Source organism: Flavobacterium aureirubrum (assembly GCF_038739835.1).
GTDB lineage: Bacteria > Bacteroidota > Bacteroidia > Flavobacteriales > Flavobacteriaceae > Flavobacterium > Flavobacterium aureirubrum.
In genome coordinates this window covers 1-94937 of record NZ_JBCGDO010000016.1, presented here as the reverse complement: position 1 = coordinate 94937, position 94937 = coordinate 1, and the positions used below count along the sequence as shown (strand labels likewise).

The following is a 94937-nucleotide window of genomic DNA, read 5'->3' as shown; positions in this document are numbered from 1 at the left end:
GAAGCTTTTCGATACAATTTTACACCATTACATAACGTAAAGCCACTCGAAGTGACGTAATCAGCATATCTATCATGTCCGCTATCGTCAGTTCGAGTGATTTTCTATTTTAAAAACGCTAGTTTTTAAAATAGAAAATAGACCCGAGGCGCAGCCGAACGGAGCGTAAGCTAGAACCGTTGTTCTAGGAAGCATCTCGATACAATTTTACACCATCGTAATCTAAATTGACAAGCACCATTTTGTCATCCTTTTTTTATCTAAATGAATTATCAAGTCAGCTATTTGTGCCAAAGTTGTAAATAAATACTAAACTTATTTATATTTGAAACTACTTAAACAAGCCGAAATCAAAGCAAATAAATGACTTTGAATAAATAGTTAAAATGAGCAACAAAAAGATCACAACAAAAATTGGAGAAGCCATCAGACAAGGCAAATACCTCAGCATCTACTATAAGAATAAGCAAGGCGAGGTGAAACCCTTTTGGATTTCGATTTTAAATATCACTCCCAATGATAAAATTGTGGTAGACATGTTCAATGCCATGAAAGATGACCCGATATTGAATACAACGATTTCAATTTCAGGAATTCAATCAGCCGAAATACTAAAATTTTCTCATTACGATGTCTCGGAACAATTAATAAAAAAAATAAATGAAGACGAGCGATTACAGGTGTATGAATTTGACAGATTCAACAACAATATTTTAAATTACTATTTAGAATGCTATAAAGCCAATAATGACCCTTTTCTGCACAAAACACATCTTATTCCCGAAATAGATTTAACAGAATTGGTCAACAAAAACCCTTATGAACTCTCAAATGCACAACAAAAACAACTTATTAAGGAAATCTATAACAACGATTATAACAAATTCCATGATTATAAACTTGCCTTATGTGAGTTTTCAATTGATATAGAAGGACGAGGAAAGTTTATAGTAGCCTACAGAGAGCTAACCTTTGATCCAGTAAAAAAGACACTCTTCATCAGCAAAGGCACCCATTTTAATCCCAATTTTTACATCAAAGACGTCAAATATTCCTTATCGTATTACACCGATATTAGCAGTGCCGATTTTGAAGAACAGTATATCAGTAACAAGGCAGAGACAATTGAACTAATCAGAGGTAACTTCCTATTAGGTGAATTACCCAATACACGTCCCGAAATAGCAGTTTTAGGATACTCACGAATAGACATCGCGCCAATCTATGATCGAATAAACGACGAACACACCAACAAAGAATTGCAAATTCCGTTAAAAGCGTTATTCAAAAACTCCTCGCTTCTAGACCGTAAAAACCGAAAAGAGCCTAATATCGTACTCTTAGACAAAAACGTAAATATAGACCAGTTACGAACCATCTACAATTCATTAAAATACCCAGTAACCTATGTTCAAGGACCGCCTGGAACAGGAAAAACACAAACTATTGTCAATATAATAATCAACTGTTTAACCAATAACAAAACCCTACTAGTAACTTCTAATAATAACGTACCCATCGATGGTATTAAGGACAAACTAATTTTAGGTAAATATTATGGCAAAGAAATCACCATACCTTTTATCCGTATAGGAAACAAACAATGCACGCTCGAAGCATTACAAACCATTAAAAAATTATACCGATACGAAACTGCCGATGTGCCAAAAGAAAAATTACTCCACAACCTAAAAGAGAATTCCAAGGAGAAAAACAAACGCTTACTCGATAAATTGCAGCACTATGAGGAGCGAACAGACTTAGAACAAAACTTAGAATTCATCAACGGATTACTTTCAAAAGGAAGCTACTGGCTTTTGCAACAAGAGAAAGAAAAACTACTGAATAAAATAAACTCCATTCCGCTAACCACTGATGAAGATGTCAAAGGTATATTTTACAGCATTCAGGGAAATCATAGTTTGCTGCAATTCTTTTACTTCGAGTCCCTAAAATATAGTAAGCGATTAAAAACTAAAGACTACATCGAGCTAATCGAAATTCTCTACATTACTGACGAAAACGAGCAAATAAGAGAGTTCAACACTTGGCTTAGCGACGATAAAAATCTAGAGAAATTCACCAAAGTTTTCCCTATTATTTTAACAACCAATATATCAAGCAGAAGGCTAGGGCAGAAGTTCAAATTTGATTTAGTAACCATGGACGAAGCAGCACAATGCGACATTCCTACTAGCTTATTGCCAATTTCAAAAGCTAAAAACATGGTGTTAATTGGCGATACTAACCAGCTAAAACCCATCATTATTTTTGACGAAAGTAAGAACGAAAAACTACTCAAACAGTTCCATGTTGAAGATGAATATAACTATTACTATTACAACAACTCCATACTATCTGTTTTTAAGAAAATTGATACCATTTCACGCGAAATTTTATTAAGCTTTCACTACCGTTGTGGCAAAAAAATTATTGACTATTCTAACAAGCGTTTCTACGACCAGCGATTAAATCTTACCGCTGTCAAAACAAGTGGTACCGTAAAACTATTGGCTGTGACCAATGTCAATCAAAAAGATAAAAATGCACAAATAGAAGAATCCATAGCGATAGTAAACTACATCAAAGAAAACAAATTAACCGACGTTTTTATATTAACCCCTTTTAGAAATCAAGAAAATACCATCAATCATTATTTGCAAGAAGCCAAAAGTAACAATGAAATCGATAATGGGGTAAGCTGCGGAACAATCCATAAAGTGCAAGGGCAAGAAAACAAAACCATCATTATATCCACAGCCATTTCAAGAAAAACCACCCAAAAAACATACGATTGGATTAAAAACAACAGCGAACTCATCAACGTGGGCATTACTAGAGCCAAAGAAAATCTAATTGTGGTAACCGACTTAAATGCTATTGATAAATTATCCCGCAAAGACGACGATTTATATGCCTTGATAAGCTATGCCATAACTAACGGAACCACTGAAATAGCCCAAAGCACCGTCAATAAATTCACTATTGGTTTCTCCAATAACTCAAAGTTTGAAGACGAGTTCTATAAAACCATGCAACACTACTGCACCCTAAAAGACACTAGGTTCAAAAGAAATGTAAAAATTATAGATTTATTTCCCGAAGAAAGTAACAATACGCTGGTCAATAAAAAAGAGTTTGACGGTGTCCTTTTCCAAAACAATAACCCCAAAGTAGTGTTTGAATTAAACGGACAAGAGCATTACAACAACAAACGAACCCTTCAATCGGATAAAGCCAAAATGGATTTTCTCGCCAGCAAAGAAATTCAACTACTCTTCATCCCTAATCAATATGTAAAGCACTACGAATTCATTAGAGAATTAATCAACAAGTTTAATGGCGATGTGTATCAGCAGACACTTTTTGATAATTATTAATAATGGAGATACTATACAAAACTATTTCTCCTCATTATTCTTGAAAATAAAACTAACATCTTCAGTAACTAATTCAGTAACATTAATTGTAGGTAATAAAAATCTATTAAATGTAGTGCCTTCTGTTTTAGTGTGTAAAATGCCCCTTGCTGTCCCAATAGTTATTACAGTTAAATGTGTCATGAAGTCTTTTGGAAATGTAGCGGTAGATCCATCGATACAGCTTTCCCAAGATTCGTCTGTAATCATAAAATGGCAACTAATTTGTAAAATGATAAATGGCTTTTTTGCTATTTTAAAAGTGAATGTAGAAAAAACTCCAATTTGATGAGATTCTTTGTTAGCTCTAAATTCTAGATCAGTTATAACTTCACTTTTCTTATTCTCAACAAAATTTTCTTCAAGAGTAGCAAATTGCTCTGTTCTTAAACCTACAATTTTAAAACCTATTTGTTTATCCATGATTAATTGGCTGTTGAAAAGTAATTATATGTTTCGGTTTCTTGTTTAAAACTTATTTTTTTTACTACAGGGCTGTTTTGTTTAACCGAAATTGTAATGTTTTCAGGAATATCATAATCTTGAATTACTTCAACTTTATGAGTTTTCATGATTTCATCAAACGCTCTTTCGATACACGTAACTAAAAGAGGAATCTCTAAAACAACTTGTAATTTAACCAAAGTTTCAAGCGTTAAATTTTCTTTACCACTTATAATTTTACTTACTTGTTGTGGAGTAACCTCTAGCTTTTCTGCTAATCTCTTTTGTGTCCACTTCAAAGTTTCTAAACGCATTAATACTTTATAAGCGATGCTTTGCGACTCGCGCAACATGGCTCTGTTTTTTTTGCGTTCCTTTAAATTTTGAAGTGTATTAGATTGCTCTTCTGAAACTAAATTCAAAAACTTCTCTTTATTACTCATAAGTCTTGGGTTATAAATTCATAAAATGAATCATTATCAAATACACCATGTGATTTTAAAAAATCCCTACAGCGATTGATTTTATTTAATTCTTCTAGAGTGTGTGGTCTTTCTTTCATTAAGTGTGTAAACTTTATTGCTCCTCCAGTTATTACAAAGCAATTGTCGTCAATTTTCAATGCATACAGCCTAAGGTAATTTTTTCTTCCTTTTTGCATGGACAACTCAACAACCTTATACTCTTGGTTGTGTAAAGGGCTAAAAAAATCTTCAAACTGTCTGTCATCATCGGTTGCAATTTCAATTAAGATATCTTCAAGTTCACTTGTGTTATTTAATATATCATTAAACACTTGATAAGATGTTTTGTCTTTTGGAACATCTGTAGAGTTTGTTTTGATAAAAGCGTGTAAATGGCTTGGGTCATTCCATAAATCTAGTAGTCGGTCTAGTTCATGATTTTCCTCACCATTATATTGAAAGGCATATAGTTTTCCATTGGCAAATATATCAATTATTTTCATTTAATCAACCTATAGGTTTATTTTTTAACTTTTAGTAAACAATAATATATATTGCAATTATAATCAAATGGTTTCAATTCTACTAAATTGTTTTTTCAATAATTGATATTTGTATAATCAATATTTAATTCCTCTTCATCCCTAACTAATACCTAAAACACTACGAGTTCATTCGTGAATTGATCAATAAATTCAATGGTGATGTGTACCAAAAGACACTTTTTGATGGGTATTAGGAAACAATGCCTTATAAAGTTAGACTTTTGTTCTAATTCTAGAGATGAAAAAAAAATCGGCTTAGAAAGTTCTAAACCGATTGTTATATGTGTTAACTATTTTTTTTTAAATAGGAAGTGATTTTAATTCACTAAGAGTTTTCTTTGCTAGTTCTATTTTATCAGTAAATAGTTCTTTACCTTTAAGAGAAGCAGCAACAGTAGCAATCTTTTCTTTTGTCTTAGCAGACATAGAAATAACCTTAGAAGCTTTTAAAGTTGTTTTTGTAGTTTCCATAATTGTCTGTGTATTAGTATTTAATTAAATAACAAGTACTTAATGTTTTGCAAAGTTATATTATTTTTTCTTATAAACCAAAATATCATCGTATTCGTGTTTTGGTATGTATTGTACAAACGTATTTGCTTTACTTTTATTACGTCCAAAGAAGATATAATCTACACTTAATTCTTCAAAGTTTTTATCCACATAATATCTATATGTTTTAATTCGTCTTTGATAGTTTTTACAATGTTTTACACATTTCTTTTTGCAAGTAGGTAAACAATCATTTATAAACTCATCGTGACTATCACTACCACTTACAATAATTACAGCATCTTCATTTATAGCAAAAAACATAGGTACTGTACTTAATACTGTATTGAATACTATGTATATATCTCCATTATTACTATTTACATCATCAACTATTGTGCCTAATGCTTCATCATAATCGCCAAAGCCTAAATTATATACTGTTCTTCCTCCCATATTTGCTACAGGTGTATATTCAATTGCTTTGATTATTGTTTTTTCTCCTACACTTTCAAATAAGTATTGGGTTTTTATTTCTTCAGCAGTTTGCTCGGTGTTGTATATTGGTAAGTTGTTCAATGCGTGTACTTTTAAATTCTTAGTTTGTAAACCTAATTAATTTTCTTAATAAAAAAAAGTATTCTCATTCAGGTCGTAATTTAAAATGAAAAAAAAACAATTAATCTTCCCAATCAAAGTATTCGTAATCAATTTCTAATTTTAAACAAATTTTATCACTGTAAACTACACCTACATTTCCATTTGGAAGTTTAGCTTTAACTAATTTACCAAAATTTACAGCGCCTTTATTTGTATAATCTTTAGTTTCATTTATCCAATTTGTCCAGTTAATTTCCATTTTACCATTATTAACTTCAAATAAAACTCTTTTGTGAAACATTTCTATTTCTTCAATCATACCGCTATCAAAATCTCTTTCAATATGATGATTATGATAAATTAATTTAATTGAGGATTGATTATCCTTTAGATTAATTAATTCAAAAAATTTTGTAAGTGTTTCTTCTCTTCTAAATTCGCCTTGTATTGCACCCAAAATGCTAAAAATGTCAAAATTGTTGCAGGTATGGCAATAATTGGATTTAACAATCCTCCAACTGTATCTCCGACTATACCGTAATTTGGAGTTTCACCTCCTTCAAATATAAATGGAAGCATTAAAATTCCAAAACCTAAAACAGCTATAATTATAAAATAAGCACTTAATTTACTGCTGTATTTTAAAAGAATATTTTCTTTTTCTTCGTTGATATTCATACTACCCAATCATTTCATTAACAATCTTCCCAATGTAACTATTTTTATCCTCTTGCTGAAAAACTACATTGTTTCTATGAAATTCCTCAATTGATTTATCTTCTTTCCAAGGTAATTCCCAGAAGCTTGTATTTGAAACTATAAATGAGTTTAATACAATATTGTCTTTATTTACTTGAGGCTGTATTTTCTCCTTGATTAATTTATGGAATTGAATTTTTGGATCTGATAATCCTTTTGAATTTCTTATTCCTTTTGGGTCAATAAACGTAATGTATTGTTTATCATCTTTTAATATCCACAAGATAAAATCAGGATAGAAGTTATTAGCATCTACAAAAAAGCCAATTCCTTTTTTACTTTGATTTCTCAATAGAAATACTTTTTTATCTCCGTAGAATTTGGTGTTTGCTTTATAATGTAAAATCAAATCATCCATAAATTCTTTTTCTGAACCATCTAATGGGATAGGAGAGACTTGCATAGAGTCTTTATATGCTTGTCTATCTAAATATAATAATGGTTTATATAAATGTTTTGCATTATCAAAAGCATGAAAATTAGTACCCAATTGTTTGTGGTCTTTGAGAGTATTAGTTTTCACTTCTTCAATCAATTGGTTTATTCTTTCTTCAATTGTGTGTAATTGTCCTTCTACATTGAATTTAACTTCATACTCGTAAATAAAATTATCATCATTTGCATTTAGTATTCTAGTTTCAATATGTTCTGAATTGAATTTGTTTTTATGATAATTATAGTATTTCTCCGTGTATTTTTTAAGTAATGAAATCACCAAGTTCTCCCAAGTGGCTACTTGCGAAAAACTATTCATTTCTAATTCTTGATTTGGAATAAAAAGAGTGTACCAAGATTTTGAATGAATAATGTTCTTTAATTCCTCTAAAGTAATGGAAAGATTGTTCCAGTTTTTATCAAACTTGTATTTCTCCATTTCGATAAAAACATTCTTCCAATTGACAAATGCTAAATTGAATTCAGTTAAATAGCCATTGTTTTTTGCTACAACAACAGAAGTGTTTTGATTGCCTAATACTTGAATTTTTGGATACCAATCCAATTCTACTTTGTTATGACCAAAAAGATTATTGTCTAATTTTAATTCTACATTTACTTTTTTCTTAAAATCTTCTTTTTCTTTTACTTGAACAATTTTTAAATTATTTTCTAACAAGTCAGATTTGATAATTGTTGGAATTTTAATCGTATGCCATTTTGAATCGTTTGCTGGCAAACCTTCTTGCTCTAAGAACTCTTTGAATTTCTCCATATAATCTGCCTTTACACCAAATATGTTTAGCGTTTCCAATGGAGCAAGATATTTTCTCAACTCTTTCAAATTTGTTGGCTTTTGATATTCATCTAAACCATTACTGCGTTTCAAACTGAAATTATATCCTTTTAAACGCACACCACGACCAAATAATTGAATAATTTGTGATCCTTCACTTTTACCAATATTCATTAATCCCATCGAGCTTACACGCCAACTGGACCAACCTTCAGTAAACTTCTTAGAACCAATTAAGAGATTAATTTTAGAATCTTTTTCGTTGATGTTTTTGAATAAAGAAGTTGAAAAATCTTTGTCAGTTCCCAATACTTTATTATCCATTGCCAAACTATGAAGTTTTGCTTCATCACCTACATTGACTACGCCAAAATAATCTGCTTCTCCAATACGCAAACCTAATTCTCCATTAGCACCTTTTAGATTGTCTAAATACAAGTTGGCTCCAATAACCTCTGAGTTGAAAACTCTTTTGATAATGTCTAAATAGATTTCCTCAGCTGAAAGATTTAATTCTACTAAGTAAGAAAATGAATTGTAGAAAATAGAGTTTCCTTTTTCATCAATTAAACCGGCATTATCATTTAAAACCTCGTCAATATCTCTTGTAGCTATGTCGGTTTCTCTAATAAACTTAGTTAAGAAATAGATAATTTCCAATACATCAGAAGTATCTACACCATTTTCTTTCCTTACTGCATTTACTTTTCCACCTACAAAAATCCATAATGGTTTTTCGAGTAGAAATGTTTGAGCTAATTTTTCTTTGTTTTGAAAAAGGACTGTTTGTTGATAAAATGATAATAGGTTTGCAGTTAAGTATTTTCTAACAAAGGATGCATTACTATCATCATTTAGATTCAAAATTTTATAATCTTTACCATAGCCATCATTATAAAAATATTTGTATGAATAGTCGAAAATGATGGATTTGATGTATTCTTGTTCTAATTTTTTTTTGGTTTTACCTGATGCCGCGTTAATAGCTTGACCAAATGTTGCGGAATATTCAAATGCAAAACCTGTTTCACTTAATTTATCACGCCAAACTTTCCATTTCTCACCACCGGTTCCTCTGTGTCCTTCGTCAATTAAAACTAAATTGCTTGTTTCAAAACTATCTACTGCAACCGTTTTTTCTCCGTTATCATCGGATAGTTTTGTGATTTCAATAATCTCTACTAAATCACCTGAAAACAAGCTTCCGCTTGATTTTGAAAATATCTCAGCATTAATGTTGGACAATTCAAATTCATCCAAATGTTGGTTGGATAAACCTTCGTTAGGTGTGATTAATAATACCTTATTGTTATTGGTATAATGATACTTTTTAGCATAATGCAAATACTGTTTGATGTTGATGTGCATCAATAAGGTTTTACCAGAACCTGTTGCATTCCAGAACGCAATTTTGTTTAAGTCTTTATCCGTAAAAGGTTCAACTACAATTTTAGTTGGGTTTAATATTTTGGAATCAGTATCTAATAAATCATTAAACTTTTCGACAAATTGATTTAGTTCTCCCAGTAACTTGGTTCGGTTACTGAAGTATTTATCCATATAGATTTCTACGAAAAGCAAGGATAGATACTGGAAATATTTCCATTTAACTATTTCGGTTCGGTCTTGTGAAATTTCATGTGTGAAGCGAACGATATTTTCATCATACTCTTGTAGCATTTCTTTAGTTAGTTTTTCACTATCAAAAAGCCTGTTGATTAAACTATTTAAATATTTGGTATTTCCTTCTTCGTTGTAGCCTTCCAAGTGTGAGCTTTTTAGGTCTTGAGCCAATGCCTCAAAGCCCAATACATTGAATTGAGAAAGTAAGTATTTGTTTAATACTAATTTATTATGAAACGTAGCCATTAGATATCTTTTACATCAAACATTTTATTGAAAAACTCTTCTTCAATTAAGCGTACTTTCCAGCTCTCTTCTTCTTTTTTGAAGTTGGCTAGATTATTGTCGCCATTTATATAAATAGTATCGAATTCGCCATCGAAGACTTTTATATCTAGTTTTTCAACAAAACGGTTTAAATCTTCATTATTGGTTTTTTCGAGATTACGCCAAATGACCAATATTTTATCACTTTTTAGGTTTTCTCCTGTTACCAATTTAAATTCTTTGATGCGCTCAACTTTTTGCACTTTTAAACCAATTAAATAATTAAAGGTTTCAACCAAATCAACTGTTGTAGGTACTAACTCATTATTTTCTGTAACATTGAGTTTATAATTAAACGGATTTTTAAACGCATTAAGATTAAACAAATGGTCTTGACTTTCAACATCAAGCATGTATTGTAACAAGTATTCTTCTTTTACTTTATCGTTTAATGCCAAAGCACCTTGCTGGATATTGGTTTGTTGCAAGGTCAAATTATTCAAAGCATCTTCATAACTTTCTAAAACTATATACTTAAACATTTGGCTGATACCCTTTTTATCTTGAGGTTTACCATTTTTCCAATTATCACTATATATTACTTTTTGAATTCTTGGTTTGGTTACCGTATTGAAATAAGTTCCCATTTCTACCAAAATGTATTTTCTGTTGCCTTCGTCTTCACGATTTAATTTAATTGTTGCATGTCCAGTTGTACCTGAACCTGCAAAATAATCGAGTACATATTTTTGCGAAAGTTTGTTGCCCATAACTTTTAAACATTCTTCAACTGCAAAGATTGATTTTGGATAAGAAAATTTTGGATCCTCAAATAATTCCTTTAAAACTTTAGTTCCGTGTTCTGTTGCTGAAAATTTTGCATCAGTCCACAAGGTGAGAGGTGTTGTTCCTTCTAAATTTGGTCTATATTTATAATACACTTGTGGTGTACCTTTTTTAGGAATTCTCGCTAAAAACTGAGAGTAGTCTTTCTTTAGGCTATCAATACTCCAACGCCAGTTTTTTTCACGACCTAAGTCATTTTTAGGAAAAATTACTACTTCATCCAAATTATGCTCTTCGAGTATTTTCCATTCCCTATCATTTTCAAACCATTCCAGTTCTGGTACTCTTATGGTTCCTAAATTGATATTTGCATATATAGGATAATATTGTCTTTGTCCATCCTCTCGATCTGAATTCGAACCTTCTCTTCTTAAATTTCTATATTCAAATATTCCATCTTTATCCTCTTCTTTAAATCTACTCAATTGCTTTTCAGTTCTAGCAATTTTATAAATAGTTGATTTATCTGATTTCACATAAAAAATTGCATATTCATGACTTAAAGCAAACCCTTTTTCAGTAGGCCTTCCAGATGGATTTATTTGAATTGGTACTACTCCTGCAAAATTGTCTTTACCAAATTCTGATTCAAGTAACATATGTAACTCTTTTACTTCAACATCATCAATCGTAGTACATTGAATGCCTTCGGTATTTAGAAATTGCTTACTAAGTTTAATTCTATTTTGCATTAATGATAGCCAAGAGGAATGTTTGTAGTTATTTTTATAAGCAATTTCAGATGCACTTGTGTTATATGGTGGGTCAATATAGATACTGTCAATTTTTTTTGAATACTTCTCTTGTAAAAAATGAAGAGCCTGAAAATTTTCAGAATTAATCAATAACCCATTAGTTTGCTCATCCAAATCTCCGATCTCTGCCAATATTCTATCTTTGAAATCTTCGGCAAAAAACTTAGTATCTAATACTAAAAATTGTTCGTTCTCTAAATCTTTAATTGTTTTAATGGTAACATTAAACAGCGATTTCCATTCGTCTAGTTGTGCTTTGTTTTCAAGAATTTCAAAATAATAATCGGTTGGTATTCGGTCTAACGTAATGCAATAGTTAGCAGCAATTACAAACTTTTTCTTCAACCATAATTTCTTTTGGAAATTTTCTAATTGTTCCAAAAATAAAATGATTTTGTTGGCTACTTGCTTGAGTGCTTTTATTTTTGAGATTTGGCTGTTAAAGGCAATTTCGTTTTCGGTATTTATATCGTCAATATATAAGACTTCGTTTTTGATATAAAAGTCCAGTTCACGGCGCAGGAAACCACCTAAATCTTTGTGAATGAAATAATCGAATGTATGGCGTGCTACAAAACTGTTTAAATGTTTATCCAATAAAGTACGTTGTTTGTTGCTTTCAGTAGGAGATAATGAAAAAACATCTGCAAAATCAACTGGTACTTTTGCTTTTATGGCTTCAATTGCTTTTTGAGTTAAATCTTTTTGTTGAACTGTTTTTTTGTGTGGTTCGTAAGTAAAATTTATTAATAAAGTTTTTCCATCTACTTCAACAGGCAATTCTTCAAAAATAGCAAAACGACGTTCTTGGTCGTTTTGGGTTTTATTGTTGTTTTGTTCGGTACTAGCTTCTTTTAGTTGAAACTTAACCAATTTATCACCACTTAATTTAAAAGCATAGTTTTTTAAATATTCCGAAGTTTTAATATAGTATTGGTCGTGGTTCGCCCAATGTAGTTTTACTTCTTCACCTTCATAAGGAATGGCATACACATCTTTTTTATAACGACGTAGCGAAATGAAATCACCTCCTTCATAATAACGCTTAAAGAAATTAGCTAAATGCGAAAACACTTCTTGTTCAAGTGTTTCTATTGATGCCGAAGCCGCAATTTTATCTTTAAGTTCTTTTACTTTTGTAGAAGTTTCGTAATCTACACCAGCATCTTTCAGAACCAATATAGTTTTATCTAGTTCTTCTTTTAGTCCTTTAGCATCACCGGTAAGGTTTTTTTCAAGAAGTTCTTTAACTTGTTTTGGTAATGAATTTTGTAAAAAGTCATTAATGGCATCTCGCTTTTGATTCATGATGCGGTAAATACCAAAATCAAGGTCGGCTTGGTCTAGTTGGAATACTTCTGTTAGAACGTTTTGGAGTTTTTTGTAATTAGGCATGATTTATTTAGGTGTATAGCTATTTATAAGTTTGTTAAAAAATCCCATTCTGCAATCCATGTAGATTTGTCAACTAGTTTGATGATTTCAATAAAATCAGAGTCTATAGAAAAATTGATTCCATATTGGTCAATAGTCTGTTTTATTACAAATTCGGTGTCATGTTTGTCCATAAGTTTATAAAACTCACCTTTGTCTAAAACAGTATTAAAATAAGTTGGAATATAATTTACAAAAGTATGAGTGTCTAGGTTTATTATATTTTGTTGGAAAATTATATTTGCCTTATCTGCTTTACTATTTTTATATCTGAAGAAAGCGTTTTTGTGGTATTCTTGATTGAATTTAGCCTCAAGAGCAGGTTTGTAATTGGTATAGTGATTAGTCAAATCGATTAAGATTGTAGATTCTAAAATAACATTACCAGTTGCGTTTTCTATTAGTTTTGATAATAGTTTTGATGTTTTTTCTAAATCAGTTAATAAGGTTGATTCAAAAGTATAGGAGTTAGCACAATAGGTATCTATCCCCAATTTTTCTTTAAATTTTGATGCAAATAGATTTTTGTGCTCGTCGGAAAGTTCATCTTTATCAAAAACTAGAACGGCTTTGTCCCAAAGGGAAACACCATTTTTTATATTGCTAAAAACAGATTTATAAGAAAGAATGTTTTCGAAAATTTCACTTATGCCACCCAAAACCCAAAACATGTATTTTTTTCGGTTATTAAGTTGATGGTTCAATAAGATTCTAAATACTTTAGCATCATCTTCACCTTCAACAAAAACCAATCTATCTGATTCAAGAGCATTAATAAAGTCTAAACCTGTGGTATTACCAATAGAGCGGATTACAGGTGTTAAACTACTTGGCATAATTCCTTTAAAATGCAAGCCTAAATGACCGGGATCAATATCAAAATGAATACTTTTAATATCTCCAGAACTCTTACCTTCTAAATGAAAAACTTGATTAGGAGCGGCACTTCTAATTAATGATTCGTTGTGAGTTGTAATAAATGTTTGAAGACCTTTTCTATATTTGTTAAATACATCAAGTAATCTTTTTTGAATATCTCTGTGTATATGACTATCAGGTTCGTCTAATAAAACAATATTCAAATCTTTTTTGTCGACATTAGCCAAGTGAATATTTAATAAAATACCAATAATCTGTAAAGTTCCACTACCTAAAAGCGACAAGTCTTTATAAACATCTTTTGCTCCAACTCTAAAACAAATAATTGCTTTAGCATCTTTTTGTATGTTAGTGTCAATTCTAAAATCAATTTTTTTATCAGAATTATATAAAACATAGTTTAAATCGCTCTGAAAAGAGGCATTTAAAGCACTATCAAGACCACCAATTATTCTGTATAATCTATTACGTAAAACGGTATCAGATTTTCTGATTAGAAGCTGTTCTTTTATTATAGGGTCTGTAACAAAATCTTCATCTAAATTAATTTGTGCAACAGGTGTACTATAAATTAATGAAATTGGTTCAGGCAAGAATGCAAAATAGTCATTTAGTTTTTGATGATTATATCCAGAATACCCATTAAGTTCTATTACATAGTTGTTGCCAGAACTAGAAATTTTAAATGGAATACACAACTCATCACCATCTTCATCTACAAATGTAACTGATAATAATATTTTGTTTTTTTTATTTCTGTCGTGAAAAATATCATCAAAATTAGGGCTTCTTACACTGTTAATTTCGTTAAAAGGAAAATATTTATTGTATGAAGGACCTAAAACATAATCACCTCTTTTATATCCTTTTTCGCCTCTTTTCGCCTCAGTAACTAATTTAGAAAAACACTCTTGCCATAAAGAGAGTGCTTCCAATACAGTTGTCTTTCCTGAGTTGTTTACTCCAGTTAGTATGTTTAAGTCTTCGTTAAAATGTATAGTCACATTTTTTAACGACTTAAAATTTTCTATTTTAAATTTATTTATATACATAATACAAATTTATATTATTTCCCATTCAATGGTGAATATTTCTGTTTCGGTTGTTGTTCTTTCTAATTTTCTCTCGGCATCCTCAATCATTTCGTCTCTTTCTGCTAAGATGTTATCTTCGATGTCGAAAATTTCTCTGCGCAACTTAGATTTTTTACGGTCTAATACTCTGATTTTCTTTTGTATTTCAAGCAAGTCATCTGCATTAATATTATATGCTCTGGTTTCTCGTTGTAAATCTTTGATTTTCTTTTTAACTTCTCGAAGTTCTAATTCGCTACTTTCAATTTTGTCATTAGCCCATTTTTCAAACTTTTGAATTTCGAGTTGTAGTAACTTGGTATCGGTATGTTTGACAAAATCTAAATGTTTTTTCTTTTGTTCTTGATATACTTTGTCAACTTTATTACTATTGAAGTTATGCAAGTCATCTTCTGTACTACCATTCAAAGTCAATAAAAATTGGCATAATTCATCTTTAAGTATTTCTCCGGTTTCAGTTGCACCAGCAAAAATAATCAAATCATTTTCTTCTACATTAGAATCGAGATTTAGATTTGCAACTTTCAAGAAACCTTTCTTTGCTTTTAAATTTTCTAATTCTTGATATTTCATTCCACAAGAAGAATATTCAAAATTCAACTTCACAAAAGGGGTTTCCAATGTTTTTGATTTTTCAATAATGTCTTGTGCTAATAAATCACTTAAACGATAATGCCTTGCGTCTTCTCTCTTTTTATCTAAAGTGTACACACCCGTTTTTATTTGTTTAACAGGACTTGTATTTAGTAAGAAGGATAATGTTTTGTCATCAAAATTAGCATTACCTTGTAAAATAAACTTTGTGATTTTCCATAACCATTGTTCATATTTTGAAATGTATTTCTGGGTATTTTCTAATGATGTTTTTAATTTGTTTACTACTTGAGCATCAAAGTTCTCAAATAATTTAGTTTGCGTAGATTTTAAATTGTTATTGATTTGTTCTTCTAAATCAGATTGTAAAGCATCAAAAGATTTTTTAATTTCTTCTTTAGTACGACACTTTTTATAAATCTCGATTAATCTTTTCTCAAAATCAACACCATTACCAATAGAACCTAATACTTCATCAGAAGATCCAAAAACTCCATTAAATAAATTGAACTTTTCTTCTAATAATTGAAAAACTCGTTGGTCGGTTTCATTTTGTGTATTTAAAAAGTTTATAACTACAACATCATGTTCTTGACCATATCGATGACAACGACCAATTCGTTGCTCAATTCGTTGTGGATTCCAAGGTAAATCATAGTTTACCACCATTGAGCAGAATTGCAAGTTTATCCCTTCAGCCGCAGCCTCAGTTGCAATCATTAATTGACAATCATCTGATTTGAATTCATCAACAATAGCATTTCTAATGTCAACTTCTTTAGAACCTGAAATTTTATCAATATTCTTTTTATCAGCTACCCATTTTTTATAAACTTCGCTTGATTTTTCGTCGTTGTTTGAACCATTAAACAAAACTATTTTATCTTTAAAATGTGTTTTTTGAAGAATATCATTCAAATAACGTTGTGTTCTAGTGGACTCCGTAAATATTATTGCTTTTTGTGAAGCACCTAATTCTTTTAGTTTTTCAAAACCTTTATCCAAAGAAAGTATTAGTTTTTCACCTTTAGCATTATGTTCAATGGAATTTGCCAATAAAAGATATTTTTCTAAATCTTGGATTTCTTTTCTAATATTTTCAATATCCTCTTTGGCTAAAGTGTCATCATCAATTGAATTATCGTCATCTTCTTCCCATTCATCAACTGATTCATCATACAATTCATAATTATCATCAATTTCTTCTTCCCAATCATCAAGAGAAGTTTCTCTACCTTCTATAACTTTATTTAAACGCTTAATTAAACTCTCTAATGTACCAGCAATAGCATAAGAAGAAGAAGCTAAAAGTTTCCTAAGAACAGATGTCATTAAATGTCTTTGTGCTTTTGGTAATCCATAAATTTCTTCACGTTGAAGATATTCTGTTACATTGTCATAAAGTTCTTGTTCCTGTTTTGTTGGTTCAAAAGTTTCGGTTACAGGAATACGATTTTTATAATTTATATATTCTGTTACTTGACTTCTCAATGTTCTATGACAAATAGAAGAAATACGAGTTTTTAAATCCTCAAAATCAATACCGCCTTCTTTACGAGTGAAATTTTTTCTAAAACTTTTAATATCTCCAAATACATTTTCATCAATAAAACTTACTAAACCATATAGTTCTTCTAGTTTGTTTTGAAGTGGTGTAGCCGTTAATAATACTTTCTTGAATGGATGAATAGCATTTTGAATTTCTTTAGCAATTTTATTCCCTGAACGATAAACGTTTCTGATATAATGTGCTTCATCTAAAACAACTAAATCCCATGAATTTAATTGTATGAATTCAGCTTTGTTTCTTGCAAAATGATATGAGCAAATTTGAATTTTAGTCTTGTTATCGAAAGGATTTTTATTACCAGCTTTATACTTTTTATTGAATGACTTTGTTTCAATAACTTCTGAAGGTAAATAAAATTTATCCTCTAATTCGTTCATCCATTGTTTCCTTAAACTAGATGGACAAATGATTAATACTCTTTTTGAACCTTCTGCCCATTTCTGTGAAAGTAAAATTCCAGCTTCAATTGTTTTACCTAAACCAACTTCATCAGCTAATATAGCACCTTTTGACAATGGAGATTTAAAGGCAAATAAAGCAGCTTCTATTTGATGCGGATTTAAATCAACTTTAGCGTCAAGCAGTGTTGCTCCAAATTTTTCAGCACTATCAGATTTGCATTTTTTGCTTAGTTCGTAAGCGTAATATTTTGCTTGATGAGGAGATAGGTTCATATATGTCAAAATTCTATATCATCCAAAAATAAACTAATCCTTCAATCTAACACTAAGTAGTATAGCGTAATTTTCCCAAACCTAAAAAAAACTTTTCATTCCATTTTAAGGGTTTCCGCATTTACTAAAAAAAAATTAAGCACTGAGTACACCAGCTTTAATTTTCAAGCCTTGGAGATAAGTATCAATATTACGAATATCCCAATACTCAAATTTTAATTTAGGAGCTACACCAATACCTTTTTCCAATTCCTCAGTTATAATTTGGCTAACGAGTGCTTCATTTCCAACAGTAGTAACAATACTATCGTGTATAGTAAAAATAGGCAAATCAGGATATTCGCTACTAATCCTTTTAGAAATCACATCTACTATAAAATAACTTTCAATATTTTGTAGCAACAAAGCTAAAGTTCGCTTGTCCTTTCTCTTTATAATTGAAAATACTTTATAAACGGTAGCAAATAATTGACTAAAGCACCTTTTAGGTGCAGCTTCTTCAGTGCCAATAAATCTATTATCAGAGAAAAAAGCTTGCAATAAAGCTACTTTGGCAGTAGTTCTATCAATAGTGGGTAAATCAAGTTCGCGTTTAAACTGTTCTTCTAAATATTCATACAGTTGACCAGTAACAACTAAATCCTTATAGCGTTTTACATCCTCTTTCAACCCTTTATCCATAAGTGATAACATCATTTCTCCTAACATAATGATAGCAGAAATAGTAATTCTATCATTACTTTTATTTAATTTTATTCTATTAAAGAAGGTCGAAATCAAATTCGGCTCGTATTTTGATAATTTTTTGTGATGATTTTTAAAAAAAGCCAACAATTGAGACCAAAATTTTTTTTCGAGCAGCAACAAACTAAAATAAGGCTGACTATTGCAAATATCAACCGCTACTAGTGGTTGACCGTCATAAGTAACAGCATTTCTAATCAAACCACGCATATTGGTAAAATTGCTATGATAACGATAAACGTTATCATCAATTTTTAAGTTGTATGCTCCACGAGCCAGTTGCTCAGCAGAAATTTTTGAAAATACCAATTGTTGATAAGGACTTTTAAAAACTTTTTTTGCGCTATCAAAATCCCACAATGCCTCGTTACCGTTTTTAAGTAACCATTCTTCCTCCAAAAAAGTAGTAACTAACTCAATATCTATAGCTAGTTTTGAATTAAACCATTGATTTAAATGCTTATGGTGTACAACTGTCTTCTCTTTTTTATTACGATAGTTTCTCAACGCAGCAAGCAGCGTGAAATCGGTAGGAATATAATTGAATACCTCAATAGTATTGTCAACAGTCAATCGATAAGATTTCGAAAACTTCCCAACCAAATAACTATTATTCTTTTCAATCAAACCAGCATTAGCGGCATAATCCAAATAGTGAAGATAATTAGAAACAATATTTTGTAGGGCAGGAGAGTACAAGCAAACAAAACCATCACTACTAAAACTATTCTTATTCGAGCTACCAATCGAAACGATTTTATGGATCAAATAAGCTAATTTATCCCTTTTATAAGGTCTAAACGTTGGAGGATATTGACTTTCTAGCAAATCAAAATCAATACAAGACGGAATATAAAAAGTCACAGGCATATAGTTAAGTAAACAACTAATTTTCAGTCACTAAATTAAAACATATATACCTGTCAGAAAAATCAATTTATCAACAATAATAGTTGATATCTCCTCATTCATAAATTCTAAAAAGTAATCTTAGCACCTTTACGACTTTGCCAATAAAAATCTACATACAATCTAACTTAAATACCCTTCAATTCCTTACATGGATAAAAATTATCATGAAGCTGCATCAACAAAAAGTAATCATAATTAATGCAACTTGCGGCATATAAAAGCTACATCTTTAACTTTTCAAGTCTGTTAACCCCTTTAATCTATGGCAAAAAATAAAAGTAATAAGCAATAAACAACACCACAAATCCTTCAATATCTGATTCCTAAAAAAAAACGCCCTACCAAATGGTAGAGCGTTTATAAAAGCTTTTTTGAACACTAAAAAACTTTTTGTGTGGCAACTTTCGTTAACTCACTTTCAGCAAATGCAACACGTTATAAGCACCATTATTCAGCATATACTGCACCCCGTTAATCTCTTGAAAAAATTCAATCAAAATTACGTGCATACCAGTACCTGCCAAAGTGGGAGCACTAGAAGGCGTCAAACTAGTAGAGACAACATCGTTACTAATAGGAAAAACTTGCTCAGGACTTTGCATAAGTTCAAATGAACCAGTAGCAAAATCAATACGCAAAAATCCCGCCTGTAAACTAAAATGCGTCGCACCATCAGCACCACGAAGTTGCCTTGTAGGATTAAAATCCCCAATGCTAATCTTTCCCGTAACCTCATCTACAGTGGCACTAGCATTCAAAATACTACTGTAAGTGGCACGAGCATTAAAATCAAAACCTTCAAGAACTGAGGCCGCCAACGGATTATTTAATCCCTCTGCTACATTTCTCAATCCACGAGCACTAACAGTGTCCATGTTTTTCAATTGACCCATTACACCAACAAGGCGACTAGTCATCTTGCTGTCTTTGGCTTTAAACAACATCGGTCCCAAGGCAGACCGTAACAATTTTCCAGAACCTGCAATACTACTGAATTCCGTCCCGTTCTCTCGTGTTCTAGCGAACGCAGGATCATTCATAATGCGATTCTTGCTAACACCACCCTTGGTGCGCACCAAGTACCCATCGGTACCTCTGTAAAAGGTCAAGTCGTCTAACGTACCTTCTACTTTAATCAGGCTTCTTACTTTTGCCATAACTAAAAAATTAAATGTTAATAATGACACAAAGATATCGGGCCAATTTCCGCGCTCTTGTCAATCTTGCCGAATACCAACACTATTCGCTAAAATTGATAAAATAGATTGAAAAGTAACAAATCAACCCAATTTACCACTTCTTGCCGATTTTGCCGAATTAAGACCTTAATGTCCTGTAAAACAAATAGTTGAATTTTAATAACATAGCAATCAAAAAGTTCAAAAAATGAGTGCTAGTGTATGAGGAGTGTATGAGGAGTATATGAATAGTGTATGACGAGTATATGCCAGAAGTATGTAATAGGTATAGCAGAGGTAGTACAGAGGTAACTATGGTACATGATCTAATCTGATGACAACAATAACTTAACCAAGAACATGATTAACAGCATTTTAAAATGAATTTGAAATATGTTATTTTACTTATTAACACATTTTTATTTTTTTACGCTTTCCAAGTTTTCATAATTGCCACTAAATTTTTTATTTTTTAGGTTATAACTAATTGTAAATAAAGAATATAACTATTTTTATTATTAAAAATAACTAGCTTTTATTGTTAACAATTCGTTGTTTTTCTTTCATAAGTTATCTAAAATTGTTAATAAGAAACTTTTTGAACTAAAGTTACATGTATTAAATTTGCTTTGATGTTCACAATATCAGCAATTTAAATTAAAATTTATTTTATGAAGTCGAATAGTAGTAACCATCGCATTCGTTTTAAGTTTATAAGCCATGTACGAGAAAAAATTAAGAATTTGCATAACAACTAGTGATATTGCACAGATTGAGGGTTGTTCCATGCGAACAGCTTCCCAAAAAATGAATGACATGAGAGTTTTCTTCAAAAAAGAGGAAAAACGCTTTAAAATCACTTTCGATAATTACGCCGAATACACGGGCATCCCCATCGCTGATTTAGAATCCTATCGTTCAGCAAGTCCCTTTCATCACGTTGCTTAAAAAGGTGTAATACAATACAATTCCAAATCTAAAAATCCGACAATTAAACCTGCGATACATTTAGATAAATTACTACTCCTTCGCAGAAAGCTTTCCCACTAAAATTCAAATAGCTGTTTATTTCCGTAAACCGTCACTTTAAATCACCGCTCTTTATTTTTACCATGGCTCACAATTATTTTTAAAAGCAAAACGCCTGTTTTATTTTTAATAATTAACCCTATCATAGCAGCCAATCAAGACATCTTGCAAAGCAAATCAAAAAGCTATAAGTAACAAATACAAACATCCATAAACCAGCACACCAAACCTATGCTTTACTTTAAATAAGTGCAACGCCTTCTTAAAACCCACAAACCCTATGTCCCTATGTGTTTAAAAACCTTCCCAGCACTCAATTCACCAATCTAAAACACCCTCCAACAAAAACTAGCAGCAACACCCCGCGCACAACACCTATGTCCATCTAAAACAAAGTGCAACGCCTCCTAAAACCCAAAAAAAACCTATGTCCCTATGTGTTTAAAAACCTTCCATGCACCACTGCAACCCATCCACACCTTTAACTAAAAATTAATACTCGTTCTATCCCCAGTATAAATAGAAAACAGTAGTTTTATACCTTATGGAAAAAAAGCTAAGAAAAGGATTTAAGTTCAAACAATACGAAGCGCCGTTCCAAGCACCGTTTGACAAACTCTTCGAAATATTCAAAGAGCTAATCACCCACACCTCGGGCGATTTTGACGAAGCCATTGACTGGTTGCGCCAACTAGATGTAGAATACAAACTCACCGATGACAGCTACACCATCGACGATTTTATCGAAGATTTAAAGAAGAAAGGCTACATCCGCGAAGAGCTCAAAGACGATGGCACGCAAGGCACAGGCATCACCGCCAAAACAGAACGCGCCATCCGCCAGCAGGCTTTGGACCAAATATTCGGCAACCTGAAACGCTCAGGAAATGGCAACCACAAAACCAAATATAGCGGCAGCGGCGACGAACAAACAGGCGAGTTTAGAGAATACCACTTTGGCGACACACTCGAAAGTATTTCGCTGACCGAGAGTTTAAAAAACGCCCAAATTAATAACGGTGCTGAAGAATTTCGCTTAACAGAAAACGATTTGGTGGTAGAAGAAGCCCGGTTCAAAGCCCAAATGAGCACCGTATTGATGATAGACATCAGTCACAGCATGATACTCTATGGCGAAGACCGAATTACACCCGCCAAAAAAGTAGCCATGGCATTAGCGGAACTCATCACAACACGCTATCCCAAGGACACCATTGACATCCTAGTTTTTGGGAACGATGCGTGGCCCATTGCCATCAAGGATTTGCCCTATTTAAAAGTAGGTCCCTATCATACTAATACCGTGGCAGGGTTACAACTCGCCATGGACATATTGAGAAGAAAACGCAACACCAACAAGCAAATCTTTATGATTACCGATGGCAAACCCAGCTGCGTGAGAGAGAAAAATGGCGAATACTACATGAATTCCAACGGTCTAGACGAATACATCGTAGAGCAATGCTACAACCAAGCCGCACAAGCCCGAAAATTACATATCCCGATTACCACTTTCATGATTGCCAATGATCCCTATCTGCAACAATTTGTGAACCGCTTCACCGAAGCCAACCAAGGCAAAGCCTTCTACACAGGATTGAAAGGCCTAGGCGAAATGATATTTGAGGATTATGAAACGAATAGAAAGAAGAAGATTAAGTAGAAGTTAGTTTTCCGTTGTCGGTTTTCGGTTTTCGGTTGCAATTGATTTTTAGTAGATGGAAAAACACTTAATGAAACTTAATTATCTTAATGGTTAAAAAAAACTTTGAGAACTTTGTGCTTAAACTTTATATACATCGTGCTCCAAAAAAAATAGTAATAAATAAACTTAGTGACCTTTGCGTATCCCGAAACTTCGGGATTGCGAACTTTGCGGTTAAACAACTCAACATGAAAATAGAAAATACAACAACTTTCGGCCAATTAAAACAAGCAGGATATCAATCCAAAAGCATCAAAGACGAATTGCGTGATAACCTAAGAGCCAAAATCAAATCAGGGCAACCTACCTTTGAAGGCGTACACGGTTTCGAAAACACCGTTATCCCCGAACTGGAACGGGCTATTCTTTCCCGTCATAACATCAACTTACTCGGTCTTCGCGGTCAAGCCAAAACACGTCTAGCTAGAAAGATGGTGGAATTGTTGGACGAGTACATTCCCGTAGTAGCAGGTTCGGAGATAAACGATGACCCGTTCCAGCCCATTTCTCGCTTTGCAAAAGATGTACTGCAACAGCAGGGCGATGCCACACCAATTACGTGGTTGCACAGAAGCGAACGTTTCTCAGAAAAACTAGCCACACCCGATGTAACCGTAGCCGACTTAATAGGCGATGTAGATCCCATCAAAGCCGCCAACTTAAAGTTGTCCTATGCCGATGATAGAGTAATCCACTTTGGGATGATTCCCAGAGCCAACCGCTGCATTTTTGTAATCAACGAGTTACCCGATTTGCAAGCACGTATCCAAGTGGCATTGTTTAATATTTTGCAAGAAGGCGATGTGCAAATTCGTGGGTTTAAACTGCGTATGCCCTTAGACATGCAATTTATCTTCACCGCCAATCCCGAAGATTACACCAACAGAGGTAGTATCGTAACGCCATTAAAAGACCGAATTGGTTCCCAAATCTTAACGCATTACCCCGAGAATGTGGCCATCGCTAGAACCATTACCCATCAAGAAGCCAAGCTAGATAGCACGCAATTGGAAACGGTTTATGTTCCTTCGTTAGCCAAAGATTTACTAGAGCAAATAGCCTTTGAAGCGCGCGATAGTGAGTATGTAGACCACAAAAGTGGCGTGAGTGCTCGTATGAGTATTACTGCCTATGAAAATTTACTGAGTACGGCAGAGCGACGAGCGTTACTAGCAGGAGAAGAGAAAACCAGCGTGCGCTTGTCTGATTTCATGGGGATTATTCCGGCTATAACAGGTAAAGTAGAACTGGTCTATGAAGGCGAACAAGAAGGCGCAGCAGTGGTGGCGCAACATTTACTAGGCGATGCTATTCACACGTTCTTCCCAGCATATTTCCCAAAAATAGAAAAGCTAGAACGCGATGCCGATGCTAGTCCGTATGCTAAAATCCTAGAGTGGTTCTTCACCGAAACTGGTTTTGAGTTATTAGACGATGCCAAGGAGGAAACCTACAAAAAGCAATTGGATGCCATCAAACCGCTGGAAGATTTAATCCAAAAGTACCAACCCGAAACTCCAGTAGCAGACCGTTATTTCTTAAAAGAGTTTGTCCTTTGGGGATTAGTAGAATACAACAAACTAAGTAAAGATAGGGTAGAAGTAGGGTATCAATTCAAGGATTTGTATAGTAGTTATATTAATAAATTGTAGTTCTTAACCCTCGCAGTCCCGACGCTTCGGGATAAACCCTGCGAGGGTTAAAGAATTAAAAAACCAAAGTTTACAGGTTCAAAACCCTGCGAGGGTTAAAGAATTAAAAAACCAAAGTTCACGGGTTCAAAACCCTGCGAGGGTTAAAAATATAAATAAAAGAAACTCTTTTTATGATAAATTGATATCTTTATTTAATTATCTAAGAGCTATCAGCAGACAAAGACCTATTTAAATTCAATCCCAAAGTAAAATAAATGGAAGTCAGGGTTCCACTTCTTAACGGAAATTATTATCATATCTATAATAGAGGCAACAATGGTATTGATGTATTTTTGGAACCAGAAAATAATTATCATTTCTTGCGACTTTATGCTAAATATATTGAACCGATAGCGGATACTTATGCTTGGTGTTTATTAAAAAACCACTTCCATATTTTAGTTAGGATAAAAGAAATGTCAGAAATTGATGTTAATAAATTATCTTACAACACAACTAAAAAACCTAAAGTTGTTGAACCATCAAGGCAATTTTCCCATTTATTTAATGCTTATACTCAAGCTATCAATAAACGATATAATAGGACAGGTAGTTTGTTTGAAAAGAATTTCGAGCGAAAATTAATTACTAACGAAAGATATTTTCAACAACTTATTTATTACATTCACAATAATCCTGTTCACCACGGTTTTGTCAAGCAAATGAGTTTATATCCATGGTCTTCCTATGAAACCATTGTAACTGATAAACCAACAATGTTAAAAAGAGATGAAGTTGTTACTCTTTTTGGAAATAAAGATAGTTTTATATATTTCCATTCTTGCGAACAGCATACTAATGAGATTTCCAATTTATTAATTGAATATTGACCAACCCTCGCAGGGTTTACCACCCTGCGAGGGTTAAAAAACCCTGCGAGGGTTAAAAAACCCTGCGAGGGTTAAATAAATTATTTTTAACTATCTTAGTTCAAATTTTCACGACTTATTCAAACAACAAACACCATGAAAAAATCCATTCTAATACTACTGTCAATGATCAGTATCAATACAACCCTAATCGCACAAGAAGACAAATTCCAATGGTTGGAAGACGTTGACAGTCAAAAGTCATTGGAGTATGTAGAAGCTCAAAACAAGATGACCTTGGAAAAACTCAGTCAGTATAAAGACTATCAAACCATTTATGAGAAGAGTTTGGCCATATACAATGCTACAGACCGTATTGCCAGTCCGTCTATTCAAGGGAAGTATGTCTACAACTTTTGGAAAGATAAAGAGCATCCGCGTGGCATTTGGCGTCGTTGTTTGCTGGAAGACTATCTCAATAAGACTATAAAGTGGGAAACTTTGCTCGATATTGATGAAATGGCCAAAACTGATGCTATTAAATGGGTATTTAAGGGTGCATCTGGTTTGCATCCCAACTATGATCGGTTTTTAATCAGTCTCTCCAAAGGTGGCGGTGATGCGGTTATTGTGCGTGAATATGATGCCGTGAAAAAGGAATTTATTGCAGATGGATTTACCATGCCCGAGTCGAAAGGTAGTGTGAGTTATGCTGACGAGAATACCGTTATCGTTGCGACCAATTTTGGCGAAAATACCATGACCACTTCGGGCTATCCGCGACAAGTAAAATTATGGAAACGCGAAACAACCATCACGCAGGCACAACTCCTTTTTGAAGGTGAAGTGACTGATGTATCTTCCAGCGGTAATGTCATGCATGATGGTGATACTAAATACATCATGTTACGACGAGGCACCACTTTTTATACTGGGAAAATGTTTGTTTGGCAAGATAATAAAAGTATTCCTTTAGACCTTCCCGATGACGTTGAAGTACAAGCTTTGCTCAACAACCAATTGGTAGTGCAGTTAAAATCAGATTGGATAGTAAATGGCAAGACTTATACTAGCGGAACGCTTTTAAGTTTAACGTTCACTGAACTGTTGAAGGGCAAAAAAGAACTGGCTGTAATTGTAGTGCCTGATGCGCTTTCGAGTATTGACGGTGTCAGTAAAACCAAAACAAAACTACTAGTTAATAAGTTGACCGATGTTACAGGAGCGTTATATAGCTATACTTTTTCGAACGGAAAATGGACAAGTCAAAAGATGGATACCCCTAGTTTAGGCACCATTTCGATAGGTAGTACGGACAGTAATTCCGATCGCTTTTTCTTTTATTATCAAAATTTTATTGTGCCTTCTAAATTATATTTGGCTGATGCGACTAAAAATACTTTTGAAGAGTATCAATCGTTACCTGCCTATTTTGATGCGAGTAAATATGAAGTAAAACAATTCAAAGCCAAATCAAAAGACGGTACGTTGGTTCCCTATTTTGTAGTGCATGCCAAAAACATGAAGTATGATGGGAGCAATCCTACTTTGGTTTATGCTTATGGTGGTTTTGAAATAGCTAGCAATCCTTCTTACAATGCAACCAATGGAGTTTCGTGGTTAGACTATGGCGGCGTATATGTGTTGGCCAATATTCGTGGCGGAGGTGAATATGGACCACAATGGCACCAAGCGGGATTAAAAGAAAAGCGCCAGAATGTGTTTGATGATTTGTATGCTGTTTCCGAAGATTTGATTACTAAGAAAATAACATCGGCAAAACATATGGGTGTTATGGGTGGAAGCAATGGTGGATTGCTTGTAGGTGTAGCCTTTACCCAACGTCCTGATTTGTATAATGCGGTAGTGTGTATGGTTCCTTTACTAGACATGCAACGCTTTAATAAATTATTGGCTGGTGCTAGTTGGATGGGAGAGTATGGCAATCCGGATAAACCAGAGGAATGGGCATTTATTAAAAAGTACTCCCCTTACCACAACTTGAAAAAAGGGACGAATTATCCCGAAGTTTTCTTTTATACTTCAACACGTGATGATAGAGTTCACCCAGGTCACGCTCGAAAAATGAACGCCTTGATGAATGACATGGGATACAGTACCTTTTATTATGAAAACACAGAAGGTGGCCATGCTGGTGCTTCAACCAATGAGCAAACCGCACAAAGAAATGCGATGACGTTTGCTTATTTATTGATGAAGTTAAAGTAAACCAAACAACAAGTTGCTACAACAAAAATGCTTTTAGATTACTAGAAGTTTTTTTTTCTAATTACACTTTGGCTCTGGTCAAACTTTATATGATGTTGCTTATTTATTGCAAACCCTACAGAAGAAGAACAGTAGCTAAAAAATTAGTCAAAAGGATCGGTATATACATGCATAATAATGCCTTCAGTGATAATAACTTCACTGTTTCCAATTGTAGCACGTCCCGAAAAAGTGGCACTGAAACAAGTGTTTGTATTGACCGTTACTTTGGTTTCTAACTCGCTAAGAGCAAAATCGCCTTGAAAAGAATTACCATTGGCAACCCTAAAGTACTTAAAGGCTTCAACAACATTGGTTCCCGTTTTTTTATAGGGTAGCTCTAAGATAATATCGTAGGTATCCTGTTGTGGAGTGTAAACACCAGTAACAAGATGCAACGTCAAAGTATGTATAGTGTTTATTTCGAATTATGCTAAAGTCGCATGGCCAATAATAATCATTGCTTGCTGGGCAAAACTGAATAGCAATGCAAAATACAGAAATATTGCATACTAATAACAGAGCTCTATGATTTATTAAGTGTTAAAGTAATCAATAAAAAGTTTATGATGTGGTAATGCAAAGTCTTTTTCAATCAGAGATTGAAAAATCTTTTTTTGTACCAATTTTACTTTTATGAGCAAGCTCACCAGTAAAATTGGCACAAAAAAAGCCCTGATTTGCATCAGAGCTTTTCATTCGTAAGTGACCTCGACTAGAGTGACTTCGTCCATCCAGATAAAGCTCCGTAGTGGAAATGAAAAGTCTTTTTCAATCCTATATTGAAAAACTTTTTTTGTGTATAAAATTGCTTTTATGAGCGAGCTCAACATCAATTTTATACACAAAAAAAGCCCTGATTTGCATCAGAGCTTTTCATTCTTAAGTGACCTCGACTGGATTCAAACCAGTAACCTCTTGAGCCGTAATCAAGTGCGCTATTCAGTTGCGCCACGAGGCCTTTTTTGTGGGTGTAAAGATAGCTATTAATTTCAAATATGCAAACTGGAAACGGATTTGGATTTAAAATAGAAGTGCACAACTGGCTTGAAAATTCCAATTATTAAAACGGGACAGGTTTAGCAGATATATCTATTTATTCTTTGAATACTGCAACTGAAATTAAGTGAAAAATAAATAGTTCAACAGTTTTAATAATTTTTTCTTCAATAAGTGATTGCAATGGTATTTCAATTATCGATACTTAGCATTGCAATACCATTGTAATGTTTCACAAAACCATTGCAATGTTTCACAATCCCTCTAAAATAATGGTGTATTCATATTAAACACCCATTGCAATAATTGTCTTAAATTATTACAAATATGATATTTTTAATTAAAATAGTCTCCTTTTTCCGCTATTTAATTTATATGTTTTGACTTTTACGCCCAATATTACTAAATGTAAAATTGTCTTTTTTCTCACATCATTTATTGTAGATTTTGTCATTTCCGCTAATTTCTCTCGTAAAATTTTATCTCCAATGTTTTCTGACTAGATAGCTACTAATATATTTTAAGTACTTGTTTACTTTGCCGAATTTTATCCCATTAAGCGACTTGAAATATTTAACATTAAATTAAGTAACTTAGATTTTTTTCATAACATTGTATAACTATCAAACAATCTAAATTATTATATATGAAAAATTTAATTTTTGTAATTGCTCTGATGTTATCCGTTAATGTAATTTTTGCCCAGCTTCTTCCAACTGGAACTGCTACAACTGACAATAAGTATCGTTCTGGCGGTATTGGTATTGGTTATTCTACTGCTCCAACATTTGAAACTAATAAATTTATGGTTGCAGGAGGGACTTCTTATTTCGGAGGGAATGTTGGTATCGGAACTCTAACACCTTCAGAAAGTTTGAACCTAACAACTGGTAATCTTAAATTAGACAGTGGGAGAATGCTTTTCGGTACAGTTGCAAATTTTAATGATACTGCATATAATTGGGCTATAAAATCAAACAGACCATTTTTAATAGCAAGTTCATCAACTCCGATGATAGAAATACAATCAACCATTTCAAATGCATATGGTTTTTTGAATTTAGCAATTGCACCTGTAGATTACGGGTTTTCAAATGTATCAAAAAAAGGGGATGTCATTTTTAGAGGTTATACTAGTGGTAGTATGATTTTTAATTGTGAAGGAACGGGGAATATTAAATTTACGACCATTGCGGATACACAGCCAGCAACTCAGTCACAAGTTCAAATGACAATAACAAAAACAGGTAATATTGGTATTGGAACTGAAACTCCGGATACAAAGCTAGCTGTGAATGGTACTGTCCATGCGAAGGAGGTTGTTGTTGATCTTTTAGGATGGCCTGATTATGTTTTTGAAGATGATTTTAATTTGATGCCTTTAGAGGAGGTAGAAAAATATATAAATGAAAATAAACATTTACCAAATGTTCCAAGTGCTAAGGTGGTAGAATCGGATGGACTAAATTTAGGGGAAATGAACAAAAAATTAATAGAAAAAGTTGAAGAATTAACATTATACGTCATTCAATTAAATAAAGAATTGCAACAGGTTAAAAGTCAACTAAAAAATTAATAGTTATGAGAAAACTATTTTTAATAATTTGTTGTTTGTTCTTTTCTTATGGTCAGGGACAAAAAATATACAAACACTACATGTATTTGTATAATTCTTCATCTAAACCAGAATTTGCTACCCAAGGGTCTTATTTGCTTTATTCTGGTAATGATAGTGGATTAAGAAGTTTCTTTGCTAAATATAAAATATTAAGTTTTGATAGAGGATTTCCATCAACCAATTGGGAAAGCTTTTCTAGGGTTTTAATATTAGAGACAGAAAGTGCCACTTTAGCTAACGATTTGATTTCTAACTTTCCAACTATTTATAGGAAGACAGAAGATTTAACAGATATTAAGCTAGAATTGTTGGCAGCATATCCAAATGATTATGGAAACACTAATCCTAATGGGAATACAGGTGCAAACATTCGGAGAAATGATTTAGATTATATAAATCTTCCTAAAGCTTGGGACTTAACAACGGGTATAGACATTACTTCTGGTGTTCGCACAAAAATTGGTCTTTCGGATGCAAAAATAAATGACAATAATATAGATTTTATTAATAAGGTAACTCACATTGGAGTTGGAACTTCGTATTTACAAGGTTTAGCTTATAACCCTACCAATCCAAACACAGCTCATGGAACAGCAGTTGGCGGGATAGCAGCTGCAAGAGGAAATAACGGTTATGGTTCAGTCGGTGTTTGTTATGATTGTGATATTGTACATGCAGCTTATGGTAATTATGATAATTTATTAAGACTTGCTGAGAATGGAGCAAGAGTAATAAATATGAGTTGGGTTTCACATTCATCAACTACTCCTTATGTTAGAGGTTCAAATCAATATTATGAAGTACAGCAAATGACAATTGATTCAATAACTAAACACTACAAAACAGTTTTAGTAGCGGGTTCAGGAAATTGGTCTTCTTATCAAACTGCCACTGATCATCTTTGTTCAAATTATTTTGGCACTACATGGGGAATTAACTATTGTTTTCCTGCTTCTTATGATGGCGTAATATCTGTATCAGAGGTAAACTATGAAAATCCATTAACCTTACCATTGGTGCCAGCTCTAGGTGCTACGCCATCTCCTTTTGGATTTATGATTTATTCAGGAATTCAAGGTTCCATCACTGATATAAATGGAACCGATGCATATAATCCCGTCGGCTTCTTTTATAATGGTTGGGAACAGCATTGTTCTTGGGGGCAAATGATAGAAAGTCCAAGTGGGCTTGTGACTACCGCTACCACTAATCCTGAAGTTGATATTTTGGCACCCACGGCAAATACTTTTAGGTTTGATATATATATACTGAACAAAATCAAACAATTTTTTATTCTGGAGGCGGAACTTCAGGTTGTTCCCCAAGGGTTGCAGGAACAGTAGCATTAATGAAAACAATTAATGATTGCCTTACCCATGACGAGGTAGATGATATTTTAAAATTAACATCAAAAGATGTTGAAAGTTTTACTTTAAATCAAGTTTATGCAGGTCAGATTGGCGGAGGTGCCTTGAATTCAGGAGATGCAGTGACTTTTGTAAATGAAATGAAAAAAACTACTAGACTCGCTATATTGAAAAATCATGTTTTCAAAAGATTTGATTTCAAATTAGATAAAATCAACAATAAATTATTAGTTGAGAATGTGTCTTTTAGGGATAATTGTAAGGCTGCCTTGACTGCAAGGAATGAAATTCGACTATTACCAGGAACAAGATTTACTCCAAACAGTACTGGAAGTATATTCTTAAAAATAAACAGTTCTATGGATATTAGCTGCGCACCAAGAGTTTACTCAAAAACTGCCTCAACACAGGAAACTAATTCAAAACCAGAATCAAAAATGGTTTTATACCCAAATCCTAATGATGGCAATTTTGATTTGTTTAACATAGACTTTGAAGAGTTTGAGAGTGATAAGCTTAATGTAGTTGTTTTTGATATAAACGGTAGGTTGTTATATGAAAATGAAGTGTCCATAGGTAGTAATCCTAATTTTGAAATAAAAAATCTAAAAACAGGTCTTTATATTCTGAAAATATCATCTGAGTCTAAATCGAAAGAAATTAAGTTCATCAAGAATTAAACTATTCTTGTATCAACTTATTAAACAAAAAATGCCGGGTATATCATTTTCGGCATTTTTTAATTTAAATTATATAGAAAAAAAATAATTTACTTCTTTTTTACAATCCATACATCCTGTGGTATCCAATCACCACTTTTTGGAATTGGCTCCGCATAATGTTCTAAGATTTGTACATCGTTAAAAAGATTTTTCATAAACCCTGATGGTTGAAAAGCCGAAAACATTCTATAACCTTCTTTTACTTTATCGCGAATTACCAACTCACCATTGTTAAACTTTAAAACTTCTGAACGGATTAATTTAGTTTTAAAATTATCTCCCTGTGATGTCAGTAATAAAATACCATTTGGTTTTAATATTCTTTGTAATTCATTAAGCCATTTATAATGTAAATCCTCTGAAAGATGCGTGAAAATTGAAATCCCATAAATGACATCAAAAAAATTATCTGAGTAAGGAAGCTTTGCCTCTAAGGAATTGAGATTAAAGCTAATTCCCGGTAAGTTTTTTGCACACCAATCAATGGTTTGTTTATTATAATCTGTTCCATAATAGGAACAACCGTTTCCAATAACTTCTGGTAAATGCCTAATCACTCTCCCTGGCCCACAACCCCAGTCAAGTATTTTTAAATCCTTTAAATCAATGTACTTGCCAAAATACTCCGACAACCATTTTGCAGTACTGATGCCTCCCTCATAATAATTTGTATAGTCAATCTGAAACGACTCAAACATAAGATAGTCATTAGGCAATTTAACATCAGGATTATTCTTTTTGAAAGAGTTATTTTTTTTTCGATTCTTGCAACGTTCAATAGAATAATATGCCCAGTCCGCCATATAAATCAATCTGAGCCTTCTTAGAATATTCGAAATTTGTCCTTTATTCATTTTTAATTTTTGAAATTCAAATATAGCAAAATCATTTGTGCATTTGCAACTAATTTTAATCCATAACTAAAAAAGACGACTACTTTTTCGTGAACCCTTCTTTAATTGCCACTCTTTTGAGAACCTTCTAAAAGAAAGATTTAAGTCAAGCTTACTATATTTTGATATTGGATAGATGAATTCGAATTGAAGTATTTAAAATTGGTATTCAAAATAAAAAAGTAATATTTTATAAATAAATTGTCCAAAAAAAAATAAATTTTATCGAAGCATTTATTAAAAATAAGAATATGAAGAAACTACTATAGCTAGTTGGAAAAAAAAATAATTTTTATTAATAAAAAAATAATTTAAAATATCTTGTTTACAGACTTATTATTTCTTAATGGCAGTTGCTAATTATAAGTAAAAAGGAAAAAATTTAAATGTTCATTTGACAACTTTCGTTGACTAAAAAATGAATAAAACCACTGTCAAATACTTAAAATAGCCTAATTCAGTGACCTCGACTGGATTCAAACCAGTAACCTCTTGAGCCGTAATCAAGTGCGCTATTCAGTTGCGCCACGAGGCCTTTTTTTGTGGGTGCAAATATAGCTATTAATGTGAAATATGCAAACAGGAAACGGATTTAAAAGCATAATTTTACTTTTTCAAAGCACGTGATGTCACAAAGTAACGCCAACCGATAATAGCCATTTGCCATTTTTTGGCTTTGCTTAGATCCAATTGTTGCTTGGAAAAGCTCGGTAATAGCAATTTGTTTGCTTTGGCTAAGAGTTTGTACATCATAGTGTTATTTTGTTGTAAAAGTATAAAAAAAGAAGCCGTCGAAGAGACGGTTATTTTATATTACACTTTCTGAGTTTTTAAAGATGATTTGGTTTTTTCTAACTCTTTTCTGGTTTTTTTGAGTTCTTCTTTTGCTTTTTTTAATTCCTCTTTTGATTCTTGCATTGACTTATCACTTTCATCGGGTTGATTGTTGCCTTGTTGCTTTTGCATCAATTGATTGAGTTGCTCTTGCATCTTTTTCATTTGCTCGGCTAAGTTGCCTTGATTGCTAAAATTTGGGAAATCATCAGCAGTAGAGTGCTCTATTTTGTTGTTTTTCTTAAGCTCTTCAATTTCTTCTTTAGTATAGTCGTCACCACCTTGCACAATCTCACCATCTTCTATAATTAATGGATTTTTACCATCTTTTCGAATAAACATTCTCGATTTTACAGCGGCATTATCATCGCTAAAATTAAAGCTATACGATTTGGAATTTTCATCGTCGCGACCTTGTCCAAAATTGAAAAATTGCATTGGATTTTGGCCGTTGGGAAAACTTCCAAAACCATTAGCACTAGCAAAAAGGTCACTATTTTTTGGTTCACCAAAACCTACGTCTTCCCCTTGTTTAAAAAACTTGATGGTATTTATCGGTTTTTGATTATCCATTTCCATAGCGCCTTTATTGCCTTTTCTATCGGCATACGTCACTTTGATAGCGGTTATTTCTCCAATACTATTTCGTTTTACATTATCATAGGTAATCGTTACGCCATAGTCTGCTAATGCTTTGATATCGTCTTTCATTTCTTGCTCGGGCGTGTTGGCATTCCAAGTCATCACGATATCACCTTTGCTATCATTTTGCTTTAAAACAAATGGTTTCTTGTCTTGTGAAAAACCATTCCCTATTACGATAATAAAGGCTACCAGCGCTAAGTTTAGTTTTGTCTTCATAAGAATATAAGTTTTAATTTTAGAGTTTAACAAACTTATTAAAAGATGTTTTTTAGTAAAAATGATTTAAAAATTTTTTAACTAATTCTCGCTTTTTTCTTCAATTTGTTTTGACTAAAGAATATGTTATTCTAATTTTCGAATAATAAAAAAGACCATCGAATTAATGGTCTTTTGCTACAATAGGATTATTGTTTATGGAAAACTAATTTTAAAGTTTTTTAGATGTAAAATTGTTATTTGGATTTCTCATCACTATTTTTTTTATATTGTTTCAAATCATCTAGCTGTTTTTGAATTTGGTTTAGTTGTTTGGAATAATCTTGGTTACCTTTTTTGTAATTAAATTGTTTGTATTCTCCACCGCCAATACTACTTTCTTTACTTCGCTTAATTACTTCGTCAATCTCTTCTTTTGTATAGTCAGCTCCACCTTCAATCACTTTGCCATCTTCAATAATTAAAGGTTCTTTACCCGTTCTTTGAATGCTTGTTATAGTTCGTGATCCTGAAGATTTTTTATTTGCATATGTAAAATTATAGCCTTTCATTAGGGCATCTTCTTGATCAACTGATGAATGTAAAGTTAAACCACCACTCAATATTGGCAGCTCTCCAAAACCTACTTCATTATTTTGTTTGTAAATTTTGATATCACCTATAGGATTTTTAGTATCATAACTCAATGAACCCTTTTCACCAATTTTTGTTTTATAAGAAATAGTGATGGCTATAATTTCATTGTTATCATTTCTTTTTATATTACTGTATTTTAAAGTAACCCCTTTTTCAGCAAATACTTTGACATCGTCTTTCATTTGTTGTTCGGGTGTGCTTTTGTTCCAAGTAACAAAATAAGTATCCTTCAAAAGTTTAATCAAAGGATCATTTTCACTAGTTTGTGCAAAGGAATTAAAAGCAACAAATAATAATAAACTTGCAAATTTAAGGGCGTACTTCATGATTTAAGATAATAACCAAATTTAGTAAGTTTAAAATAGCAAATAACAATGTTTAATAGTATTTTAACTTATCTGATAACTAATACACCTTTTTCTTTTCCTATGAAAATATCTCCAATTCCTTTTTTGTTTTTAAACGCTTTACTAATTTTATCTTCACTGTTCTCAAGGGTAATAGAAATGGCAGTAATTAGTCCGTTTTTGTCTCTTTTTACTTTATCAAAAGAAAAATTGATTTTATTCTTGGCTAAAATACTTTGATAAAATTCTAATGCTTCTTTGTCATTAGATTTAGTTATTATAAAACCATCGTTTCAAGGAATGCTTATTTCCCTATTCTTTTCTTTCTATTTTCTTTTTTCTCTCTTCCAAAATTTTATTTCTTTTCTCTATTTTTTTATTTCTAACTTTCATTCCTTCTTCCTTTTCAGATTTATTTGATTTAGAATTTTCTTGTGCTTTTAATTCAAGTTCTTTTTTCTTTTCTAAATTTTCATTTGAATTAAATTTTTCTTGTATCGGGATTGATTTTGCGGCAGGATTATTTTTTTCATAGTAGGCAACAGTTTGAATTTCGATAACACCATTTTTTGCTTTATCACCATATTTTTCAACAATATTTGAAGAAGAAGAGTTGAGTACATTAACATTGCTAATATCGCAAGCATTTACTTTTTCAAATTCTTTCTTTGAAATTTCTTTACCATCAAGTATCATTAAAGGTTCATTAAAGTTTATAGTACTAACGTCATTAAAATCAGTAATAGTTTCTTTTAAAGCTAATTCAGAAAATGGATTACTAAAAATCAGACTTGTTTCTTTGCTGTTTGGAACTTTTGATTTTGTTGACCAATTCGTTTCAATAACGATTATTTTATCCTTATCGGTGACACCATATTTTTGCATGGATGCTTTATCAGTGACTATCGAAATGCTTTCCAATCCTTTTGGATCAAGATAGTTTAAATCTTCTTTACTGTAACGTTCCCCGTCAACAAAAATTATGGCATCGTCTTCTGTAGACTCAATAGTTGTTATTTTTTTCTCATTTACTTCATCTACTGGTTTTTCAACTAAATCGGGGTTATCATAAAACCCAAACGAATACTCACCGTCTTTAATTTTACTTATCTTAAAAAATATAGGTCGGATAGGAATGGTTCTACTTTGTGCGACCTTGCCTTTATTTCCTTTTTTATCATTATAACTGATTTTGATGGCTATAATTTCACCTTTGGCATTGCGTTTTACTTTATCAAATTTAAAATTGATATTGTATTTGGAATTAATGGCTAAAGCCTCTTTTTTTAATTCATTATCGGAAGATATTTTATCAAAAACATAAGCAATTTCTAGCGGATTGGTTTCTTTTACGATTACTGTGGTATACTTTTCGGAAGTAGCTTTAGTTTGCGCTTCAACTTTTATTTGAAATAAAAAGATAAACCCAATTAATGCTGGTATTACTAGCGCGTACTTCAATGAATTTCTTTGGTGTGATTGATTTTTGTTTAACATAACGATTCGTTTTTTGATTAATGATTGATAAAAATTATTGGTGACCGATAAGCAGTCTGGTGTAGAAACTATTTTGAGTAATGCCTTTTGATAGGATTTTTTATCTTCCAATTGGTTGATGGCTTTGTGGTCGGCAATGTATTCTAGGTTTTGCGTGATAGCCTTTTCATATAACCATACAAAAGGATTGCACCAAAAAACAACACAAAACAATTTAGCTACTATGATGTCAATGGAATGTTTCTCTTGACTGTGGATTTTTTCGTGTAGTAGGATGCTGTTTAACTCGTCTTGCGTATATAAATTTGGATTATAAACGATGTAATGGAAGAAAGAAAAAGGAGAGATGTTTTTATTTAGATTAACTAGTTTAAAGTTATCAATTACAATAACTTGCTGTTTGCTAATGATTTTATATAGGGAAACAAAATCTACTACTATCTTGAGCAATAACACACAAGAAACAATACCATAGAGTAAACCTAGCATCAACATCCAATCAATGGTTTCCGCGACAGGAATAGCTTGTGTAGTTGCAGTTGCATTGGTATAAGCTACCAAATCTTCCAACGCTATTTTTGGTCGTTCTACATAAACCACTTTAGTAATGGTAAACAACGGCAATAGGAGTGAAGTGAATAATCCAGTAATCAAAAACCAACGGTTACTAGTAAAAAAAGTTTCTTTGTGTACCAAGAAATGATATGCTAAATAAAACACGGCAATCAAGCCGCTCGATTTTAAAAGATAGATGAATAGTGTTTCCATGCTAGTTCTTTTTTTCGATTATAGCTAGAATTTCTCGAAGTTCATCGGCAGATATCTTTTCTTCTTCGGCAAAAAAGGAAACCATATTTTTATACGAACTATTAAAATAGGTTTCAATGGCCGTGTTCATAAACCGCTTTCTATATTCTTCCATTTTCACAATAGGGAAGTACTGGTGCGTATTTCCATAGGCATGATGCGAAACAAAACCCTTGTCTTCCAGATTTCTAATGATAGTCGAAAGCGTGTTGTAGTGTGGTTGCTCATCTTTAATTTCAGCAATCACTTCTTTGACGAAGGCCTTTTTCAGTCTCCATAAAATCTGCATGATTTCTTCTTCTTTGTTCGTTAACTTTTGCATAATGATTAGGTATAAATCTGGTTATCTTTTATGATGAAACAAACATATAACTATTTTTTTAGTTACACAACTATATTTATAGTTATTTAACTGTTTTTTAAGTTTAGAAAGAAAATAAAGAGTAGTAACAAGTTTTATTATAAGGTTTTATATTCGTTCTGAATCAGACGATACACCCAAATACCTAATATAGCCCCAAGAATTCCAAGCATTCCCATAAAAAACCAATTGGCTTGATAGCCATAACGTTCAATAATTTCCATTCCGGTTTTAGCACTCAGGATGTGTGCCAAACTAAAGCTCATGGTGTAAATAGCCATGTAGCGACCTTCATGCCCTTTTGGTGCGCGGCTTAATGCTACCGAATTCGAAAACGGAAAAGCAAACATTTCGGCAAAAGTCATAAAAAGCATCATGATGATAAGAATGCCTGCCCAAGTGTTGATGAGCATCAAAAACATACTGATAGCCATAAACAAACTACCAAACGAGACTATTTTTATTTTATTGATGTTTTTTCGTTCTACATAGCCCACAATCGCCATTTCACAAAAGAAAACTAGCACTCCATTCAGGGTCAATAATAAACCCGTTTCGAATTCAGACAAATTGAACTGTTCGCGATGATACAAAGGAATAGTCGTAAACAGTTGAAAGAATAAAATGCCTGTAATTAAGCACGTAGTGAGAAAAATCCAAAAAGGTTTGTCTTTAAAAACTGAATGCGTGAGGACATCGCCTGGATGTGCTGCATCTCTAAAAGCTGTTTTTTTCTTTTCCTTCACCATAAGCCAAAAAATGACAATAGCCACGATACAAGTCATACCATCTGCCCAAAACAAGCCACGATAACCAATATTCATGATAATCAAACCGCCCAAAGCTGGTCCGGCAGCAAAGCCAAGATTAATTGCCAGTCGCACCAAGGTCAAGGCGCGCGTTCTATTTTCGGGCTTGGCATAAGCACCAAGTGAAACGAACATCGCCGGACGAAACATATCAGCCACAACCATAATAACAAACATACTAATGCATAGCCCAATAAAACTCGTGATAAACTGTATTACAAAAAAAAGCAAACCACTAGTAAATAAGCTAAAAATCATTATTTTATAAAACCCTATCTTATCTGATAGTTTACCACCGAGCCACGAGCCCAACATAGAGCCAACTCCGAAACATACCATAATCCAACCGACTTCACTGTAAGAGAAGTGCAAATCTTCCTTTAGGTATTTTGAGAGAAAGGGCAACACCATCGTTCCGGCTCGATTGATAAACGTGATAATGGCGAGTATCCAAACCTCTCGAGAAAAGCCTCTGAAATTATTGATGTAGCGTTGAAAAGCAGTTTGAAGCATGAAGTGATGATTTTCTCCGCTACGCTCCAACCAATTCGGCAATGCTGCGGATTAGTTTGTAAAGTTACGAAGTTGCCGAGTTTCTGAGTAGCTAAGTTTCTGAGTTTGCAAACAAATTTTACTGTATTTTTGTTAAAAACTGTCAGATGAAGAAAATACTATTCTTATTGCTATTGCTTTCTGTTTTTTGGTTAACTGCTCAAGAGACTTCAAAAGAATTCCAAGACAAACTCAATAAAGAGTATGGAAATAAGGAAGAGAGTCCGTTAACTGACGAAGATTTTAAGGTTTTCAAAGGCTTGGATTTTTATCCGATTAACGAGAAGTTTACAGTAGAAGCCCAGTTTACCAGAACACCGAACGAGAAAGTGTTTAAAATGAAAACATCAACCTCACGAGCACCCGAATATGTAAAGTATGGCGAATTGTTGTTTACTATTGATGGAAAAGATTTCAAACTGAATTTGTATCAAAATATAGAATTAATTAAAAAAGCAGGTTTTGAAGATTACCTTTTTCTGCCTTTTTCCGATTTGACTTGCGGAATGGAAAGCTACATTGGAGGAAGGTATATTGATATGCGAATTCCAAAAAGTGCTACTATGACTATCGATTTCAATAAAGCATATAATCCTTATTGTGCATACAATTACAAGTATTCTTGTCCAATAGTTCCTTTAGAAAATAATTTGGACATAGCTATTTTGGCTGGTGTAAAAAAGTTTCATGAGTAATGCAGTATTTCAATTTACATACTCATAAATTTACCAACAATCCTAATACATTAGAATTAGTCAACCAATTTCCTTGGGAATTTGATAACAATATTCCACACTATTCTATTGGTATTCATCCATGGTACATTGACGAAAAAAGATGGGAAAGCGATTTGACAATTGTTGAGGAGAAACTAAAACAATCAGAATGTTTGGCTCTTGGTGAGTGTGGATTGGATAAACGAATAGAGATTCCCATGACTGTGCAAATCGAAGTTTTTGAAAGACAAATTGCATTAGCTGAAAAATATCAAAAGCCAATAGTGCTTCATTTGGTAGCTGCTTTTGACGAACTAATCACAATAAAGAAAAAGCTAAAATTTACTGTCCCAATGATTATTCATGGTTTTTCTAAAAATGAACAACTAGCAAAGCAATTGCTTGCCAACGGTTTTTATCTTTCTTTTGGTAAATATTTATTGCGTAATCCAGATTTAAAAGAAGTGTTTCAATCCGTTCCTAACGATAGATTTTTTCTCGAAACCGATACCATCGAGGAAACATTAGAGTCGGTATATGCTTTAGCAATAAAATACAAAGGAATGTCTTTAGAAGTAATGCAAAATCAAGTACAATCCAATTGGGAAAATGTCTTTGGAAAGTAACAAATTAATACATCTACATACGAAAACGATTTTTTAAGAAATGTTTTTAATTATTTATAATTCTTTTCAATAGCTTTGGGCTTTATTACAAAAAATCTATGAAATTAAAATTACTTATAGCTGCAACAGTTTTTACAGCTTATTCTTTTGGTCAGACACTATGTTCTTCTGGATTTGCTGGTTCTTTCCCATGTAACAAAGTAGATTTATTGTCAAATTTGACTTTTTCTCAAATTGGTGGTGTAACAAATACACAGGGGAATGATTGTTGGGGTTGGACTGATCCTGTAAGCGGAAAAGAATATGCCATCATGGGTTGCACGAGTCATACTTCATTTGTGGATATTTCAAATCCAGTGAACCCAATTTATTTAGGAAAAGTAGTGTCGCATAATAATATCAATAGCATATGGCGCGACATAAAAGTTTACAACAATTATGCGTTCATCGTTGCGGAGTCCACAGGTCACGGAATGCAAGTTTTTGATTTAACACGATTGCGTGGAGTAACTACACCACAAACTTTTCTTCCCGATGCGCGTTATGGTGGCTTTGGAAATTGTCATAACATTGCCATTAATGAAGCCACTGGTTTTGCCTATTGTATTGGATCGAATACATTTTCAGGAGGCATACATGCGGTAAATATTCAAAACCCTTTGCAACCCACTTTCTCATTCGGTTATAATGCGCAAGATTATACCCACGATGCTCAAATAGTGATTTATAATGGTACAGATACTCAACATACTGGTAAGGAAATATTTTTTGGATGCAATGAAGATAAAGTGGTAGTGGTAGATGTCACTAATAAATCTAATCCTATTTTACTATCAGTTTTTAATTATTCAAATATTGGTTATACGCATCAAGGCTGGTTAACCGAAGATAAAAAGTATTTTATCATTGGAGACGAATTGGACGAAAATAACTTTGGTTTCAATACGCGTTCTGTGGTAATTGACATGACTGATTTGGATGCGCCAACAGCAAAATTGGATTATTTTGGAACGTCACCAGCTATAGACCATAACGGCTACACGCAAGGCAATAGGTTTCATTTGGCCAGTTATCGCGCCGGATATCGCGTAATGGACATAAGCAATATTGATAATGGACAAATGAATGAAGTTGCATTTTTTGATACGTTTCCGGCAAACAATAATGCCCAATTTAATGGTGCATGGAGTGTATATCCGTTTTTTGCCAGTGGCACTATACTAGTTAGTGATATTGAAAGAGGATTGTTCATGGTGCGTTTAAGTTCGTCGCTGACCACCAATGAAGTTCAAAAAGGCAGTGTGTCTTTAGCGCCAAATCCAGCAGCAGATTTGGTGTCACTTGTTGCAGATTTTGACATCAAGACCATTGCAGTATTTGACATATTAGGCAAACAAGTGTTGACTACATCATTTGAAAACAGTACTACTGTTAACCTCGATGTTAGTTCGCTTCAAAGTGGCTTGTACTTTGTAAAAGTAAATGAGCTGCAAGTTCAAAAACTGATAAAAAAATAATAAGATGCATAAATATTTTTATTTTTTGCTTGTAGCCGTTTTATTTTCTTCTTGTGAGTCAAATGAAGGTGCTTCTGAAAATTCTTTTAAAGGCAGCATAGCTTGGTCAAAAACCATGGGTGGAAGTTTACAAGATAAAACTACAAGTGCTGTGGCCACACCAGACGGCGGTTTAATTGTAGTGGGTTACACCCAAAGTAATAATGGCGATGTCATTAAGAATTACGACTTGTATGATGTTTGGGTTACAAGAATGGATAAAAATGGAGCGGTTATTTGGAATAAAACCTTTGGCGGTTCCGATAATGATTATGGTTACAGTATTATAAGAACTTTTGACAATAATTACGTCATAGCAGGTTATTCAGGAAGTGCCGATTATGATGTTTCATCAAATGAAGGAATGCACGATTTTTATATTCTGAAAATTAATGAAAATGGTGATAAGTTATGGTCTAAATCATATGGTTTTTCCAGTCACGACCATGCACACAAAATCATTCAAATGAGAGATGGTGGCTTTTTTGTAGCAGGTTTTGCAGATTATTCTGGACTTTCAGGTCAAGGAGGCGATAATGGTGAAGGACATCAGATGGGTAAAGGTGTGCTACATGGTGTGGGAGAGTTTTTTGGTATTCGATTGGACTCTAATGGTGACTTCAAATGGTATCGTTATTACGGTGGTATGATGAATGACCGCGTAAATGATGTTGTTGAAAACGAAGATGGTGGTGTAATGATGGTAGGTTATACTGAAAGTACCGATTTTGATGTCGAAGGCAACAGAGGAAGCTATGACTACTGGGTGGTAAATATTGACTTTGAAGGACATTTACATTGGAAGAAAACTTTTGGTGGTAGTGATATCGACCAAGCTTTTGGTATTGTGAAAACAGAGTTTAATTCTTATTTAATTGTGGGTCAATCCAATAGTGTAGATGGAGACATTTCTAATCCCAAAGGAAATGCCGATGTTTGGGTTATCCACATCAACCATCATGGTGATTTGTTATGGGATAAATCATTTGGAGGAAGTCAGTTTGAGTCGGCAAATGGTATAAAAAGAGTAGGTTATAATCAATATGCGATTATTGGACATAGTAGAAGTTCGGATGCTGAAATTGTTAACAATGGACAAAATGATATATTCTTATTGCAAATTGACGCCAATGCAAATACCTCGGCACATTGGATAAAAACCTTCGGTGGAACCAGTTTCGATTTTGGTGTGGACGTAGCTCCAACTGATGATGGTAAATTATACCTTGTAGGCGATACACAAAGCAATAACCTAAATTTCGCCGAGAACAAAGGGATGAACGACCGTTTTGTAATCAAATTAGAGTAATTATTTTAGTTTAGCCAACTGTTTTAAAAAGTTAACGCTAGTAATCTTCGTCATTATTTCTTATGTTTTTTAGCTATTTTTGCGACTTAAAAATAGTATTATTACTGCATATCTTTTAGTTCAATATGGCAAAGTGGCAAGAAAGAGCTGAGCTCTTATTCAAATCAGAAGGATTACATAATTTAAAAAATGCCAACATTCTCGTGGTGGGTTTGGGTGGTGTTGGTTCGTTTGCAGCAGAGTTCCTGGCGCGTGCTGGTGTGGGAAATATGACCATAGTAGATGGCGATGTAGTTGATATTACCAATATTAACCGTCAATTGCCTGCGCTACATTCTACCGTGGGATTATCAAAAGTAACTGTAGTAGGCGATCGTTTGATGGATATAAATCCCGAATTAAACTTGACACGATTAGAAGAATTTCTCTCTCCTGAACGTGCATTAGAAGTGGTGACTTCCAAGTATGACTATGTTTTAGATTGTATAGACAGTGTTACGCCCAAACTGAATTTAATAATTGCTTGTAAAAGAAAACGAGTGAAGGTCATTTCGAGTATGGGTGCAGGAGGAAAGATGGATGCTTCTAAAGTCAAGGTGGCCAATATCAAAAATACCACTAATTGTCATTTGGCTAAAAACATCAGAAAGCGATTGAAAAAAGTGAAAATTGACAAATTAAAAGTCGTTTTCTCCACCGAAATTCAAGATGAAAGCAGTTTAAAGATGACTGATGGTACTAACTATAAAAGATCGTTTTATGGTACCAATAGTTACATGCCAGGTCTTTTCGGTTTGTATGCCGCAGAAACAGTCATTAGGTATTTAATACAATTGAAAAAATAGAACTAGTTAAGTCTTTCTTCATAATAAATGCAACCTAAGATCAAAATCCCCTTAACAATAACCGATAAGATTTTGGAAATTATCGGTGTGCTTTTGTTGCTGTTTTTTTGGGTTTACACGATTTATCATTACAAGGAATTACCCGAAATCATTCCGACTCACTTTGGAGCCGAAGGTAAACCTGACGGTTATGGTAACAAATGGACTATTTTTTCTTTACCAGCTGTAAGTGCTATAATGTATGTTGGGATAACTATTGCCATTCAGTTTCCTCATCGCTTTAATTATCTAGTTACTATCACACAAGAAAATGCAGAAAAGCAATATTTGTTAGTTACTCGGTTGTTTCGTATAATGAAATTGACGGTGTTAGCAACATTTTTTTTACTTGATTTTCAAACCATTCAAATTGCTTTGGGTCAACCGGATATTTTTGGCCGTTGGTTTTTACTTCTTGTATTTGCCATGATATTTGTTCCGTTATTTTATTTTTTAATTCAATCCTCTAAAAACGCATAAAGTGATACAAACTGTAATTTTCGATATGGATGGTGTGATTGTAGATACAGAGCCAGTCCATCATTATGCCTATAATCAGCATTTTAAACAGCTCAATATTGACGTTTCACCAGAAATGTATGCTTCGTTTACGGGAAATTCAACTAAAAATATATTTGAAAAATTAAAAACACAATTTGATTTACAAGAAGAAGTAGCTACTTTAGTGGAAACCAAAAGACAATTGTTTAATGAAGCATTTGACCATAAAGAAGATTTGTTTTTATTAGATGGAGTAGAAGACTTAATTCATGATTTACATCAAAACGGAGTTCAATTAGTTCTGGGTTCGTCATCAGCTAAGGTCACTATAGATAGAGTTTTCAAGCGTTTCGGATTGCATCCTTATTTTTCACATATAGTGTCTGGAGAAGATTTTCCTCAGTCTAAACCGCATCCGGCTATTTTTCTGCACGCCGCTTTTTTAGCACAAACTCCTGTTGAAAGCTGTATCGTTATTGAAGATAGCACCAATGGAATTTTAGCGGCTAAAGCAGCTGGAATTTATTGCATTGGGTATGATAGTTTCCATTCAAAAATGCAGGATTACTCTAAAGCTGATAAAGTTATTTCGCATTTTAAGGAATTGAATTTTGAGAAAATTAAAAATATCCGTTTTTAATTCCACGCTTGACGAAAAATTAAAAAAGCCAATTTTACTGGCTTTTTTTACTTGAAGTGACTAAAGTTTATTTTTTTACTTCAATTTTAACGTCTTTACTGTTAACGTCTACACCGTCGCTACTTACTTTTACACTTGTTCCATCGGCTTCTTTGACAGTGTCCTTTACAATGACAGTCTCCTTTTCAATAGTTTTAGTTTCGACAGTTTCGGTTGTTTTATCTGCTTCTTGTTTACAAGAAACAAGGAATAGCACTGAAAAAAGCAATGCTCCAATAGTCTTACATTTCATAATATAAAATTTATAATTAATTGTAAATGTATGACTTAATAGCTTAATTAAAATTTAAATTGGCAATAAATATCACTTACATTAACCTACTGCTTCTTTATATACCTTCAAGCAACGCTCTCTAGCCTCTTTATGATCGACGATAGGTTGTGGATAAAATTGCGTGTCTATTTCAGGAATCCACTTTTTGATGTATTTTAAGTCTTTATCAAACTTTTTGATTTGTTCTGTTGGATTAAAAATTCTGAAATAAGGTGCAGCATCTACGCCACTTCCAGCAGCCCATTGCCAGTTACCAACGTTACTCGATTGTTCGTAGTCTAATAATTTGGAAGCAAAATACGCTTCTCCCCAACGCCAATCTATCAATAAATGTTTGCATAAAAAACTAGCAGTAATCATTCTCACTCTATTATGCATGTGTCCTGTGGTGTTGAGTTCGCGCATGCCAGCATCTACAAATGGATAGCCTGTTTTACCTTCACACCATTTTTGGAATAAATCTTCATTGTTATCCCACTTTACTTCATCATATTTAGAACGAAAACTAGCTTTGTTCGTGTGCGGAAAATGCCAAAGAATTTGCATAAAGAACTCACGCCAGATTAACTCTTTGAAGAAGGTCTCGTTTTTACTTTCGATGGCTTTTGCAACAATCTTTCGGATAGAAACAGCACCAAAGCGCAAATAAATACCCAGATAAGATGTTTTATTTAAAGCAGGAAAATTTCGCGTAGCTTCATAATTATCAATCAATGCATTTGAAATATCGAAAGGAGTTACATTGAAAGATGATGGCGCAAAACCAATGTCAGATAAACTTAAAAAAGGGTACGAATGTTGTGTTATATTATCTAAATATTCTTCTGATTTATAAAAAGTTACTTGTATCTTCTTAAAGTTTTCTTTCCATTTATTGGAATAGGGCGTGTAAACAACATATGGCGTTCCATCATCTTTAACCACTTCGCTTTTTTCAAAAATAACTTGATCTTTACTCGTTTTAAATTCAATGCCTTTGTCTTTGAATAAATGGTATAAATCTAAATCCCGTTTACGTGCATAGGGCTCATAATCATGATTAGTATAAACGGTCTTTATAGAATTTTCAGTAATTAATTGCTTAAATATCTCAATAGGTTTACCATGAAAAACGGCTAATGATTTTCCAATCTTTTGCAGTTGGTTTTGAATTTTTTCTAACTGCTGATGAATGAAAGTTACACGAGCATCGTCCGCTGGCAATTGGGAAAGAATATCTTCATCAAAAATAAAGACAGGCAACACTTCTATACCGCTATTTAAAGCGTGAAAAAGACCAACATTATCGTCCAATCGTAAATCGCGTCGAAACCAGAAAATATTCATTATATCTACTATTTTTGTTTAAATTGGTTTAAGGTGGTTTAAAGTAGTTTAAGTTTATGAAATGTGGATAGTAACAATTTTAAACTCTTAAACCTTTAAACTTTTAAACTTCTTACCCATTTACTAATAAAGTTGACATACCTCCATCAACATGGAAGATTTGTCCTGATATCCAGCTACTTTTGTCACTTAAAAGAAAACTAGCCATTTGTGCCAAATCGTCGGAAGTGCCCACACGTTTCAAAGGATGACGTAATGCTGATTTTTCCTTTTTCTCGTCGCTGTTTAAAAATTTATCAGCTAGTGGCGTATCAGTCAATGATGGTGCGATTACATTCACTCTAATTTTGGGAGCATACTCAGCAGCCAATGCTTTAGAAAATCCTTCAATAGCGCCTTTTGCTGCGGCTACACTCGTGTGAAACGGCATTCCCATGCTTGCTGCAACAGAGCTAAACAAAACAATACTCGATTGCTCAGCAGCAGTTAGGTTAGGCAAAATTGATTGAATCATTTTAATCATGCTAATGAAGTTAATTTGTAAATCATTTTCGAAAGCATCTGGTTTTAGTCCGCGAAAAGGTCTAAGGTTGATGCTTCCCGGACAGTACACTAATCCATGAATAACTGCGGGTAATTGTGCGATATCTAGTGTATCTTGGAGTGCATCAAATGGAATGTGAGTTACATTCAAGTCTGCAATGTTTTCATTGGTTCTAGAGGCGATAAAAACATTGTTACCGTATTGTAGTTCTTTGGCAATAGCCAAACCAATTCCATAAGAACCACCTATTAAAAGTATATTTTTCATTTTAATGCTTAATTTAGTTTAGCATCTCTCGATGCTTTATATTTATTTAAATAAAATTTTATTTATCGAATTCACCAAACATCTCGATAAGCTTCTTTCTTCTGTAATCAAAAATTTCTTTCAATTTTGGTTTCACAATAAAAGGATGAACCAATCGACCCAAAATACCAAATGGTACTTTGTAATCAACTATATCTTCCATTTCAACGCCACCGGGAATTTCCTTTAAGAAATGTTTGTGATGCCACAAAGCATAGGGACCAAAACGTTGTTCATCAACAAAGTAGTGTCTATCTACAACGTGCGTAATTTCGGTTACCCATTTGGTTGGGATATTCAACACTGGAGTTACGATATATTGAATGATTTGACCCGGATACATAGGTCTATCTGCACCAGAAAGGATTTTGAAACCCATGTATTCGGGCGTTATTTTTTGTAAATTTTTGGGATCAGAAAGCAACTCCCACGCTTGATCTAAAGTAATGGGTAAGTTTTGTTTAGTGTGTAAAGTGTAAATCTTCATTGTTTGAATTTTTGGTAAAATTAGTTAATTTGTTTAAAAGAAGCCTATAAAGATTAAACAAAAAATCATATTTAAGTTATTATTAACATTCGGCAACTGATAGTATATGTAATTTTGGAAAAACTAAATATGTACAGATTATGAAAAAAATTATTTTTATGTTGGCTCTGGTTATTGCCAATCTTGTTGTTACTGCGCAAGTAAAAACTCCAGCACCAAGTCCGAAGTCGACCGTTAATCAAATGGTAGGTTTAACAGATGTTACCGTGGAATATTCTAGACCTAGTTCAAAAGGCAGAGTAGTTTTTGGAGATTTAGTTCCGTTTGGAAAACTATGGAGAACTGGAGCCAACCAAAATTCAATGATTACTTTTAGTGATGATGTGGTGATTAAAGGCACAACGGTTAAAAAAGGAAAGTACGCCATTTTTGTTACACCAAAAGCAGATATCTGGGAGGTTATTTTGTACACAGACACCGATAATTGGGGAACACCAGAAAATTGGGATGCGAATAAAGTAGCCTTAAGTACAATGGTTGACCCGATACAACTAGGTAATAATGTGGAAACTTTTACTATTGCCATCAATAATTTAACCAACGATAGTGCTACGTTAGACATCGCTTGGGAGAAAACAATGGTTTCATTAAAGTTTGAAGTTCCCACTCAAAAAAATGCAATGGCTAGTATCACTAAAGTACTTGCAGGTCCAACAGCTGGAGATTACTTCTCTTCGGCACAATATTTTTATCAATCAAATGGTGATATGAAAAAAGCATTAGAATATGTAAATAAGGCAGTGGGAATGACAAAAGAAGGACAAAATGCACCATTTTGGTATTTACGATTAAAGTCGTTAATCCAGGCCAAACTAGGTGACAAAAAAGGTGCGATCGCAACAGCGAATTTATCTTTAGCTGGTGCAGAAGAGGCAAAAAATCAAGACTACGTTAAAATGAATAACGATAGTATTAAAGAATGGAGTAAAAAGTAATTTAAACTCTCATTTTTACATTGAGCCACGGTTTTTCGACCGTGGTTTTTTTATGTCATTACTTTTTGTTGTGTTTTATATCCTATTTGAAATAGAATTGATAGTAAAACAGTGAGCGAAGCACCAATAAAATTTAACCACAAATACCCTAGTTTTTCTTGTCCATTTGGATAGATATGAATAGTGTAATAGTAGATTATAAAAATTGTCATTTGGCTAATGACAGCACCATAAAAAATGGCGTTTGCTTTTACAAATTTGACATAAAAACCGACTAGAAATACACCAAGAACAGTTCCATAAAAGATAGACCCAACGATGTTTACTAATTGGATTAAATTTTCGAAAAGAGTTCCAATACACGCAAAAAGTATGGCGATAACTCCCCAAAGTAACGTAAAATATCTTGTTGCATTTACAAAGTGTTTTTCTGATTTTTCACCCTTAACATTTCGTTTATAAATATCGATTGCCGTGGTCGAGGCTAATGCTGTTAAGCCCGAAGCCGAAGATGACATAGCTGCAGAAAGTATCACAGCGAGCAATAACCCAATTAATCCTGAGGGTAAATAATTCAAAATAAAGTAGATAAAAACATAATCTTTATCGTTTGTTTCTGCTTTACTATCCACTTTGGTAATAATTACTTTGGCTTGATCGTGTAAATCTTTTTCTTTTTCTGAAAGCGAAATCAACTTTTGTCTTAAAATGGGATTGTCATAATTTTGATTGAGATGATCAATATAAAGCAAATTGAATTCCTTTTTTTCTTCTGTTAATTGCGACAATTGTTTTTCTAAAGAAACATAATCTGATGCGTATTTTGACTTCTCAATAGCAACTCTATTTACAGGATTAAAATGCAGTGGCACAGGATTGAATTGAAAAAAAACAAATACCATTACGCCTGTGAGCAATATAAAAAACTGCATGGGTACTTTTAGAAAGCCATTCATAATTAATCCCATTTGACTTTCTCTATCTGATTTGCCAGATAAATAACGACCAACTTGCGATTGGTCAGTGCCAAAATAAGAGAGCATCAAGAAAAACCCACCAGTGATACCACTCCAAAACGTATAACGATTTTCGGGATCAAATGAAAAGTCGAGAATATTCATTTTATCATTGGCACCAGCAATGTGAAGCGCATTGGAAAACGTCATATCATTAGGCAACAAATGCAGTATTAAAAAAAAAGTAATAAACATACCGCTCATGATAATGAACATCTGTTGTTTTTGAGTTACATTAACTGCCTTTGTTCCTCCAACAAAAGTGTAGATCATTACTAAAATCCCAATAATTATATTGAGTAAAGTTAAATTCCAACCCAATATTGAAGAAAGAATAATTGATGGTGCATAAATGGTCAATCCTGTGCCTAATCCACGTTGAATTAAAAATAAAATAGCTGTAAACGAACGTGTTTTTAAATCGAACCTTTGTTCAAGATATTCATAAGCCGTATAAACTTTCAGTTTGTGATAAATAGGGATAAAAGTCATTGATATAACAACCATTGCGATGGGCAAACCAAAATAAAATTGCACAAATCCCATTCCGTCGTGATAGGCTTGTCCTGGTGTGGAAAGAAAAGTAATAGCACTGGCCTGTGTTGCCATAACCGATAGCCCAACTGTCCACCATGGTGTTTCCTTATTACCAAGAATATATTCTTCTACATTTTTACTGCCTTTGGTTTTGTGTACGCCATAAAAAACGATAAATAGTAGGGTTACCGATAAAACAATCCAATCGAGTTGCTGCATATTAAAAAAATAGTTGCATTAAAATAAAAAAGATTACAATGTAGGCAACATTGGCTAACAGAACCCAAGTGTAACTATTTTTCCAAGGTAATTTTTTTTTTGTTTCCATATTATTGACCGATGGCGATTATATTAGCAAGTAAGCGAAAAGCACCTGGAACGCCTTCTGGCAATTCTCTGAAGAAACTTAAACCTGTATACACATAATTTCCTTTACCGTATTTGGCAATTAGTAGCGCACCGTCTTTTGGTTTTTCGCCTTTATCATTTGCCGAAAGAATAGGTGTGAAGTTGGCATCCCATTCATTAGGATAGTATAATCCTTGTTCTTGTTTCCAACCTTTAAAGTCATCTTTGGTGATTTTATTGGGATAATTCAAAACAGGATGATTAGGTGCAAGAAAACGAACATCGGCAGTTTCTTCGGTTACTCGATCTCGTGAAATTTTCAATGGATAAGGTGACATATCTTTTGTAACTAAATCATCTAAAGTATTGTATTGCACTATCATGGTTTTGCCATTTTTAACAAAATCCAACAATATATTTTGTTTCACAGCCAGTTCATTGACCACATTGTAAGCCCTAATTCCAGTCATGACCACATCAAAAGTTTGTAATGCTTCCGAAGAAATATTTTCTGGTTTAAGAATAGTAACATCATACCCCATTTGAGTTAAACTCTTTGGCACTTCATCTCCTGCGCCCATTATGTAGGCAATCTTTTCATTTTTGGTTTTAATTTTCAAGCGAATACCTTTGGCTTCAGCAGGTTTCAAAACTATTTGTTTATAAATATGAGGGTAATTGATGTCAATTTTTTCTTTATCATATTGTTGACCGTCAACAGTTACGATACTTTTAATGTTAATTTCGCTAGCTTCTTTTGAAGGAACAACATTAAAAATAGCCATGACCTCTTGTCCTTTTTTTGTAATGGTAAATGGAATTTCTTTAGGAGAAACAGTCCAGTTGGACGGAAGGTTTAAGGCAACATTTCCAACGATATTGTCTTTACCCGCTTTCACTTTTACAGTGATAGTTTTGCTTTTGTCGGAATTAAAAATATATACTTTTTCAGCTAATGAAGAGGTAACCGCCGGAACAATATCGAGTGGTTGATATACTTCGCCTTTAACATCGTCATTGTATTTGTAAACTACATTTTTAAAAAATGGAATAACGACCTCATTTATTTCTAACAAAAACATTACGTTTACTTTTCTTAAGACATCCGCTTTTCCGATGTCTTGTTGATTGTTTACCACAAACATTCCCTCCGAAGCATTTCCGTTTAGCCAATAAGGATTAGTGAATTCAAGTTCAGAAGGAAGTTTTATTTCTATTGATTTATTGACAGACTTGTTATTTTCTAGAGGTATAACTGATTGTGTATGGTTCGATTTGGGTGAAGTAGCAGTAAAATTCCAATTTATTTTTACATCACTTCTATTAATTGCCTCGAGTTTAATTTTTAACGTGCTTCCAGGTGTTGCCTCTTGATTTTCAGAAGTAGCTTCCAAATATAATCCGGCGCAAGCTGCGATAATCTTTTTAATCTCTTCCGTCTTTATTCGTTTCCAATGTTCGTTGTCAAGTTTTTGAATTAAGTCATAAGCTCTCACAAGTAATGGTAGCGAAGCAGCTGGGTTTTTAAAATCAAAATTATTTTGCACTTCTTCTAACATATTGCCAATTAGAAATCCACCGTTTACTCTTTTCCAAGTAGTATCTATTCCTTCAAAAAGATTGGTTTTATCTTTGAGCATATCACCTTTTAGTAGTTCTAAATATTCATCTTCTTCGCCACGTGTTCCTGTAGAACCAAACCCTTGCGACTGATGACGACTTCTACTCAAAGCAGCAATTTCTTGATTGGACTTTCCAACAGTTGGATAATAGGTTCCGATTTTGAGGTTAATTAAGTTGGTCTTATCAGCTGTATCAAATTTTTCTCTGCTGCCATAAAACCACCATGAGGTGTTGAAAAAAATACGTTTGGGTTGCCATACTTTAGCTAACGCCAGTTGGTTTGGAAACGAAGTTGCATCATTTGACTTATCAAAAGCTTCTAGACCTAGCATCGCTGAAGCTGTATGGTGACCGTGAGTGGTTCCAGGTGAACGATGGTCAAAGCGATTGATTATTACATCGGGTTGGAAATTTCGAATGACCCAAATAACGTCGCTCAACACTTGTTCTTTATCCCAAATTTGCAATGTTTCGTCAGGATTTTTAGAATATCCAAAATCATTGGCTCGTGTGAAAAACTGAATCCCACCATCTATTTTTCTGGCTTCGATGAGCTCTTGCGTTCTTATTACTCCTAGCAATTCTCTTAATTCTGTGCCAATCAGATTTTGTCCACCATCACCACGTGTTAACGATAAATAGGCAGTTTGTGCGTGGATAGTATTAGATAAATAGGAAATTAATCGTGTGTTTTCATCATCAGGATGTGCTGCAATATACAAGGCTGAACCTAAAAAATTTAATTTTTGAATTTGATTGTATATCTCAACTGCACTTGGTTTTGCAGGTTGTTGGGCTGAACTAAAATTGTGTACAAAAAGGAATAAAAAACCATAGAAAAAATAAAGCTTGTGCATATTTTAAACATTAAAGTGCAATAGCTTCAAATATACAGATTAAATAAAAAGGTCAGATGATATTAATCTGTTTTTAACAAAATGAAATGACAAATAGCTTAATCATTTGAAGCTGTTGAATTTGGAAATCTACCCTTTGCATTATAAGGATATAATTTTTTATGCACATTTAAAAATTGTTGTGGGTCTTCGCCATCATAATCTTTAATGATGACATATGCTTTATTGTACAAAGAATAACCACCGTAATTAACAGGCAATTCTTCGGCAGTTTGCCATTCATTGTTTATTTTGAAATAATATACCATATTTACGTTGTCAAAATAAGCTTGAAGATTTGGAAAATAATAATAACGTGAAGTTCCTTTTGAAGGATTTTCTGGCGATGCATTTTTACTGTCAACTGGTTTTACTTGGGCATTCAAACTATTGATAAGCAAAAAAAAGACTAAAACGAATGTAAAATTAAGAGTTTTCATGATTTTGTAGATTTGGGATTAACAAAAAGTCGGCAATATTAAAACATTTTTCAAATGTACGTATTATAAATCAATTAAATGCAAAAATAATCGATTAAATGCATAATAAAAAAATAAAAATAAGAATTATAGTATTTTAAGACAGCTGAAATTTGATTTTAGCAAAGATAAATAACTTCAGATTATTGAGAAAATTAAAAATTTCTAATCGGTAAATCCCTTGCCTTCGGAATTAGGTTGGATAATGGAGATGCCTTTTTGAAGCAGCATGTTATTTGGGTAGACCATTCGCTCTCCACTAGGGCTAACTAAATCAATATGAAAAGCATTAATATCGATAATTTCGCCTTCTACTGGAAAGTCTTTATCATGTATTTTAATTACATCGCCTATTTTGAACGGAAAAGAAAAAAATAATATTACTCCCGACGTTACATTACTTAAAATTGACCATTGTGCAAACATGGCAACACCAACAATAGTTGCAATAGAAGAAAGTGTGATAAAAATATCGCTTGTTTGAACACCCCAAATTACGATTAAAGAAATAATAGCTAAAAAACTAATGAGTAAGTTAATATACTTAATAACTAAATTAGTTCTTTTTTCAATTCCCGCATAAGAACTAGAATACCGTTTGACCGCTTTGGTGACAATTAATCGCAAAAATACAACTACAATTATTACTAGTCCGGTAGCAATTTCTTGTTTAATAAATTGTTCTAAAAAGCTCATATTTTTTATTATAAGGAGATTAAATAGTTATAAACAAGTGTGGTGGGCAATCCAACAACATTAGTATAGGAACCTTCAATTTTTGAAATACCAATTAATCCAATCCAATCTTGAATTCCATATGCACCAGCTTTATCAAATGGTTTATAATTTTCTAAATAGTAATGTATTTCGTCGTCTGTCAGCGCATTGAAGGTTACTTTGGTGACGTCAAAAATGGTTTCTTTTTTCCATTTTGTGGCAAAACATACTGATGTAATAACTTCATGTGTAGCATTAGACAATGATTTCAAAATAAAAAACGCATCAGTATAATCTTTTGGTTTTCCCAACGCTTTATTATCCAACCACACAATGGTATCGCTGGTAATTAAGATTTCATTATCCGAAATTTCCCCATCGAAAGCTTTGGCTTTGAGTTCTGCCAAATAATTAGTAATTTCAACGCCTTGAAGATTGTCGGGATACACTTCTTCAATTTCTTTTAAACGAATTTCAAAGTCAAGATCTAAATCTTTTAAGAATTGCTGTCTTCGAGGTGAACCCGATGCTAAAACAATTTTATAGTTTTTTAGTTTATCTTTAACCATTGTATTTTATATTTAAAGTAATTACCAGTACTGACAGAATTCCGAAAAAAATAATCCACTTTAAAATAGTACTTAGCCAATGAAATTCTTTTTTGGTAGAAGCATTTGCAATTTTTATAATAAATAAAATAAGTGGTGCAACCACCAAAAGTAAACTATAAATCACTGCAAAATAAAGACGGTTTGACATCAAATAGCTATTGATGTACCATAGCAAAATTAGAGTGGTAATTATTCCTAAAACTAGCAGTACTTTTGACGTTTTCTTTACGCCAATAGCAATAGGTAAAGTACTCATTCCTTGATTGTAGTCGCCATCAATATCTTCCATATCTTTAACTATTTCACGTATCAAATTGATAATAAATGCAAAAACAGCGTAGTCCATTAACATAGAAAAAAGAATTCCCATTTCGGCCCTATTTCCCTCATAGGTTGCTGGAAGCAAATCAAATAATCCGATAATTAAAACACTGAATGATAACAACAAAGCCACAATAATATTTCCAATTAAAAGCATTTGTTTTAAACTTGTAGCATACATATAAAGCGTGGCTGCGATTATTATGAATGCTCCAGCAAAACTTGGTTTTTGTATCACATTTGATAAATAAAATCCGACACCAACACCAGTTACATTTAATGCAAAATACAAATTGTAACCCATGTTCTCCGATATACTTTTGCCTATAAAAACTTTATGTGGTTTATTTTCATTATCGGTATCTTGATCTAAAATATCATTAATAATATAACCCGCAGCTGCAATCAAAACCGTTGATAAAACCAATAAACCGTATTGAAAATGATTTAAGGCTAATGGAATATTTTGAAATTTTAAAAATCCGTAACGAAAAATTAATTGCATAAAGGCAAGTAATAGAAGATTTTGGTAACGAATGAGTTGTAAATATTTCATGATTAGTGTTCAGTTTTGAGTGTTCAGTCTTAGTTTTCAGTTTCAGTTTACAGTCAAAGCTATATTAGAGGCAATAATTCGGTTGGTTGTTAAAATAATTAAGTAGAAAAAGCAATTGTCTATTAACTATTTTCCATTATCTATATTCTACGAGCTGAGTCTATCAATCATGTTTTCCGTTGTAATACATATGCCATTTTCCCTGTACTTTCATCACTTGTTCTATCACTTCACGAACAGCGCCTTTTCCACCATTTTTGTGTGAAATGTATTTTGAAATGGATTTTATTTCCGGACTTGCATCTTGAGGACATGTTGGTAATCCTACCAATTGCATCACATGAAAATCGGGAATATCATCACCCATATAAAGTATTTCTTCAGGTTTAATATTATATAATTCGATATACTCTTTGAAAGTTGCTACTTTATCAGGCGAAGCCAAATGAATAGCTGTAATTCCCAAGTTGTTTAATCTGATGCGAACACCTTCATTATTTCCTCCTGAAATGATACAAATATTATAGCCACTTTCAATAGCAGCTTTCATGGCAAAACCATCACGAATATTCATAATACGAAGCAATTCGCCAGTAGGAGTAACATGAACGGAACTATCGGTTAAAACACCATCCACATCAAAAATAAAAGTGGTGATGGTATTCATGAGTTCTTTATAACTTTTTTCCATTATCGATTATAGATTTTGTGATTAATTTATAGATTTCTTTTTGGTTGTCATCGGTTAAAAATGATAAATGCGCATTGATAGTTTGCGTGTCATTGCGCTTGGCTGGACCAGTTTGCGCATCAATCGGTGAAAGTGATTTTATTTTATTTGCGGTTTCTACTATAAGCGGTTTTAAAATATCAAAAGGCAATTCGTTTTGTGAGCAGATTTCATAACCAATTTGGTATAAATGGTTTACAAAATTAGCAACAAAAACAGCGGCAACATGTAATGCTTTTCGCTGATTTGAAGTAATTGTAAAAATTGTATCCGAAAGCGATTGTGCAATTGAATTGAGCATTTTTAAATCGTTGTCATTTTGTGCTTCGAGGCAAATTGGCACTTCTCTAAAATCAACTTCTTTCAATTTTGAAAAGGTTTGCAGCGGATAAAAAACGCCTTTTCGGTGTTTATCGTCAATAGCATCCATTGACATGGAACCCGATGTGTGAACCACTAATTGATTTTCAAGAAAAATATTTTTTGAAACCTCTGAAATAGCATTATCACTGATAGCGAGAATTACTATATCAACCAATTTGAGTTCACTAAAACTTGTACAAATTTTATCTTCTGAAATCAAGTGAGCAATCGCTTCTTTTTTTCTGGATAAAACCTGAACTAGCTCAATTTCAGTCGTTTTTGAAAACGCTTTGACAAGGTGTTGCGCCACATTTCCTGAACCGATAACAGACACTTTAATCATGTGGCTAAATTATTGAAAAATACTATCATTTAATATTTAAAAAACAAAGAATTGTACAAGTCATAAAAAAGAATTAAAACCGCGTAGTAATGAGGCGTAAATCTATTTATTTGATTTATTTTTGCATCACTTTTTAAAATAAGAATTCCAAAATATGGAAAAGAAAATATACAATCTTTTGTTCTCTACAAGATTAATGGCGCTTTTATTTATTAGTTTTTGTGTTGCAATGGGTGTTGGAACTTTCGTTGAAAGTAAATACAATACGGATACGGCACGCATTTTAGTCTACAATGCCTGGTGGTTTGAAGCTATGATGTTATTTTTTGTCATAAATTTTAGCGGAAACATTGTACGATATCAATTGTATAAAAAGGAAAAATGGGCTACACTTTTATTTCATTTATCATGGATTTTTATAATCATAGGTGCTTTTGTTACCAGATATATCAGTTATGAAGGAATGATGCCGATAAGAGAAGGAGCAAGCTCCAATCAGTTTTATTCCGATAAACCTTTTCTAACGGTATTAGTCGATGGCGAGTATCAAGGGAAAATGATGCGTCGCACTTTTGAAAAACCACTGTTACTCTCTCCTGTTACAGATAATCATTTTTCAATTGATGAAAAATTTGCCGAAATTCCTTTCGAAATAGAGTACAAAGATTTTGTTTTAGATGCTAAAGAAACCATTAAAGAAACGCCAAATGGCGAGGTTTACTTGCGTCTTGTAGAATCAGGCGATGGAACGCGCCACGAGCATATGTTAAAAGATGGTGAAGTTCAAAATATACACAACGTGTTATTTGCCCTGAATAAACCAACAGCTGGAGCTATAAATATTGATACAAAAGCCAATACAATTACTGCACCTTTTGATGGTCAATTTATGAGAATGGCCGATAAATTGCAGGGCAAAGTTACCAAAGACTCTGTGCAAACTTTGATGTATCGCTCTTTATATAATCTTGGTGGAAGCCAGTTTGTTATTCCAGATCAACCCAAAAGAGGTGTAAAATCATTTAAATCTAGTGGTGATTTTAAAGCTAAAGAACACGATGATGCCTTAGTTTTAAATTTAAAAGTAGGAAACGAAAACAAAGAAATAACACTTGTAGGTTCAAAAGGGAAGACAGGCGAGCCAATTATTGCAAAGTTAGGCGGATTAGAATTTACTTTATTCTATGGTAGTAAAGCTTATGAACTCCCTTTTTCAGTAAAATTAAATGATTTTATTGCCGAAAAATATCCTGGTACTGAAAAAAGCTATTCGGCGTTCGAAAGTAAAGTAACAATTGTGGATAAAAAGGAAACCTTTGACGCTCGAATTTACATGAATAATATATTGGATTATAGAGGATTTCGTTTTTTTCAGGCTTCTTTTGATCCCGACGAAAAAGGAACCGTTCTTTCTGTAAATCACGATTTTTGGGGAACAGGAATTACTTACGTTGGCTATTTCTTATTATATTTTTGTATGATGGCTTTGCTATTTACAAAACATTCTCGATTTGCTGATTTAAAACGAAAATTAGAAAATGTAAAAAGAAAAAAGGCAAAACTCATCACAACGGCTGTTTTGTTTTGTTCGATAAGTGGTTTTGCACAAGATCATTCACATACGCCGCCAAAAATGAATTTTTTAGATTCGATACTTCGCTATAAAGTTCCCGAAAAACAAGCGGCACAATTTGGTAGATTAGTCATTCAAGATGCTGGCGGAAGAATGAAACCTATCAATACTTTCTCATCAGAATTGCTCCGAAAAGTAAGTCATAGTAATGATTTTAATGGCATGAATCCTGACCAAGTATTTTTGTCGATGAAGCAATTTCCATTTGCTTGGATTGAGGTTCCGATAATTTATATAAAAGGTGGAAATGATAGCATCAGAAAAATTATTGGAGCAGATAAAAATGACAAGTTAATTCCGTTTAAAAAATTCTTTGATGATAAAGGCAACTACAAATTAGCGCCTTATTTGGATCAAGCCTATAAAGTGGCCAATCCAAATCAATTTGAAAAAGATTTTGTTGAAACAGACAAGAAGGTCAATTTGATGAATAGTGCTTTGTTTGGAAGTATTTTAAAAATATATCCTGTTCCCAATGATAAAGGCAACAAATGGGTTTCTAATTTGGAACTAAACCATCGCACAGGAAACGCATTGGACACTATTAAAACAGCATTTCCCTATTATTTGGAGTCATTGATGGCAGGTAATAAAACAAAAGACTATACTATGGCCAACACGATGCTAAACGGTATAGAAGCCTACCAAAAAAAATATGGGAAAGAGGTAAGACCATCAGATGATAAAATTCATTATGAAATTTTGTATAATAAATATGATGTATTTCAAAAGTTGCCTTATCTGTATTTAATTGCTGCTGCGTTGATGATGTTGTTTACCATTTTGAGAATATTTAAAGAACGAAAATGGTTAGCCATTACGGTGAATATTTTTCATATTTTAGTAGGTTTCTTATTCGGTTTGCATACGTTAGGGCTCATTACAAGATGGTATATCGCGGGTCATGCGCCTTGGAGTAACGCTTATGAAGCGATAGTTTATGTAGCTTGGGCAACCATGTTTTTTGGATTGGCTTTTGATAGAAAATCAAAATTAACAGTTGCTTCTTCGGCTTTTGTAACTGCCATGATTTTAGCTGCAGCTTACGCCAATTGGATTGACCCCGAAATTGCAAACTTACAGCCTGTATTGAATTCGTATTGGTTGATGATACACGTGGCAGTTATTGTGGCTAGTTATGGTCCATTTGCACTTGGCGCAATCCTAGGTTTGGTGGCATTGCTATTAATTTTCTTTACCAATGAAAAAAACAAGCAAAAAATGGAACTCAACATTAATGAGATAACCTACATCAACGAAATGGCGCTAACCATTGGTTTGATTATGTTAACCATTGGCAACTTTTTAGGCGGGCAATGGGCCAATGAAAGTTGGGGAAGATATTGGGGTTGGGATCCAAAAGAAACTTGGGCTTTGATTAGTATTATGGTTTATGCCTTTGTTATTCATGCACGATTTGTGCCGTCGATGAGAAATAAATGGATATTCAATCTCTTAGCGATGTATGCCTTTGTATCGATATTGTTTACCTATTATGGTGTGAATTTCCATTTGGTAGGATTGCATTCCTATGCAAGTGGCGAAGCAAAATCGTTGAGTTGGATTTATCAAACATTGGGAGCAATGACTTTAATTGGAATTTTGGCTTATCCAAAGTATAGAAAATATTACAAAAAGTAGTAAGTATAAACCAATCACAAAATAGTCTTAATGTTGATTTTAATAGAATATGATTACTGTAAATTTGGAAAAAAGATTTATTATGAAAAAAATTTTAACCCTAACTTTTGGCACTTTACTTTTATGGAGTTGTCAAAATAATGCTCAAAACAATGTTCAAAATAATGCCATTTCATCCACTACTAAATCAAATCAAAGTATGAATACAGACGAACAAATTGAAACAATTTACCAGTATAAAGTAACTGACCTATATGGAAAAGAATTTGACTTTGCTTCTTTAAAAGGAAAGAAAATACTGGTCGTAAATACCGCATCAGAATGCGGATTAACGCCGCAGTATAAAGATTTAGAGTCCATATATGAAAAATACAAAGACAAAGACTTCGTTATTATTGGGTTTCCAGCTAATAATTTTGGTTCACAAGAACCAGGAAGTAATGAGGAAATAGCTAAGTTTTGTCAGATGAATTATGGCGTTACCTTTCCGATGATGAGTAAAATTTCAGTTAAAGGTTCTGATAAAGCACCTATCTATGAATTTTTAACTCAAAAAAGTAAAAACGGACTACAGGATAGCGAAGTAGAGTGGAATTTTCAAAAATATCTAATTAATGAACAAGGTAAATTAATCAAGGTTTTATCTCCAAGAGTATTACCCACTGATCCCGTAATCATCGATTGGGTAAACGGAAAGTAATTTTTGTAACTAAATTTATTTTAAACCTGATGAAGTCATTCATCAGGTTTTTTCTTTGTATTCTATCGATGAACGTCAATGGTGTAGTGGTTTACAGAGTTTTTTATCCTTTAAACGATTTTATTGTATACTAATTTATAAACTATTTACTTTTGATGTGAAAGTTTGATTCCACATACAGATAAAAAATGAAAAATATATTTAATCCAGTTTATAGGCAAGAATACCTTAAAGGATATTCTAGTGGTTTAAATCCTTATCTTACAATTGACGATACAAAAAACGAGGTTTATGCTTTTGGCTTTTGTCAAGGAAGAGAGGAATATGAAAAGATGAATGGAAAAGTTGTTTATGGAATTCCTCAACTCATAGTAACCAATAAAGTTTTAGAAGATTTCTTATTAGCGGGAATGCTCGGCATGAATATAAATGCTGATGGTTACAATGCCTTTCAACTAGATATAATTTTGAAATGGTATCAAAGTGGCGTTGAAAAATACAATCCAGAGCAAAGTGAATATCTCCAAGAAATTTTGGCAGAAAATGGTATAGAGCTAACACAATAAAGAAAAAACATCTTTTTTTTTACGACAACCTGATAAAGTGATTTATCAGTTTTTTTATGCCTGAATTATTCTAGCATTAATTGCATGATTACCGAATGCAACCATCTATCAAACTTATAGCCTGACTCTTGTATTATTCCCACCGTTGAAAAACCAAATTTTTCGTGAAAGGTAATACTGCTTTTGTTTTCAGAGTCAATAACAGCAACCATAGTATGGAGTTTTTGATTTTTGGCGAGTTCAATTAGTTCATGCATGATTACTTTTCCAATGCCTTTGCCATGATAATCATCGGAGACATAAACTGAATGCTCTACTGTAAACTTATAGGCTTCTCTAAACCGAAATTCACTATAATAACCAAATCCTACTATTTCGGTCTGTAAAGTTGCCACAATAATTGGAAAATTTTTATCTAATTTGTCTGTAAAAATTGCTAATTGTTGTTCAAAAGTTCGAGGTTCATAATCATAGAGTGCTGTTGAATATAAAATATTGTAATTGATGATATCTACAATTGCCTGAGTATCTTCTGCTTTAAAATGTCTTATGTTGATTTTTTCCATTTGAGAATTAAAAAGTTAAATGTAAAAAAAACTTTGAACCTTTGTATCTTTGTTACTTAAGATTAGATAAATGATTTACCCAAAAATACCTTTAGCCCAAAGTATTATCGAAATTTGCAGTGCTAAAGGAGTTCATGATATCATAATATCACCAGGTTCGCGCAATGCACCACTAACCATTGGGTTTACAAATAATCCCAAATTTAGGTGTTACAGTATTGCAGATGAGCGTTGCGCAGCTTTTTTTGCACTGGGTATTGCACAACAAAAACAAAAACCTGTAGCTGTCGTTTGTACTTCGGGTTCAGCTCTACTTAATTATTATCCGGCATTTGCAGAAGCATTTTATAGTCAAATTCCATTTGTAGTTATTTCGGCAGATCGACCATTTTATAAAATAGATATTGGCGATGGACAGACTATTCGTCAAGAAGATGTGTTTCGAAATCATTCTTTGTATAATGCAAATTTAACTGAAGATGCATCAGAGGAAAATGACGTTTATATAAATGAAGCCATCAATGTTGCCATCGCACGAAAAGGTCCAGTTCATATTAATGCTCCGTTTGAAGAACCTTTGTATGAAACTACTAATAAGCCATCAATAGATTGCAATGTAACTGGTTTATTCAAAATTCATCGGTTAGTAGGAGTGGACGATATAATTGCTTTTTCAACCTTATGGAACCATAGCAAAAAAATATTGGTCGTTGTTGGCGAAAATCCTCCAAATGCAATTGAACAAAAATGGATTGATTTATTGGCCACTTTTCCATCAGTTGTGGTGTTGACAGAAACAACTTCCAATATACACCATCCGTCATTTATCAACAACATCGATACTTTAATAACGCCTTTCAATGCAAAGGATTTTACTGCTTTACAGCCAAGAATACTAATTACTTTTGGGGGAATGATTGTTTCCAAACGAATAAAAGCGTTTTTGAGAAAATACAAACCAAGACACCATTGGCACATTGACGAATTAAGAGCTTACGATACGTTTGGTATTTTGACTAAGCATTTTCATGTACAACCCAATCAATTTTTTAAGCAGTTTTTACCATTTGTAAAACATGTTGAAAGCAATTATAAGGCAACTTTTGGAGCTATTCGCGAGCGAAGAAAAGTAAAGCATGAAGAATATCTTTCAACCATTCCATTTTCTGATTTTAAAGCGTTTGAAAGCATACTTTCTAGTTTGCCAAAAAATATACAATTACAAATAGGTAATAGTTCTGCAATTCGTTATGCGCAGTTATTTGATATCGATACGACCATCGAAGTTTTCTGTAATCGAGGTACAAGTGGCATTGATGGCAGTACATCTACCGCTATTGGCGCTGCTGTGGCAAATAAAAAGCCAACTGTTTTAATTACTGGTGATGTCAGTTTTTTTTATGACAGTAATGCACTTTGGAACAACTATATTCCTAAAAATTTCAAAATTATTGTAATTAATAATGGCGGTGGAGGAATATTTAGAATACTACCTGGGCATGAAGAAAATGCTACTTTCAATACTTTTTTTGAAACTTCGCACTGCTTAACGGCCGAACATTTGGCAAAAATGTATCAATTTAATTATTTGACTGCCAGTGACGAAAAATCATTAAAAAATGGTTTAGAAAAATTATTCGAAAAAAATAATATGCCAACCCTTTTAGAGGTTTTTACACCTACACGAGAAAACAATAAACTTTTATTAAACTATTTTAAACAATTAGTTTAAATAGTAGTTTCAAAAATGAGTAAAACTGTGAGCCAAACCAATAAATTGAAAATATTTAACGACCCTATTTATGGGTTTATAACCATTCCCAACACTTTGGTGTATGATTTAATTCAGCATCCTTATTTTCAGCGTCTTCGAAGAATTTCTCAAATGGGTTTATCCTATTTAGTTTATCCTGGTGCAAATCATACTCGCTTTCATCATGCACTTGGCGCTATGCATATGATGCAAAAAGCGGTGGAAGTACTTCGCTTTAAAGGTGTTGCTATTTCAAAAGAAGAAGAAAATGCTTTGTATGTAGCGATATTGCTTCATGATATTGGTCACGGTCCGTTTTCTCATGCCATGGAACACAGTATTGTCGAAGAGGTAAATCATGAAACCATTTCGTTATTGTTCATGAATAAATTGAACCAAGAGTTTGACGGACAATTAAGCTTAGCCATCAAAATTTTTAAAGGAGAATACCATCGAAAATTTATGCTTCAGCTTATTTCTAGTCAGTTAGATATGGATAGAATGGATTATTTAAAACGAGATAGTTTTTATTCGGGCGTTGCCGAAGGAAATATTAATTCCGATAGATTAATTCAAATGATGAACGTTAATCAAGATGTTCTTGTTATGGAGGAGAAAGCGATTTATTCTATCGAAAAATTTTTGATGGCACGTCGCTTGATGTATTGGCAAGTTTATTTACACAAAACTAGTTTGGTAGCTGAATTGACATTGACAAAAGCGCTACAAAGAGCAAAAGAATTACACAGTAAAGGCATTGATGTTACTTGTAGTCGACCTTTAAAATATTTTATGGAGCATAAGATTAGTCTTGAAAACTTTTCAGATATCGATTTAGATACCTTTGCTCAACTAGATGATTTTGATATAATTAGTGCTTTAAAAGAATGGCAATATCATGATGATTATATTCTAAGTACGCTAAGTAAAATGATTATCAATAGAGACTTATCCAAAATAAAATTAAACAGTGAAAAATTCCCTGTAGAAGTGCTGCAAGAGATGTCAAATCGCTTCGCAAAAGCTCAGAATATTAGTCTGCAAGAAGTTAAATATTTTATTTTTAAAGGAAAAATAAAAAATCAAGCTTATAGTAAAGAAGCTGAACCGATACGAATTTTTAAGAAAGATAGTACCATTGAAGATGTGGTTGAGGCTTCAGACCAGTTAAATTTAAAAGCATTATCAAAACCGGTTACCAAATATTTTATCTGTTTTCCAAAACTACTAGAGGAAAATTAATATTAAAATTCTTTTTTTCATACTTTTGTTCGATAAAACTGGCCAATACACTGTTTATGAATAGTAAAATGAAATTGCAATATCAGTTCCATCTTTTCCAGATGCGCAAAACACTCTGTTAGGATGAAGTTTACAGCAGCTCAAATAGCGGGAATTTTGGATGGTGAGGTTGTTGGCAATCCTAAAACCGAAGTTTATAAATTATCCAAAATAGAAGAAGGAACTCATGGTTCGCTTACTTTTTTGGCAAATCCAAAATATGTAAATTTTGTTTATACCACAGAAGCAAGTGTCATAATTGTTAATAATTCTTTTGAACCTGAACAAGTTGTAAAATCAACTCTAATAAAGGTAGATGATGCTTATCAATCATTTTCAAAGCTATTAGAATACTACAATCAAGTAAAATTGATGAAATCAGGGATAGAACAACCTTCTGTTATTTCTGAAAATGTTACCTATGGGAAAGACTTATATTTAGGCAGCTTTTCTTATATTGGTAAAAATGTAGTAATAGGTGACAATGTTAAAATTTATCCCAATTCTTTTGTAGGTGACAATGTTACAATTGGTGACAATACCATACTTTTTGCAGGAGTAAAAATATACTCCGAAACGTTAGTTGGTGCAAATTGCATGTTACATTCTGGTTGTATAGTGGGCTCAGACGGATTTGGTTTTGCACCTCATGACGATGGAACATACAGCAAAATTCCACAAATAGGCAATGTAATCATCGAAGATTATGTCAATATCGGTTCTTGCACAACAATTGATAGAGCAACATTAGGATCAACCATCATCAGAAAAGGAGTAAAACTTGATAACCAAATTCAAATAGCGCATAATGTGGAAATTGGTGAAAACACGGTCATTGCAGCACAAACTGGCATTGCAGGTTCCACAAAAATTGGACACAGCTGTATGATTGGCGGGCAAGTAGGTTTTGCGGGTCATTTAGTGATTGGCAATAACGTTAGAATACAAGCGCAATCGGGCATAGGAAAAAATTTGGTCGATGGAGAAATAGTTCAAGGAACACCCGCTTTTAACTATGGTGATTTCAGCAAATCCTATGTGCACTTTAGAAATTTACCCAAAATAGTTGCCGAAATAGAAGAACTTAAAAAAACAATAAATAAACTAAAACAAGATTAAAATGGTTAAACAAAAAACCATCCAAAACGAAATTTCATTATTAGGTGTTGGACTACATACAGGAAATGAAGTCACGATGACATTTAAACCAGCGCCGGTTAATAACGGTTTTTCCTTCGTAAGAGTGGATTTAGAAGGAAATCCGGTAATTGAAGCTGATGCTAACTATGTCGTAAATACGCAACGGGGAACAAACTTGGAAAAATTGGGAGTAAAAATTCAAACTCCTGAGCATGTTTTAGCAGCGCTAATTGGCTGCGATTTAGATAATGTAATTATCGAGCTTAATGCCTCAGAATTGCCAATAATGGATGGTTCTTCAAAGTTTTTTGTAGAAGCTTTAGAGAAAGCTGGTGTAGTTGAACAAACTGCCGAACGCTATTATTATGTAGTGAAAGAAGTTATTTCTTTTGCTGACGAAAGTACTGGAAGTGAAATTATTCTGATGCCAGCAGATGATTATCAGGTTACCGCGATGGTAGATTTTGGTACCAAAGTTTTAGGTACTCAAAATGCTTCTCTGAAAAATATTTCTGATTTCAAAGCCGAGATAGCCGATGCAAGAACTTTTAGTTTTCTTCACGAACTTGAAACTTTACTTGATAACGGATTAATTAAAGGTGGCGATTTAAACAATGCTATTGTTTATGTCGATAAAGAAATTTCACCTAAAACTATGGATAATCTGAAAGTGGCTTTTGGTAAAGACACTATTTCAGTGAAACCAAATGGAATTCTTGATAATTTAACCTTACACTATCCAAACGAAGCCGCACGTCATAAACTATTGGATGTTATCGGTGATTTAGCATTGGTAGGTACACGCATTAAAGGAAAAGTAATTGCCAATAAACCTGGGCATTTTGTCAATACACAATTTGCAAAAAAATTAGCTAAGATTATCAAAATAGAACAGCGCAATCAAGTGCCGGTTTATGATTTAAATTTAGAACCGTTGATGGATATTCATAAAATCATGAATATCTTGCCTCACCGTCCGCCATTTTTATTTATAGACCGTATTATTGAAATGTCGGATAATCATGTGGTTGGGATGAAAAATGTTACCATGAACGAAAGTTTCTTTGTAGGACATTTTCCAGATGCGCCAGTTATGCCAGGAGTAATCATAGTAGAAGCTATGGCACAAACAGGAGGAATACTAGTATTGAGTACTGTTCCCGATCCTGAAAATTACCTCACATTTTTTATGAAAATAGACAATGTGAAATTCAAGCATAAAGTGTTACCTGGTGACACCTTATTATTTAAATGTGAATTGATAACCCCAATACGAAGAGGAATTTGTCATATGCAAGCTAAAGCGTATGCCAATGGAAAATTGGTGGCAGAAGCCGAATTGATGGCGCAAATTGCAAAAAAACAATAATTATAAAAGTTTATAGTTCGTCGTTTATAGTTGAAAAAGTATAAACAACAAACAACAAACAACAAACCATAAACAAAAAAAAACATGAATCAACCGTTAGCCTATGTACATCCTGGTGCGAAAATCGCAAAGAATGTTGTTATAGAACCTTTTACAACCATCCATAATAATGTTATCATTGGCGATGGCACATGGATTGGTTCTAATGTGACCATTATGGAAGGTGCACGCATTGGAAAAAATTGTAACATCTTTCCTGGAGCAGTAATCTCTGCGATACCACAAGATTTAAAATTTGGAGGAGAAGAATCACTCGCTGTTATTGGTGATAATGTAACGGTGAGAGAATGTGTAACCATTAACCGAGGAACCGTTGCATCTGGACAAACAAAAATCGGAAACAATTGTTTAATCATGGCTACAGCTCATATTGCGCACGATTGTCACATTGGCGATAATGCAATCATTGTAAATGGTGTGGCTTTAGCCGGACATGTAATTGTTGGTAATTACGCCATCATCGGTGGTTTGGCTGCCATTCATCAATTTATTCATATTGGTGATCATGCGATGGTTTCTGGTGGCTCATTGGTTCGTAAAGATGTTCCACCCTATACTAAAGCAGCAAAAGAACCATTGTCCTACGTAGGTATAAACTCCGTCGGACTTAGAAGAAGAGGATTTAGCGCAGAAAAAATTAGAGAAATCCAAGACATCTACAGAATTTTATACCAAAAAAATTACAATACTTCGCAGGCTATGGGAATTATTGAAGGTGAAATGTCGGCATCGCCAGAACGTGACGAAATTTTGGATTTTATCAGAAACTCATCCAGAGGAATAATGAAAGGATACTCGGGGTCGTATTAAATGTTTAAAGTTGTTTAAAGTTTAAGAGTTTATTATTGTTTTAAACAACATTAAGCAACATTAAACAATATTAAACAACATTAAACAACCTTAAACAACATTAAACAATTTTAAACTATAATAAACAACAATAAAATGGCATCTACATCAGATATTAGAAATGGATTATGCATTAAGTACAATCACGATATTTATAAAATTATCGAGTTTCTTCACGTAAAACCAGGTAAAGGACCGGCTTTTGTGAGAACAAAGTTAAAGTCATTAACTAACGGTAAAGTATTAGACAATACCTTTTCTGCAGGGCATAAAATTGATACGGTTAGAGTAGAAACTCAAAATTTTCAATACTTATATGCCGAAGGTGATCAATTTCATTTTATGAACACCGAAACTTATGAGCAGATTACTTTAAACAAAGATATTTTGGATGCTCCCGATTTATTAAAAGAAGGAACAAATGTAATGGTACAAATCAATACCGAAACTGATTTGCCTTTATCAGTAGATATGCCAGCTTCGATTGTTTTAGAAGTAACTTATGCGGAACCAGGCGTAAAAGGAAATACTGCCACTAACGCTACTAAACCAGCCAAAGTTGAAACAGGTGCTTCTGTAAATGTGCCATTATTTATCAATGAAGGCGATAAAATCAAGATTGATACGGCCACTGGTTCTTATATGGAAAGAGTTAAAGAATAGTAATCAGTCCCGAACCTTCGGGACAGTGTTTAGTTAGCAGATAAAACTGAACACTAAAAACTGAACACTAAAAACTGAAAACTGAACACTATAAAAATGAAGTTTCCAAAAAAACATACATTAAAAGAAATTGCCGAAATCATCGGTTGCCAATTTATTGGCGGCGATGATTTTCCTGTTTATGGCATGAACGAAATTCATGTAGTAGAACCTGGTGATATTGTATTTGTTGATCATCCTAAGTATTATGACAAAGCACTACAATCAGCAGCTACTATTATTTTAATTAATAAAGAAGTAGCCTGTCCAGAGGGTAAAGCATTGCTCATTTCTGATGATCCTTTTAGAGATTTCAACACGCTTACTAAACATTTTAGACCTTTTGTAGCTGCGAATGCTAGTATTGCTCCTTCGGCAATAATTGGAAAAAATACCGTCATTCAACCCCAATGTTTTATTGGTAATAATGTGACAATTGGCGACAATTGTTTGCTGCATGCCAATGTAATTGTATATGATAATGCTGTTATTGGCGATAATGTGATAATTCATTCAGGAACTGTTCTTGGTGCTGACGCTTTTTATTATAAAAAACGTCCCGATGGTTTTGATCAGTTGCTTTCTTGCGGAAGAGTAGTGATAGAGGACAACGTGGGAATAGGCGCGTTATGTACTATCGATAAAGGAGTTACAGGCGACACGACCATTGGTGCAGGAACAAAGATTGATAATCAAGTTCATGTGGGTCATGATACTATAATTGGAAAAAAATGTTTGATTGCAGCGCAAACCGGTATTGCAGGTTGTGTAGTTATAGAAGATGAAGTAACGCTTTGGGGACAAGTAGGTACCACAAGCGGAATAACCATCGGTGCAAAAGCTGTTGTACTCGGACAAACGGGCGTAAGCAAATCTATTGCAGGAGGAAAAACCTATTTTGGAACTCCTATAGACGAGGCACGCGAAAAAATGAAACAGTTTGCCTACATTAAAAAAATACCTGAAATACTAAACCAATTAAAATAAAGATGAGCGCAAAACAAATCGTTCAAAATTTTTATAAATCGGATGTGCTTTTAGATGTCAAAAAAGTGGCCGATTTTTTGCACCCCGATGTAGTACTTGAATGGCACAGTAGTAAAGGCTATCATAAATTAAAGCGCGATCAAATCATTGATTTAAGTACCGAATTGAGTAAAGCCTACATTCGTTCTAAAGCTAGAATTAGTCACATTTTAGTGAAAGGAAACAGCGTTTCTCTTCGTTATGCCCATTATGTTAAAACCATTGAAAATCCTAGAGAAGAAATGCTTTTAGCCCATTTTATGGTCATTTGGGAAGTGAAAGACGATAAACTCTATCGCGGCTATCAAATGAGCCAATTGTAAATCAGCTGTGAGTTTGGAGTAGGTAGAAATTTCTCAAAAAACTGACTACTAAACACTGAACACTGAACACTTTTTTCTACTTTTGCATCACTTAAAATAAACACAAATAAACAAATACAAACATGAGCGTTTTAGTTAATAAAGATTCGAAAATCATAGTTCAAGGATTTACAGGTAGCGAAGGAACTTTCCATGCTACTCAAATGATTGAATATGGCACCAATGTTGTTGGTGGTGTAACTCCAGGAAAAGGTGGTTCCACTCATTTAGATCGTCCTGTTTTTAATACCGTAAAAGATGCAGTCACACAAGCAGGTGCAGATACTTCCATCATTTTTGTGCCACCCGCTTTTGCTGCTGATGCCATTATGGAAGCTGCCGATGCCGGAATAAAAGTAATCATTTGTATCACCGAAGGAATTCCCGTAGCCGATATGATTAAGGCCTATTCTTATATCAAGGATAGAAACTGCCGACTTATTGGACCCAACTGTCCGGGTGTGATTACGCCAGGTGAAGCAAAAGTAGGGATTATGCCTGGTTTTGTTTTCAAAAAAGGAAATGTAGGTATTGTATCAAAATCGGGGACGTTGACTTATGAAGCGGCCGACCAAGTGGTGAAACAAGGGTTAGGAATTACAACAGCTATCGGAATTGGTGGTGACCCAATCATTGGAACTACTACAAAAGAAGCGGTGGAATTATTAATGAATGACCCAGAAACACACTGCATTGTAATGATTGGGGAAATAGGTGGACAACTCGAGGCAGATGCTGCCAAATGGATTAAAGCCGATGGTAACCGCAAACCAGTCGTTGGTTTCATCGCTGGTGAAACCGCTCCAAAAGGTAGAACAATGGGTCATGCTGGTGCCATCGTTGGCGGTGCTGATGATACTGCCGAAGCTAAAAAACGCATCATGAGAGAAAATGGCATTCACGTGGTAGATTCTCCAGCAGAGATTGGTAAAAAAGTTAAAGAAGTAATAGGATAAACTCCTTGCTGAATAGAAGAAAAGCTCCAAAGATTTTTGGAGCTTTTTTTGTTTTTGAGCAGATTAATGTTTCCGCCGCTTTGCCTAGTGCTGGGTTAAGAGCCTGTCACTGTCATTTAAGACTATAGTTTTTTTGTAAGATATTTAAAATTAGTAAATTAGCCAGTTTCAAGCAAAACAGTTGTTACCTGACGTTTTTTTTATTTTCTGTCAATTATATATCCTTTTGAGTCAAACAGTATACACGGATATTGCAGTCCACGACTTTTTCCAAATTCTGTGTAATTATATTCTAAAACTTTCTCGCCTTGCATAATGTATAGTAAAACTGTATTGTCGGGTAAAAGATACCAAATAGAATTTTCTTTATTCTCTTGATTTTTCAGTTCTATAAGAATTGCTTTTTGGGCAAAGTCTTTTTCAAATCTAAAATTGCAACCGCAATACAATTGTTTGGAAACCCTTATTGCATCTTCATTTGCATAGGTCGGTTTTGGTTCTACGTTATTATACCTTTTAATTCTCTCCAAAAAAATATCGTGTTTAATCCACTGTTCAGGATTTTTATTGAAGTTGTCAATATTGTAATCGTTAATCGGCTTGTTATTGAAATAGTATATGTCAAGTTTTACTGATTGGTTTTGTGAAATATTATTCATTAAGAACTCAACTTTCTGAACTCGATTAATTATGTCTTTGTAATCCGATTTAATACTATCTCTTGAATATATTGATTTTCCTTCTTTTGTCGCTAGAAACATAATATTCACTTGGGGCATCATCAAATTATTCTTCAGCCTTGCATAATACGTCTTTGGTTCGTTCCAGATATATCTCCCACGACCATAAACTTCTCCAATATTCAAAATCTCAAAATCGCTTTTTAGTTCGTCAAGTTCTTTAAAGTAATCAAATGCTGATAGTTCGTATAAAGTTGGATTATGGTAATCTATAATTTTTGTGACTAAATATTTTGTCAATTCATTACCAGCCATCAGTTCTTGAAATTGTTTTTTAGTGTCAATGATTTCAAAAAGTAATTTGTCTATATTTTGATTGTAATTTTTCAAATCAAAACTATCTGTCCAAGGTGTCTTTTTTGTATTTGGCAATGATTTTCTTGAAGTAAAAGTATTTGTCAAAGTTCCGTTTTCAAAAACCTTTATTACGTATTCATCTCTGTATCGTTGGTGCATATAAACACAACAACCTAATTCAAGATAACATTCAAAGTATTTTTGATAGATTTCAATTTGACCTAATTTTTTAGAAATAAAATTTACTTGTTTGGTATTCCATCCAATATTTTTACTCTTGAAGAATTTGATAAGTCGTTCTGGGTTTTCCTTTATTAAGATTGTATCAATTTTTGTTTCTCTAAAAATCTGAGTTATTGATTTTGTGTTTTTCAGTTCAGTTAATAGTTGATTGATTTTCCTAGTTTGCTTTATGTTTATTTGGTTGGTCTGATACAAATATTCTTGATTGTCAAAGTCCGTTGCATACAAGTTGTAATGAACTTCAATGGTCTGTTTGGAACTTTGTGCGAGTAAAGTCTTTGTAAAAAGTAGTAATATGATTGTAAGTAGTATTTTCATTAAACTGACCGCTAACTTGTGTACACCCGCGACAAAAATTAGCTTATCTACCCTAATTTGGGTGTATAGGCGAAGTTTTTTTCGCTTTATTTTTCAAATGTAGCAAATTATTTATCTTTTAAATCAAGACAATACGTACTTCATTAAGATTAGAACTCTTTAAGAAAAAGTATATAACCTAGTCGAAGCAGTAAATAACTTCGCTGGCGAAGTAAATAACCTCGTCGAGGTAGTAAATAACCTCAAAGTTGCTCCTCAGAGAAGCAAAATCGGAGTTAATAACCTCGTCGAGGCAGTAAATAACCTCAAAGTTGCTACTTGGAAGAGCAAAATCGGAGTTAATAACCTCGTCGAGGAAGTAAATAACCTCAAAGTTGCTCCTCAAAGAAGCAAAATCGAAGTTAATAACCTCGTCGAGGCAGTAAATAACCTCAAAGTTGCTACTTGGAAGAGCAAAATCGGAGTTAATAACCTCGTCGAGGTAGTAAATAACCTCAAAGTTGCTACTTGGAAGAGCAAAATCGGAGTTAATAACCTCGTCGAGGTAGTAAATAACCTCAAAGTTGCTACTTGGAAGAGCAAAATCGGAGTTAATAACCTCGTCGAGGAAGTAAATAACCTCAAAGTTGCTACTTGGAAGAGCAAAATCGGAGTAAATAACTTCGTCGAGGAAGTAAATAACCTCAATGTTGCTCCTTTGAGTAGCACATTTGCTTTTGTGAAGAGCAAAGTTGCTCCTTTGAGTAGCACATTTGCTTCTGTGAAGAGCAAAGTTGCTTCTTTGAGTAGCACATTTGCTTTTGTGAAGAGCAAAGTTGCTACTTTGAGTAGCACATTTGCTTTTGTGAAGAGCAAAGTTGCTACTTTGAGTAGCACATTTGCTTTTGTGAAGAGCAAAAACCCTCTTCGACGAAGCAAAAACCCTGTTATTAAGAGTAGTGACCCTTAATTAAAAGACTCAAAGCTTAATTTAAGGAATGAAAGCTTAATCATTTTAATAAAAGTACTTACAAACAAAAACTACTGAAAAATAGACAGAATCGCCATTATTTTACTAATAGCATGCAAAAAGTAAAACCAAAAATAATAGCGGTTTTTATTTGGTTTTTTGGGATTTCTGATATAGCATTAGTATTTAGTACTTACTATTTTAATTGCTAGTCCATCTAATTTTTTACTCCGTATAAATTATTCTATATTTGGCACATCATTACAACAATAAACCTAATTTTTACCACATGAAATTATTAGAAGGAAAAGTAGCCATTATCACGGGCGCGAGTAGAGGAATTGGAAGCGGCATTGCCAAAGTTTTTGCACAACACGGTGCCAATGTTGCCTTTACTTATAGTTCCTCGGCCGAATCGGCTTTGGCATTAGAAACCGAACTAGCCGCGCTAGGCATCAAAGCCAAAGGATACAAATCGAACGCAGCCGATTTTAACGAAGCACAAAAACTAGTGGACGATGTGATGGCCGATTTTGGCAATGTGGATATTTTAATCAACAATGCCGGAATTACCAAAGACAACCTGTTGATGCGTATGTCTGAAGAAGATTTTGATAAAGTAATCGAAATCAATTTGAAGTCGGTGTTTAATATGACCAAAGCCGTTCAAAAGATTATGTTGAAAAACCGAAAAGGTTCAATCGTCAACATGAGCAGTGTAGTAGGAGTGAAGGGCAATGCCGGTCAGGCTAATTATGCGGCTTCCAAGGCGGGAATGATTGGTTTTACTAAATCGGTAGCGCTAGAATTGGGTTCAAGAAACATTCGTTGCAATGCTATTGCGCCAGGATTTATTGAAACCGAAATGACCGCCAAGCTCAATGACGAAGTAGTACAAGGATGGCGAGATTCGATTCCATTGAAGCGTGGCGGAACTCCAGAAGATGTAGCAAACGCGTGTTTGTTTTTTGCTTCGGATATGAGTGCTTATGTTTCGGGGCAAGTGTTAAACGTATGTGGAGGAATGCTTACTTAGTTTTCAGTTTACAGTCTCAGTTAGCAGAAATTAACTGAAAACTGCGACTGAAAACTGCGACTTTAATTAAAACTGAACACTATATATGAACTCATCAACAATCTTGTTATTACTTTTATCTCTACTAGTTGCTGCTGGCGTTTCATTTTATCAGTATTTATACAAAGTCAAAAGCAAGTCAAGAGTGACGTTGCTTTTGGCTTTTTTGCGTTTCTTTTCCATTTTTGGGTTACTGTTGTTGCTGATAAACCCAATTATTTCTCGAAAAACAGTGGAAACAATCAAAACGCCGTTACCCATTGTTATTGATAATTCCGCTTCGATAAAAGATTTAAAAGCAGACAAATCGGCGCAAGCGCTTTTTGATAAACTAAAAGATAATAGCGCGTTAGCTGATAAATTTGAAGTGCAAACCTATCAGTTTGACACCGATTTTTTTCCCGTAGATACCATTGATTTTAAAGGAAAGCAATCCAACATTGATGTGGTGGCTAAAAATTTGCAAAATATTTATAAAAATCAATCGTTCCCAACGGTATTAATTTCTGATGGTAATCAAACTTCGGGTGACGATTATGTGTTTGCATTTAATGCTCAAAACAAGGTTTTTCCCCTTGTTGTAGGCGACACCACCACTTATTTAGACATCAAAGTTTCGCAGCTTAATGTTAATAAGTATGCCTTTCATAAGAATAAATTTCCGGTAGAAGTTTTCCTGAATTATGCCGGAACTAAAAGCATTAACGCTTCATTCAAAATTACACAAGGAGCAACAGTGTTGAACCAACAAACGGTGGCTTTTTCGCCCAATAAAAAGTCGGCTACGCTGTCGGTTTTATTGCCTGCCGAAAGCGTAGGATTGCAATTATTGAAAGCTACTATTACATCCAAAGAACAGGAGAAGAACACTTACAACAACACCAAAAATTTTGCGGTAGAAGTTATTGATCAAAAAACGGAAGTAGCACTGATTGCTGCCACGGCACATCCTGATTTGGGAGCTATGAAGCGCAGTATAGAAACCAATCCACAACGAAAAGTAACCATACTTAAACCTAACGATATAAACGCGTTAACCGATTATAATGTGCTGATTTTATATCAACCTACAGCGGAATTTAAATCGGTGTTTGAAAAAAATATAAATGCAAAAGTAAATGTGTGGATTATCACTGGTACGGATACTGATTTTAATTTTTTAAATCAAAACCAAAGCGCTTTTAGTTTCAAGATGAGTGGTCAAAAAGAGAATTATTTGGCTTCTTTTGATTCGCAGTTTAATTTATTTGCGTTAGATAACATAGGCTTTGAGCAGTTTCCGCCATTGGAAAATCTGTATGGCACCATCACAGCAAAAGTGAACACCAATACCTTGTTATCGTCTACCATTAGAAATATTGCTACCAATCAACCCTTATTAACTTTTAGCGAAAATAATGGTAGTCGCACTGCCTATTTGTTTGGAGAAAATAGTTGGAAATGGCGTGCTGAAAATTATTTAAATAAAAAGAACTTCACTGATTTTGATATTTTTATTGATAAAACCATTCAATATTTGGCGTCTAATAATTCAAGAAAATCACTCGTTGTAGGTCACGAACGTTTTTATAACTCAGGAGAAGCCATTGAAATCACAGCGCAATATTTCAACAAAAATTATGAATTAGACGAAAAGGCTCGGTTAACTATATCGGTGACTAACACAAAAACGAAAGCCATAAAGAATTATGATTTGTTAAAAAGTACTAATTCGTTTCAAGTTAATCTTGATGGATTAGCGGCAGGAAATTATTCTTTTATTGTAAAAGAGTTGAATTCTAATTCGTCATATAGTGGCAAATTTGAAGTATTAGATTTTGATATCGAAAAACAGTTCGTCAATCCCGATTGGAGTAAGTTAAACCAATTGGCTACTCAAACCAGCGGAAAAGCATACCTTCCGGGACAAGTTGAAGATTTGATAAAGCAATTGCTTGCAGACGAAAGTTATAAAGCAGTGCAAAAAACGATAGTAAAAAAATCACCACTAATCGACTGGATTTGGCTGTTACTTTTGATTGTAGTTTCACTTGGATCTGAATGGTTTATCAGAAAGTACAACGGAATGTTGTAATAAAATTAAAAAGCTTACTTTTGGCACAAATCATAAAAAAAATTAAACATAAACACTAAACTATGAAAATGAAAACAGTACACTTATTTTTACTCGGATTGGTTTTTTCGGCAAGTGCTCAAACCATTAATTCAGAAATGGTGCAATACAAGTTGCCTGTTGCTGCAAAATATCCGATTGAGCAATTAAACAGAAATTTTTCGGTGAAAGTAACTTCGCCCTACACTTTAAAAACAGAGGATATCATTGCGCAGTCTAAAGTTGATTTTCAAGCAGAATTAAAAAATTATGACAAAGTAGTTGCAGATAGCGAAGTTGATTTTAAAGAAAAATTAGCTAGCTATGAAGAAGATGTTATCAAAGCGAAAGAGAAATTTAAATTAGAGTCGGAAGAATTTAAAAAAATGTCACTTTTAGAGCGTTTGGCTATGACTGACCAAGGCAAAGCGCCAAAGCTTGTGACACCTACAAAGCCTGTATATGTAAAACCAACAAAACCTGTTTATAGCGAACCCAATTTAAATAATTACATTATCGTTGATAACGATGTATTGGCTTCAAAAATTGGAATAACTGGTTTTACCAGAGGTGGAAATTATGTAGACATCTTTGTTGACATTAAAAAAATGAACTTTCAAGATAATGCCGGACAAACTTTTGCTAATCAACCCACAAAGCTTGTTGTGAAAGTGAATGGAACTGAAAAAATCAATACTACATTTTTCCAAGATTTTAAACTGTATTCTAATTCACCATCAAACAACTTGAACAAACCATTATCAGAAAAAGAATATTTAAATACTGTTATTGCTCACATCAATGGATATTTGGATGAGAATTATGGTATTCGTTACATCAATCCTTCTGTAAAAATAAGTACAGTTAAGAACAAAGGGAAATATGATGATTTAGAAAAAGCATCTGTATATGTGTCTACTAATCTAAGAAAATTAAATCCTGAAAATCCTGCGATGACTGCCGCTGGAATGGCTGGAATTCAAAAAGGTACTGATATTTGGAAAGAGACTTTAACCAGAATACAGTGGAAGGACAAAAAATCTGATTTCAATGCTAAAATCGGAACATATATTTACTTTAATTTAGTTCGACTTTACATAGCACTTGGCGATAAAAAAGAAGCAGAAAAAATGTTAAACGAATTACAAGAAAATATCGTAAACATGGATTTGTCTTACGATGAAAATGCAGAATTAAAGCAATTTGAAGCTGCGATTTATAAAAACTAAAAGATGAAAATAAAATTAGCTCTTGTTATTGTTGTAGTGTTGTCGTCGTTTTCGGCCGTAACAGCACAAATTAAAAAAGAATGGGGTACAAAGTTTGACTATGAGGTCAAATTAGAAGAAGAGCCACGTGTCGTTCTTGCGGATAATTATAATCATTATCTAACAACAGTGGTTAGCAAACATGGTATGATGGCGCAACATGGTATAATTGTGAGGAAGTTTGACCAAAAGAATATTTTGGTAAATACTTTCAAACAAGACTTTCCCGAAAAAACCATGTTTACGCTATATAATTTCTTGGGAAGTTATGAAATCAGTAAAGACAAAGTTGTGTTCTTTATAGATGGTTATTCAAACAAAACAAAGAAAAAGTCCATACACAGCGTTATTTTTGATAAGAAAACAGATGCATTCACTACCACTTTATTAGTAGAATATACATTTGAAAGTCTTGCTAAATCGGGAACAGTTACCGTTGTTCCGTCGCAAAACGGAAAATATTTTGGTATTGTTTATTCTAAATTTTCTAACAGAAAAATTGCAGAAGTAGCCGAATGTACCGTTATTGACGGAACTACTTTCAAAGAAGTATGGAAAAAAACAGTTACTTTCCCACTAGAATATTTTTCTGGTGATGTGACTTTAACCAACTCGGGAAAAATAGTATTTATAAAAAGAGTGGTAGAGAAAGGCGCAAAGCACAGTTTGTTAGTTGTTGATGCCACGAGCGAAGTAGATAAAGATTTAGGTGCCGAAATTAAACTTAGTCGACCAGTTGCCATTTCTATTGGAACACAAGATTATTTGATTGCTTTTAATTTCAAAGCGAGTTTAAGAGAATGGGCTTTCAGTAATATTATGCTGTATGATTTAGACGGCGGAAGAATTCTTAGTAATGATGCTGTTGAAGCATTTAATGGTATTAAAGAAATTCAGGATGTTCGTTATAATTTAATCAATATTCATGATAACCAAATAGATGTTTTTGCCGAATGTAAATATCAAACAGGTTCAAAACCATCAGCTGCTTTTCCTAATGACCCTAAGTTTAATGATCCAATATATTCGTTTGGAGCAGGAATGTTAATAGTAATGAACATGGAAGGCAAGGTTAAAAAAAGCATGAAATTCCAGAACAAAGTTCCGTTTAGCAATGCGGTGATTGACAATTTTGGTGTGCTGAATAGCAAAGGAAATTACTACTTGAATACCTCAGCTTGGGGCGGACCAAACGGTAATGAAGAATATCCGGTGTTGTACCAGTTAAATCCATTAAGTTATAGTTTTGAAATTCAAAATATAAAATTACCGTTGCCTTCGAGCGTATATCGTAGCGAAGATGGAGACCAAAATGGAGGAACATACATTCATCAGTTTTTTAATTATTTTCCTGATACTAACAGAGTGCTTTTTGCAAAATATTATAGTGATGGAAAAGTTCAATTTGTGAATTACAATGGAGTTACTTTTTAAAACATTTATGTTAGTTTTCAGTAGCTAATAGAATGTAGAACTTTTAGTAATGATAGATTTTTTGAAAAGTATAACAAGCGTTGCTACTTGTTATACTTTTCTTTTTATAACAAAAAACTGCAAGCGGATATAATCATAAAATAAAGCAACGAGAAGAATTATCGATGCGATAAAAAGTGTTTGGATTTTAAGATATGTAAATACTATACCACCCAAAACACAGTCTATAAAAAAGAAGCTTATAATAAAAAAACGCAGGTAAATATTGTTCTTTAATTTCTTTTGCTGCTCTGGTTTTCGGTAGAAGAACAATTGCGATAGTTCAATACCCAAATCCGTAAATAAACCTGTCAAATGTGTCGTTCTAACAGTAGAATCCGATACTTTGGTTACCAATGAGTTCTGAATTCCCATTGAAAACAATAGGAGGAAAGCTTGTACTTTTCCATTCAAGGAAAATATCGTCGCATTGTTAAAAAACACACCAACATAAGTAAGTATAATTATCTCGATGGCAATGGGCAAAACGTGCGCAAGTCTGCTATTACGAATTGAAACAATTTCGACAACTGTATTTGCCAAAAAGGAACCCAATAAAAAACAAAGAGTGAAAAGTAAAAACGTTATGGCAGTGGTGTAATCTTTTTTAATAAACTCTTCTGCAAAAAAAGCAAAATGTCCAGTAACATTAGTAGTTAGTGTATGTAAAGCTAAAACACCTGTGATATTGACAATTCCGGCAACTAATGATAGCAAAGTAGCTAAACGCAGATTGTGTATGAAAGTTCTTGATTTGCCTTGATGTCGAAACATTTTTGTAAAGTTATAAGACTGATAATAGCGTTAAATTGAAACGTATTACTCGTTTTTAAGTATAAATTACGGAGACGTAAAATAAAAAAAATCACTTAAAAAATATTTTTTAGACAGAATACTTTTTCAGTTTGATGATGAAATAAAATTATAATAAATTCTTCTTAATAAAACTGATAGTCTACAAAATAGTTAACAGGTAGTAATCTCTTTTGCGCTATATAATAATTTTGTTTCTGCGTAAAAAAAGTCTAACGTGCTATCAATCAAATAAAATTAAACCTTTTTTTTCTAAATTATACTTAATTAGTTTTTCAGAGTAATTATATTGTGTAGACAAGTCTTCAATAGATATTCCCGAAAGGAACAAACTTACCATTGTGTCTAAAATGGAAGACTCTATCAAATAGGTTTCCTCGTTGGTTTCAATCTCTGAAATGATGCTTTTTGTGTCTTGTAAAATAGTAATTATTGTATCAATAGCATCGGCAGGAAACTGAAAGATTTTTGTTTTACCACTTTCTCGAGAAACTTTTTTCAATATGATAACATGGTTATCAATTTCTCCTCTTTTCAGCACCGTTTTAAAATCATATAGTATTGACATGATGTTGCAAGTTAATTAATTACTAAATTTGGGCACATCAAACTTAGGACAACTTATTAGTTAAGAAAAAACAATTAACATTTTATGTCGTTTTTTTCGATGAACTACACTTTTTAATAGTATAAATTAAGAATTTTATGCTTCATTTTGTAAGACTAAAATTGTACTATTGTAACTTAATTTAATAGTAATTATAAAAACTGCTATGTCAAATAAAACCAAAGCATTATTTTACAATCTTGGCTCATTTGCAATTATATTTGTAATTGTTCGATTGCTTTTGGGAGAATACTCGGGTTTATATGGCCTTTGGTTGCCAATAACTACCTTTGTCGTTACTACTATTTTAGCTCCAAAATTTCAAGCAGTAACTACGCGCGACGGTGATAAAATATTCATGAAATGGATGTTCGTCAAAGGAATAAAACAATTTTAGTATCGTTACTACAGTTTTATCTTATCCTTTTTTATTTTTTTTTAGTTTCATCACCCGATTTCTTTTTTGGTTTTACAGTTGATTTATATAGTGGAATGAAATAGGAAATGGTATAATTGAAACCAACACCAAATTTTCCGTCATAAGTTCTATTAAAACCAGGTATGTATAAATTATCAAAATTATTGGGAGTTTTTTGAGTGACTAAGTAGTTGAGCGAAAAATTAAAACCTACGAATATATTATTGATTACTTTGGTTTTAACTCCTGTTACTACTTCTATCCATTGCGCCGACAAACCTTCAAATTTTTCGCCTGAATTCGTAATAGGCGACTCACCAAAATAGGGATTTGGATTATAAATTTGGAAATTATTCAACGTTTGGCTAAAACTACTTACTCCATAACGAAGACCAACAGAAATGATATTTTCCATATCGAGCCAATTTTCATAAGAATTATAATTAAATCCAACTTTCAAATAGCTGCCCTGCGTGGTGAAATTTAACTGGTCATCATCTACAGTTTTATCTTCATTTCCTATTTCTACTGCCAAATAGTGTTTTCGAGTAAGTCTATAATCACCAACAAGTTCTATACCGCGATAATTATCTTCGTATAACATTCTTGTTAATCGAAACATATCGATACCTAATCGCAAACCGTAGCGTTCTTTTTTAGGTTGAATGGTATCTTGGCTAACGGTATCATTTTTTTGCGCAGTACACAAAAATGAAGCTAATAGTAGTAAAGTGCTAAAATAATATTTTAATATGTACTTCATTTTCAGTTGTAATGTTTGTTGTTTGGATGTTTATAAATCGTATCCAAAAATTATCTGCAGGAGTAGCATCAGTTCTTGTAACTCCATTGGGTGAATTTAAAGTAAAATTAGTTTTATAGCCACAAGCTCTTGATACATATAATGTCTGACGACTATAATCAAATTGAAGGAAATCTTCATTTCTATTGATTGTGGATGTGTTGTTTAAAACTAAACTATATTTTGTCGCAGCTTGAGTTAATTTTAGTGGTAACTTTATGACACTAACTCCACTAAAAGTTTCTAAAGGCGTACTCAATTGCACACCATTGTCATCAAAACCCGTAACTCTTAGTGCAGTCACATTTTTTTTAACAGTTGGATCCGAAACATCAAAAAACTCAAGTATAATTCTAGGTGTAGTCTCATCAGCACAAATGTCATCTTTCTCGCAACTAGAAAAACAGAAGGCAACAATAAATATCGCAAGTATTTTTTTCATATTTTTTATTGATAAGTGATGAACGAAGTGTTATTAGTTTTTATACGACATTTTTTTTACTAATTACTTTTCATTTTGTGCTATTAACTTATTTCAATTCCAAAAGTACAACATTTTCTACATGATGCGTTTGAGGGAACATATCAACAGGTCTCACGCGAGTAACTTTATATTTTTCATCCATCAAAGCTAAATCTCTTGCTTGTGTCGCACTGTTACAACTTACATACACCACTTTTTTAGGCGCAATTTTCATAATTTGCTCAACAACTGCACTGTGCATTCCATCTCTTGGTGGATCCGTAATTATAACATCAGGCAGACCATGTTGAGCTATAAAATCATCGTTAAAAACATTTTTCATATCACCATCATAGAATTCGCAGTTGCTAATATTGTTGCGCTTAGCATTTTCTTTTGCGTCAAAAATAGCTTCAGGAACAGCTTCTACACCGATGACTTTTTTTGCTTGCTTAGCCACAAATTGTGCAATGGTTCCAGTTCCAGTGTATAAATCATATACCACTTCGTTTCCAGTTAAAGCGGCGAAATCACGGGTTATTTTATACAATTCATAGGCTTGATCAGAATTAGTTTGATAAAAGGATTTAGCATTAATGCTAAAGTGTAATCCTTCCATTTCTTCTAAAATATAATCACGTCCTTTAAACAGTTTTACATCTTGATCATATAAAGTGTCGTTTGCCTTACCATTTATGACATATTGTAAAGAGGTAATTTGTGGAAATTTTTCGAAAATAAAATTTAGAAGTAATTCACGTTTCGCTTTATCTTCTTGAAAAAACTGTATCAAAACCATGATTTCTCCCGTTGATGCTGTTCTAATCATCAAGGTGCGCAAAAGACCTTCATGATTTCGAGCATTGAAAAATGACATGTTATTCTCGACTGCAAATTCTCTGATGGCATTTCTAATGGCGTTAGAAGGATCTTGCTGCAGATGACACTTCTCAATATCTAAAATTTTGTCCCACATTCTCGGAATATGAAAGCCAAGAGCTGGTTTTTTACTAAGAGTGGTATCGTCAGATTGGATTTCTTTTTCATTAAGCCAACGTGTGTCTGAAAAACCAAATTCCATTTTATTGCGGTAAAAAAATTGTTTTGTTGAGCCTAAAATAGGTTCAAAATTGGGCAATTCAATTTTACCGATGCGTTTTAGATTGTTGTAAACTTCTTGATTTTTGTAAAAAAGTTGCTTTTCATATTTCATATTTTGCCATTTACAACCACCACAAGCACCAAAATGTTGGCAAATAGGTTCGGTTCTATCAGCAGAATATTTATGGAACTTAATAGCTTTACCCTCAAAATAAGACTTTCTTTTCTTTAAAGTTTGAACATCAATTACATCGCCTGGAACGACATTTGGAATAAAAATGACTTGACCTTCGGGTGCTTTTGCAACAGAAACGCCTTTTGCACCTGCATCGAGAACGGTTATATTTTCAAAAATTACTTTGTTTGTTTGTTTTCTTCCCATAAGGCAAAAATAAACTATTGGATAAAACTGCCCACTGATTTTTATAAATAATTTAATGTATAAAAAAACAACGACGCAGTTGATTGCGTCGTTGTTTATCATATATTTTAGTATTTTTTATTTAATACGTAATATCTAAAACTCCGTCTGTTAAAATGAGGTTGTCCATGTTTATAGTCGATAAAACTCCAGAAAAAGTTCCTATAATTCTCGATGCATTGCTCTCGGTGATATCACCGATAACCTCAACACTTCCCATTTGGTAATGAGTTCCATTATTAATATATTGTACAAAATAAATGCTATCAGAACCTAATTTATCCCTACCAAGCGAAACGGTTATACTTTTGGTTACATCGTCTACTTGCGTTCCTTTAACAACTAAATCTGTGTAGCCAGTATAGCGTTCTTCGATAACTTTAAGTGAGCCAAAGGTTCGCAAATCATCATTAATTTTTAAGGTTAAATGCCCGTAGCATCATGAACAATTCTATCGTTATTGCTATCGTTATCGTCTGAGCAAGACGTAAAAGTTGCTAGTGCAAAAAGTAGCGAAAAGGCGTAAATAATTTTTTTCATAGGTAAAATAGATTTGTTTGACAAAGATGCTATTTGTAAAAATGAGAAACAAAATTTATCTATAAACTGTTGCAAAAAATCGTTGTTGGTATCTTTTATTTTCCGTAACTGAAAAATAATAATGACTTTAGTTTTCGGACACACTAGAATATGAATAATAGTTAGAGCGTAATATCTATAACTCCATTTGTTATTGTAATAGTAGTAGAATTTTCATTGGTTAAAACACCTGAAAAAGTACCTTTGATTTTAGTTGTGCTGCTTTCAGTGATGTATGTTGTAATTTCATTTCCTGAGGCTTGATAAAATTGATCACCATCTTTGTATTGAATAAAGAAAATACTACTTGGACCAGTTGTTTCTTTTCCTAAAGAAATAGACAACTTTTTTGTATCATCATCTGATTGATTTGAAAGTACAATATAATCAGAGTAGTCTTCGTAAACTTGTTCAGAAACCATAGCATTTACAAATGTTTTTGTCGTTCCATTTATTTTAGCGGTAATTGTGGTATTCCTTTCTTCATTATCGCTTGAACAGGAAAATAAAGCAAATAGCAATGTTAATATGGTTATTGTAGTACTATTATTTTTCATGCTTAATAAAATTTAGGTGATTAGTAAATATAGTTTTTTATTTTTATAAATGTTAATAGTAGAAGAGAATGTACTATATTAGATAACGAAAAAGGTTTTAAGTTTTAATATAATTATATATTTGTTGAAAGCATATAATAGTAAGCAGCAATGACACACTTGGCACTTCTTCGCGGCATCAATGTTTCAGGACATAAAATGATAAATATGGTGGCGTTGAAAAAAGCGCTCGAAAGTATCGGATTTAAAAATGTGGTGACTTATATTCAATCTGGAAATGTGTTTGTGGATAGTGAAGAAGAAAGTCGCGCTAAAGTTGGTTTTCTTATCAAACAAGAGATTTATAAAAGCTTTGGACACGATGTACCAGTTATTATCATCGGCAAAGACGATTTGCAAGCTTGTCTAGACAGAAATGATTTTTTGAATGAAGAAGGTGTAGATTTAAAAAAGTTGTATGTATCTTTTATTTCCTCGGAATTACCCGAAAATATGATTACACAGCTTAATTTAAATTTTATAAAACCCGATGAAATCCAATTAGACGGAAAACGTATTTATCTCAAATATGATATTTCTCCCGCTAAAACTCGTCTGGACAATAAATGGATTGAAAAAAATATGAACGTGATTTCAACAACTCGGAACTGGAATACAGTTAACAATTATTAGAAATGTTTCATGCCATGCAAGATTGATTAAATTTGTTAGAAAAAACAAAAGCAGTTTAAATCTTTAAACTAATAACATGAGTTCTACAACTACGTTTAAAAGTGCTATTTCTGGATTAGACTTTCCAAAACATGAGAGAGTTTTTGGCAAATCAATTCGTTCTTCGCTTTTTAATTTAATTAAAAATGATTATCCCAATTTCAATAGAGAAAGTTGTTTGGCCAACAGTGAACTCAATATTTTTAGAGAAAAATATATTTCTCGTTTTTTGCAATCGGAGGCAGGAGAGTTTACGGATTTACACCAGCGTATAATCAATTCTTTGTCAGATGATAAGTCATTTGTCACAAAAGTAGAAGATGAAGTTGATATTCGAACTTTTGGTCAAAAAATAGCCGATAAAGTTGCTGATTTTGGTGGAAGTTGGACATTTATCATCTCATTTTTTATTTTTATTCTTATATGGATTTCAGCTAATGTTTTTATTCTTTTAAATAAAGGATTTGATCCTTATCCGTTTATTTTATTAAATTTAATTTTATCTTGTATTGCCGCGCTTCAAGCTCCAATTATTATGATGAGCCAAAACCGTCAGGAAGAAAAAGACCGCGAGCGTGCTAGGAAAGATTATATGATTAATCTAAAATCAGAACTTGAAATTAGAATGCTTGATGAAAAATTAGACCATTTAATAATGCATCAACAACAGGAACTAATTGAAATTCAAAAAGTGCAAATTGAAATGATGAATGATATCTTGGATAGGATAAAAAGATAATTCATATTTAAATTATACTTTTGCTAAAACTATGGATGATTTCTCTCCAATAAGAAGGAATTGATAGTACAGAATTTAAATTATATTAAAATGTCAGTTTTAGAAAAATTAACGTCGGCCGATGCCATCGCATTAGAAGATAAGTTTGGAGCACACAACTATCATCCATTACCAGTTGTGTTGAGTAGAGGAGAAGGTGTTTATCTTTGGGACATTGAAGGAAAAAAATATTACGATTTTCTTTCGGCTTATTCAGCTGTAAATCAAGGTCATTGCCATCCAAAAATCATTAGTGCTATGATACATCAAGCACAAACATTAACACTTACATCGAGAGCATTTTATAATGACAAGCTAGGTATTTATGAAGAATATGTGACCAAGTATTTTGGTTTTGATAAAGTTTTACCCATGAATACTGGTGCAGAAGCGGTTGAAACAGCAGTAAAAATTTGCAGAAAATGGGCTTATGAAAAGAAAGGTATTTCAGAAAATAACGCTCAAATTATCGTTTGCGATGGAAATTTTCACGGTAGAACAACCACAATTATTTCGTTTTCTAATGACGAAAATGCACGTAAAAACTTTGGACCATACACATCAGGTTTTATAAAAATACCCTACAACGATGTCGAAGCACTTGAAAATGTACTAGCATCATCAACTACTATTGCAGGATTTTTAGTAGAACCAATTCAAGGTGAAGCTGGCGTTTATATGCCTAGTGAAGATTATTTGGCGAAAGCCAAAGCGTTGTGTGCTGCCAACAATGTTTTGTTCATTGCTGACGAAGTACAAACAGGAATTGCAAGAACTGGTTCGTTATTAGCCGTTTGCGGCAATTGTACATGTGAAAATAAATGTGAAAAGCAAGCTAGTTACGTTGCGCCAGATATTTTGATTTTAGGAAAAGCGATTTCTGGTGGTGCGTATCCTGTTTCAGCGGTTTTAGCCAATAATGAAATCATGAACGTCATTAAACCAGGACAACATGGTTCTACTTTTGGCGGAAATCCCGTTGCTGCGGCAGTTGCAATGGCTGCTTTGGATGTTGTGAATGAAGAAAAATTGTCTCAAAATGCAAGACATCTTGGTAAAATTTTCAGAACCGAACTTGGCAAATACATTGAAAATTCAAATATTGCAACCTTAGTGCGAGGGAAAGGTCTTTTAAATGCTATAGTTATCAACGATACAGAAGACAGCGATACTGCTTGGAATATTTGCATGAAAATGGCTGAAAATGGATTATTGGCAAAGCCTACGCATGGTAATATCATTCGTTTTGCGCCACCATTAGTGATGACAGAAGAACAATTACTTGATTGTATATCAATCATTATCTCTACATTACAACAATTTGAAAAATAATTTTTAACCTTTAACCAACCGCAATTATACCATGGAACAACAAAACAACGGATTTCAGCTTGAAGATGCAGCCAAAGATTATTTAAGAGAAAGTGCAAAATGGTCTATGTTTTTAGCTATTTTAGGATTTATAGGTATCGGATTTTTAGCCCTATTAGCCATAATTATGACTGGTGCTGCATCAATGATGCCGGAAACTCCTGGACCTTTTGGCAAGATGCGAGGACTTATTTCTTTAATTTATTTAGTATTTGCCATTTTATATTTATTCCCGATTTATTATCTATTTAAATATGCAGATAATACAAAAAAAGCAATTAATTCTGGTAACACCGCTTTGTTAACCAGTGCTTTTAGTAATTTGAAATCACATCATAAATTCCTTGGAATTGCATCCATCATTATCATTGCGCTTTATATTTTAGCAGCTATTGTCATGGTCATTGGTTTCACCGCTATGATGTAAAAAAGCATTTAATATTGAGAGAGCATCTTCAAATGAAGGTGCTTTTTTTATTAAGAATACTTTAAAGTTTATTATTTTTGAAAGAAAATTTGTTGCATGAAAAAATTATTTCTCCCATTAATGATTTTGGCCATTGCAATTGGATTATTTGAACAATCAAATGCTCAACCTAATCTTTATATCATGAGTACTGCTTTTGTCGTTTTCATGTATGGAATGATGAAATTGAGTGCCAAAACACCAAGTAAAAATTCAGAAGCAGAAGAAAAACAAGATAATGATAACTAAAGGCGACAAAGTATCGGTGTTAGATGATGCAATAGATGGTATTGTAACCGCTGTTATTGGCAACAATATAACTATAGAAACTTTAGATGGTTTTACATTAACTTTTAAAAGTAATGAGCTAATAAAAATTGAAAGTACGATGAACATTAGCTTTAATAAATCACAAATTATTAAAGAAAAAGAAATAGTTAAACCCAATTATAGCAACAACGAAAAGAAATCTAAAAGAGAAGTTCCGGTACCCGAATTTGACTTGCATATTGAAAAATTAGTAAAAAGCTACAAGGCAATGAGTAACTTTGATATTTTGACCCTACAAACAGACACTGCCAAAAGACATATCGAATTTGCTATCAGAAACAGAATTCCTAAAATTGTTTTTATTCATGGTGTTGGTGAAGGTATATTAAAATCGGAGTTGGATTTTATGTTAGGACGATATGATAACATCAGTTTTCATGACGGCAACTATCAAAAATACGGTTTGGGTGCAACCGAAGTTTATTTTAAACAGAATAAAAAGTAAAAAGTCTCGGTATATAACCGAGACTTTTCATTTCAAAACTAACCAAATTATTTATTAAACTTTTTCTATATTAAGCAACAGCATTACCTTGACAACTAACTTTTTTCAAAATTGATCTTATTAAAACACTGTTAGTGTTAACACCAGAGTTAATCAATTGTTTCTTATTAAAACTTCCATTTGATTTAACATCTGATTTTGTTGTTTTAACTCCTGTAAACCATACCGCAAAATCCATAGATGTTGAAGCGATAGTATTTTCAGTAGAAATTACAATTGTAGCATCTTGAGAAATTGACACCTCAGTTTTTACTTCAGTTACAACTTCAACTTTATTTTGTCCAAATACACCAGTACTAGCAATTAACAATAAAACAAACAATCTAACATTAGTTACATTTTTCGGTGTTGTTGTATTTGTTGTTTTCATAATTTACTTTTTGTTGTTAATTCTTGGTCAAAACTACTTCAAGAGTTTAATCGATGGAAATATTTTCGTTAACTAACCAAAAAACTCGTTTAATCGACAAAATCAGTAAATTCAAGGGTTTTCAGCGTTTTTATTGTGCAGTTCATCTAGAAAGTGTTAAAAAATCATGCATTTCATCGATGAAATACCTTAATTTTCTATGAACTACACAATTGATAATATAAAGTGGAAACGGAATGAGAATTAATCGCAAAATCTTAGTAAATTAGCAACAAGTTATAAATCCAAGCTAAATGAAAGTAGAACATAAAGGACATACAACAATTATTAAAGATACTATCGGTCAAACCGCTGATTTTTTGATGAAAGTAACCCATGAACACAACAGTTTTAAAAAAGATAACCTAATTTTAGATTTATCACACGATAAAAATTTGAGTTTGGAAGTTGTAAAATCCTTTTCCACATTGATCAAATTACATGCAAGTGGAAAGAAATCAATTGTTCTCGTTGCGCAAAATATTAACTTTAATTCGGTGCCTCAAAATATTACAGTTGTTCCCACTATTCAAGAAGCGCATGATATTATAGAAATGGAGGAAATTGAACGCGATTTAGGATTTTAAATTAGTATGAAATTAACCATTTTAGGTTGTTATGCAGCCACACCAAGAACTATAACAAATCCGACAGCACAGGTATTAGAAATCCGTAATCGAATGTTTTTGATTGATTGTGGCGAAGGAACACAAGTTCAACTGCGTAAAAACAAACTTAAGTTTTCAAAAATCAATCATATTTTTATTTCACATTTGCATGGTGACCATTTTTATGGTTTGGTAGGTTTAATTTCTACTTTCATGCTATTAAATCGACAAACTGATTTACATGTATATGGACCAAAAGGAATAAAAGAGATTGTTTTACTGCAATTGCGTTATTCCAATTCATACACGGGTTATAATTTATTTTTTCATGAATTAACAGCTACTGTGAGTGAAGTTGTTTATGAAGATGAAAAAGTAGTTGTTAAAACCATTCCTTTAAAACACAGAATTTATACTAATGGTTTTTTATTTCAGGAAAAAATAGGAGATAGAAAATTGAATGTTGACGCTGTGCAGGAATATCAAATAGAAACTTGCTATTTTCAAAAAATTAAAAATGGAAGCGATATTACTTTAGATGATGGAACAGTGATTTCCAATTCGATATTGACTTTTGACCCTATTAAACCTAAGAGTTACGCTTTTTGCAGTGACACAATGTATCATGAAAGTATTATTCCCATCATTCAAGGTTGCGATGTTTTATACCATGAAACTACATTTCTTGAAACCGAAGCCGACAAAGCAGAGAAAACAATGCACAGTACAGCAAAACAAGCTGCAATGATAGCTAATAAAGCTAAAGTCAGTCAATTGATTTTAGGACATTACAGCACAAGATATGCAAACATAGAATGTTTCAAACAGGAAGCTGAACTCATTTTCCCAAATGTAATTCTCGCCGATGATGGTAAAATATTTGAGTTTGAATAGGAGTGAAGCCGTCACAAAATAAAATATTTAAGCATGTTTAAAATAATTACCAAATGGAAGATTTAAGCGATTACAGAAAATCTTACGAGAAAAGCCAACTTTTAGAAACCAATATTCCCGAAGATCCTATTAATTTGTTTCATAAGTGGTTTTATGAAACCGAAGAATTTAGCGATATTGAAGAGGTTAATGCAATGACCGTGTCCACAATAGGGTTGGATGGATTTCCGAAGAGTAGAGTAGTGCTATTGAAAAAATTTAATGAAGAAGGATTTATTTTTTATACTAATTACAATTCTGAGAAGGGAAAAGCTATTCTTAATAATCCTAATATATGTTTGTCATTTTTTTGGCAAAGTATGGAACGACAAGTAATAATTAAAGGAATTGCCGAGAAAACTTCTGAGGTCACTTCAGATAATTATTTTGACTCTAGACCAGATGGAAGTAAGCTTGGCGCTATTGTCTCTTCACAAAGCGAAGTTATTCCTTCACGAGAATATTTAGATAATAAATTAAAAGAATTGGAAAAGCAGTATGAAGGCAAAATCATTCCTAGACCAAATTATTGGGGCGGATTTTTAGTTCGACCTGTTGAAGTTGAATTTTGGCAAGGAAGACCTAATCGTTTGCATGACAGAATAAGATATCATTTACAAGAAGATTATAATTGGAAAATTGATCGACTGTCGCCTTAGATTGTATTTATAAGTCGTCATAATATACAGCCACTTTTCGAAGTGGTTTTTTTTATTGTAAAAATGTAATAGGGTAAATGTAAAGTATTAAAATTATAAGAATATATCCTATATTATTATTCACATTATGTATTTCATCGATTTTTTTTGTTATTTAAACGGAATAAATAGTATTATTGTACAACAAAAACAAACAACACGTTCTTACCATTATTTAAATAAAGTGTTTGCCCCACATCTACCTAATTTAA

The 94937-nt window shown here is 33.0% G+C and carries 86 protein-coding genes and 2 tRNA genes; 43 read left to right on the top strand and 45 right to left on the bottom strand.

Annotation, left to right across the window (positions count from 1 at the left end; genetic code table 11):
• The first annotated feature begins 386 nt into the window (after positions 1–386).
• Entirely contained in the window at positions 387–3380 is a 2994-nt protein-coding gene (locus WFZ85_RS11970) for a DEAD/DEAH box helicase (RefSeq protein WP_342696531.1), read from the top strand.
• Positions 3381–3401: 21 nt separating this feature from the next.
• Here the strand turns inward: WFZ85_RS11970 and WFZ85_RS11965 are convergent, their stop codons facing one another.
• The 13 genes from WFZ85_RS11965 to WFZ85_RS11905 all read right to left on the bottom strand — a co-directional run bounded on the left by WFZ85_RS11965 (position 3402) and on the right by WFZ85_RS11905 (position 20386).
• Complete coding sequence (locus WFZ85_RS11965; RefSeq protein ID WP_342696530.1) at positions 3402–3842, bottom strand: hypothetical protein; 441 nt, start codon at positions 3840–3842, stop codon at positions 3402–3404.
• 2 nt (positions 3843–3844) lie between these two features.
• Positions 3845–4306, bottom strand: coding sequence for a helix-turn-helix transcriptional regulator (locus tag WFZ85_RS11960; RefSeq protein ID WP_342696529.1), 462 nt, complete (start codon positions 4304–4306; stop codon positions 3845–3847).
• Positions 4303–4830: a hypothetical protein gene (locus WFZ85_RS11955; protein ID WP_342696528.1), complete on the bottom strand. Its 528-nt coding sequence runs from the start codon at positions 4828–4830 to the stop codon at positions 4303–4305. Before WFZ85_RS11955 ends, WFZ85_RS11960 begins: the two co-directional genes overlap by 4 nt.
• 342 nt (positions 4831–5172) lie before the next feature.
• Positions 5173–5343: a hypothetical protein gene (locus WFZ85_RS11950; RefSeq protein ID WP_342696527.1), complete on the bottom strand. Its 171-nt coding sequence runs from the start codon at positions 5341–5343 to the stop codon at positions 5173–5175.
• A gap of 60 nt (positions 5344–5403) precedes the next feature.
• A complete protein-coding gene (locus WFZ85_RS11945) occupies positions 5404–5943 on the bottom strand; it encodes a DUF6934 family protein (RefSeq protein WP_342696526.1) in 540 nt (179 codons plus the stop codon).
• A 100-nt stretch (positions 5944–6043) separates the two neighbouring features.
• Entirely contained in the window at positions 6044–6421 is a 378-nt protein-coding gene (locus WFZ85_RS11940; protein WP_342696525.1) for a hypothetical protein, read from the bottom strand.
• Positions 6361–6642: a hypothetical protein gene (locus WFZ85_RS11935; RefSeq protein WP_342696524.1), complete on the bottom strand. Its 282-nt coding sequence runs from the start codon at positions 6640–6642 to the stop codon at positions 6361–6363. Before WFZ85_RS11935 ends, WFZ85_RS11940 begins: the two co-directional genes overlap by 61 nt.
• Before the next feature lies 1 nt (position 6643).
• On the bottom strand, positions 6644–9823 hold the full coding sequence (locus WFZ85_RS11930) for a DEAD/DEAH box helicase family protein (RefSeq protein ID WP_342696523.1): 3180 nt from the start codon (positions 9821–9823) through the stop codon (positions 6644–6646).
• Positions 9823–12840 (bottom strand): site-specific DNA-methyltransferase, encoded by a 3018-nt coding sequence (locus WFZ85_RS11925; RefSeq protein ID WP_342696522.1) that lies wholly within the window; start codon positions 12838–12840, stop codon positions 9823–9825. Before WFZ85_RS11925 ends, WFZ85_RS11930 begins: the two co-directional genes overlap by 1 nt.
• 23 nt (positions 12841–12863) lie before the next feature.
• A complete protein-coding gene (locus WFZ85_RS11920) occupies positions 12864–14810 on the bottom strand; it encodes an ATP-dependent nuclease (protein WP_342696521.1) in 1947 nt (648 codons plus the stop codon).
• A gap of 9 nt (positions 14811–14819) precedes the next feature.
• Positions 14820–17690, bottom strand: a complete 2871-nt coding sequence (locus tag WFZ85_RS11915) for an SNF2-related protein (protein ID WP_342696520.1) — start codon at positions 17688–17690, stop codon at positions 14820–14822.
• A 135-nt stretch (positions 17691–17825) separates the two neighbouring features.
• Positions 17826–19304: a hypothetical protein gene (locus tag WFZ85_RS11910; protein ID WP_342696519.1), complete on the bottom strand. Its 1479-nt coding sequence runs from the start codon at positions 19302–19304 to the stop codon at positions 17826–17828.
• Between the two features lie 449 nt (positions 19305–19753).
• Positions 19754–20386, bottom strand: a complete 633-nt coding sequence (locus tag WFZ85_RS11905) for a hypothetical protein (protein WP_342696518.1) — start codon at positions 20384–20386, stop codon at positions 19754–19756.
• A gap of 858 nt (positions 20387–21244) precedes the next feature.
• Here WFZ85_RS11905 and WFZ85_RS11900 point away from each other — a divergent pair.
• The 5 genes from WFZ85_RS11900 to WFZ85_RS11880 all read left to right on the top strand — a co-directional run bounded on the left by WFZ85_RS11900 (position 21245) and on the right by WFZ85_RS11880 (position 27990).
• Positions 21245–21472, top strand: coding sequence for a hypothetical protein (locus WFZ85_RS11900; protein ID WP_342696517.1), 228 nt, complete (start codon positions 21245–21247; stop codon positions 21470–21472).
• A 625-nt stretch (positions 21473–22097) separates the two neighbouring features.
• The gene (locus tag WFZ85_RS11895) at positions 22098–23216 is read left to right on the top strand and encodes a vWA domain-containing protein (protein WP_342696516.1); all 1119 of its coding nucleotides are present in this window, start codon (positions 22098–22100) and stop codon (positions 23214–23216) included.
• Positions 23217–23446: 230 nt separating this feature from the next.
• Positions 23447–24910: a MoxR family ATPase gene (locus tag WFZ85_RS11890; protein ID WP_342696515.1), complete on the top strand. Its 1464-nt coding sequence runs from the start codon at positions 23447–23449 to the stop codon at positions 24908–24910.
• A 257-nt stretch (positions 24911–25167) separates the two neighbouring features.
• Positions 25168–25782 carry a hypothetical protein gene (locus tag WFZ85_RS11885; RefSeq protein WP_342696514.1) on the top strand — a complete coding sequence of 205 codons (615 nt, stop codon included), beginning with the start codon at positions 25168–25170 and terminating at the stop codon, positions 25780–25782.
• Between the two features lie 135 nt (positions 25783–25917).
• Positions 25918–27990: a prolyl oligopeptidase family serine peptidase gene (locus WFZ85_RS11880; protein ID WP_342696513.1), complete on the top strand. Its 2073-nt coding sequence runs from the start codon at positions 25918–25920 to the stop codon at positions 27988–27990.
• A gap of 143 nt (positions 27991–28133) precedes the next feature.
• Here WFZ85_RS11880 and WFZ85_RS11875 read toward each other — a convergent pair whose 3' ends face one another.
• Both WFZ85_RS11875 and WFZ85_RS11870 read right to left on the bottom strand, forming a co-directional pair.
• Positions 28134–28433: a hypothetical protein gene (locus tag WFZ85_RS11875; RefSeq protein ID WP_342696512.1), complete on the bottom strand. Its 300-nt coding sequence runs from the start codon at positions 28431–28433 to the stop codon at positions 28134–28136.
• Between the two features lie 483 nt (positions 28434–28916).
• Positions 28917–28990: transfer RNA gene (locus tag WFZ85_RS11870), tRNA-Arg, on the bottom strand.
• Positions 28991–29674: 684 nt separating this feature from the next.
• Between WFZ85_RS11870 and WFZ85_RS11865 the strand changes: the two genes are divergently transcribed.
• The 3 genes from WFZ85_RS11865 to WFZ85_RS11855 are packed head-to-tail and all read left to right on the top strand — an operon-like array spanning position 29675 to position 32693.
• Positions 29675–30604, top strand: coding sequence for a hypothetical protein (locus WFZ85_RS11865; protein WP_342696511.1), 930 nt, complete (start codon positions 29675–29677; stop codon positions 30602–30604).
• Positions 30605–30609: 5 nt separating this feature from the next.
• A complete protein-coding gene (locus tag WFZ85_RS11860) occupies positions 30610–31989 on the top strand; it encodes a S8 family serine peptidase (protein WP_342696510.1) in 1380 nt (459 codons plus the stop codon).
• Positions 31990–31994: 5 nt separating this feature from the next.
• Positions 31995–32693, top strand: a complete 699-nt coding sequence (locus tag WFZ85_RS11855; protein ID WP_342696509.1) for a T9SS type A sorting domain-containing protein — start codon at positions 31995–31997, stop codon at positions 32691–32693.
• An 89-nt stretch (positions 32694–32782) separates the two neighbouring features.
• Here WFZ85_RS11855 and WFZ85_RS11850 read toward each other — a convergent pair whose 3' ends face one another.
• The 8 genes from WFZ85_RS11850 to WFZ85_RS11815 all read right to left on the bottom strand — a co-directional run bounded on the left by WFZ85_RS11850 (position 32783) and on the right by WFZ85_RS11815 (position 40293).
• Positions 32783–33589, bottom strand: coding sequence for a class I SAM-dependent methyltransferase (locus tag WFZ85_RS11850; protein WP_342696508.1), 807 nt, complete (start codon positions 33587–33589; stop codon positions 32783–32785).
• 500 nt (positions 33590–34089) lie between these two features.
• Positions 34090–34163 (bottom strand) — tRNA-Arg (locus WFZ85_RS11845).
• Between the two features lie 71 nt (positions 34164–34234).
• Complete coding sequence (locus tag WFZ85_RS11840; protein ID WP_342696533.1) at positions 34235–34378, bottom strand: SsrA-binding protein; 144 nt, start codon at positions 34376–34378, stop codon at positions 34235–34237.
• A gap of 63 nt (positions 34379–34441) precedes the next feature.
• Positions 34442–35323, bottom strand: a complete 882-nt coding sequence (locus WFZ85_RS11835) for a hypothetical protein (protein ID WP_342696507.1) — start codon at positions 35321–35323, stop codon at positions 34442–34444.
• Between the two features lie 236 nt (positions 35324–35559).
• A complete protein-coding gene (locus WFZ85_RS11830) occupies positions 35560–36285 on the bottom strand; it encodes a hypothetical protein (RefSeq protein ID WP_342696506.1) in 726 nt (241 codons plus the stop codon).
• Positions 36286–36618: 333 nt separating this feature from the next.
• Positions 36619–38571 carry a M56 family metallopeptidase gene (locus WFZ85_RS11825; RefSeq protein WP_342696505.1) on the bottom strand — a complete coding sequence of 651 codons (1953 nt, stop codon included), beginning with the start codon at positions 38569–38571 and terminating at the stop codon, positions 36619–36621.
• A gap of 1 nt (position 38572) precedes the next feature.
• Positions 38573–38932 carry a BlaI/MecI/CopY family transcriptional regulator gene (locus WFZ85_RS11820; protein ID WP_342696504.1) on the bottom strand — a complete coding sequence of 120 codons (360 nt, stop codon included), beginning with the start codon at positions 38930–38932 and terminating at the stop codon, positions 38573–38575.
• A 137-nt stretch (positions 38933–39069) separates the two neighbouring features.
• A complete protein-coding gene (locus WFZ85_RS11815; RefSeq protein WP_342696503.1) occupies positions 39070–40293 on the bottom strand; it encodes an MDR family MFS transporter in 1224 nt (407 codons plus the stop codon).
• A gap of 146 nt (positions 40294–40439) precedes the next feature.
• Here WFZ85_RS11815 and WFZ85_RS11810 point away from each other — a divergent pair, with 146 nt between their 5' ends.
• From WFZ85_RS11810 to WFZ85_RS11780, 7 genes are all read left to right on the top strand, one after another.
• A complete protein-coding gene (locus WFZ85_RS11810) occupies positions 40440–41027 on the top strand; it encodes a DUF1684 domain-containing protein (RefSeq protein ID WP_342696502.1) in 588 nt (195 codons plus the stop codon).
• Entirely contained in the window at positions 41027–41674 is a 648-nt protein-coding gene (locus WFZ85_RS11805; protein ID WP_342696501.1) for a TatD family hydrolase, read from the top strand. Before WFZ85_RS11810 ends, WFZ85_RS11805 begins: the two co-directional genes overlap by 1 nt.
• 98 nt (positions 41675–41772) lie before the next feature.
• Positions 41773–43191, top strand: coding sequence for a choice-of-anchor B family protein (locus tag WFZ85_RS11800; RefSeq protein ID WP_342696500.1), 1419 nt, complete (start codon positions 41773–41775; stop codon positions 43189–43191).
• Positions 43192–43195: 4 nt separating this feature from the next.
• Positions 43196–44539 carry a hypothetical protein gene (locus WFZ85_RS11795; protein WP_342696499.1) on the top strand — a complete coding sequence of 448 codons (1344 nt, stop codon included), beginning with the start codon at positions 43196–43198 and terminating at the stop codon, positions 44537–44539.
• Between the two features lie 125 nt (positions 44540–44664).
• Positions 44665–45384, top strand: coding sequence for a tRNA threonylcarbamoyladenosine dehydratase (locus WFZ85_RS11790; protein WP_342696498.1), 720 nt, complete (start codon positions 44665–44667; stop codon positions 45382–45384).
• 27 nt (positions 45385–45411) lie between these two features.
• Positions 45412–45903, top strand: coding sequence for a DUF1648 domain-containing protein (locus WFZ85_RS11785; protein WP_342696497.1), 492 nt, complete (start codon positions 45412–45414; stop codon positions 45901–45903).
• Position 45904: 1 nt separating this feature from the next.
• Positions 45905–46564 carry an HAD family hydrolase gene (locus WFZ85_RS11780; RefSeq protein ID WP_342696496.1) on the top strand — a complete coding sequence of 220 codons (660 nt, stop codon included), beginning with the start codon at positions 45905–45907 and terminating at the stop codon, positions 46562–46564.
• Positions 46565–46631: 67 nt separating this feature from the next.
• Here WFZ85_RS11780 and WFZ85_RS11775 read toward each other — a convergent pair whose 3' ends face one another.
• The 4 genes from WFZ85_RS11775 to WFZ85_RS11760 all read right to left on the bottom strand — a co-directional run bounded on the left by WFZ85_RS11775 (position 46632) and on the right by WFZ85_RS11760 (position 49561).
• The gene (locus WFZ85_RS11775) at positions 46632–46856 is read right to left on the bottom strand and encodes a hypothetical protein (RefSeq protein ID WP_342696495.1); all 225 of its coding nucleotides are present in this window, start codon (positions 46854–46856) and stop codon (positions 46632–46634) included.
• Positions 46857–46937: 81 nt separating this feature from the next.
• On the bottom strand, positions 46938–48224 hold the full coding sequence (locus WFZ85_RS11770; protein ID WP_342696494.1) for a cryptochrome/photolyase family protein: 1287 nt from the start codon (positions 48222–48224) through the stop codon (positions 46938–46940).
• A gap of 112 nt (positions 48225–48336) precedes the next feature.
• A complete protein-coding gene (locus WFZ85_RS11765) occupies positions 48337–49035 on the bottom strand; it encodes an SDR family NAD(P)-dependent oxidoreductase (protein ID WP_342696493.1) in 699 nt (232 codons plus the stop codon).
• A gap of 58 nt (positions 49036–49093) precedes the next feature.
• Positions 49094–49561 (bottom strand): SRPBCC family protein, encoded by a 468-nt coding sequence (locus WFZ85_RS11760; protein WP_342696492.1) that lies wholly within the window; start codon positions 49559–49561, stop codon positions 49094–49096.
• Positions 49562–49701: 140 nt separating this feature from the next.
• Here WFZ85_RS11760 and WFZ85_RS11755 point away from each other — a divergent pair, with 140 nt between their 5' ends.
• Positions 49702–50556, top strand: coding sequence for a DUF2911 domain-containing protein (locus WFZ85_RS11755; protein ID WP_342696491.1), 855 nt, complete (start codon positions 49702–49704; stop codon positions 50554–50556).
• 50 nt (positions 50557–50606) lie between these two features.
• Here the strand turns inward: WFZ85_RS11755 and WFZ85_RS11750 are convergent, their stop codons facing one another.
• The 8 genes from WFZ85_RS11750 to WFZ85_RS11715 all read right to left on the bottom strand — a co-directional run bounded on the left by WFZ85_RS11750 (position 50607) and on the right by WFZ85_RS11715 (position 59096).
• Entirely contained in the window at positions 50607–52328 is a 1722-nt protein-coding gene (locus WFZ85_RS11750) for a sodium:solute symporter family protein (protein ID WP_342696490.1), read from the bottom strand.
• A gap of 110 nt (positions 52329–52438) precedes the next feature.
• On the bottom strand, positions 52439–54937 hold the full coding sequence (locus tag WFZ85_RS11745) for a PIG-L family deacetylase (RefSeq protein WP_342696489.1): 2499 nt from the start codon (positions 54935–54937) through the stop codon (positions 52439–52441).
• A gap of 98 nt (positions 54938–55035) precedes the next feature.
• Complete coding sequence (locus tag WFZ85_RS11740; protein ID WP_342696488.1) at positions 55036–55416, bottom strand: hypothetical protein; 381 nt, start codon at positions 55414–55416, stop codon at positions 55036–55038.
• 204 nt (positions 55417–55620) lie between these two features.
• Positions 55621–56151, bottom strand: a complete 531-nt coding sequence (locus tag WFZ85_RS11735) for a mechanosensitive ion channel domain-containing protein (protein ID WP_342696487.1) — start codon at positions 56149–56151, stop codon at positions 55621–55623.
• 8 nt (positions 56152–56159) lie between these two features.
• Entirely contained in the window at positions 56160–56741 is a 582-nt protein-coding gene (locus tag WFZ85_RS11730; protein WP_342696486.1) for a Maf-like protein, read from the bottom strand.
• The gene (locus tag WFZ85_RS11725) at positions 56734–57660 is read right to left on the bottom strand and encodes a geranylgeranylglycerol-phosphate geranylgeranyltransferase (RefSeq protein ID WP_342696485.1); all 927 of its coding nucleotides are present in this window, start codon (positions 57658–57660) and stop codon (positions 56734–56736) included. The genes WFZ85_RS11730 and WFZ85_RS11725 overlap by 8 nt, the downstream gene beginning before the upstream one ends.
• 163 nt (positions 57661–57823) lie before the next feature.
• On the bottom strand, positions 57824–58351 hold the full coding sequence (locus WFZ85_RS11720) for a KdsC family phosphatase (RefSeq protein WP_342696484.1): 528 nt from the start codon (positions 58349–58351) through the stop codon (positions 57824–57826).
• Positions 58335–59096 (bottom strand): Rossmann-like and DUF2520 domain-containing protein, encoded by a 762-nt coding sequence (locus WFZ85_RS11715; protein WP_342696483.1) that lies wholly within the window; start codon positions 59094–59096, stop codon positions 58335–58337. The genes WFZ85_RS11720 and WFZ85_RS11715 overlap by 17 nt, the downstream gene beginning before the upstream one ends.
• Before the next feature lie 154 nt (positions 59097–59250).
• On the opposite strand from WFZ85_RS11715, the gene WFZ85_RS11710 reads away from it, so the two are divergent.
• The 3 genes from WFZ85_RS11710 (at position 59251) to WFZ85_RS11700 (ending at position 63636) form a co-directional block, all read left to right on the top strand.
• Positions 59251–62370, top strand: coding sequence for a cytochrome c biogenesis protein (locus WFZ85_RS11710; RefSeq protein ID WP_342696482.1), 3120 nt, complete (start codon positions 59251–59253; stop codon positions 62368–62370).
• Between the two features lie 82 nt (positions 62371–62452).
• On the top strand, positions 62453–63070 hold the full coding sequence (locus WFZ85_RS11705; protein ID WP_342696481.1) for a glutathione peroxidase: 618 nt from the start codon (positions 62453–62455) through the stop codon (positions 63068–63070).
• Positions 63071–63258: 188 nt separating this feature from the next.
• A complete protein-coding gene (locus tag WFZ85_RS11700) occupies positions 63259–63636 on the top strand; it encodes a hypothetical protein (RefSeq protein ID WP_342696480.1) in 378 nt (125 codons plus the stop codon).
• 65 nt (positions 63637–63701) lie between these two features.
• Here WFZ85_RS11700 and WFZ85_RS11695 read toward each other — a convergent pair whose 3' ends face one another.
• Positions 63702–64202: a GNAT family N-acetyltransferase gene (locus WFZ85_RS11695; RefSeq protein WP_342696479.1), complete on the bottom strand. Its 501-nt coding sequence runs from the start codon at positions 64200–64202 to the stop codon at positions 63702–63704.
• Positions 64203–64272: 70 nt separating this feature from the next.
• Between WFZ85_RS11695 and menD the strand changes: the two genes are divergently transcribed.
• The 9 genes from menD to sucD all read left to right on the top strand — a co-directional run bounded on the left by menD (position 64273) and on the right by sucD (position 73700).
• Positions 64273–65934 (top strand): 2-succinyl-5-enolpyruvyl-6-hydroxy-3-cyclohexene-1-carboxylic-acid synthase, encoded by a 1662-nt coding sequence (menD, locus tag WFZ85_RS11690; protein ID WP_342696478.1) that lies wholly within the window; start codon positions 64273–64275, stop codon positions 65932–65934.
• Between the two features lie 27 nt (positions 65935–65961).
• Positions 65962–67197, top strand: a complete 1236-nt coding sequence (locus tag WFZ85_RS11685) for an HD domain-containing protein (RefSeq protein WP_342696532.1) — start codon at positions 65962–65964, stop codon at positions 67195–67197.
• Between the two features lie 123 nt (positions 67198–67320).
• Positions 67321–68355: a UDP-3-O-(3-hydroxymyristoyl)glucosamine N-acyltransferase gene (gene lpxD, locus WFZ85_RS11680; protein WP_342696477.1), complete on the top strand. Its 1035-nt coding sequence runs from the start codon at positions 67321–67323 to the stop codon at positions 68353–68355.
• Between the two features lies 1 nt (position 68356).
• A complete protein-coding gene (locus tag WFZ85_RS11675) occupies positions 68357–69745 on the top strand; it encodes a bifunctional UDP-3-O-[3-hydroxymyristoyl] N-acetylglucosamine deacetylase/3-hydroxyacyl-ACP dehydratase (protein WP_342696476.1) in 1389 nt (462 codons plus the stop codon).
• A gap of 84 nt (positions 69746–69829) precedes the next feature.
• Entirely contained in the window at positions 69830–70615 is a 786-nt protein-coding gene (gene lpxA / locus WFZ85_RS11670; RefSeq protein ID WP_342696475.1) for an acyl-ACP--UDP-N-acetylglucosamine O-acyltransferase, read from the top strand.
• 135 nt (positions 70616–70750) lie between these two features.
• Positions 70751–71317, top strand: a complete 567-nt coding sequence (efp, locus tag WFZ85_RS11665) for an elongation factor P (RefSeq protein ID WP_342696474.1) — start codon at positions 70751–70753, stop codon at positions 71315–71317.
• A gap of 96 nt (positions 71318–71413) precedes the next feature.
• The gene (locus tag WFZ85_RS11660; protein WP_342696473.1) at positions 71414–72343 is read left to right on the top strand and encodes a UDP-3-O-(3-hydroxymyristoyl)glucosamine N-acyltransferase; all 930 of its coding nucleotides are present in this window, start codon (positions 71414–71416) and stop codon (positions 72341–72343) included.
• A gap of 2 nt (positions 72344–72345) precedes the next feature.
• Positions 72346–72705 carry a nuclear transport factor 2 family protein gene (locus WFZ85_RS11655; protein WP_342696472.1) on the top strand — a complete coding sequence of 120 codons (360 nt, stop codon included), beginning with the start codon at positions 72346–72348 and terminating at the stop codon, positions 72703–72705.
• Between the two features lie 122 nt (positions 72706–72827).
• Positions 72828–73700, top strand: a complete 873-nt coding sequence (gene sucD, locus WFZ85_RS11650; protein WP_342696471.1) for a succinate--CoA ligase subunit alpha — start codon at positions 72828–72830, stop codon at positions 73698–73700.
• A 200-nt stretch (positions 73701–73900) separates the two neighbouring features.
• Here the strand turns inward: sucD and WFZ85_RS11645 are convergent, their stop codons facing one another.
• The gene (locus WFZ85_RS11645) at positions 73901–75298 is read right to left on the bottom strand and encodes a hypothetical protein (protein WP_342696470.1); all 1398 of its coding nucleotides are present in this window, start codon (positions 75296–75298) and stop codon (positions 73901–73903) included.
• A 1238-nt stretch (positions 75299–76536) separates the two neighbouring features.
• On the opposite strand from WFZ85_RS11645, the gene fabG reads away from it, so the two are divergent.
• The 4 genes from fabG to WFZ85_RS11625 all read left to right on the top strand — a co-directional run bounded on the left by fabG (position 76537) and on the right by WFZ85_RS11625 (position 82116).
• Positions 76537–77283 carry a 3-oxoacyl-[acyl-carrier-protein] reductase gene (gene fabG, locus WFZ85_RS11640; RefSeq protein ID WP_342696469.1) on the top strand — a complete coding sequence of 249 codons (747 nt, stop codon included), beginning with the start codon at positions 76537–76539 and terminating at the stop codon, positions 77281–77283.
• 85 nt (positions 77284–77368) lie between these two features.
• Positions 77369–79396, top strand: coding sequence for a hypothetical protein (locus tag WFZ85_RS11635; protein WP_342696468.1), 2028 nt, complete (start codon positions 77369–77371; stop codon positions 79394–79396).
• 68 nt (positions 79397–79464) lie between these two features.
• The gene (locus WFZ85_RS11630; RefSeq protein ID WP_342696467.1) at positions 79465–80643 is read left to right on the top strand and encodes a hypothetical protein; all 1179 of its coding nucleotides are present in this window, start codon (positions 79465–79467) and stop codon (positions 80641–80643) included.
• 3 nt (positions 80644–80646) lie between these two features.
• The gene (locus tag WFZ85_RS11625; protein ID WP_342696466.1) at positions 80647–82116 is read left to right on the top strand and encodes a hypothetical protein; all 1470 of its coding nucleotides are present in this window, start codon (positions 80647–80649) and stop codon (positions 82114–82116) included.
• Positions 82117–82206: 90 nt separating this feature from the next.
• On the opposite strand, the gene WFZ85_RS11620 is transcribed toward WFZ85_RS11625, so the two are convergent.
• Both WFZ85_RS11620 and WFZ85_RS11615 read right to left on the bottom strand, forming a co-directional pair.
• The gene (locus tag WFZ85_RS11620) at positions 82207–82929 is read right to left on the bottom strand and encodes a YoaK family protein (protein WP_342696465.1); all 723 of its coding nucleotides are present in this window, start codon (positions 82927–82929) and stop codon (positions 82207–82209) included.
• A 262-nt stretch (positions 82930–83191) separates the two neighbouring features.
• Positions 83192–83536 (bottom strand): hypothetical protein, encoded by a 345-nt coding sequence (locus tag WFZ85_RS11615; RefSeq protein ID WP_342696464.1) that lies wholly within the window; start codon positions 83534–83536, stop codon positions 83192–83194.
• Positions 83537–83741: 205 nt separating this feature from the next.
• Here WFZ85_RS11615 and WFZ85_RS11610 point away from each other — a divergent pair, with 205 nt between their 5' ends.
• Complete coding sequence (locus WFZ85_RS11610; protein WP_342696463.1) at positions 83742–83972, top strand: hypothetical protein; 231 nt, start codon at positions 83742–83744, stop codon at positions 83970–83972.
• A 31-nt stretch (positions 83973–84003) separates the two neighbouring features.
• On the opposite strand, the gene WFZ85_RS11605 is transcribed toward WFZ85_RS11610, so the two are convergent.
• From WFZ85_RS11605 to WFZ85_RS11585, 5 genes are all read right to left on the bottom strand, one after another.
• The gene (locus WFZ85_RS11605; protein WP_342696462.1) at positions 84004–84756 is read right to left on the bottom strand and encodes a DUF6048 family protein; all 753 of its coding nucleotides are present in this window, start codon (positions 84754–84756) and stop codon (positions 84004–84006) included.
• On the bottom strand, positions 84728–85237 hold the full coding sequence (locus WFZ85_RS11600) for a DUF6452 family protein (protein WP_342696461.1): 510 nt from the start codon (positions 85235–85237) through the stop codon (positions 84728–84730). The genes WFZ85_RS11605 and WFZ85_RS11600 overlap by 29 nt, the downstream gene beginning before the upstream one ends.
• 88 nt (positions 85238–85325) lie before the next feature.
• Positions 85326–86741: a 23S rRNA (uracil(1939)-C(5))-methyltransferase RlmD gene (gene rlmD / locus WFZ85_RS11595; RefSeq protein ID WP_342696460.1), complete on the bottom strand. Its 1416-nt coding sequence runs from the start codon at positions 86739–86741 to the stop codon at positions 85326–85328.
• Positions 86742–86862: 121 nt separating this feature from the next.
• Positions 86863–87183 carry a hypothetical protein gene (locus WFZ85_RS11590; protein ID WP_342696459.1) on the bottom strand — a complete coding sequence of 107 codons (321 nt, stop codon included), beginning with the start codon at positions 87181–87183 and terminating at the stop codon, positions 86863–86865.
• 298 nt (positions 87184–87481) lie between these two features.
• Positions 87482–87916, bottom strand: a complete 435-nt coding sequence (locus WFZ85_RS11585; RefSeq protein WP_342696458.1) for a hypothetical protein — start codon at positions 87914–87916, stop codon at positions 87482–87484.
• Positions 87917–88066: 150 nt separating this feature from the next.
• Between WFZ85_RS11585 and WFZ85_RS11580 the strand changes: the two genes are divergently transcribed.
• The 6 genes from WFZ85_RS11580 (at position 88067) to WFZ85_RS11555 (ending at position 92017) form a co-directional block, all read left to right on the top strand.
• Complete coding sequence (locus WFZ85_RS11580) at positions 88067–88588, top strand: DUF1697 domain-containing protein (protein ID WP_342696457.1); 522 nt, start codon at positions 88067–88069, stop codon at positions 88586–88588.
• Positions 88589–88664: 76 nt separating this feature from the next.
• On the top strand, positions 88665–89366 hold the full coding sequence (locus WFZ85_RS11575) for a DUF1003 domain-containing protein (RefSeq protein WP_342696456.1): 702 nt from the start codon (positions 88665–88667) through the stop codon (positions 89364–89366).
• 90 nt (positions 89367–89456) lie between these two features.
• Entirely contained in the window at positions 89457–90737 is a 1281-nt protein-coding gene (rocD, locus tag WFZ85_RS11570; RefSeq protein ID WP_342696455.1) for an ornithine--oxo-acid transaminase, read from the top strand.
• Positions 90738–90768: 31 nt separating this feature from the next.
• Positions 90769–91203, top strand: coding sequence for a DUF5362 family protein (locus tag WFZ85_RS11565; protein ID WP_342696454.1), 435 nt, complete (start codon positions 90769–90771; stop codon positions 91201–91203).
• A gap of 96 nt (positions 91204–91299) precedes the next feature.
• The gene (locus tag WFZ85_RS11560) at positions 91300–91491 is read left to right on the top strand and encodes a hypothetical protein (RefSeq protein WP_342696453.1); all 192 of its coding nucleotides are present in this window, start codon (positions 91300–91302) and stop codon (positions 91489–91491) included.
• On the top strand, positions 91481–92017 hold the full coding sequence (locus WFZ85_RS11555) for a Smr/MutS family protein (RefSeq protein ID WP_342696452.1): 537 nt from the start codon (positions 91481–91483) through the stop codon (positions 92015–92017). The genes WFZ85_RS11560 and WFZ85_RS11555 overlap by 11 nt, the downstream gene beginning before the upstream one ends.
• Positions 92018–92087: 70 nt before the next feature.
• Here WFZ85_RS11555 and WFZ85_RS11550 read toward each other — a convergent pair whose 3' ends face one another.
• On the bottom strand, positions 92088–92447 hold the full coding sequence (locus WFZ85_RS11550) for a hypothetical protein (RefSeq protein ID WP_342696451.1): 360 nt from the start codon (positions 92445–92447) through the stop codon (positions 92088–92090).
• A gap of 293 nt (positions 92448–92740) precedes the next feature.
• On the opposite strand from WFZ85_RS11550, the gene WFZ85_RS11545 reads away from it, so the two are divergent.
• The 3 genes from WFZ85_RS11545 to pdxH are packed head-to-tail and all read left to right on the top strand — an operon-like array spanning position 92741 to position 94686.
• Positions 92741–93073, top strand: coding sequence for a ribonuclease Z (locus WFZ85_RS11545; protein WP_342696450.1), 333 nt, complete (start codon positions 92741–92743; stop codon positions 93071–93073).
• 6 nt (positions 93074–93079) lie between these two features.
• Complete coding sequence (locus WFZ85_RS11540; protein ID WP_342696449.1) at positions 93080–93988, top strand: ribonuclease Z; 909 nt, start codon at positions 93080–93082, stop codon at positions 93986–93988.
• A 53-nt stretch (positions 93989–94041) separates the two neighbouring features.
• Complete coding sequence (gene pdxH / locus WFZ85_RS11535) at positions 94042–94686, top strand: pyridoxamine 5'-phosphate oxidase (RefSeq protein WP_342696448.1); 645 nt, start codon at positions 94042–94044, stop codon at positions 94684–94686.
• Positions 94687–94937 lie beyond the last annotated feature (251 nt).

Excerpts from the sequence above, each read along its gene's own strand:
- WFZ85_RS11970 (WP_342696531.1), top strand. The coding sequence starts at position 387 with ATGAGCAACAAAAAGATCACAACAAAAATTGGAGAAGCCATCAGACAA.
- WFZ85_RS11965 (WP_342696530.1), bottom strand. The coding sequence starts at position 3,842 with ATGGATAAACAAATAGGTTTTAAAATTGTAGGTTTAAGAACAGAGCAA.
- WFZ85_RS11960 (WP_342696529.1), bottom strand. The coding sequence starts at position 4,306 with ATGAGTAATAAAGAGAAGTTTTTGAATTTAGTTTCAGAAGAGCAATCT.
- WFZ85_RS11955 (WP_342696528.1), bottom strand. The coding sequence starts at position 4,830 with ATGAAAATAATTGATATATTTGCCAATGGAAAACTATATGCCTTTCAA.
- WFZ85_RS11950 (WP_342696527.1), bottom strand. The coding sequence starts at position 5,343 with ATGGAAACTACAAAAACAACTTTAAAAGCTTCTAAGGTTATTTCTATG.
- WFZ85_RS11935 (WP_342696524.1), bottom strand. The coding sequence starts at position 6,642 with ATGAATATCAACGAAGAAAAAGAAAATATTCTTTTAAAATACAGCAGT.
- WFZ85_RS11930 (WP_342696523.1), bottom strand. The coding sequence starts at position 9,823 with ATGGCTACGTTTCATAATAAATTAGTATTAAACAAATACTTACTTTCT.
- WFZ85_RS11925 (WP_342696522.1), bottom strand. The coding sequence starts at position 12,840 with ATGCCTAATTACAAAAAACTCCAAAACGTTCTAACAGAAGTATTCCAA.
- WFZ85_RS11920 (WP_342696521.1), bottom strand. The coding sequence starts at position 14,810 with ATGTATATAAATAAATTTAAAATAGAAAATTTTAAGTCGTTAAAAAAT.
- WFZ85_RS11915 (WP_342696520.1), bottom strand. The coding sequence starts at position 17,690 with ATGAACCTATCTCCTCATCAAGCAAAATATTACGCTTACGAACTAAGC.
- WFZ85_RS11910 (WP_342696519.1), bottom strand. The coding sequence starts at position 19,304 with ATGCCTGTGACTTTTTATATTCCGTCTTGTATTGATTTTGATTTGCTA.
- WFZ85_RS11905 (WP_342696518.1), bottom strand. The coding sequence starts at position 20,386 with ATGAATGATCCTGCGTTCGCTAGAACACGAGAGAACGGGACGGAATTC.
- WFZ85_RS11900 (WP_342696517.1), top strand. The coding sequence starts at position 21,245 with ATGTACGAGAAAAAATTAAGAATTTGCATAACAACTAGTGATATTGCA.
- WFZ85_RS11895 (WP_342696516.1), top strand. The coding sequence starts at position 22,098 with ATGGAAAAAAAGCTAAGAAAAGGATTTAAGTTCAAACAATACGAAGCG.
- WFZ85_RS11890 (WP_342696515.1), top strand. The coding sequence starts at position 23,447 with ATGAAAATAGAAAATACAACAACTTTCGGCCAATTAAAACAAGCAGGA.
- WFZ85_RS11885 (WP_342696514.1), top strand. The coding sequence starts at position 25,168 with ATGGAAGTCAGGGTTCCACTTCTTAACGGAAATTATTATCATATCTAT.
- WFZ85_RS11880 (WP_342696513.1), top strand. The coding sequence starts at position 25,918 with ATGAAAAAATCCATTCTAATACTACTGTCAATGATCAGTATCAATACA.
- WFZ85_RS11865 (WP_342696511.1), top strand. The coding sequence starts at position 29,675 with ATGAAAAATTTAATTTTTGTAATTGCTCTGATGTTATCCGTTAATGTA.
- WFZ85_RS11860 (WP_342696510.1), top strand. The coding sequence starts at position 30,610 with ATGAGAAAACTATTTTTAATAATTTGTTGTTTGTTCTTTTCTTATGGT.
- WFZ85_RS11855 (WP_342696509.1), top strand. The coding sequence starts at position 31,995 with ATGAAAACAATTAATGATTGCCTTACCCATGACGAGGTAGATGATATT.
- WFZ85_RS11850 (WP_342696508.1), bottom strand. The coding sequence starts at position 33,589 with ATGAATAAAGGACAAATTTCGAATATTCTAAGAAGGCTCAGATTGATT.
- WFZ85_RS11840 (WP_342696533.1), bottom strand. The coding sequence starts at position 34,378 with ATGTACAAACTCTTAGCCAAAGCAAACAAATTGCTATTACCGAGCTTT.
- WFZ85_RS11835 (WP_342696507.1), bottom strand. The coding sequence starts at position 35,323 with ATGAAGACAAAACTAAACTTAGCGCTGGTAGCCTTTATTATCGTAATA.
- WFZ85_RS11830 (WP_342696506.1), bottom strand. The coding sequence starts at position 36,285 with ATGAAGTACGCCCTTAAATTTGCAAGTTTATTATTATTTGTTGCTTTT.
- WFZ85_RS11825 (WP_342696505.1), bottom strand. The coding sequence starts at position 38,571 with ATGGAAACACTATTCATCTATCTTTTAAAATCGAGCGGCTTGATTGCC.
- WFZ85_RS11820 (WP_342696504.1), bottom strand. The coding sequence starts at position 38,932 with ATGCAAAAGTTAACGAACAAAGAAGAAGAAATCATGCAGATTTTATGG.
- WFZ85_RS11815 (WP_342696503.1), bottom strand. The coding sequence starts at position 40,293 with ATGCTTCAAACTGCTTTTCAACGCTACATCAATAATTTCAGAGGCTTT.
- WFZ85_RS11810 (WP_342696502.1), top strand. The coding sequence starts at position 40,440 with ATGAAGAAAATACTATTCTTATTGCTATTGCTTTCTGTTTTTTGGTTA.
- WFZ85_RS11805 (WP_342696501.1), top strand. The coding sequence starts at position 41,027 with ATGCAGTATTTCAATTTACATACTCATAAATTTACCAACAATCCTAAT.
- WFZ85_RS11800 (WP_342696500.1), top strand. The coding sequence starts at position 41,773 with ATGAAATTAAAATTACTTATAGCTGCAACAGTTTTTACAGCTTATTCT.
- WFZ85_RS11795 (WP_342696499.1), top strand. The coding sequence starts at position 43,196 with ATGCATAAATATTTTTATTTTTTGCTTGTAGCCGTTTTATTTTCTTCT.
- WFZ85_RS11790 (WP_342696498.1), top strand. The coding sequence starts at position 44,665 with ATGGCAAAGTGGCAAGAAAGAGCTGAGCTCTTATTCAAATCAGAAGGA.
- WFZ85_RS11785 (WP_342696497.1), top strand. The coding sequence starts at position 45,412 with ATGCAACCTAAGATCAAAATCCCCTTAACAATAACCGATAAGATTTTG.
- WFZ85_RS11775 (WP_342696495.1), bottom strand. The coding sequence starts at position 46,856 with ATGAAATGTAAGACTATTGGAGCATTGCTTTTTTCAGTGCTATTCCTT.
- WFZ85_RS11770 (WP_342696494.1), bottom strand. The coding sequence starts at position 48,224 with ATGAATATTTTCTGGTTTCGACGCGATTTACGATTGGACGATAATGTT.
- WFZ85_RS11765 (WP_342696493.1), bottom strand. The coding sequence starts at position 49,035 with ATGAAAAATATACTTTTAATAGGTGGTTCTTATGGAATTGGTTTGGCT.
- WFZ85_RS11760 (WP_342696492.1), bottom strand. The coding sequence starts at position 49,561 with ATGAAGATTTACACTTTACACACTAAACAAAACTTACCCATTACTTTA.
- WFZ85_RS11755 (WP_342696491.1), top strand. The coding sequence starts at position 49,702 with ATGAAAAAAATTATTTTTATGTTGGCTCTGGTTATTGCCAATCTTGTT.
- WFZ85_RS11750 (WP_342696490.1), bottom strand. The coding sequence starts at position 52,328 with ATGCAGCAACTCGATTGGATTGTTTTATCGGTAACCCTACTATTTATC.
- WFZ85_RS11745 (WP_342696489.1), bottom strand. The coding sequence starts at position 54,937 with ATGCACAAGCTTTATTTTTTCTATGGTTTTTTATTCCTTTTTGTACAC.
- WFZ85_RS11740 (WP_342696488.1), bottom strand. The coding sequence starts at position 55,416 with ATGAAAACTCTTAATTTTACATTCGTTTTAGTCTTTTTTTTGCTTATC.
- WFZ85_RS11735 (WP_342696487.1), bottom strand. The coding sequence starts at position 56,151 with ATGAGCTTTTTAGAACAATTTATTAAACAAGAAATTGCTACCGGACTA.
- WFZ85_RS11730 (WP_342696486.1), bottom strand. The coding sequence starts at position 56,741 with ATGGTTAAAGATAAACTAAAAAACTATAAAATTGTTTTAGCATCGGGT.
- WFZ85_RS11725 (WP_342696485.1), bottom strand. The coding sequence starts at position 57,660 with ATGAAATATTTACAACTCATTCGTTACCAAAATCTTCTATTACTTGCC.
- WFZ85_RS11720 (WP_342696484.1), bottom strand. The coding sequence starts at position 58,351 with ATGGAAAAAAGTTATAAAGAACTCATGAATACCATCACCACTTTTATT.
- WFZ85_RS11715 (WP_342696483.1), bottom strand. The coding sequence starts at position 59,096 with ATGATTAAAGTGTCTGTTATCGGTTCAGGAAATGTGGCGCAACACCTT.
- WFZ85_RS11710 (WP_342696482.1), top strand. The coding sequence starts at position 59,251 with ATGGAAAAGAAAATATACAATCTTTTGTTCTCTACAAGATTAATGGCG.
- WFZ85_RS11705 (WP_342696481.1), top strand. The coding sequence starts at position 62,453 with ATGAAAAAAATTTTAACCCTAACTTTTGGCACTTTACTTTTATGGAGT.
- WFZ85_RS11700 (WP_342696480.1), top strand. The coding sequence starts at position 63,259 with ATGAAAAATATATTTAATCCAGTTTATAGGCAAGAATACCTTAAAGGA.
- WFZ85_RS11695 (WP_342696479.1), bottom strand. The coding sequence starts at position 64,202 with ATGGAAAAAATCAACATAAGACATTTTAAAGCAGAAGATACTCAGGCA.
- menD (WP_342696478.1), top strand. The coding sequence starts at position 64,273 with ATGATTTACCCAAAAATACCTTTAGCCCAAAGTATTATCGAAATTTGC.
- lpxD (WP_342696477.1), top strand. The coding sequence starts at position 67,321 with ATGAAGTTTACAGCAGCTCAAATAGCGGGAATTTTGGATGGTGAGGTT.
- WFZ85_RS11675 (WP_342696476.1), top strand. The coding sequence starts at position 68,357 with ATGGTTAAACAAAAAACCATCCAAAACGAAATTTCATTATTAGGTGTT.
- lpxA (WP_342696475.1), top strand. The coding sequence starts at position 69,830 with ATGAATCAACCGTTAGCCTATGTACATCCTGGTGCGAAAATCGCAAAG.
- efp (WP_342696474.1), top strand. The coding sequence starts at position 70,751 with ATGGCATCTACATCAGATATTAGAAATGGATTATGCATTAAGTACAAT.
- WFZ85_RS11660 (WP_342696473.1), top strand. The coding sequence starts at position 71,414 with ATGAAGTTTCCAAAAAAACATACATTAAAAGAAATTGCCGAAATCATC.
- WFZ85_RS11655 (WP_342696472.1), top strand. The coding sequence starts at position 72,346 with ATGAGCGCAAAACAAATCGTTCAAAATTTTTATAAATCGGATGTGCTT.
- sucD (WP_342696471.1), top strand. The coding sequence starts at position 72,828 with ATGAGCGTTTTAGTTAATAAAGATTCGAAAATCATAGTTCAAGGATTT.
- WFZ85_RS11645 (WP_342696470.1), bottom strand. The coding sequence starts at position 75,298 with ATGAAAATACTACTTACAATCATATTACTACTTTTTACAAAGACTTTA.
- fabG (WP_342696469.1), top strand. The coding sequence starts at position 76,537 with ATGAAATTATTAGAAGGAAAAGTAGCCATTATCACGGGCGCGAGTAGA.
- WFZ85_RS11635 (WP_342696468.1), top strand. The coding sequence starts at position 77,369 with ATGAACTCATCAACAATCTTGTTATTACTTTTATCTCTACTAGTTGCT.
- WFZ85_RS11630 (WP_342696467.1), top strand. The coding sequence starts at position 79,465 with ATGAAAACAGTACACTTATTTTTACTCGGATTGGTTTTTTCGGCAAGT.
- WFZ85_RS11625 (WP_342696466.1), top strand. The coding sequence starts at position 80,647 with ATGAAAATAAAATTAGCTCTTGTTATTGTTGTAGTGTTGTCGTCGTTT.
- WFZ85_RS11620 (WP_342696465.1), bottom strand. The coding sequence starts at position 82,929 with ATGTTTCGACATCAAGGCAAATCAAGAACTTTCATACACAATCTGCGT.
- WFZ85_RS11615 (WP_342696464.1), bottom strand. The coding sequence starts at position 83,536 with ATGTCAATACTATATGATTTTAAAACGGTGCTGAAAAGAGGAGAAATT.
- WFZ85_RS11610 (WP_342696463.1), top strand. The coding sequence starts at position 83,742 with ATGTCAAATAAAACCAAAGCATTATTTTACAATCTTGGCTCATTTGCA.
- WFZ85_RS11605 (WP_342696462.1), bottom strand. The coding sequence starts at position 84,756 with ATGAAGTACATATTAAAATATTATTTTAGCACTTTACTACTATTAGCT.
- WFZ85_RS11600 (WP_342696461.1), bottom strand. The coding sequence starts at position 85,237 with ATGAAAAAAATACTTGCGATATTTATTGTTGCCTTCTGTTTTTCTAGT.
- rlmD (WP_342696460.1), bottom strand. The coding sequence starts at position 86,741 with ATGGGAAGAAAACAAACAAACAAAGTAATTTTTGAAAATATAACCGTT.
- WFZ85_RS11585 (WP_342696458.1), bottom strand. The coding sequence starts at position 87,916 with ATGAAAAATAATAGTACTACAATAACCATATTAACATTGCTATTTGCT.
- WFZ85_RS11580 (WP_342696457.1), top strand. The coding sequence starts at position 88,067 with ATGACACACTTGGCACTTCTTCGCGGCATCAATGTTTCAGGACATAAA.
- WFZ85_RS11575 (WP_342696456.1), top strand. The coding sequence starts at position 88,665 with ATGAGTTCTACAACTACGTTTAAAAGTGCTATTTCTGGATTAGACTTT.
- rocD (WP_342696455.1), top strand. The coding sequence starts at position 89,457 with ATGTCAGTTTTAGAAAAATTAACGTCGGCCGATGCCATCGCATTAGAA.
- WFZ85_RS11565 (WP_342696454.1), top strand. The coding sequence starts at position 90,769 with ATGGAACAACAAAACAACGGATTTCAGCTTGAAGATGCAGCCAAAGAT.
- WFZ85_RS11560 (WP_342696453.1), top strand. The coding sequence starts at position 91,300 with ATGAAAAAATTATTTCTCCCATTAATGATTTTGGCCATTGCAATTGGA.
- WFZ85_RS11555 (WP_342696452.1), top strand. The coding sequence starts at position 91,481 with ATGATAACTAAAGGCGACAAAGTATCGGTGTTAGATGATGCAATAGAT.
- WFZ85_RS11550 (WP_342696451.1), bottom strand. The coding sequence starts at position 92,447 with ATGAAAACAACAAATACAACAACACCGAAAAATGTAACTAATGTTAGA.
- WFZ85_RS11545 (WP_342696450.1), top strand. The coding sequence starts at position 92,741 with ATGAAAGTAGAACATAAAGGACATACAACAATTATTAAAGATACTATC.
- WFZ85_RS11540 (WP_342696449.1), top strand. The coding sequence starts at position 93,080 with ATGAAATTAACCATTTTAGGTTGTTATGCAGCCACACCAAGAACTATA.
- pdxH (WP_342696448.1), top strand. The coding sequence starts at position 94,042 with ATGGAAGATTTAAGCGATTACAGAAAATCTTACGAGAAAAGCCAACTT.